The organism is Qipengyuania seohaensis (assembly GCF_002795865.1).
Lineage (GTDB): Bacteria > Pseudomonadota > Alphaproteobacteria > Sphingomonadales > Sphingomonadaceae > Qipengyuania > Qipengyuania seohaensis.
Genome location: NZ_CP024920.1, coordinates 112,488 through 226,956, shown reverse-complemented (window position 1 = coordinate 226,956; position 114,469 = coordinate 112,488). Strand labels below are relative to the sequence as shown.

106 protein-coding genes, 1 tRNA gene, 1 pseudogene and 1 riboswitch (2 of these 109 only partly in view) are annotated in these 114,469 nt (G+C 61.2%); of the genes and pseudogenes, 53 read left to right on the top strand and 55 right to left on the bottom strand.

Annotated elements, in window-relative coordinates:
• The 11 genes from rplO to CVE41_RS01030 all read left to right on the top strand — a co-directional run.
• Positions 1-466, top strand: the 3' portion of a protein-coding gene (gene rplO, locus CVE41_RS01080; protein WP_100259020.1) for a 50S ribosomal protein L15. Its footprint begins 65 nt before the window's first position; the window shows 466 of its 531 coding nt (coding positions 66-531); its start codon lies beyond the left edge, outside the window; the stop codon is at positions 464-466.
• A gap of 105 nt (positions 467-571) precedes the next feature.
• Positions 572-1,936, top strand: a complete 1,365-nt coding sequence (secY, locus tag CVE41_RS01075; RefSeq protein ID WP_100259019.1) for a preprotein translocase subunit SecY — start codon at positions 572-574, stop codon at positions 1,934-1,936.
• A 32-nt stretch (positions 1,937-1,968) separates the two neighbouring features.
• Positions 1,969-2,613 carry an adenylate kinase gene (locus tag CVE41_RS01070; RefSeq protein WP_100259018.1) on the top strand — a complete coding sequence of 215 codons (645 nt, stop codon included), beginning with the start codon at positions 1,969-1,971 and terminating at the stop codon, positions 2,611-2,613.
• Between the two features lie 85 nt (positions 2,614-2,698).
• Positions 2,699-3,355 carry an SRPBCC family protein gene (locus tag CVE41_RS01065; RefSeq protein ID WP_232725739.1) on the top strand — a complete coding sequence of 219 codons (657 nt, stop codon included), beginning with the start codon at positions 2,699-2,701 and terminating at the stop codon, positions 3,353-3,355.
• Positions 3,356-3,633: 278 nt separating this feature from the next.
• On the top strand, positions 3,634-4,002 hold the full coding sequence (gene rpsM, locus CVE41_RS01060; protein WP_100259017.1) for a 30S ribosomal protein S13: 369 nt from the start codon (positions 3,634-3,636) through the stop codon (positions 4,000-4,002).
• A 55-nt stretch (positions 4,003-4,057) separates the two neighbouring features.
• A complete protein-coding gene (rpsK, locus tag CVE41_RS01055; RefSeq protein ID WP_090478760.1) occupies positions 4,058-4,447 on the top strand; it encodes a 30S ribosomal protein S11 in 390 nt (129 codons plus the stop codon).
• Between the two features lie 104 nt (positions 4,448-4,551).
• Positions 4,552-5,607 carry a DNA-directed RNA polymerase subunit alpha gene (locus tag CVE41_RS01050; protein WP_100259016.1) on the top strand — a complete coding sequence of 352 codons (1,056 nt, stop codon included), beginning with the start codon at positions 4,552-4,554 and terminating at the stop codon, positions 5,605-5,607.
• An 89-nt stretch (positions 5,608-5,696) separates the two neighbouring features.
• Entirely contained in the window at positions 5,697-6,116 is a 420-nt protein-coding gene (gene rplQ, locus CVE41_RS01045) for a 50S ribosomal protein L17 (RefSeq protein ID WP_090478754.1), read from the top strand.
• Positions 6,117-6,207: 91 nt separating this feature from the next.
• Positions 6,208-7,608, top strand: a complete 1,401-nt coding sequence (locus CVE41_RS01040; RefSeq protein ID WP_100259015.1) for a serine hydrolase domain-containing protein — start codon at positions 6,208-6,210, stop codon at positions 7,606-7,608.
• 130 nt (positions 7,609-7,738) lie between these two features.
• Complete coding sequence (locus CVE41_RS01035) at positions 7,739-8,329, top strand: hypothetical protein (RefSeq protein ID WP_100259014.1); 591 nt, start codon at positions 7,739-7,741, stop codon at positions 8,327-8,329.
• 145 nt (positions 8,330-8,474) lie between these two features.
• Positions 8,475-9,251 carry a hypothetical protein gene (locus CVE41_RS01030; protein WP_100259013.1) on the top strand — a complete coding sequence of 259 codons (777 nt, stop codon included), beginning with the start codon at positions 8,475-8,477 and terminating at the stop codon, positions 9,249-9,251.
• Positions 9,252-9,254: 3 nt separating this feature from the next.
• Here CVE41_RS01030 and CVE41_RS01025 read toward each other — a convergent pair whose 3' ends face one another.
• The 12 genes from CVE41_RS01025 to CVE41_RS00970 all read right to left on the bottom strand — a co-directional run bounded on the left by CVE41_RS01025 (position 9,255) and on the right by CVE41_RS00970 (position 22,811).
• Complete coding sequence (locus tag CVE41_RS01025; protein ID WP_100259012.1) at positions 9,255-9,890, bottom strand: trimeric intracellular cation channel family protein; 636 nt, start codon at positions 9,888-9,890, stop codon at positions 9,255-9,257.
• Complete coding sequence (locus CVE41_RS01020) at positions 9,887-10,573, bottom strand: PepSY domain-containing protein (RefSeq protein ID WP_232725738.1); 687 nt, start codon at positions 10,571-10,573, stop codon at positions 9,887-9,889. The genes CVE41_RS01025 and CVE41_RS01020 overlap by 4 nt, the downstream gene beginning before the upstream one ends.
• A gap of 61 nt (positions 10,574-10,634) precedes the next feature.
• Positions 10,635-11,969, bottom strand: a complete 1,335-nt coding sequence (locus CVE41_RS01015) for an amidase family protein (RefSeq protein WP_100259010.1) — start codon at positions 11,967-11,969, stop codon at positions 10,635-10,637.
• 82 nt (positions 11,970-12,051) lie between these two features.
• Positions 12,052-12,885: a hypothetical protein gene (locus CVE41_RS01010; protein WP_100259009.1), complete on the bottom strand. Its 834-nt coding sequence runs from the start codon at positions 12,883-12,885 to the stop codon at positions 12,052-12,054.
• A gap of 4 nt (positions 12,886-12,889) precedes the next feature.
• On the bottom strand, positions 12,890-14,302 hold the full coding sequence (lpdA, locus tag CVE41_RS01005; protein ID WP_100259008.1) for a dihydrolipoyl dehydrogenase: 1,413 nt from the start codon (positions 14,300-14,302) through the stop codon (positions 12,890-12,892).
• A 10-nt stretch (positions 14,303-14,312) separates the two neighbouring features.
• Positions 14,313-15,554: a 2-oxoglutarate dehydrogenase complex dihydrolipoyllysine-residue succinyltransferase gene (odhB, locus tag CVE41_RS01000; protein ID WP_100259007.1), complete on the bottom strand. Its 1,242-nt coding sequence runs from the start codon at positions 15,552-15,554 to the stop codon at positions 14,313-14,315.
• Between the two features lie 28 nt (positions 15,555-15,582).
• Positions 15,583-18,414 (bottom strand): 2-oxoglutarate dehydrogenase E1 component, encoded by a 2,832-nt coding sequence (locus tag CVE41_RS00995; RefSeq protein ID WP_100259006.1) that lies wholly within the window; start codon positions 18,412-18,414, stop codon positions 15,583-15,585.
• Between the two features lie 105 nt (positions 18,415-18,519).
• Complete coding sequence (sucD, locus tag CVE41_RS00990; RefSeq protein ID WP_100259005.1) at positions 18,520-19,410, bottom strand: succinate--CoA ligase subunit alpha; 891 nt, start codon at positions 19,408-19,410, stop codon at positions 18,520-18,522.
• A complete protein-coding gene (locus tag CVE41_RS00985; RefSeq protein ID WP_100259004.1) occupies positions 19,411-20,034 on the bottom strand; it encodes a hypothetical protein in 624 nt (207 codons plus the stop codon). It lies immediately after the preceding gene.
• On the bottom strand, positions 20,027-20,989 hold the full coding sequence (gene mdh, locus CVE41_RS00980) for a malate dehydrogenase (protein ID WP_100259003.1): 963 nt from the start codon (positions 20,987-20,989) through the stop codon (positions 20,027-20,029). The genes CVE41_RS00985 and mdh overlap by 8 nt, the downstream gene beginning before the upstream one ends.
• Positions 20,990-21,280: 291 nt before the next feature.
• Positions 21,281-21,613 (bottom strand): hypothetical protein, encoded by a 333-nt coding sequence (locus CVE41_RS00975; protein ID WP_100259002.1) that lies wholly within the window; start codon positions 21,611-21,613, stop codon positions 21,281-21,283.
• Between the two features lie 121 nt (positions 21,614-21,734).
• Positions 21,735-22,811, bottom strand: a complete 1,077-nt coding sequence (locus CVE41_RS00970; RefSeq protein WP_232725737.1) for a cell wall hydrolase — start codon at positions 22,809-22,811, stop codon at positions 21,735-21,737.
• 82 nt (positions 22,812-22,893) lie between these two features.
• Positions 22,894-23,083: riboswitch (cobalamin riboswitch) on the top strand.
• Between the two features lie 91 nt (positions 23,084-23,174).
• On the opposite strand from CVE41_RS00970, the gene CVE41_RS00965 reads away from it, so the two are divergent.
• Genes CVE41_RS00965 through CVE41_RS00945 form a run of 5 tightly spaced genes read left to right on the top strand, consistent with a single transcriptional unit; the run spans position 23,175 to position 27,922 of the window.
• Positions 23,175-25,103, top strand: a complete 1,929-nt coding sequence (locus CVE41_RS00965; RefSeq protein ID WP_232725736.1) for a TonB-dependent receptor plug domain-containing protein — start codon at positions 23,175-23,177, stop codon at positions 25,101-25,103.
• A complete protein-coding gene (locus CVE41_RS00960; RefSeq protein WP_232725735.1) occupies positions 25,100-25,912 on the top strand; it encodes an ABC transporter substrate-binding protein in 813 nt (270 codons plus the stop codon). Before CVE41_RS00965 ends, CVE41_RS00960 begins: the two co-directional genes overlap by 4 nt.
• Positions 25,909-26,862 (top strand): FecCD family ABC transporter permease, encoded by a 954-nt coding sequence (locus CVE41_RS00955; protein ID WP_100259001.1) that lies wholly within the window; start codon positions 25,909-25,911, stop codon positions 26,860-26,862. The genes CVE41_RS00960 and CVE41_RS00955 overlap by 4 nt, the downstream gene beginning before the upstream one ends.
• Positions 26,859-27,587, top strand: a complete 729-nt coding sequence (locus CVE41_RS00950; protein ID WP_100261303.1) for an ABC transporter ATP-binding protein — start codon at positions 26,859-26,861, stop codon at positions 27,585-27,587. The genes CVE41_RS00955 and CVE41_RS00950 overlap by 4 nt, the downstream gene beginning before the upstream one ends.
• 14 nt (positions 27,588-27,601) lie before the next feature.
• Positions 27,602-27,922: a GCN5-related N-acetyltransferase gene (locus CVE41_RS00945; RefSeq protein WP_100259000.1), complete on the top strand. Its 321-nt coding sequence runs from the start codon at positions 27,602-27,604 to the stop codon at positions 27,920-27,922.
• Positions 27,923-27,941: 19 nt separating this feature from the next.
• Here CVE41_RS00945 and CVE41_RS00940 read toward each other — a convergent pair whose 3' ends face one another.
• The 6 genes from CVE41_RS00940 to CVE41_RS00915 form a co-directional block, all read right to left on the bottom strand.
• Positions 27,942-30,194, bottom strand: coding sequence for a M3 family metallopeptidase (locus CVE41_RS00940; RefSeq protein WP_100261302.1), 2,253 nt, complete (start codon positions 30,192-30,194; stop codon positions 27,942-27,944).
• 145 nt (positions 30,195-30,339) lie between these two features.
• Positions 30,340-30,987: a hypothetical protein gene (locus tag CVE41_RS00935; protein ID WP_100258999.1), complete on the bottom strand. Its 648-nt coding sequence runs from the start codon at positions 30,985-30,987 to the stop codon at positions 30,340-30,342.
• On the bottom strand, positions 30,987-31,523 hold the full coding sequence (gene thpR, locus CVE41_RS00930; RefSeq protein ID WP_100258998.1) for an RNA 2',3'-cyclic phosphodiesterase: 537 nt from the start codon (positions 31,521-31,523) through the stop codon (positions 30,987-30,989). Before thpR ends, CVE41_RS00935 begins: the two co-directional genes overlap by 1 nt.
• 24 nt (positions 31,524-31,547) lie before the next feature.
• Positions 31,548-32,717: a GGDEF domain-containing protein gene (locus CVE41_RS00925; RefSeq protein WP_100258997.1), complete on the bottom strand. Its 1,170-nt coding sequence runs from the start codon at positions 32,715-32,717 to the stop codon at positions 31,548-31,550.
• A gap of 125 nt (positions 32,718-32,842) precedes the next feature.
• The gene (locus CVE41_RS00920) at positions 32,843-33,757 is read right to left on the bottom strand and encodes a lysozyme (protein WP_232725734.1); all 915 of its coding nucleotides are present in this window, start codon (positions 33,755-33,757) and stop codon (positions 32,843-32,845) included.
• Between the two features lie 188 nt (positions 33,758-33,945).
• Positions 33,946-34,785, bottom strand: a complete 840-nt coding sequence (locus CVE41_RS00915) for an META domain-containing protein (RefSeq protein WP_198507685.1) — start codon at positions 34,783-34,785, stop codon at positions 33,946-33,948.
• Between the two features lie 313 nt (positions 34,786-35,098).
• On the opposite strand from CVE41_RS00915, the gene uvrA reads away from it, so the two are divergent.
• The 7 genes from uvrA (at position 35,099) to CVE41_RS00885 (ending at position 41,915) form a co-directional block, all read left to right on the top strand.
• Positions 35,099-38,026, top strand: coding sequence for an excinuclease ABC subunit UvrA (gene uvrA, locus CVE41_RS00910; protein ID WP_100258995.1), 2,928 nt, complete (start codon positions 35,099-35,101; stop codon positions 38,024-38,026).
• Between the two features lie 99 nt (positions 38,027-38,125).
• Positions 38,126-38,635, top strand: coding sequence for a hypothetical protein (locus tag CVE41_RS00905; RefSeq protein WP_100258994.1), 510 nt, complete (start codon positions 38,126-38,128; stop codon positions 38,633-38,635).
• Between the two features lie 89 nt (positions 38,636-38,724).
• On the top strand, positions 38,725-39,021 hold the full coding sequence (locus tag CVE41_RS00900) for a hypothetical protein (RefSeq protein WP_100258993.1): 297 nt from the start codon (positions 38,725-38,727) through the stop codon (positions 39,019-39,021).
• Between the two features lie 300 nt (positions 39,022-39,321).
• Positions 39,322-39,444: a hypothetical protein gene (locus tag CVE41_RS14915; protein ID WP_269800157.1), complete on the top strand. Its 123-nt coding sequence runs from the start codon at positions 39,322-39,324 to the stop codon at positions 39,442-39,444.
• Between the two features lie 116 nt (positions 39,445-39,560).
• Entirely contained in the window at positions 39,561-40,409 is an 849-nt protein-coding gene (locus CVE41_RS00895) for a hypothetical protein (protein ID WP_157799349.1), read from the top strand.
• Positions 40,402-40,938, top strand: coding sequence for a hypothetical protein (locus tag CVE41_RS00890; protein ID WP_100258991.1), 537 nt, complete (start codon positions 40,402-40,404; stop codon positions 40,936-40,938). The genes CVE41_RS00895 and CVE41_RS00890 overlap by 8 nt, the downstream gene beginning before the upstream one ends.
• Before the next feature lie 215 nt (positions 40,939-41,153).
• Positions 41,154-41,915, top strand: a complete 762-nt coding sequence (locus CVE41_RS00885) for a hypothetical protein (protein ID WP_100258990.1) — start codon at positions 41,154-41,156, stop codon at positions 41,913-41,915.
• Between the two features lie 29 nt (positions 41,916-41,944).
• Here CVE41_RS00885 and CVE41_RS00880 read toward each other — a convergent pair whose 3' ends face one another.
• Positions 41,945-42,457 carry a septal ring lytic transglycosylase RlpA family protein gene (locus CVE41_RS00880; protein WP_100261300.1) on the bottom strand — a complete coding sequence of 171 codons (513 nt, stop codon included), beginning with the start codon at positions 42,455-42,457 and terminating at the stop codon, positions 41,945-41,947.
• A 941-nt stretch (positions 42,458-43,398) separates the two neighbouring features.
• Positions 43,399-44,613, bottom strand: coding sequence for an argininosuccinate synthase (locus tag CVE41_RS00875; protein ID WP_100258989.1), 1,215 nt, complete (start codon positions 44,611-44,613; stop codon positions 43,399-43,401).
• A 167-nt stretch (positions 44,614-44,780) separates the two neighbouring features.
• Between CVE41_RS00875 and CVE41_RS00870 the strand changes: the two genes are divergently transcribed.
• Positions 44,781-45,218 carry a DUF1801 domain-containing protein gene (locus CVE41_RS00870; RefSeq protein ID WP_100258988.1) on the top strand — a complete coding sequence of 146 codons (438 nt, stop codon included), beginning with the start codon at positions 44,781-44,783 and terminating at the stop codon, positions 45,216-45,218.
• Here the strand turns inward: CVE41_RS00870 and CVE41_RS00865 are convergent, their stop codons facing one another.
• The 7 genes from CVE41_RS00865 to rlmN form a co-directional block, all read right to left on the bottom strand.
• Positions 45,219-45,959, bottom strand: coding sequence for a molybdopterin-binding protein (locus CVE41_RS00865; RefSeq protein WP_100258987.1), 741 nt, complete (start codon positions 45,957-45,959; stop codon positions 45,219-45,221).
• Positions 45,949-46,620 (bottom strand): cytochrome b/b6 domain-containing protein, encoded by a 672-nt coding sequence (locus tag CVE41_RS00860; protein WP_100258986.1) that lies wholly within the window; start codon positions 46,618-46,620, stop codon positions 45,949-45,951. Before CVE41_RS00860 ends, CVE41_RS00865 begins: the two co-directional genes overlap by 11 nt.
• Complete coding sequence (locus tag CVE41_RS00855; protein ID WP_100258985.1) at positions 46,617-47,384, bottom strand: SDR family oxidoreductase; 768 nt, start codon at positions 47,382-47,384, stop codon at positions 46,617-46,619. Before CVE41_RS00855 ends, CVE41_RS00860 begins: the two co-directional genes overlap by 4 nt.
• A 143-nt stretch (positions 47,385-47,527) precedes the next feature.
• Complete coding sequence (locus CVE41_RS00850; protein WP_100258984.1) at positions 47,528-47,911, bottom strand: glycine zipper 2TM domain-containing protein; 384 nt, start codon at positions 47,909-47,911, stop codon at positions 47,528-47,530.
• A 120-nt stretch (positions 47,912-48,031) separates the two neighbouring features.
• On the bottom strand, positions 48,032-48,679 hold the full coding sequence (locus tag CVE41_RS00845) for an MOSC domain-containing protein (protein ID WP_100258983.1): 648 nt from the start codon (positions 48,677-48,679) through the stop codon (positions 48,032-48,034).
• Positions 48,680-48,847: 168 nt separating this feature from the next.
• Positions 48,848-49,459, bottom strand: a complete 612-nt coding sequence (locus CVE41_RS00840; protein ID WP_100258982.1) for a class I SAM-dependent methyltransferase — start codon at positions 49,457-49,459, stop codon at positions 48,848-48,850.
• The gene (rlmN, locus tag CVE41_RS00835; protein ID WP_100258981.1) at positions 49,456-50,706 is read right to left on the bottom strand and encodes a 23S rRNA (adenine(2503)-C(2))-methyltransferase RlmN; all 1,251 of its coding nucleotides are present in this window, start codon (positions 50,704-50,706) and stop codon (positions 49,456-49,458) included. The genes CVE41_RS00840 and rlmN overlap by 4 nt, the downstream gene beginning before the upstream one ends.
• 281 nt (positions 50,707-50,987) lie before the next feature.
• Between rlmN and CVE41_RS00830 the strand changes: the two genes are divergently transcribed.
• Positions 50,988-51,650: an outer membrane protein gene (locus CVE41_RS00830; RefSeq protein WP_100258980.1), complete on the top strand. Its 663-nt coding sequence runs from the start codon at positions 50,988-50,990 to the stop codon at positions 51,648-51,650.
• 73 nt (positions 51,651-51,723) lie between these two features.
• Here CVE41_RS00830 and CVE41_RS00825 read toward each other — a convergent pair whose 3' ends face one another.
• From CVE41_RS00825 to CVE41_RS00815, 3 genes are read right to left on the bottom strand one after another with little or no spacing between them, the layout of a single operon-like run.
• A complete protein-coding gene (locus CVE41_RS00825; protein WP_100258979.1) occupies positions 51,724-52,212 on the bottom strand; it encodes an invasion associated locus B family protein in 489 nt (162 codons plus the stop codon).
• Complete coding sequence (locus tag CVE41_RS00820) at positions 52,205-52,684, bottom strand: GreA/GreB family elongation factor (RefSeq protein WP_100258978.1); 480 nt, start codon at positions 52,682-52,684, stop codon at positions 52,205-52,207. The genes CVE41_RS00825 and CVE41_RS00820 overlap by 8 nt, the downstream gene beginning before the upstream one ends.
• Positions 52,685-52,707: 23 nt before the next feature.
• Complete coding sequence (locus tag CVE41_RS00815; protein ID WP_232725733.1) at positions 52,708-54,648, bottom strand: lytic transglycosylase domain-containing protein; 1,941 nt, start codon at positions 54,646-54,648, stop codon at positions 52,708-52,710.
• A gap of 105 nt (positions 54,649-54,753) precedes the next feature.
• Between CVE41_RS00815 and dapA the strand changes: the two genes are divergently transcribed.
• The 12 genes from dapA to alaS all read left to right on the top strand — a co-directional run bounded on the left by dapA (position 54,754) and on the right by alaS (position 70,434).
• The gene (gene dapA, locus CVE41_RS00810) at positions 54,754-55,635 is read left to right on the top strand and encodes a 4-hydroxy-tetrahydrodipicolinate synthase (RefSeq protein WP_100258976.1); all 882 of its coding nucleotides are present in this window, start codon (positions 54,754-54,756) and stop codon (positions 55,633-55,635) included.
• Between the two features lie 72 nt (positions 55,636-55,707).
• Positions 55,708-56,190, top strand: a complete 483-nt coding sequence (gene smpB, locus CVE41_RS00805; protein WP_100258975.1) for an SsrA-binding protein SmpB — start codon at positions 55,708-55,710, stop codon at positions 56,188-56,190.
• A gap of 175 nt (positions 56,191-56,365) precedes the next feature.
• The gene (locus tag CVE41_RS00800; RefSeq protein ID WP_408633975.1) at positions 56,366-56,899 is read left to right on the top strand and encodes a DUF2062 domain-containing protein; all 534 of its coding nucleotides are present in this window, start codon (positions 56,366-56,368) and stop codon (positions 56,897-56,899) included.
• Complete coding sequence (locus tag CVE41_RS00795; protein ID WP_100258974.1) at positions 56,896-59,379, top strand: hybrid sensor histidine kinase/response regulator; 2,484 nt, start codon at positions 56,896-56,898, stop codon at positions 59,377-59,379. The genes CVE41_RS00800 and CVE41_RS00795 overlap by 4 nt, the downstream gene beginning before the upstream one ends.
• 37 nt (positions 59,380-59,416) lie before the next feature.
• Complete coding sequence (locus tag CVE41_RS00790) at positions 59,417-60,940, top strand: DUF4139 domain-containing protein (RefSeq protein ID WP_100258973.1); 1,524 nt, start codon at positions 59,417-59,419, stop codon at positions 60,938-60,940.
• A 13-nt stretch (positions 60,941-60,953) separates the two neighbouring features.
• Positions 60,954-62,579, top strand: a complete 1,626-nt coding sequence (locus CVE41_RS00785; protein ID WP_157799348.1) for a DUF4139 domain-containing protein — start codon at positions 60,954-60,956, stop codon at positions 62,577-62,579.
• 110 nt (positions 62,580-62,689) lie between these two features.
• Positions 62,690-63,751 (top strand): recombinase RecA, encoded by a 1,062-nt coding sequence (gene recA, locus CVE41_RS00780; protein WP_100258971.1) that lies wholly within the window; start codon positions 62,690-62,692, stop codon positions 63,749-63,751.
• A gap of 205 nt (positions 63,752-63,956) precedes the next feature.
• On the top strand, positions 63,957-64,583 hold the full coding sequence (locus CVE41_RS00775) for a glutathione S-transferase family protein (RefSeq protein ID WP_100258970.1): 627 nt from the start codon (positions 63,957-63,959) through the stop codon (positions 64,581-64,583).
• 96 nt (positions 64,584-64,679) lie between these two features.
• Entirely contained in the window at positions 64,680-65,846 is a 1,167-nt protein-coding gene (locus CVE41_RS00770; RefSeq protein WP_100258969.1) for a nucleotide sugar dehydrogenase, read from the top strand.
• Positions 65,846-66,868, top strand: coding sequence for an NAD-dependent epimerase/dehydratase family protein (locus CVE41_RS00765; protein WP_100258968.1), 1,023 nt, complete (start codon positions 65,846-65,848; stop codon positions 66,866-66,868). Before CVE41_RS00770 ends, CVE41_RS00765 begins: the two co-directional genes overlap by 1 nt.
• Positions 66,861-67,697 carry a class I SAM-dependent methyltransferase gene (locus CVE41_RS00760; RefSeq protein ID WP_157799347.1) on the top strand — a complete coding sequence of 279 codons (837 nt, stop codon included), beginning with the start codon at positions 66,861-66,863 and terminating at the stop codon, positions 67,695-67,697. The genes CVE41_RS00765 and CVE41_RS00760 overlap by 8 nt, the downstream gene beginning before the upstream one ends.
• A 73-nt stretch (positions 67,698-67,770) precedes the next feature.
• On the top strand, positions 67,771-70,434 hold the full coding sequence (gene alaS, locus CVE41_RS00755; RefSeq protein ID WP_100258966.1) for an alanine--tRNA ligase: 2,664 nt from the start codon (positions 67,771-67,773) through the stop codon (positions 70,432-70,434).
• Positions 70,435-70,475: 41 nt separating this feature from the next.
• Here alaS and CVE41_RS00750 read toward each other — a convergent pair whose 3' ends face one another.
• Complete coding sequence (locus tag CVE41_RS00750; RefSeq protein ID WP_100258965.1) at positions 70,476-70,655, bottom strand: hypothetical protein; 180 nt, start codon at positions 70,653-70,655, stop codon at positions 70,476-70,478.
• 53 nt (positions 70,656-70,708) lie between these two features.
• On the bottom strand, positions 70,709-72,469 hold the full coding sequence (locus tag CVE41_RS00745; RefSeq protein WP_100258964.1) for a cation:proton antiporter domain-containing protein: 1,761 nt from the start codon (positions 72,467-72,469) through the stop codon (positions 70,709-70,711).
• Between the two features lie 179 nt (positions 72,470-72,648).
• Here CVE41_RS00745 and CVE41_RS00740 point away from each other — a divergent pair, with 179 nt between their 5' ends.
• Entirely contained in the window at positions 72,649-75,012 is a 2,364-nt protein-coding gene (locus tag CVE41_RS00740) for a S8 family peptidase (protein WP_100258963.1), read from the top strand.
• Between the two features lie 3 nt (positions 75,013-75,015).
• On the opposite strand, the gene CVE41_RS00735 is transcribed toward CVE41_RS00740, so the two are convergent.
• Positions 75,016-76,671: a carbon-nitrogen hydrolase family protein gene (locus CVE41_RS00735; RefSeq protein WP_100258962.1), complete on the bottom strand. Its 1,656-nt coding sequence runs from the start codon at positions 76,669-76,671 to the stop codon at positions 75,016-75,018.
• 105 nt (positions 76,672-76,776) lie between these two features.
• Complete coding sequence (locus tag CVE41_RS00730) at positions 76,777-77,997, bottom strand: NADP-dependent isocitrate dehydrogenase (protein ID WP_100258961.1); 1,221 nt, start codon at positions 77,995-77,997, stop codon at positions 76,777-76,779.
• Positions 77,998-78,292: 295 nt separating this feature from the next.
• Between CVE41_RS00730 and CVE41_RS00725 the strand changes: the two genes are divergently transcribed.
• Entirely contained in the window at positions 78,293-79,687 is a 1,395-nt protein-coding gene (locus CVE41_RS00725; protein ID WP_100258960.1) for a sugar transferase, read from the top strand.
• Here CVE41_RS00725 and CVE41_RS00720 read toward each other — a convergent pair.
• On the bottom strand, positions 79,681-80,274 hold the full coding sequence (locus CVE41_RS00720) for a serine O-acetyltransferase (protein ID WP_100258959.1): 594 nt from the start codon (positions 80,272-80,274) through the stop codon (positions 79,681-79,683). The genes CVE41_RS00725 and CVE41_RS00720 overlap by 7 nt on opposite strands.
• Before the next feature lie 4 nt (positions 80,275-80,278).
• The gene (locus tag CVE41_RS00715; protein ID WP_100258958.1) at positions 80,279-81,484 is read right to left on the bottom strand and encodes a glycosyltransferase family 4 protein; all 1,206 of its coding nucleotides are present in this window, start codon (positions 81,482-81,484) and stop codon (positions 80,279-80,281) included.
• A 188-nt stretch (positions 81,485-81,672) separates the two neighbouring features.
• On the opposite strand from CVE41_RS00715, the gene CVE41_RS00710 reads away from it, so the two are divergent.
• From CVE41_RS00710 to CVE41_RS00685, 6 genes are all read left to right on the top strand, one after another.
• Positions 81,673-81,933, top strand: a complete 261-nt coding sequence (locus CVE41_RS00710) for a hypothetical protein (protein ID WP_100258957.1) — start codon at positions 81,673-81,675, stop codon at positions 81,931-81,933.
• Between the two features lie 371 nt (positions 81,934-82,304).
• Positions 82,305-83,618: an O-antigen ligase family protein gene (locus CVE41_RS00705; RefSeq protein ID WP_232725732.1), complete on the top strand. Its 1,314-nt coding sequence runs from the start codon at positions 82,305-82,307 to the stop codon at positions 83,616-83,618.
• Positions 83,619-83,751: 133 nt separating this feature from the next.
• Positions 83,752-84,309, top strand: a complete 558-nt coding sequence (locus CVE41_RS00700) for a polysaccharide biosynthesis/export family protein (protein ID WP_157799345.1) — start codon at positions 83,752-83,754, stop codon at positions 84,307-84,309.
• Positions 84,290-86,488, top strand: coding sequence for a GumC family protein (locus CVE41_RS00695; RefSeq protein ID WP_100258954.1), 2,199 nt, complete (start codon positions 84,290-84,292; stop codon positions 86,486-86,488). The genes CVE41_RS00700 and CVE41_RS00695 overlap by 20 nt, the downstream gene beginning before the upstream one ends.
• On the top strand, positions 86,472-87,659 hold the full coding sequence (locus tag CVE41_RS00690) for a hypothetical protein (RefSeq protein ID WP_198507683.1): 1,188 nt from the start codon (positions 86,472-86,474) through the stop codon (positions 87,657-87,659). Before CVE41_RS00695 ends, CVE41_RS00690 begins: the two co-directional genes overlap by 17 nt.
• Positions 87,660-87,765: 106 nt before the next feature.
• Positions 87,766-89,106 carry an O-antigen ligase family protein gene (locus CVE41_RS00685; protein WP_198507682.1) on the top strand — a complete coding sequence of 447 codons (1,341 nt, stop codon included), beginning with the start codon at positions 87,766-87,768 and terminating at the stop codon, positions 89,104-89,106.
• On the opposite strand, the gene CVE41_RS00680 is transcribed toward CVE41_RS00685, so the two are convergent.
• From CVE41_RS00680 to CVE41_RS00665, 4 genes are all read right to left on the bottom strand, one after another.
• On the bottom strand, positions 89,033-90,502 hold the full coding sequence (locus CVE41_RS00680) for a hypothetical protein (protein ID WP_100258951.1): 1,470 nt from the start codon (positions 90,500-90,502) through the stop codon (positions 89,033-89,035). The genes CVE41_RS00685 and CVE41_RS00680 overlap by 74 nt on opposite strands.
• Before the next feature lie 2 nt (positions 90,503-90,504).
• A complete protein-coding gene (locus CVE41_RS00675) occupies positions 90,505-90,768 on the bottom strand; it encodes a spike base protein, RCAP_Rcc01079 family (protein WP_100258950.1) in 264 nt (87 codons plus the stop codon).
• A gap of 84 nt (positions 90,769-90,852) precedes the next feature.
• Positions 90,853-92,001, bottom strand: coding sequence for a glycosyltransferase (locus CVE41_RS00670; protein WP_100258949.1), 1,149 nt, complete (start codon positions 91,999-92,001; stop codon positions 90,853-90,855).
• Between the two features lie 102 nt (positions 92,002-92,103).
• Positions 92,104-93,174, bottom strand: coding sequence for a glycosyltransferase family 4 protein (locus tag CVE41_RS00665; RefSeq protein WP_100258948.1), 1,071 nt, complete (start codon positions 93,172-93,174; stop codon positions 92,104-92,106).
• A gap of 92 nt (positions 93,175-93,266) precedes the next feature.
• Here CVE41_RS00665 and CVE41_RS00660 point away from each other — a divergent pair, with 92 nt between their 5' ends.
• Positions 93,267-94,496, top strand: coding sequence for a lipopolysaccharide biosynthesis protein (locus CVE41_RS00660; protein WP_232725731.1), 1,230 nt, complete (start codon positions 93,267-93,269; stop codon positions 94,494-94,496).
• Positions 94,497-94,499: 3 nt separating this feature from the next.
• Here the strand turns inward: CVE41_RS00660 and CVE41_RS00655 are convergent, their stop codons facing one another.
• The 4 genes from CVE41_RS00655 to cpdR form a co-directional block, all read right to left on the bottom strand.
• Positions 94,500-95,438, bottom strand: a complete 939-nt coding sequence (locus CVE41_RS00655) for a GDP-L-fucose synthase family protein (protein WP_100258946.1) — start codon at positions 95,436-95,438, stop codon at positions 94,500-94,502.
• Positions 95,431-96,486: a GDP-mannose 4,6-dehydratase gene (gene gmd, locus CVE41_RS00650; RefSeq protein ID WP_100258945.1), complete on the bottom strand. Its 1,056-nt coding sequence runs from the start codon at positions 96,484-96,486 to the stop codon at positions 95,431-95,433. Before gmd ends, CVE41_RS00655 begins: the two co-directional genes overlap by 8 nt.
• A 209-nt stretch (positions 96,487-96,695) precedes the next feature.
• Positions 96,696-96,770: transfer RNA gene (locus tag CVE41_RS00645), tRNA-Val, on the bottom strand.
• 85 nt (positions 96,771-96,855) lie between these two features.
• Complete coding sequence (gene cpdR / locus CVE41_RS00640; protein ID WP_100258944.1) at positions 96,856-97,248, bottom strand: cell cycle two-component system response regulator CpdR; 393 nt, start codon at positions 97,246-97,248, stop codon at positions 96,856-96,858.
• Between the two features lie 112 nt (positions 97,249-97,360).
• Here cpdR and CVE41_RS00635 point away from each other — a divergent pair, with 112 nt between their 5' ends.
• Positions 97,361-98,281, top strand: a complete 921-nt coding sequence (locus CVE41_RS00635; protein WP_100258943.1) for an N-formylglutamate amidohydrolase — start codon at positions 97,361-97,363, stop codon at positions 98,279-98,281.
• 28 nt (positions 98,282-98,309) lie between these two features.
• Here the strand turns inward: CVE41_RS00635 and CVE41_RS14815 are convergent, their stop codons facing one another.
• The 5 genes and pseudogenes from CVE41_RS14815 to CVE41_RS00615 form a co-directional block, all read right to left on the bottom strand.
• Positions 98,310-98,636 (bottom strand): M48 family metalloprotease, encoded by a 327-nt coding sequence (locus CVE41_RS14815; protein WP_232725730.1) that lies wholly within the window; start codon positions 98,634-98,636, stop codon positions 98,310-98,312.
• 312 nt (positions 98,637-98,948) lie between these two features.
• Positions 98,949-99,326: pseudogene (locus tag CVE41_RS14990) on the bottom strand (hypothetical protein); the annotation flags it as partial.
• Positions 99,310-100,098, bottom strand: coding sequence for a SapC family protein (locus tag CVE41_RS00625; RefSeq protein ID WP_100258941.1), 789 nt, complete (start codon positions 100,096-100,098; stop codon positions 99,310-99,312). The pseudogene CVE41_RS14990 and the gene CVE41_RS00625, both read right to left, overlap by 17 nt.
• Positions 100,099-100,180: 82 nt before the next feature.
• On the bottom strand, positions 100,181-101,632 hold the full coding sequence (locus tag CVE41_RS00620; RefSeq protein ID WP_198507681.1) for an FAD-binding oxidoreductase: 1,452 nt from the start codon (positions 101,630-101,632) through the stop codon (positions 100,181-100,183).
• Between the two features lie 74 nt (positions 101,633-101,706).
• Positions 101,707-102,018 (bottom strand): hypothetical protein, encoded by a 312-nt coding sequence (locus CVE41_RS00615; RefSeq protein WP_100258939.1) that lies wholly within the window; start codon positions 102,016-102,018, stop codon positions 101,707-101,709.
• 43 nt (positions 102,019-102,061) lie between these two features.
• Between CVE41_RS00615 and CVE41_RS00610 the strand changes: the two genes are divergently transcribed.
• From CVE41_RS00610 to CVE41_RS00600, 3 genes are all read left to right on the top strand, one after another.
• The gene (locus CVE41_RS00610) at positions 102,062-102,370 is read left to right on the top strand and encodes a hypothetical protein (protein ID WP_100258938.1); all 309 of its coding nucleotides are present in this window, start codon (positions 102,062-102,064) and stop codon (positions 102,368-102,370) included.
• 110 nt (positions 102,371-102,480) lie between these two features.
• A complete protein-coding gene (locus CVE41_RS00605; protein ID WP_100258937.1) occupies positions 102,481-103,863 on the top strand; it encodes a DEAD/DEAH box helicase in 1,383 nt (460 codons plus the stop codon).
• A gap of 43 nt (positions 103,864-103,906) precedes the next feature.
• Entirely contained in the window at positions 103,907-104,734 is an 828-nt protein-coding gene (locus CVE41_RS00600; protein WP_100258936.1) for a sterol desaturase family protein, read from the top strand.
• Here the strand turns inward: CVE41_RS00600 and CVE41_RS00595 are convergent.
• Positions 104,731-106,980 carry an ATP-dependent helicase gene (locus tag CVE41_RS00595; RefSeq protein WP_232725868.1) on the bottom strand — a complete coding sequence of 750 codons (2,250 nt, stop codon included), beginning with the start codon at positions 106,978-106,980 and terminating at the stop codon, positions 104,731-104,733. The two genes, CVE41_RS00600 and CVE41_RS00595, sit on opposite strands and share 4 nt — an antisense overlap.
• A 179-nt stretch (positions 106,981-107,159) precedes the next feature.
• Between CVE41_RS00595 and CVE41_RS00590 the strand changes: the two genes are divergently transcribed.
• The gene (locus CVE41_RS00590) at positions 107,160-107,753 is read left to right on the top strand and encodes a hypothetical protein (RefSeq protein WP_100258934.1); all 594 of its coding nucleotides are present in this window, start codon (positions 107,160-107,162) and stop codon (positions 107,751-107,753) included.
• A gap of 91 nt (positions 107,754-107,844) precedes the next feature.
• Here the strand turns inward: CVE41_RS00590 and rsmD are convergent, their stop codons facing one another.
• Genes rsmD through CVE41_RS00575 form a run of 3 tightly spaced genes read right to left on the bottom strand, consistent with a single transcriptional unit; the run spans position 107,845 to position 110,334 of the window.
• Complete coding sequence (rsmD, locus tag CVE41_RS00585) at positions 107,845-108,390, bottom strand: 16S rRNA (guanine(966)-N(2))-methyltransferase RsmD (RefSeq protein ID WP_100258933.1); 546 nt, start codon at positions 108,388-108,390, stop codon at positions 107,845-107,847.
• Positions 108,387-109,151, bottom strand: a complete 765-nt coding sequence (locus tag CVE41_RS00580; RefSeq protein WP_100258932.1) for a pseudouridine synthase — start codon at positions 109,149-109,151, stop codon at positions 108,387-108,389. Before CVE41_RS00580 ends, rsmD begins: the two co-directional genes overlap by 4 nt.
• A gap of 19 nt (positions 109,152-109,170) precedes the next feature.
• Positions 109,171-110,334, bottom strand: coding sequence for an aromatic ring-hydroxylating oxygenase subunit alpha (locus CVE41_RS00575; RefSeq protein WP_100261298.1), 1,164 nt, complete (start codon positions 110,332-110,334; stop codon positions 109,171-109,173).
• 73 nt (positions 110,335-110,407) lie between these two features.
• Here CVE41_RS00575 and CVE41_RS00570 point away from each other — a divergent pair, with 73 nt between their 5' ends.
• Positions 110,408-112,162, top strand: coding sequence for an MFS transporter (locus CVE41_RS00570; RefSeq protein WP_100258931.1), 1,755 nt, complete (start codon positions 110,408-110,410; stop codon positions 112,160-112,162).
• Positions 112,163-112,218: 56 nt separating this feature from the next.
• Positions 112,219-112,599: a PilZ domain-containing protein gene (locus CVE41_RS00565; RefSeq protein ID WP_157799343.1), complete on the top strand. Its 381-nt coding sequence runs from the start codon at positions 112,219-112,221 to the stop codon at positions 112,597-112,599.
• Here the strand turns inward: CVE41_RS00565 and CVE41_RS00560 are convergent.
• Positions 112,596-113,876, bottom strand: a complete 1,281-nt coding sequence (locus CVE41_RS00560; RefSeq protein WP_100258929.1) for a bifunctional folylpolyglutamate synthase/dihydrofolate synthase — start codon at positions 113,874-113,876, stop codon at positions 112,596-112,598. The two genes, CVE41_RS00565 and CVE41_RS00560, sit on opposite strands and share 4 nt — an antisense overlap.
• 8 nt (positions 113,877-113,884) lie before the next feature.
• Positions 113,885-114,469, bottom strand: the 3' portion of a protein-coding gene (accD, locus tag CVE41_RS00555) for an acetyl-CoA carboxylase, carboxyltransferase subunit beta (protein WP_100258928.1). 264 nt of this gene lie beyond the right edge of the window; only the last 585 of its 849 coding nucleotides appear in the window; its start codon lies beyond the right edge, outside the window — the gene reads right to left on this strand; its stop codon occupies positions 113,885-113,887.

Below are 114,469 nucleotides of genomic sequence, written 5' to 3'. Positions count from 1 at the left end.
CCGTGGCATCGGTTCGGGCAAGGGCAAGACCGCTGGCCGTGGCCAGAAGGGTCAGAAGAGCCGTTCGGGTGTTGCCATCAAGGGCTTCGAAGGCGGCCAGATGCCCCTTCACATGCGCCTGCCGAAGCGCGGCTTCAACAACCCGTTCGGCAAGGACTTTGCCGAAGTGAACCTGGGCATGATCCAGAAGTTCATCGACGCGAAGAAGCTCGACGCCAAGAAGGACATCGACCACGCAGCGCTGCAGGCCGCCGGCCTCGCACGCGGCGGCAAGGACGGCGTCCGCCTGCTCGGCAAGGGTGAGATCAAGGCGAAGGCGAAGTTCGTCGTTGCCGGTGCCTCCAAGGGCGCGATCGAAGCCGTCGAAAAGGCCGGTGGTTCGGTTGAAGTGCTGCCCAAGGCGCAGCCCGAGCATGAGAAAAAGGCTGCTCGCACCGAGGCCAACAAGGCCAAGAAGGCAAAGTAATCGATGGAAATAAGGGAGCGGGGGTTCGACATTCGGCCTTCCGCTCCCTATCTGTCCGGTCAGCGCCGGGACGGGCCGGCGACAAGCTAGGATCGAAGACGACCAATGGCATCAAGCGCCGACAGTTTCGCGAGCAACATAAGTCTCGCCAATTTCTCCAAGGCCACTGAGCTCAAGCAGCGCATCTGGTTCACGATCGGTGCGCTGATCGTTTTCCGTTTCCTGAGCTTCGTTCCGCTACCGGGCATCAATGCCCGTGCGCTGACGCAGCTGGCCGATGTCACCCAGGGTGGCATCATCGACATGTTCAACATGTTCACGGGCGGTAGCCTGGAGCGCATGAGCCTCATTGCGCTCGGCGTCATGCCCTACATTACAGCTTCGATCGTCGTGCAGATGGCCTCGGCCCTGCACCCCACGCTCGCCGCTCTCAAGAAAGAGGGGACGGTCGGCCGCCAGAAGCTCAACCAGTATACTCGCTACGGTACGGTGCTGCTTTGCACAGTGCAGGGCTGGTTCCTTGCCGCCGGTCTTGAAAGCTTCGGGGCGGCTAACGGCATCGCAGCCGTGGTCGATCCCGGCTACATGTTCCGCGTCGGCGCGGTCATCAGCCTTGTCGGCGGCACCATGTTCCTCCTGTGGCTGGGTGAACAGATCACCAGTCGCGGTATCGGCAACGGCGTTTCGCTGATCATCATGGCCGGAATCGTCGCACAGTTCCCCACCTTCGTGACGAACATGGCGACCGGATACAGCGAAGGCTCGATCGCCACCGGCATCCTGCTCGGCTTCATCGTGATGGTCGTCGGCCTGATCCTCCTGATCAGTTTCTTCGAGCGCGCCCAGCGCCGGCTGCTGATCCAGTATCCCAAGCGCGCAACCCAGCGCGGCGGGATGCAGGCAGACCGTTCGCATCTTCCGCTCAAGCTCAACACCGCAGGCGTCATTCCGCCGATCTTCGCCAGCTCGCTGCTTCTGCTGCCGCTGACGATCACGCAGTTCGCCGGTAATTCGCTGGATACGGAAAGCAGCTTCGGCGGCGTCGTGCAGACGGTTCTGCAATACCTCCAGCACGGTCAGCCGCTCTACATGACGCTGTACGGCCTCGGAATCATCTTCTTCTGCTTCTTCTACACCGCAGTCGTCTTCAATCCCGAAGAGACCGCAGAGAACCTGAAGAAGAATGGCGGCTTCATCCCCGGTATCCGTCCGGGCAAGCGCACCGAGCAGTATCTCGATTACGTTCTCACGCGCATCACGGTGATCGGCGCCATCTACCTGACATTCGTCTGCGTGGTGCCCGAATACATGATCGCCCAGACCGGTATCCCGCTGTTCCTTGGCGGTACCAGCCTGCTGATCGTCGTGAACGTGACTGTCGATACGATTAGCCAGATCCAGTCGCACCTGCTGGCGCATCAGTACGGCGATCTCATCAAAAAGGCCAAGTTGAAGGGTCGCCTTCGTTAAGGCATGAGCGAAGGCGAAAGGGACCTCACGCGATGGATATAATTCTTCTCGGCCCTCCGGGCGCAGGCAAGGGTACCCAGGCGCAGCGCCTGGTCGAGCATCACGGCATGATGCAGCTGTCGACTGGCGACATGCTCCGCGAAACTCGCAAGGCGGACACGGAGCTTGGTCGGAAGGTCGCGGACATCATGGATTCGGGCGGTCTCGTCTCGGACGATATCGTGTCGGCCATGATCGATGCCAAGCTTGCCGACATGGGGCCCGAGACCGGTGCTATCTTCGACGGCTATCCTCGTACGGCAGCCCAGGCTGACCAGCTCGACGAGATCCTCGCCAAGCACGGCCGCAGCCTCGACCATGTTATCGAGCTGGAAGTCAACGAAGACGCTCTGGTCCAGCGTATTACCGGTCGCTTCACCTGCGCCAATTGCGGTGCGGGCTATCACGACACCTTCAAGCAACCGAAGGTAGAGGGGGTCTGCGACCAGTGCGGCTCGACCGAGTTCAAGCGCCGTCCGGATGACAATGAAGAAACCGTGCGCCACCGCATGCAGGTGTATCGCAACGAAACCGCTCCGATCCTGCCGGGCTACGAAGCTCGCGGCATCGTGAACCGGGTCGACGGCATGGGCGCGATCGATGATGTAACCCACGCCATCGACGCCATACTGACCTGATATTGCGGGCGAGGGGGGTGCAGACTGCCCTTTCCAAACCACTTTCGCGCTCATACAACTCGCCCGAATGATCCGGGAGAGAACAATGCCGCGCCTCTATGCAACTTTAGCCGCAATCGGCCTCGCGACCTTCGCGGTTCCTACGGCTGCGAAGGTCGTCGCGACGAGCGAAAGCGGATTCGTCACGAAGGCCTCGGCCGCAGTAGCCGCCACACCGCGCGAAACATGGCTGGCCCTGATCAAACCTTCCGCCTGGTGGAATGACGCGCACACCTGGTCTGCCGATGCGTCCAACATGACGCTGGTGCCGTCCGCTGGAGGGTGCTTCTGCGAGAGGATCCCGGGCGAGGGCGACATCCCCCTCGATGGCAGCGCGCAGCATGCTGTTGTCGTCCAGGCGGTACCGGATCGAGCCTTGCGCCTTCGCGGAGGTCTCGGGCCGCTCCAGGCGGTGCCTGCCACAGGCGTGCTGACGGTAACCCTCTCGGCGATCGATGGCGGCACCCGGATCGACTGGGAATACAATGTCGGCGGTCCGATGGGCTTTGAAATCGACCAGATTTCCAAGGCGGTGGACGGCGTCATGAACCAGCAGCTGCGCGGCCTTCGCGACCATCTCGGTGGGATGGATGGGGAAGGGGGCGATGATGCTGAGGAGGATCCCGGCGCCGATACGGAAGCCGCCGATCAGGGGGCGGAAGAGGACAGCGTCGGGGATCAAATCGACGCTTTGGCAGACTGATTTTTGACGTAGGCTTGCTCGACGGTTATCACGAGGTTGTATCACGCGCAGGGTTACCCATATGGGTGGCCTCGTCGTTTGCGTGCGCGGGCTGTTGACCTAGCGGCCGAATCCGCCTAAGCGCGCCTTTCATTCGACACTTTCGGTGAGTCCGGCAGGCGGTATCTTTTGCACGCCATCCGGGCTTTTTGCGTGAAGCACGGCCGGCTGTATCAATGAAAACAAGGCGTTGAGATAGGGTCCCGCTTCAAAGGACCCTGTGGAGCATGGAGAATTAAGTGGCTCGTATTGCCGGGGTAAACATCCCCACCAACAAGCGCGTTATTATCGCGCTCACCTATATTCACGGAATCGGCCGTACCAAGGCTGTTGAGATCGCTGACAAGCTCGGCATCGATCACGCTCGTCGTGTCCAGGACCTCTCCGACGAGGAAATCCTGCGCGTTCGCGAAACGATCGACGAAGAGCACATGGTCGAAGGCGATCTTCGTCGCGACACCGCGATGAACATCAAGCGCCTGATGGACCTGCGTTCCTATCGCGGTCTTCGTCACCGTGCCGGCCTGCCCGTTCGCGGCCAGCGCACTCACACCAATGCCCGTACCCGCAAGGGTAAGGCCAAGCCGATCGCCGGCAAGAAGAAGTAAGCCTGGGGTCTCCCAGCGCTTTTCCCTTCTTGAGAATATGTAAGGAAGTAACATCATGGCACGCGAACCCGGCCGCGTTAGGCGCCGCGACAAAAAGAACATTTCCAGCGGCGTTGCGCACATCAACGCCAGCTTCAACAATACGATGATCACCATCACCGACGCACAGGGCAATGCTATCAGCTGGTCCAGCGCCGGGATGATGGGCTTCAAGGGCAGCCGCAAGTCGACTCCCTATGCGGCCCAGGTTGCAGCAGACGATGCCGGCAAGAAAGCTGCCGAGCATGGTGTGCGCACCCTCGAAGTCGAAGTTAAGGGCCCGGGTTCGGGTCGTGAGAGCGCCCTTCGCGGTCTCGCAGCTGTCGGCTTTACGATCACCTCGATCCGCGACGTTACGCCGATCCCGCACAATGGTGTGCGGCCGTCCAAGCGTCGTCGCGTCTGATCCGTACCTGCCTGGCGGTCCGGCAACGGGCCGCCGACAATCTTCACGGACCGGACGCTCACTGAGAGCTCCGGTCCTGCCCGCATCCACACCAGGGGAAATCCATGTCCGTCAACATCAAGAACTGGCAGGAACTCAAGAAACCCAACACCCTCGACATCAAAGACGGTGGCGACAAGAAGCGTAAGGCGACCTTCGTTGCCGAACCGCTCGAGCGTGGCTTCGGCCTGACGCTCGGCAATGCGCTGCGTCGTGTGCTGCTGTCCTCGCTCCAGGGCGCGGCCATCACCTCGATCAAGATCGAGAACGTGCTGCATGAATTCTCCTCGCTCGCAGGCGTGCGCGAGGACGTCACCGACATCGTCCTGAACGTGAAACAAATCGCGCTCAAGATGGAAGGTGAAGGCACCAAGCGCCTTCAGCTCTCGGCCACTGGCCCGGGCGAAGTCAAGGCAGGCGACATCGCCGTTTCGGGCGATATCGAGATCATGAACAAGGATCTCGTGATCTGTCACCTCGACGAAGGTGCGACGCTGAACATGGAACTGACCGCAGATGCGGGCAAGGGCTATCGCCCCGCCGTGATGAACCGTCCGGCCGATGCGCCGATCGGTCTCATCCCGGTCGACAGCCTGTATTCGCCGGTTCGCCAGGTCAGCTACAAGGTCGACAACGCTCGCGTGGGCCAGGAACTGGATTACGACAAGCTGTCGCTGAACATCGAGACCGACGGCACCGTCACTCCGGAAGACGCCGTGGCATACGCTGCGCGTATCCTCCAGGACCAGCTGACGCTGTTCGTCCACTTCGAAGACGGCATCCCGCAGCCGACTTCGGCGATGATCGGCCAGGCTGCAGAGCCGCAGGAAAGCGACACCAACCAGCTCAATCGTTACCTTCTCAAGAAGGTCGACGAGCTGGAACTGTCGGTCCGTTCGGCGAACTGCCTGAAGAACGACAACATCATCTACATCGGCGACCTAGTCCAGAAGACCGAGGCCGAGATGCTCCGTACGCCGAACTTCGGCCGCAAGTCGCTCAACGAGATCAAGGAAGTCCTGAGCTCGATGGGTCTGCGCCTCGGCATGGACATCCCTGGCTGGCCGCCAGAAAACATCGAGGAAATGGCCAAGAAGCTCGAACAAGAGCTGCTCGGTTAATCGATTTCCAAGGGGCATAGGCCGGACCCCTTTTTCCGGCCTGTTTCGGGCTACCTCATACGGGCCCCCTACGAACGAAGGACAAGAAAATGCGTCATAAGATTTCCGGCCGCAAGCTTCAGCGCAAGACGGGTCACCGTCATGCAATGCTGCGCAACATGGCTGCTGCGCTGATCAAGCACGAGCAGATCATGACCACGCTGCCCAAGGCGAAGGAAATGCGCCCTTACATCGAAAAGCTGATCACGCTGGCAAAGCGCGGCGGCCTTTCGAACCGTCGCCTTGCGATGGCTCGCCTGCAGGACGAAACGCAGCTGAAGAAGCTGTTCGACGTTCTGGCAGAGCGTTATGCCGATCGTGAAGGCGGTTACAGCCGCGTGATCAAAGCCGGTTATCGTGGCAGCGATGCTGCGCAGATGGCCGTGATCGAGCTGGTCGACCGCGACGTCGACGCCAAGGGCCAGGACAGTGGTCCGGTCATGGGCGACGAGGAAATGGAAGACGCGTAAGCGCTTCTGCCTAAGAATAACGAAGGGCCGGGGGAGCAATCCTCCGGCCCTTTTGTTTTGCGCGCTGGGGAAGTCGTGTCACAAGGCGCGCATGATCAGATACGCTCTTGCAGCCAGCGCGCTCCTCGTCACCACCCCCCTCGCTGCCCAATCGACCGCCCAAGAGGTGATCGACGCCCGCTATTCCCGCGCGCTGGCGGCAGGGTACAAGGCGCTGTTCCTGTGCAGCGCGATTGCCAATGCGGAATGGTCTGGCGCGCAGCGATCACCCGAAAGTGTTCACCAGTGGGAATTGACGGGGGTCGACGCGCGATACGACGGGATCATTCGCGACCTGCCTTACGAAATCCTGCGCGACGGGGCCGATGGATCGGGCGCGGTCAACCGGGTGGACGTGAGCTGGGCGCAAGATGCGCCTCCGCGCTCGGCCAAGCATTTTCCCGGTTCTGGCTGCGTCATCATGCCCATCGGCATGGATCCTGCCGGAGGTGAGTACACGCCGAATAACGTGAGCAGCGACGGATCGCTGACATTCGCCCTGCCTGCGCCACCTGCGTTCTCTGTGCCTGCCCCACCTTCATCCGCTACCAATGCTGTTCTGGCGGCGGCTCTGGATGAGACCTATGGTGAGGGAACGCGGACGACAGCGGTTTTGGTGACGAAGGATCGCAAACCTGTCGATTGGGCCACCGGTCCCGATTTCACGCTGTTCACTCCGCAGCGCACATGGTCGGTCGCTAAAAGCATTGCAGCGACAATAGTCGGGGCAGCCGTTCAGCGCGGGGAGATATCGGTTGAAGGTACGGCCAGCCTTGCGGGGATGAGCAATTTCGACCCGCGCCGCGAGATCACCATCGACCACGCTCTTCGCATGGCGTCGGGTCGCTATTCCGATACGCCGGGCAACCGCACGGAACCCCTTTATTGGGGTGGAACTACGGTCGACGAGCGGGCCCAGAACTGGCCCCTCATCTACAAGCCGGGCACCGTCTACCGCTACGCCAACAACGATACGCTGGCAGCGGTTGCAGCGATCAGCGAAACGTTCGAAGCCCATCCGCCGCGTGAGGTGCTGAAATCGATCGGCATGAGCGACACTATTCCCGAATACGACTGGCGTGGGAATTATGTCCTTTCCAGCCAGGTTTGGGCGCATGCGCATGATCTGTCGAAGCTTGGCGAGTTGTACCTCAACGATGGAGTGGGCCCCGACGGTACGCGGATCCTGCCCGAAGGATGGGTCGAATATGTCTCCTCCCCGTCCGGACCACAGCCCGGCGGCCCCTTCGGCTATGGTGCAGGCTTCTGGCTGCTCAACAATTCCGACGGCGTGCCTACCGATACTTTCGCTGCAATGGGCAACCGCGGCCAGTATGTCGTGATCGTCCCGAGCCTTAACGTCGTCATCGTGAGAAGGGGAGAAGACCCCAGCGGATCGCGGTTCGACATTGCGGCGTTCACGCGCGATGTCCTTGAATCCCTTGAGAAATAGCCATTCAGGAAAAACGACAGTTTTCTGAACATCGCCTGCAATCGGGATTCAGGCTCACCTCAGTGCGACTCGCCTAGAACCTCAATCAACCGAGGCAATCCCGCCTGGGTAGAGATGAGGAGAGCCTCACATGACCAAGATCACAAAGAATATTGCGAAGGGTGGGATCGCAACTGCTGCCGTCGGAGCAATGGCGCTTGCCACCGCAACCCCGGCCCAGGCCCGCGACCGCGACGATGGTATCTCCGTCGGCGACGTTATTGCCGGTGCAGTCATCATTGGCGGCATTGCCGCTATCGCCAATTCCGCAAAGCGTGACCGCGATTACTATCGCGATGGCCGCTACTATCGCGACGGACGCTATTATCGCGACGGTGGTGAGTATCGCCGCGGTGCTTACCGCAACCGGGGTAATCCTCGCGCCGCAGTCGAACGCTGCGTTGCTGCCGCCAAGCAGGATGCCCGTCGCTACGGCTACCGCTATGCGCAGGTCACCGACATCCGCGATGTGGACGACACGCGTTATGGCTGGAGAGTTAAGGGCCGCATTGTCGTCGACGGCCAACGCGGCGGTCGGTGGGGCAACTATGACCGTTACGACAGGTACGACCGCGATGACCGCCGTCGCTACCGCAATGAAGATAACGGCAAGTTCACCTGCTATATCGAGCGGGGCCGCGTGAGCCACGTCGACTTCAGCGGCATTCGCGGACTTCGCTAATCGCCCACTAATCCACCGGCGGCCCGGACCTTGCGGTTCGGGCCGTCTTTGTGTCCGGTTCAGCCGTGCTAAAGCTGAGACCTGACATCCGTAGTCCGGTCATCCTTTGCGCCAGGTGGAGGCGCGAATGCAGAGGAAACTTCGCATGAAGAAATTGCACACCTGGGCTCTCGCGCCCGCCGTACTCGCAACTGCGTCCATCGGGGTATCACCGGTCGCTGCGGCATCCATCCCGCAGGCATCGGTTTCGCCTACGAAACCGGCAGGTGTCACCAGGTATGATCCTGCCGACCAGACTTACGAAAACCACCGCTACCGCCGGTATCGGCATTATCGCCACCATCGCGGGCCCAGCCTCGGTGACGTGCTGACCGGCGTACTGATCATCGGTGGCATCGCCGCAATTGCCGACAGCGCGAAGCGTAGCGACGACCGCAGGAATCGCGATCGCGACTATCCCGACTATCGCCGCGACGATGCGCGCTGGGACGATGGGCGGGGTATTGATCGCGCCGTAAGCATGTGCGTGGACGCGGTGGAGCGTGACGAACGCGTCGAGACGGTGGACCGAGCAGATCGCACCGCAAACGGGCTGCAGGTCAGCGGCACCGTATCCAGCGGCGCCGGATTTTCCTGCGAGATCGGTAGCGACGGACGGGTCCGGGATGTCGATTTCGGTCAGTCCGGCAATTGGCAGGGCGATGAAGACCGTGATGACGACGGCTATGCCGGTGTGACCGATGACAAGCAGTGGGACGATACGCGCTACGCTGCCGAGTGGGACAGGCTCGACGATCGCACCGCAATGGCCCCTGAAGCGTCTTTGCCCGCCGATAATGGCCAGCAACCTTCGTATCCCGGAGGACCTGTGGAGGGCGAAGGCGAAGATGATCGCCCGGTCTATCCCGGCGATCCCGCCTGAAGGTTAGTCCTTGCTCGCCATCCGCTCGTCGTAAGAGGGTAGGGCGAGATTGCACAGGATGGCGGCGAGGCGGAGGCTGAACCCGGCCAACGCCGCGCCGATCCAGACATACCAGTCCTCGAAGCCGAGCAACGACCCCGCAACTGTGAGGCTCGAGGACAGGGCAGCGGCCGTGACGTAAAGCTCCGGCCGCATGAGGATCGACGGTCTGCCTGCAAGAACGTCGCGGATGATGCCGCCGACACAGCCTGTAATCACCCCCATCAATGCCGCAGGGACGGGCGGGACGCCGTATTGCAACGCCTTGGCCGTGCCGAGGACAGCATAGGCGGCGAGGCCCATCCCATCGGCAATCGACAGGAAGCGGCCCTCCCACCAGCGCGTGGGCGTGAACCAGGCGAACAGCGCGATACCAAGGCAGGTTGCGGACACCCAGGGATCGACCATCCAGAAGACGGGCGCGCCGATCAGCAGGTCGCGGATCGTGCCTCCGCCGACCCCGGTGATCAGGGCGAAAAACGTCAGGGTGACGAGCGTCTGCTTTTCCTTGGCCGCGACCAAGGCACCGGTCAAAGCGAAGATCGCCACTCCGGCGACATCCAGCCAATCGAGGACCGGCGTGAGGATTTCCTCGTTCACGCAGGGTTGCCCTTCCGCGGTTTGCGTCGACGGAACATCAGGATGAAGCCGAGCAGCGAAGCCAGGACGCCGAGGATCGCAAACAGGATCAGGATCGGGTGGCTCGTGTCCTCGCGCGTCTGGAGATCCATGATATGCAGGCCCCAGACGAAATCGAACGTGCGCCACCATTGCGTGCGGACGGCCTCGATTTCGCCGGTGTGCTCGCCGACGTAGACATGGGTTCCGTCCGTCAGCGCAACCCGCCAGACTGGCAATTCCCTACGGAAATCCAAGGGCACACTGTCCGCATCGAAGCGCGCGGTGTCGGCTATACGGTCGCCGCCCCTGATGCGCTCGGCCACGATCATGCGAGCTTCAACTTCCGAAATCGGGCCCATCTCGGATCCGTCGGCACGAAACCTGTCGCTGGTCCCGTCCATGTAGGTGATCCGCGTTACCGTCTCGCCGCGTTCCACCTGCGTCGTAACGGAGCGGACAGGCCGGGTGCTCTCGGCAGGCAGGGTAACGGATATTTCAGTGTCGCTCGGCAGCGCCCGTTCGGTGACCGCATTGCGCAAATGATTGCCGCGCACCTCCTCGATCGGCTTGATCACCATGATAAGCCCTGTCACCGTCCACATCAGGATCGGTACGCCAGCCAGCCAGGCCAGCCAGATATGCCATTTGGCAAAGCGCCGCATGATCTGCTCCTGTCCCACTAATTCCTCCGTCTGATAGGCCGCCCCGAATGGTCTGCGCGGGTCAGGAGTGCAACACCTGTCCGATCGCTTCTGCGGCTGCGATCGTGGATAGATCCGACCAACGTGGTCCCATGACCTGCATTCCGCAGGGAAGGGCGCCCGTCGCGCCGAGCGGAAGAACGGTGGAGGGAAGGTTGGGGAAAGTCGCCAGCCCAGCCCAGCACAGGCCGGACGCTCCGCGGACCTGCCGGCCGTTGATCTCGATCTCTCCGTCGAAGACCCTTCCATCGCGATGCGGCACGGCCAGCACGGGGGCGGGCGGGGCGAGGACGAAATCGTAGGTCTCGAACAGCTTCGCCCAGGCCGCCTCGTTGCGATACTGCAGGTCGAGCATATTGAACCAGTCGGTTGCGCTGGCTCGCTTGCCGTCCTTGCCGGGTGCGCCGCGCGCCATCGCTACGTTGAGCATGCGCATGTAATCGGCATGCTGCGCGGCAAGGTCGGGCAAGAGATCGCTGCCGGTGTCCACTGTCGCGCCTGCCCGGCGCAGCGTGTCGAGCGCAGCCTCCAGAGGACCGCGAACGCCGTCATCGGTCTCGCATTCGGGATGATCGACGAGCGCGAGCAAGCGCATCCGGGAAAGAGGCGCGCGACGCTCTTCGAGCGGGCGATCGCTGGTCAGGCGCAGCAGGAGGGATAGGTCCGCTGCATTGCGGGCGAGTGGGCCTGCAATCGAGAGCGCTCCGTCATGGGCGCCGCGACCGGCCATGAGAGGATGGTCGTGCCCTTCCTTGCTGATGATGCCCCAGCTGGTCTTATGGCCCCACACGCCGCAGAAATGGGCCGGTACGCGGACGGAGCCGCCGATGTCGGTTCCGAACTCGCAGGGCACCATTCCGCTGGCGACAGCTGCTGCCGACCCGCCCGACGAACCGCCGGGTGAACGCTCATGGTCGTGCGGATTGTTGGTCCGGCCATATACCGGATTGTTTGACTGCCAGTCCGCCAGGTCGGGCGGCACGTTGGTTTTGCCGAGGAAGATGACGCCCGCTGCTTTCAATTTGCGGACGACTGCGGAATCATGCGCCGCGATATTGTCGCGGTGTGCCTGGTGACCCCAAGTGGTCGGGAGCCCGGCGATGTCGAAGCTTTCCTTGATCGTCATCGGGACACCGAACAGGGGCGTGGCGTCGGAAGGGGCTGACCTGTTCATGCTCTTCGCGGTGTCGCGGGCGCGGTCGAAATCGCATACAACGACCGCGTTGATGTGCGTATCGAGGTGCTCGATCCGCGCAATCGCCGCGTCAACAGCCTCGAGCGCGGACAATTCACCCGCCGCAATGCGCGCCGCCGTTTCGATGGCTCCTGGTTTGTCGGTCAGTTTCGGATAGGCCATGGAATCTCCCCTCGCTTTCCAGACTAATGGACGGCGCCGGGGCCGACAACATCATAGAATGATCCACGTTTCGGGATAAATACTAACTCGGACGAACGCCGACATCCTTTGCTCGCCCGATCATTGCAAGCCCCGCCAACATACCGATGATTGATGCTGCTCCGTATCCCACCAGAGGTACAGGGTAGGGGCCGAGCAAGGAGGCGATCAGGAAGCCGAAATATGCGGCCACCAAGGCAAGGCGATCTGCAAGCGGGAAGTGTCGAAATAGAATGATCGCGAACGGCATCAAAAGGAGCAGGCCTATTCCGACAGCCTGCACTGGCTCTTTCAAATCCGACCACAAAAACGGCAGCACGTTCTCGACGAATGCGACCGGAGGCAAATCTCCCCGCCAACAGGCCTGGGCGGTCACCGCCAAGCCCAGCAGTGCGACCCGCATTGGCTTCCAGTCCCGGTTTCGCAAGGCAAGCGTCGATAATACGAGCGTGAGGGCGAGGCATGATGCGGCATCGGGTTGGAGGCCGCAAATGACGAGGGCAACGGCCAAAGGCCAAGTGCCGCTTTCTCCGAGACGAACAGACAAGACCGCAAGGGGCGGTATCAATAGCTGGCCCGAGTGAAGCTGAACCGGACCAAGGGGCAGCCAACGCGCCACTCCATCAATGGAAGGGCCCAGGATCATCGGCAGGCAGAGGAGAAAGAGCAGTCCGGCAATGACGTACCGGACCCGCCCAATATCTTCGGGCGCTCGCACGAGATGGGCGAAAAGCAATCCGATCATCAATGCAGACGAGTTCACCAGCGAGTAGTGCGATGGCGCTTCGTTCAGCAAGAAAACGAACATGCCGCCGATGACCGGCAAGCCTACCAGCGAAGGGGCGAAACGAGTCCCGCTGGTATCCTTGCCGGTCATATTATCAGATGTGGATCGGCTTGCCCTGGACGCCCATCGCCGCTTCCTTGATCGCTTCGGAATGCGTCGGGTGAGCGTGGCAGGTGTAGGCAATGTCTTCGGATGTAGCGCCGAATTCCATGGCCTGCGTCGCCTGCTGGATCATGGTGCCTGCCACGCTTGCAATAGCCCAGACGCCAAGCACGCGGTCGCTTTCGGCCTCTGCGATGACCTTCACAAAGCCGTCGGGTTCGTGGTTGGTCTTGGCGCGGCTGTTGGCCATCATGGGGAACTTGCCGACCTTGATGGCCTTCTTGTCGCCGCCCATTTTCTCGATCGCTTCGGCCTCCGTCAGGCCGACACCGGCAAACTCGGGCCAGGTGTAGACCACGCCGGGAATGAGATCGTGGTTCACGATGCCGGTCTGGCCGGCAACATTCTCGGCGCAGGCGATGCCTTCATCCTCGGCCTTGTGAGCGAGCATCGGCCCGGGAACGACGTCGCCGATGGCCCAGACGCCATCCACCTTGGTGCGGAAGTCGTGATCGACTTCGATCTGGCCGCGCTTGTTCGTCTCGATGCCGATCGCATCGAGACCCAGGCCGTCGGTATTCGGCTTGCGTCCGATGGACACGAGCACGCAATCGGCTTCGAGCGTTTCTCCGTCACCGCCAGCGGACGGTTCCAGCGTCAGCGTGGCCTTCTTGCCCTTCACGGTGCAGCCGGTGACTTTGGTCGAAAGGCGCAGCTCCATGCCCTGCTTCTTGAAGATCTTGGCCGCTTCCTTGCGGACATCGTCGTCCATGCCGGGAAGCAGTTTGTCGAGATATTCGACGACGATCACTTCCGCGCCAAGGCGACGCCAGACGGACCCAAGTTCAAGGCCGATAACGCCGCCACCGATGACGACCATCTTTTTCGGTACGGACTTAAGTTCCAGCGCGCCGGTGGAATCGACCACGATCTGCTTGTCATTGTCGACTTCGACGCCCGGGAGCGGAGTGACAGAAGAGCCCGTGGCGATGATGATGTCCTTGGCGGTGACCGTTTCGTCCCCGACCTTGACCGTGTGCGCATCCTGGAAGGTGGCATGCCCCTTCTTCCAGTCGACCTTGTTCTTCTTGAACAGGAATTCGATGCCGCCCGTCAGGCCCTTTACCGCATCGCGGCGCTGGGCGTGCATTGCATCGAGGTTCAACTTTGGCGAAACCTCGATACCCATTTCGGCCATGGTGCCATTGCTTGCCGCATCGAAGAATTCCGACGCGTGCAGCATCGCCTTGGAGGGAATGCAGCCCACGTTGAGGCAGGTTCCGCCCAGCGTTTCGCGGCTTTCCGCACAAGCGGTCTTCAGGCCCAGCTGTGCAGCGCGGATAGCGGCGACATAGCCACCCGGGCCAGCGCCGATGACGAGGACGTCGTAGTCGTATTCAGCCATGTGTCTTTCCTCAGAGGTCGATCAGCATCCGGGTCGGATCTTCGATCGCTTCCTTGATGATTTTGAGAGCGGTCACAGCCTCGCGGCCGTCGATCAGGCGGTGGTCGTAGGACAGGGCGATATACATCATCGGGCGGATGACGATTTCGCCGTCGACGACGACCGGGCGGTCCTCGATGCGGTGGAGGCCGAGGACGGCGCTCTGCGGCGGGTTGATGATCGGGGTCGACATGAGCGATCCGAAGACGCCGCCGTTGGAAATGGTGAAGGTGCCGCCCTTCATGTCTTCCATCGTCAGCGTACCTTCCTTGGCGCGCTTGCCGAAGTCGGCGATATCCTTCTCGATGCGCGCAAATCCCTTGTCCTGCGCGTCGCGGATGACCGGAACGACGAGGCCGTTGGGGGCGCTCACCGCGACCGAGATGTCGACGTAATCGTGATAGACGATCTCGTCGCCCTCGATATAGGCGTTGACTGCCGGCACGTCCTTCAGCGCAAGGCAGGCAGCCTTTGCGAAGAAGCCCATGAAGCCCAAACGGATGTCGTGCTTCTTGGCGAAGAGGTCCTTGTACCTGGTACGGGCCTCGATCACCGCCGACATGTCGACATCGTTGAAGGTGGTCAGCAGCGCCGCATTGTCCTGTGCGCCCTTGAGGCGCTTGGCGATGGTCTGGCGCATGCGCGTCATCTTGACGCGTTCCTCGCGGCGCTCGCCCGCCGGAGCCGACGGAGTAGCGGCCTGGGCAGGCGCGGCATCGGCAATCGTGCCGCCATCCTTTTTCGCCTTCGCAGCGGCGATTACGTCTTCCTTCGTGAGGCGGCCGTCCCTGCCGGTGCCCTTGATGGTGGAGGGATCGACGCCGTGTTCAAGAACCGCGCGGCGAACGGCCGGCGAAAGCGTCTGCGATGCGTCGGAAGAAGCCGCGGGAGCGCTCGCTTCGGCGCGCTCTTCCTTTCCCTCTTCCCGCTGTTCTGCAGCGCGTCCGGCTTCTTCGCCCTTGGCAGCAGGTGCGCCGCCTTCCTCGATCACGGCCAGAACCGCGCCGACTTCGACGGTATCGCCAACAGCGACCTTGAATTCGGTGATCACGCCCGCAACGGGCGAGGGGGCCTCGACCGCGACCTTGTCGGTTTCGAGGCTGACGATCGGTTCGTCCACGGCGACGGCATCGCCGACGTTTTTCAGCAATTCGCCGATGGAGGCTTCGGTAACGCTCTCGCCGAGCGCGGGGACTTTGACTTCGGTGGCCATGGTCAGGTGGTTCCTCTTAGGACCTCGATCAGGTGCAATTGCTGGTGGCGGCGGAATGGTCGCCGTTGAGGCCGAGCGCGATGTTGACCAGCGCTTCCTGCTGGACCTTGTGTCGGCTGGCAAATCCGGTGGCGGGCGATGCGGCGACTTCGCGACCGGCGTAGCAGGGACGCATGCCCTTCTTGCCGGCCTTCTCTGCCGCTTCCTCGATCAGGCGATCGACGAAAAACCATGCGCCGTTGTTCTTGGGCTCTTCCTGGCACCACACGATGGTCTCGAGGTTCTTCATCCGCTCGAGACGGACTGCCAGCGGTTCGCCGGGGAAGGGATAAAGCTGCTCGATGCGGACGATGGATACATCGTCCACCCCGGCTTCGTCACGACGTTGCATCAGGTCGTATGCGACCTTGCCCGAACACAGGACAAGGCGTTTCACCTTGTCGTCGGCAATCGTCTTCAGGTCCGACTTGATGCGCATGAAATGCGTATCGCCGAGGAAGCCTTCCGCTTCGCTTTTGGCCATGGGATGGCGCAGCAACGATTTCGGCGTCATGATCACGAGCGGTTTCCGGAAGGAACGCAGCATCTGGCGGCGAAGGACGTGGAAGTAGTTCGCCGGGTCGGTGATGTTGCAGACCTGGATGTTGTCGTTCGCGCACAGCTGCAGGAAGCGCTCAAGACGCGCCGAGCTGTGTTCCGGACCCTGTCCTTCGTAACCATGCGGCAGCAGCAGGACGAGACCGTTTGCGCGCAGCCATTTGACTTCACCGGCAGCGATGAACTGGTCGATCATGATCTGCGCGCCATTGGCGAAATCGCCGAATTGCGCTTCCCACATTACCAGGCTCTTCGGGTCCGCCATGGCAAAGCCGTATTCGAAGCCGAGTACGCCGTATTCGGACAGCGGGCTGTCGTAGACCTCGAACTTGCCGTGGGGCAGGGTGGTGAGCGGGATGTATTTGCGCTCGTCCTTCTGGTCGACCCAGACGGCGTGACGCTGGCTGAAGGTGCCGCGGCCCGAATCCTGGCCTGACAGGCGGACGCCGAAGCCTTCGGTGACCAGGCTGCCAAAGGCGAGAGCCTCGGCAGTAGCCCAGTCGAAACCGGTCCCGCTGTCGAACATTTCCTTCTTCGCCTTGAGCACGCGGCCCAGCGTTTTGTGAATGGTCACGTCTTCGGGAACGGTCGTCAGCGTGCGGCCGAGGCTGTCGAAGAGCTTCTTTTCGATCGCCGTTTCGACGTTGCGGCGCGCGCCTTCGGGATCGGCAGGCTTGTTCATGCCCGCCCAGCGACCGCCGAACCAGTCGGCCTCGTCGGGCTTGTAATCCTTGGCGGCGGTGAATTCTTCCTCGAGGTGGGCGTCGAACTCGCTGCGCAGCTGGTCGGCGTAGCCTTTCTCGATGACGCCTTCGTCTTCGAGGCGCTTCGTGTAGAGCTCGCTCACCCGGGGGTGATTGCGGATGGCATCGTACATCAACGGCTGCGTGAACTTGGGCTCGTCGCCCTCGTTGTGGCCGAAGCGGCGATAGCACCACATGTCGATCACGATATCGCGCCCGAAGGTCTGGCGATATTCGATGGCCAGCTTGCAGGCGAAGGTCACGGCTTCCGGATCGTCGCCGTTGACGTGGAGGATCGGTGCCTGAACGCCCTTGGCGACGTCGCTGGGGTAGGGCGAGCTACGCGCGAACTGTGGGCTGGTCGTGAAACCGATCTGGTTGTTGATGACGAAGTGCAGGCAGCCACCGGTGTTGTACCCGCGCACGCCCGAGAAACCGAGGCACTCCCACACGATGCCCTGGCCCGCGAAGGCGGCATCTCCGTGAAGCAGGACGGGCAGAACCTGCTCGTGCTTCTTGAGGTCGTCGCGGATTGCCTGCTGCGCGCGGCTCTTGCCTAGGACGACCGGGTTCACCGCCTCGAGGTGCGAGGGGTTGGGCACGAGGCTCATATGCACGTCGATATCGTCGAAGGTGCGATCGGTGCTGGTGCCAAGATGGTATTTCACATCGCCCGAACCGCCGACATCATCCGGGTTGGAAGACCCGCCGGAAAATTCGTGAAAGATAACCTTGTAGGGCTTGCCCATCACGTTCGCGAGGACGTTGAGGCGGCCGCGGTGGGCCATACCGTAGATGATCTCACGCACGCCCTGCTGGCCGCCATACTTGATGACCGCTTCGAGAGCGGGGATCATGCTCTCGCCGCCATCAAGACCGAAACGCTTGGTGCCGACGTACTTCTTGCCGAGGAATTTCTCATATTCCTCGCCCCTGATTACGGAGGCGAGAATGGCGCGCTTGCCTTCGTCGGTGAACTGGATCGTGTCTTCGGGCTGTTCGAACTTGTCCTGGAGGAAGCGGCGTTCCTCCGTGTCCGAAATGTGCATGTATTCGAGGCCGACGTTGCCGCAATAGGTCGCGCGCAGGGCATCGTAGAGCTCGCGCACGGTAACCCAGTCGAAGCCAAAGACGCCGCCGACGAAGACTTCGCGGTCTTCCTGGCCGGTGAAGCCATGCCATTCCAGTGTCAGGTCTTCCGGCACTTCACGATGAGACAGGCCCAGCGGGTCGAGGTCGGCAGCCAGATGGCCGCGCACGCGATAGAGCCGCACGAGAAGCATGGCGCGGATGCTGTCGTCGGCCGCCTGTTCGATAGCCTTGGGATCGGTGGCCCTGCCGGCCTTCTCCGCGGCCTGCTTGACCGCGAGACGCATCTGGGTGGGGTCGAGCGCTGCGGTCAGATCCGCATCGCTGTCGACCACTTCGGCCAGCCAGCGCGGGTTGCCCCAGCTGGGCCCTTGCTGCGGACCTTCCTGGTCGCCCATCTCGGGCAGGAAATCGTGGCTCTCGTTACCCATCGGGCTACCTTTCGCGCCGACTTTCTTGCCGGCTTATACTGCCAATGCCTCGGCGGTGCGGAAGGCTCCCGGGGAGGAGAAAACCTTTCCGCAGCGTCCCGGGGATCAGGCGAGTTCCTTCAGCATCGCGTCGAGCGTGGTGCCAAGTTCGCTCGGGCTCGGCGAGACGCGGATTCCCGCAGCTTCCATCGCCGCGATCTTGTCGTCCGCGCCGCCCTGGCCGCCCGAGACGATGGCGCCTGCGTGGCCCATGCGGCGGCCCGGAGGCGCCGTGCGGCCGGCGATGAAGCCGACCATGGGCTTCTTGCGACCCTTGGCAGCTTCTTGCTTGATGAATTCCGCCGCTTCTTCTTCCGCGCTACCGCCGATTTCGCCGATCATGATGATCGACTTGGTGTCGTCGTCCGACAGGAACAGGTCCAGCACATCGATGAAGTTGGTGCCGTTGACCGGATCGCCGCCGATGCCGACTGCCGTGGTCTGGCCGAGGCCGACCATGGTGGTCTGGTGCACGGCTTCGTAGGTGAGCGTGCCGGAACGCGAGACAACGCCGACGCTGCCCTTCTTGAAGATTGAGCCGGGCATGATGCCGATCTTGCATTCGTCGGGCGTGAGGACGCCGGGGCAATTCGGGCCGATCAGGCGCGACTTGGAGCCTTCGAGGGCGGCCTTGACGCGCACCATGTCGAGCACGGGAATGCCCTCGGTGATGGCAACGATCAGTTCCATTTCGGCGTCGATCGCTTCGCAGATCGCGTCTGCAGCAAACGGCGGCGGAACGTAGATGCACGAAGCGGTCGCGCCGGTTTCGGCCTTGGCTTCCTTGACGGTGTTGAACTGCGGCAAGCCGATGTGGTCCGTGCCGCCCTTACCGGGAGTCACGCCCGCAACCATCTGCGTCCCGTAATCGAGCGCCTGCTGCGTGTGAAAAGTGCCGGTGTTGCCGGTCATCCCCTGGGTGATGACCTTGGTGTTCTTGTCTACGAGGATGGACATCTAGTCGGCTCCTTCTTCTGGGAAACTGCTACGAAAAGTGTGTAAATTAAGCCCTGTGAGAGTTTCACGAGGGCCATCGCCAGACGTGAAGTAAGCCGTAGCTTTTCCCCCGCCTCCATCGGCAAATCTTCCGCCGGTCAGATCATAATATATGGGACTATCATCGATTTGGCGCTCTTCGATAGGCACATTGGCCCACGCCTCTAAGGCAGCGAGATCAAGTCCTTGCGCATCAGGCTCAACAACCTCGCAGTTGAAGATGTAATCAGAACCTGAAAGCGTTGTAGTTTCCCACATTGCAATCTGAGCCCGATTGGCATTCTTTCGCAGAAAGACAACTTCAGGGCGGTCGAACGCTGGACCGTCGAGCAGCATCTCACGGTGCTTGCCCATCATGCTGTCAGCAGCAGGGGTGAACTCTATCCACCCATTATCCTTAGCTACCGGGAGGCTGGCGCTTAAATCTCCCTTGCCAAGGCAAGCTTCATCGAATGCCTCGAATGCTCCCTTGTCGGATTCAGCGGCCGCCGCAAGATCGGCTTGGCTTGGCGTTGAAGCATTGCCGCAAGAGGCCATAACGATGGCACCCGACGCGACAACCAGGGCGGAGTGGATCTTACGCAAGACTGCTATCCAGCCCCTTACAGGCTTCCAGCAGTTCTTCGACCGCGTCGGTCGAGACCTTGAGGTTGCTCTTTTCCTCGTCCGACAGTTCGATCTCGATCACTTCCTCGGTGCCGCCTGCGCCGATCATCGTGGGCACGCCGACATAGAGGCCATCGAGGCCGTACTTGCCTTCGACATAGCTGGCGCAGGGCAGGATGCGCTTCTGGTCACCCAAGTAAGCTTCGGCCATCGCGATCGCGCTGGTGGCGGGGGCGTAATAGGCCGAGCCGTTGCCGAGCAGACCGACGATCTCGCCGCCGCCCTTGCGGGTACGGTCGACGATTTCGTCGATGCGGCTTTCCGAGACGCCCTTGATCTTCGCGAAATCGTTGACCGGGATGCCGTTGATCGTGGTGTAGCTGGTGACGGGGACCATGGTGTCGCCGTGGCCGCCGAGGACGAAGGCGTTCACGTCCTTCACCGACACGTCGAATTCCCATGCAAGGAAGGTCGCAAAGCGCGCGCTGTCGAGCACGCCGGCCATGCCGACGACCTTGTTGTGCGGCAGGCCGCTGAATTCGCGCAGCGCCCAGACCATCGCGTCGAGCGGGTTGGTGATGCAGATCACGAATGCGTCGGGGCAGTTGTTCTTGATGCCTTCGCCGACCGACTTCATCACCTTGAGGTTGATGCCGAGCAGGTCGTCGCGGCTCATGCCGGGCTTGCGGGGGACACCGGCGGTAACGATGACGACATCTGCACCAGCGATATCGGCATAGTCGTTCGAACCGGTGATCTTGGCGTCGAAGCCTTCGATCGGCCCGCACTGCGACAGGTCGAGCGCCTTGCCCTGCGGCATGCCTTCAGCGATGTCGAACAGGACGATGTCGCCCATTTCCTTCTTCGCCGCGAGGTGGGCGAGGGTGCCGCCGATCATGCCGGAGCCGATGAGCGCGATCTTCTTGCGTGCCATAGGGTGAGTGCGTCCTTCAAACATCGCGGGACGAAATTGCCTGGACCGCTATGGCGCGTGGAGTCCCGCGTGGGTACGCGCGCCCGGTGTTCGAAGGGCGACCTAGGCCCCGAAGCATAGGATTGCAACCGGCAAAAGGTCGCATGCGACAACTATCTTTGCAAATAGTTCGCAGTAGCAATAATGCCGGATTTCGCGGGGAACTTACAAAGAAATGGCCGCGCGGCTTTCAGGTTCCGCGCGGCCAGTGCTTTTGCCGTCGCCCCGTTCAGGTGAGGCGATGCGGCAGGCTCAACCTATGAGCGGCGTATCCTGCCGGATAAGGGCACGCTCGAATTCACTTGCTTCGCGGGCGTCCAGCGTCCGGCAGATGCCTGCCCAGCGCTCACGCTCGTCGATCTCTTCGGCGTCGTGCGCCGCGAGTGCCAACCTGTGCGCTTCCTTGGCGGCGCCAAGCCCATGTTCGGCAAAATGCATCAGCGCATCGCGCAGGTTTTCCATGAGGAAAGGCTCGCCGACCGGATGCCCATTGTCATTGGCCGCAATCCCCGGTGATTGCTTTGCGAGGACGCGCGCAACGGGGGAACGCGCGGTTGTACGCGCGGCGGCAAAATGGACTGACATGGACCCGATCCTCCTGTGCTGCCGCAGGGCTTGTTACCCTCACGGCCCGGCTTCGAGAGACGGTTTAGCGCGCACCCGCTAAACTTCGGTTCCGCGGTATGCTTGAGAAGAGGTTAAATGCCTATTCCGCAGTCTTTTTTCGCGCACCGGGTTCCCTGATCCACCGCCCGCTGTTGCGGTATTCCGGCTTTACGTCGCCGGACTGCGGAGACCCGACGACCGGCGCTGGATTGACGCCGGGAGCGCCGACCTTGGGTTCGGGGGCGATGGTTGCGCCGATGACGGGATCTGCCGGAGGCGGCGAGGTACTGCCCAGCGCTGCCTGCGATGGCAGCGGCGAAGCGCTAGGCGTATTCGGTAGGGCGAGGGGTTCTGCGCCCGCGTACGCGCCCGTAAAGGCTGCCGCGCGGCCAGCGCTACCCTTCCAGCGATAGAAGCGGTGCGCGCCGATCGAACCGATTAGGTCGAGGCTGCTGGCCCAGTAAGGATTGACGGCGTGCGTATGATAATGGGTTGCAAGGCCCACCGGCTGGAAGACATGACCCGACAGCGCGGCAAGCGCCACCGACTGTGCTCTCGCCCATCCGGCGCGGGACGGTTGCCGATTGAGCGATCCGTCGCAAGTGAAGGTAAACTGGCACCCCGTCGTGCGCTCTGAGCCCTGGAACACCACACCGCAGATGCTTGAAGGATAAGCGGGATGGGAGACGCGATTCAGGACCACCTGTGCGACCGCTTCCTGGCCCGACTGGCTTTCGCTGGCGGCTTCGTAATAGACGGCCATCGACAGGCATCTTAGAGCGCGCGCCTTGTCGATCCCGCTGCCGGCACTCTGGAATGCGCGCGCCGTTGCGCCCGCGCCGAAGCGTTCCGTGTACCGCTCGGCATCGAGTGTGCCTTCCGCGATCCGCAATTCAGCGATGTCGATGACGGGTTCGGGAGGCTGGTCGAGATAGTAGAATGCCGAGCCCGGAAAGCTCTGACCTGCAATTTCGAACGGCATGGGCTGGACCGGCGGCTCGCCCTGCGCGATTCCCATCGCCTTGGCAAAGCCCGGCCATGCCCCCTGCGCAGCAGCGATGGGCAGGGCAACGGCGAGTACCACCACAGCCACCCGGCGCAGCATCTGCCGACGCGAGCGGGCCTGCGCTTCGCGCGCAGCCCTCCTGCTCGACACTGGTGTTTCCCGATGCTGCATGACGCGTTCCATACCGCAGGATCGCATAGCGGGGAAAGGTTAATAGCAAGGCCCTTGCCCGCCCCGCGAACCCACCGTATTGGCGCGAGACATTGGTACGGGTTGTCCGCGAAGGCGGACCTAAGAGGGAACGGGGTGATGAAGCCCCGGCTGCCCCCGCAACTGTGACCGGGGAGCGATCCCGCCAGATGCCACTGCCCCGCGGGGTGGGAAGGCGGCGGGAAAGCGTCGATCCGGCGAGCCAGGAGACCTGCCTGTTCCAGTCGTTCGGCCACGGGCGGGGTGCACCGATGGCAAACGCGGATGGAAGCAATTTTGCTCCCTCCCGTCATGAGCGGCAGTTCGTTCATGATAGGAGGTTTCGTGTATAAATACTTGTTTCTTTTGACTGTTTCGGCGCTTCCCGTTTCCGCTGCGGCGCAATCGGCGAGCGAGGAGGCGCTGGCGGAAATCATCGCCGCCCAGGATGCCGAGCAGGCACAGGAAATGGAAGTCGATGATCCGCTGGCAACCGCTCCAGGCCATCATGGCTACCAGAGATTGGAGCCGCAGATCACGGTCACCGCCAATGGCCTATCCACCGCCATCGAGAACACGGGGCAGGCCGTCACGATCATCGAGCGCGACGAGATCGAAAGCCTGCAGGGTGCAGACGCCACGCGGGTTCTCCAACGCACGCCCGGCCTGTCTTTCTCGCGCAATGGCGGGGTTGGCGGTTTTACCGGCGTCAACATTCGCGGTGCCAGTGCCGACCAGGTCCTCGTGCTGGTCGACGGTGTCCGGGTGGCCGATCCGGCCGCGCCGGGTGGCGGCTTCGATTTCGGCAACCAGTTGACGGGAATGGCCGGAAAGTTCGACATTCTGAGAGGATCGAACTCGACCATCTGGGGAAGCGAAGCGATCGGGGGCGTCGTGGACATCTCCATCCGCGCCGAGACCGGTATGAAAGGCACGCTGGAATATGGCGCGCGCGAGACATTCGGGGCCAATGTGGCCACCGGAGTGAGCGGTGAAAAAGCCTATGTCGGCCTGAACGGATCGTGGTTCTCGACCGACGGATTTTCCGCTGCCGCGAATGGCACCGAAGCGGACGGTTTCCAGCAGTTTGCCATCGGAGGTGTCGGCTTCCTCGACCTCACCGACAGTCTCGAATTGTTCACGCACCTCAACTGGAGCGAAGGCAAGCTCGACATAGACGGCTTTCCGCCTCCTTCATTCGCCCTCGCCGATACCCTGGAAACGCAGGAAACGCGCCGTCACTGGGGTGATCTCGGGCTCGCCTATTATGGCAATGATTTGACGCTGCGCGCAGCCTACAGCTTGTCCGACACCCAGCGCGACAACCTTGATGAGGGCGGGGGCGTGACTTTCGGCAGCAAGGGCAAGTCCGAGCGTGTGCAATTGCGAGGCGAGTATCGTTTGCTTGGCGGGCTCAGCTTCGCTTTCGGCGGCGAGAAGGAATGGACCGAGTTCGAGACCAATTTCGACGCTCCCGCCGAGACGGAGATCACCGGCCTCTACGGCCAGCTCGGCTGGGTGATGGGACGCCTTGCGATCCATGTCGGCGGGCGGATCGACGATCACGAGCAATTCGGCACCGGGACCAGCTTTGGCGGCGATATCAGCTATGGCTTTGGCGATGACTGGCGCCTGCGCGCAAGCCTTGGCGAAGGGTTCAAGGCTCCCACGCTCTACCAATTGCTGTCCTTCTATGGGAATACCGACCTAGAACCTGAAGAAAGCACCAGTTTCGACATCGGGATCGAGCGTGGCCGCCGCGATCGTGGACTTTACCTCTCGCTGACGGGTTTTCGCCGCGATAGCGACAATTTGATCGGCTTCGCCTTCACGTCCGACCGCCCGTCCGGTGTTTACCAGAACACCGATCGTGCACGCGCGCAGGGGATCGAGGCGGAAGCGGGTTTCGATGTGACGGGATCGCTCCGCGTGTCGGGCGCATTCGCTCTGGTGGATGCGGAAGATCGCGGCAGCGGCCTCGACCTTGCGCGCAGGCCGCAGAGTTTCGGCACTGTATTTGCCGATTGGGAGAGCGGTTTCGGGCTGAAGCTGGGCGTCGACCTCCGACTCTCCGGCTCATCCTTCGATAACGCCGCCAACACCGTGGAACTCGACGGCTACGAGGTCCTCGACCTGAGGGCCGCGTTCGACATCGGCGAGAGCCTCGAGCTGTTCGGTCGCGTCGAGAACGTGCTGGACACCGACTACCGCGTCGTATCCGGCTATCAAACGCCGGGCAGAGGAGCCTTTGTCGGCCTGAGGGCGCAGATGTGAACCGCATCGCGCCCGCCTTGCTGCTGGTCCTGACCGCCTGTTCCGGCGGTCGGGAGCTGCGGGACGAGGGCAGCGACAGGCCCACCATCGTCAGCCTCAACCCGTGCACCGACGCGATCCTGGCCGAGGTCGCGGATCCCCGGCAATTGCTGGCCATCTCGCATTACAGCAAGGACTCTCGCGCCAGTTCGATGGAGCCGGAAGTTGCGGCACGATATCCGTCGACCGGCGGCACTGTGGAAGAGATCCTTGCACTCGAACCCGATATCGTCGTCGCCTCCACCTTCATTGCCCCTGCAACGCGTGCGGCGCTCGGTGATCTCGGGCGGAGGGTCGAAACTTTCGGAAGCGTGGCGAGCGTGGAGGCTAGCATCGAACAGGTGCGCCAGCTTGCTCGCCTGACGGGCGATCCAGAAAGGGGAGAGGCTCTGGTTGCTTCGATCGAGGGAGCGATTGCCGACGCTGGTGCGGAGGGCAGGCCGGTCCAAGCAGCTGTGTGGCAACCCTCAGGGATCGTGCCGGGCGAGGGCGCGCTTATCAGCGATCTCCTCCGACGCACAGGCTTTGCCAGCTATGGCGCTGCCCGTGGCATGGCGCAGGCCGATTTCCTCTCGCTGGAACAGGTCGTGGCCGATCCACCCGAAGTCTTGCTGATAGCCGGCAGCGACGCGGGCCAGCGTCACCCTCTCCTGTCCGACCTGCCGCAGATGCACCGCGAGAGTTTCGACACGAGCCTCCTCTATTGCGGTGGCCCGACTATCATCCGAGCGACGGAACGGCTGAAGCAAATCCGGCAGGGAGCGTCATGAACCGCGCGGTCCTCATCATGGCTGCCTTGCTGGCAATTGCGTTGCCGCTGTCGCTGCTTGCAGGGCGGGTGTGGATCGATCCTGCCACAACGCCCAATGCCGCGCTCATCCTTGGCGAGCTTCGCTTGCCTCGCGCGGTGTTGGCGATTGTGGTCGGTGCAGGGCTCGGTTCGGCTGGGGCGGCCATGCAAGGATACTTGCGCAACCCGTTGGCCGATCCGGGCCTGTTCGGGATTGCGCCCGGCGCGGCTTTGGGCGCGGTAACGGCCCTTTTCTTCGGATTTACGGCGAGCGCATGGCTGCTTCCGCTCTTCGCGCTGATCGGTGCGGGCGGGGCTATGGCGCTGCTTGCTTTGATTGCCGGCCGCACCGGTGGCATTGCGCTATTCACGCTGGCAGGGCTGATGGTGGCGAGCCTTGCAGGCGCGCTTACCGCGCTGGCCATTTCCATGGCGCCCAACGCCTTTGCTATGAGCGAGATCGTGCTGTGGCTGAATGGCGCGCTGACCGACCGCAGCTGGCGCGAGGTCTGGCTTGCAGCTCCCATGGTCGTGGTCGGCATCGTATTGCTGGCGCGGGCAGGTGGAGGTCTCGACGCACTGACATTAGGAGAGCCGGTCGCACGCTCGCTGGGCGTCGATACGAACCGGCTCCTGTGGCTGCTGATCCTTGGCGTCGGCCTTACCGTGGGAGCGGGTGTCGCCGTTGCCGGCATCATCGGCTTTGTCGGACTGATCGTTCCGCACCTCGTCCGCCCCCTGACAGACCGGCGCCCCTCACAGCTTATCCTGCCGAGCGCGCTCGCAGGCGCCTTGCTGGTGCTTGTCGCGGATAGCGTGGTGCGCATCCTGCCGCTGGTGACCGAGCTGCGGCTGGGAATTGCATTGAGCCTGCTCGGCGCGCCCTTCTTCCTGTGGCTGCTGCTGCGCATGCGGAAGGGGCTGGCATGATGCTCGAAGCACGCGACCTCGTGCTCGAGGACAGGCTCTCCCATGTCAGCATAAGCCTGCGGCCTGGGGAAATCACCGCGATCTGCGGCCCCAACGGTGCGGGCAAGTCGAGCCTTCTCGAAGCGCTGGCGGGACTTTTGGAACTCGATTCCGGCACCATACAACTCAACGGCAAAGACCTTGCGTCACACACGCCGCGCGAGCGGGCGCAGGCAATTGGGTACCTGCCGCAGGATCACATTGTCGCATGGGATGTGCCGGTCAGGCGTCTCGTCGAACTGGGGCGGATGCCGTACGCCGACAAGCGGCACGAACCGGTCGATGCAGCCTTGCAGGCGCTCGATGTCGATCACCTGACAGACCGACGGGCGCAATCGCTTTCCGGCGGCGAGACGGCACGCGTCCTGCTGGCACGCGTGCTTGCTGGAGAGCCGCAGTGGATCCTGGCTGACGAACCGCTGGCCGCGCTCGACATCGGGCACCAGCTGGCCCTGCTCAAACACCTGCGACGAGCCGCCGATAGCGGCATCGGCGTCGTGCTGGTGCTGCACGACCTGTCCCATGCCATGAACCATGCTGATCGCGTCATCGTGCTGGACGAAGGCGCGCTGGCCGCGGACGATCACCCTCACCGTGCGCTTTCAGCGGAGATGGTTCAGCGGGTATGGAAGACAGAGGTGGATTGGATCGAGCGCGAGGGCCGCATGGCACTCATGCCGATGTGATCCGTTGACCGGCCATGGCTGCCGATCATCTTGTCCAGCGCTGGTTCGCCCTGACGCGTGAGGAACTGCCTGCACTTTCCGGTGCACGCGGGTGGCCTGTACATCTCGACCATTGTTTCCAGCGCATCCTCCTCGACAATGCGACCGGCGGCCCCTGGCGCGACACGATAACCGCGCCTGCCTATCGCAATGCAAGCGATGAACAACTGGGGCTGGCGATCGCCCTTGGCGAACAGTCGATCGCTGGGGAGCAGGACATGGACCTCCTCAACGACAATTCACTCGCATGGCGCGGAAAAGGAAAAGGCCGGACCAACCGGCCCGGCCTTTCCTGATTTACGCTGACGATCAGCCTTAGTTGACGGCGTTGCCCGGAAGCTTGCCGTCCGACACTTCGCTGTCCGCCGCTTCGTCACCGGCGACGAGGCCGCGTGCTTCGAGCATCGGGGTCACATCCGGTGCCCGGCCAGCGAAGTTCTGGAACATCTGGAAGTAATCCATCGTCCCGCCACGGCTGAGCACGGTTGCGCGATAGTGATCGCCGTTCTCACGCGTGAGGCCGCCGTTCTCGATGAACCACTTGCGGCTGTCGCGATCGAGCATCTCGGTCCACAGGTAGCTGTAATAGCCGGCGGAATAACCCGCGGGCGAGCTGAAGATGTGGCTGAAATAGGTGCTGCGATAACGCGGCGGCACGAGGTCGATCTCGAGGCCGAGTTCTTCGAGCGAACGACGCTCGAACGCGTCGACCTTTTCCGGCGTATCGATCGCCGCTGCTTCGGCAGGCGACAAAGCGCTCCACTTCATATCCAGCAGGGCGGCTTCGACGACTTCGCCGAAATCATAGCCCTGGTTGAACTTTGCAGCGGCTTCGATCTTCTCGATCATCTCGTCGGGAATGGTTTCGCCGGTTTCGTAGTGCTTGGCGTAGTTCGAAAGCACGCTCGGCCAGGTGGCCCACATTTCATGGACCTGGCTGGGATATTCCACGAAATCGCGCGCCGTGGCGGTGCCCGACAGGCTTTCGTAACGCTGGTCGGCAAAGAAGCCGTGCAGCGCGTGGCCGAACTCGTGGAAAGTAGTGTTCACCCAGTCGAAGCTGACCAGCTGGACTTCGCCTTCCGGCGCCTTGGGGATGTTGAGCACATTGTAGATCACCGGCTTGGTGCCATACAAATGGCTCTGTTCCACGAAATTGCTCATCCATGCGCCGCCGCGCTTGGACGGGCGCTGGAACGGGTCGAAATAGAAAATGCCCAGTTCGCTGCCGTCACGATCGAACACGGTGTAGGTCGTCACGTCCGGGTGATAGACTGGCAGGTCGGTGCGCTTCTGGAAGGTGAGGCCGTAGAGCTTCTCGGCCATGTAGAACACGCCGTCCTCGAGCACCTTGTCGAGCACGAAATATTCCATCACCGCGTCTTCATCGAGGTCGAATTGTTCGGCCTTGATGCGGTTGGCATAGCGATACCAGTCCCACGGCTTCACAGAGTAATCGCCGCCGTCGGCAGCAATCGCGGCCGTCAGCATGGCGGCTTCACGGCGCTGGGTCGCGGCGAGGGCGGGGACCATCTGCTCCATGAAATCGAGCGCGGTCTTGGGCTTTTCGGCCATGCGATCCCACATGGCGTAGCTGGCCCAGTCGGCTTCACCGAACAGCGCCGCCTTGTCGGCGCGCAGCTTGGCGATCTTGGCGATCAGCATGCGCGTATCGACATCGGTCGTGCCGTCCGCACGGTGATAGCTCGCCATGAACAGCTTTTCGCGGGCGTCGCGGTTTTCCATGCTCGGAAGCAGCGGCTGCTGCGTCGTGTTCTGGAGCGCGATGGCATACTTGCCGTCGAAGCCCTTCTCGGTTGCGAGATCGGCAGCCGACCTGATGTCGCTGTCCGAAAGTCCGGCGAGTTCTTCGCGGCTGTCGAAGATGACCGGCTGGTCGCTCATCGCGGCGCGTGCGTCCTGACTGAACTCGGTCGTCAGCGTCGACAGCTGCGAGTTGATTGCCTTGACCTGCTCGCGCTCGGCATCGCTCAGCAGCGCGCCGGCGTGGACCATGCCTTCGTAAGTAGTTTCGAGCAGCTTTGCGTCCTCGACCGTCATCGTCATCGCGGCGCGGTTGTCATAGACCGCCTTTACTCGGGCGAAGAGGACGGGATCGAGCGTGATCGCGTCATAATGCTCGGTCAAATTAGGGCTGATTTCGGTGTTGATTTCGTCCAGGCGATCGGTCGTGTTCGAACCGGTGAGGGCGAAGAAGACCGTGTTGATGCGGCCCAGCATGCCGCCGGCCTTTTCCAGCGCGACGATGGTGTTCTCGAAATTGGGGGCGGCCGGGTTGTTCTTGATCGCCTCGATCTCGGCCTTGTGGATCATCATCGCCTGCTCATAGGCAGGGAGATAATCGTCTTCCGAAATCTTGGTGAAATCGGGCGCGTAGAAGGGAAGATCGCTGCGGTCAGCGAAATAGCCGGTGCCTGCCGGGATGTCCGGATTGTAGGCCTGGGCTTCTTGCAGGTCTGCCAAGGGGTCACCTTCTTCGGTGTTGATGGTTGCGCAGCCGGCAAGCAGTGCTGCGGCGGCGGTGGTGGCCAAAATCTGGGCCTTCATGGTCTCTCCAATAATCGGCGAAAGGCGAATGAACGAATGTGCATTCGCAATATGGTTTCCTTTGCGACAATGGCGCATGAACAGGAATTGCAGGCGAAGTGCAAGTTTCGCGCGTCGAACCGTCGACGGTGGTCTGCAAAGGCGATCAGTCGAGCGTCTTGCCCTGACCGCGTTCGGCCTGCTTCTTGGCGGCTTCCGCGGCTTCTTCAAGCGCCTGGCGGTTCACCGTGACGATACGCGGCTTGCCTCCGGTGTCGTCGACCACCAGCCATAACGAACCGAGCTCGAAATAGGCGCCTTGGTCCTGGTCGACCGTCATTTGCGACAGGTCCAGATCGCGCAGGACCGAAACCATGCGCTGGTCGAATACCTCATCGAACAGGGTGTCGACCTGATCCTCGGTCAGTTCGCGCCGCTCGCCCTCTGCATCGATATACAGCAGCGGAAGGCCCACCTGTTCGAGCATGCGGGTCTTGTCGCCGCTTTGCGCCGCCTCGCGCAACGTCTCGATCGCGGCTTCGAACTGGCTCGGGCTGGTTCCGGTGGCACAGGAGATCGCGCCGCCGTTAACCGCATCGTGGGCCCGGTCGAATTCGACATCCGGTTCTTCCTGTTCCGACCACACGAGCAAGAGGCAATTCTCGGCAGGATCGGCTTTGGCCTCCTTTTCGACGACCTGCACCAAGGGCTCGCGCTGGTCGTCCGGCACCAGAATGTCAGACGGCGCGGGAGAGCACGCTGCAAGTGCAGTTGCGAGGCCGATTAGCGGGAAAAGGCGGGGTGTCAGTGTCATTACTGCGCAGGATAGCGGACAATGGGGGTGTAGATCGACCCCTCGGGATGCAATTCGCTCTCGAACAGGACGAATTCCTGCACGGTCCACGGCTCCAGCCGCATGCGACTGGTTTCGGACAGGAAAGCATGGGCCGGACCGCTCGCGGTATTGAGGCGGGCGAGGGTGATGTGGGGGAGGAATTTGCGCCCTTCAGGCTCTATGCCGACATCCTGGCATGCGCGCTCTACCTTGCGCTGCAGGCGGATAAGCGGCTCGCTGGGTTCGACGCCTGCCCACAAGGCACGTAAGATACCTTTTCTCTCAAAGTAACCGGAACTTGCGATGACAAGGTCGAAGCTTTCGAAGATGATCGAGCTGAGTCCTTCGGCAAGATCGTCGGCCTGGTGTGTCTCCACATCGCCGACATAGCGAAGCGTCAGGTGGAGCTGGTCGTCATCCTGCCAGCGGGCATTTTCTACGCCTTCCATCAGGTCCGTAAGCCGGTCGCGGACGGAGGAAGGTGGACGTAGTCCGACGAACACGCGGTGACTCATAGCGTAGTCCGAACGCGATCGATGTCAGCGATCGACCTGCCGCACGCGGTTCCGGCCGTCGGTCTTGGCATCGTACATTGCCGCATCGGCGAGCCTGAGGCTCTCGTCGATGGTGCTGCCACGACGGTGCGGGCCGATGCCGATCGAGGCACTGGTCGCGCCGCTCGGCAGTCCGATCACTTCGTGCAGCATCGAAAGACCTTCACGCAGATCCTCGGCGAACACCAGCGCGCTATTGGCGTCGGGCTCGTCGAGGAAGACGCAGAATTCCTCGCCGCCAAGCCGGGCAGCGAAATGGTGGCCTTCGCCGTATGAGCGCAAGGCATCGCGCATCAGCTTGCTCGCCTCGACCAGCGCCTTGTCGCCCATGTCGTGACCGTAACTGTCGTTGATCTTCTTGAAGTGGTCGAGGTCGATCAGCAGCAGGTGGGCGGTCTCCTGAGTCTGGCCGTCGACCAATCCGTATTCGAAAAGGGCGCGGCGGTTGTAGAGACCGGTGAGCGGGTCGTGCTTGGCAAGGAATTCCGCCTGGGCAAGTGCCTCGGCAAGGTCTTCGTTGAGGCGGCGGTTCTCCACCAGCATGTCTGCGGAGACACTACGCTGCTGCGCGGAAGCGAAGGCAAACATGGATACTCCGATCACAAGGGCGGTCGTGCCGAAACCGTAAGGCATCAGGGCGTCTCCCGCGAAGAGATAGAGTCCGACAAAGAGCGTGAGCAGAAAGCCCAGCATGAAGGCAAATGTCTGTTTGCGAAGCGGCGCGGTCATTGTCACGATCAGGCCGACGCCGGTGATGGTCCCGGCAGCGATCACCAGCCGCAATGGCTCTTCCAGCGGCTGGGCAAGCGAGGGAAGAAGAAGATACGCCCAGCTCATCCCGCCGAAAAACAGCATGATAGTCAGTATCCGGAGCGCAGGGTCCAGAGAGTGCCCACTGTCGATGCGTCGGCGGAGGTGGTTGTAGGAAATGTGTGCGCCAACAAGCGCGAGCACCCGCATGACAAGGGGCAGGACATAGGCGGCGGGATTGGCAAGGAACAACGCAGCGACTGCAATCGCAACTACCCCGAGGACGTTGGCCGAGAACGCACGTTGTTCGGTGATGAGCACGGACCGAACTGTTTCGCGCCAGCTTTCGCGTAGCCAGTCTGCGTCCCGCTCGGGAGCGACAATAAAGCCAGTTGCCGTCTTCACGCGGCTTCCCCTTTTACCTCACCTTCGACCCATGGTGGGTGAGGCCTCGCGCATGCCTTATGACATAAGCAAGCAACTTACAATGTTGCGCGAAAACATGCCGATTCTGTTATGAATAGAAAAGCCTAGGTGTCCCTTGGGTTCTCATAGCTCGCTTCCATGAACATCTGTGCACGCCTTTCGGACCGGAATTCCAGCCCACGCGCGACCTTGCCGGCGGCATGTGTGTAGTCGAGCTCGGCAGCGATCCGCTCGTAGTCGCCCGCCTGGATCGCCGCATTGAGCCTCGGGCTCTCTGCTTGGGACACATTGCCCAGGCCGACATTGTAGACGAGGTCGAGCAGGGCATCGAATTCATGCTGAAACAGCGGCAGGTCACCCACCAGTATGCGGACGCCACGCTCTGCCGTTTCGAGATCCTTCTCGAGAAGCGAGAGCACGCGCTCTTCCGATACACGATCGCCCACGCGCAGATTGTCCTGCGGCGTTACCAAATGGCCTACGCCGACCGTGGGATAGCCAGCAACATCGCGATAGACGGTGTAGCGAACGCCTTCTTCCTCGATGAGCGCCTGCTTGAATGTATCGCTGGCCTTCATCAGGGCGGCAGGCTTACGGATGTCCTGCTCTTCCGCAGCCATCACGTAGGTTGCCGTCATATCCGGCTTGCTGCGTGCGTTCTGCGTCGGAGGCCCGGTAAAGGCCGCCAGTCCGACTGCTCCTGCGCCCATCATCAACGTCGCCCGCTTTCGCGAAGACAGTTTGGGTTTGACGTTGAATACCTGCTGGGCCGCCTTGCGCGCCCGTTTGAGCTCGCTGCGGTGGCGGCGATGTTGCTTTATCCGCTTGAGTAACCTGCGCGCACGCTTCTGCTCACCTGCGTGGGGTGTAGCAGTCCAGTTTTCGCTATCGAGTGGCCGATCGAGTTCACGCATGATGGCGCGAATGCGTTCGTCCTGAAGCGAACCGGATATGGGCGCAGGGCGTAAGCGATCGGGTGACGGTGCGACCCGATCCTTTTGCTCGACTTCCTGCTTCATTGTAATTTCTATTCCCGTAATATCTGGATTTAGGACCCTTCGTACATTGCCGAAAAGCCGGGCCGGATTACGGCCTGTGTTACCCAATCAACGGATTGACGGACCGAAAGGGTCCACGCTTCACCGCGCCTGACACTCGGTTGGGAGAGTGTCGACGGTGCAGGGATTCATGGATTAGCTGCTTATTTTCAGTTATTTAAGGGTAAAGGCGGTGGGGGAGGCGGTTCGGCCTCTCCGGGCGGGGGTGGCGGCAATTTCGGCGGGTTCATGACGCTCTCGAGCGATTGAAGGTCGAGCCGGCCGCCCTTGTCGCCCGTTCCATCGAGCAGGGTGATGTGGTCTTTACCAGTTCGGATCACGGCAGGGCTGGCCGACAACAGCCCCATTACGAGGCTCCTGCCGTTATCGCTATCCCGCTTGAGCGCCTCGCACTGGATCCTGGCACCATCCCTGTTCTTCAGGCGGCCGTCAGCAGTCCATTCGATGTCGATCGAGGTGCCGGGACATTCCGACCATTCGATGTTGCCATTCCCGATAGTGACCACACCTGCCTTCTCGCCGATGCCGAAGCCCGAATAGCCCCATCCGTCGTAAGTGGACGCCATTTGCGGCACCCACTTGCCCGTCACGAAATCGCGTTCGGGGATGTTGGCCAGCCGCCAGGCTTCCGGCTCTACCAATACGAGTTCCGTACCCCCGCTTTTCAACAGCAGCCGGGTTTCTCCAACCCGGTTCACTGTAGGGTTTGTACCGAAGAAGCCGAAGAACCTGCCGTCACGGCCTTCCCATTCGGCGGGACACCCCATCAAAGTCTGGATGCGCGAACCATCGCCGGAGTCCCGAAGTATCCCATCTTCACCCAGCGTTGCCGGATTACTGGAGTGATTGCAGCCGACCGAATAGGCCAGCCCATCGTCGTTGACCTGGACATAGGCGCTGCGCCAGCCGACTCCTTCGCGCCAGTCCGGCGAAAATTCCTCAAAGCGTTCGACCAGCCAGAACCCCTCGATCGCCCCGAGCGAGGTCACTGGCGCGCCGATCTCAAGCGCGGGTGTCGCAGTTTCGGGGCCGACAATGTCGCCTCCGGATGTAGGCTCATCGCTGCACCCGGCAAGGCAAGTTGCTGAAAGGAAGGCGCTTATCGAAAGGAGTGAGCGTGGGATGGTCATGCATTGAGAACCCGCGTGGCGGCTTTCGGGGTCCCGGCTTGTATTCGCCGAGGGCAAAACCCACATTTGCGGAACCCCCGCGCTTCTCGTCCGCTGCCCTCACTGAAGGGCTGGACCTCCCATAATCGCGGCCCCTTGACCAAAGCGAACAATTCGGGAACACGCTTCCTTCATGGCACTTACCAAAATCTCCGTACGCGGCGCGCGCGAGCATAATCTCAAGGGCGTGGATATCGACCTGCCGCGCGACAGCCTGATCGTGATCACGGGCCTGTCCGGCTCGGGCAAGTCGAGCCTGGCGTTCGATACGATCTATGCGGAAGGCCAGCGGCGTTACGTTGAATCGCTGAGCGCCTATGCGCGCCAGTTCCTCGAGATGATGCAGAAGCCTGATGTCGAACATATCGACGGGCTCTCTCCCGCGATCTCGATCGAGCAGAAGACCACCAGCCGCAACCCGCGCTCGACCGTGGCGACGGTGACCGAGATCTACGATTACATGCGCCTTTTGTGGGCGAGGGTGGGCGTACCCTATTCGCCGACCACCGGTCTGCCGATCGAGGCGCAGACCGTTTCCAACATGGTCGACCGGGTCATGGAACTGCCCGAAGGCACGCGGCTATACCTGCTCGCGCCGGTCGTGCGCGGGCGCAAGGGCGAATACCGCAGGGAACTGGCCGAATGGCAGAAGGCGGGCTTCACCCGCGTACGCATCGACGGCGAGATGTATCCGATCGAGGAAGCACCCGCGCTCGACAAGAAATTCAAGCACGACATCGAAGTGGTCGTCGATCGCCTTGCGGTAAAGGAGGGCCTCGAAACGCGCCTCGCCGACAGTTTCGAGACTGCGCTGAAGCTCGCCGACGGGCTCGCCTATGTGGACCTTGCCGATGGCGTGGTGCCGGGGCGCGAAGACGAGGCCGAGGGCGGCGGTGCGATGAAGGGCGCGGGGCTGCCTGCCAACCGGATCGTGTTCTCCGAGCGCTTCAGCTGCCCGGTGTCCGGCTTCACCATCGAGGAAGTCGAGCCGCGCCTGTTCTCCTTCAACGCGCCGCAAGGCGCCTGCCCCACCTGCGACGGGATCGGCGAAAAGCAGCTCTTCGACCCACAGCTGGTCGTGCCCAACGAGGCGCTGTCCTTGAAGAAGGGCGCCGTGGTGCCCTGGGCGAAGAGCAATCCGCCGTCGCCCTATTACATGCAGGTGCTGGCCAGCCTCGCGAAGGAATACGAGTTCGATCTCACCACTCCGTGGGAAGATTTCGACAAGGAAATCCGCGATATCATCCTCTACGGTACCCGCGGCCGCGCCATTCCGCTCACCTTCAAGGACGGGCGCAAGCAGTACACGGTGAAGAAGCCGTTCGAGGGCGTGATCGGCAACCTCAACCGCCGCCTGCTGCAGACCGAAAGCGCGTGGATGCGCGAGGAGCTGTCCAAATTCCAGACCGCGCAGCCGTGCGAGACCTGCCATGGCAAGCGCCTGAATGAGAAGGCGCTGGCGGTGAAGATCGCCGGGACCGACATCGCCACACCCACCAAGATGAGCGTGGCCGATGCGAAGGCCTATTTCCTCAAGCTGCCCGATGACCTGAACGACACGCAAAGGCAGATCGCCAAGGCCATCCTCAAGGAAATCAACGAGCGGCTGGGCTTCCTCGACAATGTGGGGCTCGACTACCTCAATCTCGACCGGACCTCGGGAACCCTGTCCGGTGGCGAAAGCCAGCGCATCCGCCTCGCCAGCCAGATCGGCTCGGGGCTGTCGGGCGTGCTCTACGTGCTCGACGAGCCGAGCATCGGCCTGCACCAGCGCGATAACGACCGGCTGCTCGAAACGCTCAAGCGCCTGCGCGATCTCGGCAATACGGTGATCGTCGTCGAGCATGACGAGGACGCAATCCGCCAGGCGGACCATGTGGTCGACCTCGGCCCCGGCGCAGGCGTGCGCGGGGGCGAGGTGGTGGCGCAGGGCACGCTGAAACAGGTGCTCAAGAGCAAGAAGTCGCTTACCGCAGACTATCTCACCGGCCGCCGCGAAATCAGCGTTCCGGCCACCCGCCGCAAGGGCAACGGACACGCGCTTACGGTCCATGGCGCGCGGGCGAACAATCTCAACAACGTGACCGCCTCCATCCCGCTCGGCACCTTCACCTGCATCACCGGCGTCTCGGGCTCGGGCAAGTCGTCTTTCACCATCGACACGCTCTACGCCTCCGCGGCTCGCACACTGAACGGCGCACGCGTGGTCGCGGGTGCGCACGACAAGGTCACCGGCCTCGAATATTGCGACAAGGTGATCGAGATCGACCAGTCGCCCATCGGCCGCACCCCGCGCTCCAACCCGGCAACCTACACCGGCGCCTTCACCCAGATCCGCGACTGGTTCGCCGGCCTCCCCGAAGCCAAGGCGCGCGGCTACAAGCCCGGCCGCTTCAGCTTCAACGTCAAGGGCGGCCGCTGCGAGGCGTGCCAGGGCGACGGGCTGATCAAGATCGAGATGCACTTCCTGCCCGACGTCTACGTGACGTGCGAGGAATGCCACGGCAAGCGCTACAACCGCGAAACGCTGGAAGTGAAGTTCAAGGGTCACTCCATCGCCGACGTGCTCGACATGACGATCGAGGATGCGGAGGTCTTCTTCAAGGCCGTCCCCCCGATCCGCGACAAGATGCACATGCTGAACGAGGTGGGGCTGGGCTACGTCAAGGTCGGCCAGCAGGCGACCACGCTGTCAGGCGGCGAGGCGCAGCGGGTGAAGCTGGCCAAGGAACTGTCCAAGCGCAGCACAGGCCAGACGCTCTACATCCTCGACGAGCCCACCACGGGCCTGCATTTCGAGGATGTCCGCAAGCTCCTCGAAGTGCTGCACCGGCTGGTGGAGCAGGGCAATTCGGTGGTGGTGATCGAGCACAATCTCGACGTCATCAAGACCGCCGACCACATCCTCGACCTTGGCCCCGGAGGCGGCGTACGCGGCGGCGAGATCGTGGCGCAGGGCACCCCGGAGGAAGTGGCCGAGGTGCCGGAAAGCTATACCGGACACTACCTCAAGCCCATGCTCGAGCGCGCCAGCAGGCCCGAAGCCGAAGCGGCGGAATAACCCGCCGCCCGCGCGGCAAGGCCCCCGATTGACCCCACCCCGCAATGCGATAGGATCGCAGGCAGGGACGCGCCGCAAACCTGCGACGGGGGCCGCGCCATGCAGCTTGAGAGCTTTTTCCTGACCACCGCCGAAATCGCCGTCGTGCTGATCGGTTTCGTGACCGTGTTCCTCACCTTCGTGATGGGCGGACGCGAAGTCGGGATGGCCGACCGCATGCACAGCCGCTCGCTGCTGATCGGCTCCTATCCCATGCTGATCGTCCCGCTCATACCCATCGCCGCGATGCACTACGGCGCCAGCGAGCAACAGGCCCTGTTCGCCTTCCACCTGGCGGGCGCGGCGATGATGACGCTGGTCGGCCTGACCATGGGCCTGTTCTACCTGAGGGTGGGGGCAGCCAACTGGCGCGCCATCGGGACGGTGCACAATGTCACCTCGTGGTCGGCCGGAACGCTGTCCAGCGCCGTCTTTGCCGCAGGGGCGCTGGGATATGCGCCCGCGGGCAACGCCGTCGTGGCCGTGATCCTGGTGTTCCTGATGAGCGCAACCGCCCTGTTCAGCTTCGCGGCACAGCAAATGCACCTGTTCGACTGGAAGAACCCCTGAGCGCGAGGGCAAGAGCCCGCCACACCAGATCTTAACTTTGCCAGGGCACCCTTGGAGGCGTATCATCGTCACCGCTTGGGAGGGCACGCATGATGAAATGGGTAGCTTTTATCATTGCCGCAGTGGTCGGCTTCCTGGTCGCTTTCAGCTGGTCGAACAGCGACGAGATCGGGGCGGAGGTGGACCGCAAGCTGGACGAGGACTTCGTCGAGCAATGCGTCGCCCGCGCGCGCTTCCCGGCGGAATTCCAGTCCAAGGCCCCGCAAATCTGCGGCTGCATGAAACGCGAATTCGACCGCCGCGGCTTCAAACTGACCGACGCCTTCGGCGAGGACAATGCGGAGATGCGGACCGTCGTGCAGGGCTGCGCGCGCAACGCGATGTAGGGGGGGGTAGTGGTGGTGAGATTGTCGCCCGAGGCACGTCGGAGGACTTGGCCGAGTTGCCAGAAGGGTCAACTGTCCAGTACCAGAAGTCGATGCTGGAGCGGCAACGGGAGTAGTAGGTCATAATAAACAAAAGCTTGCTGAGAAAACTCTGCTCGTTTATCTTGGCCTCCTTGTGCAGCCGAAAGCGTGTGGCGAACACCTCGGGGCTGCTTCTAAAACCGGAAGTTTGCCATAGCTGGCCTTAAGCGCGGTATTCGGCTCATCAAGAGGTCCGCGCTAGATTGAGGAGGACTGCATATGCAGATTACCTTCGCCATCGAAGCCAGCCAGCCTAATGGAGCGACGTTCCGATTGGGCATGGGGATTGCTATCCCCGTTGGCTTGATCTTGGCGCTGCTCAGTTTTTTTGGGCTGTCTTGATGTAACGGGGAGCGTCTTGGCGACAAGGCGCTCCTTATTTTTAATATATTCTCGAATATCAATAGACTAGACGTTGCACATGGTTCAGAAGTGAAATTACGCTTCACGGGGGTTGTATGCAAAAGTGGCTACATGTTTTTCGTATTCGATGCGAGCCGTTCGATCAAACTGATCTGTTCGCCGAAGAACGTGAAGCGTCTGATGTTATTCTAGATTCGATATTGGCCCATCCCACGGCTGAAGTAGGTGGTGGTAGTGAGTGGCATATTGCGGCAGCCGAGAAATTTGCCGGTCGAGCCATAATCTTCCAGTTCGGAAGGGTGCAGTCGATCACAAGTCCACAATATGATGGAACGCGGGAGCGTTTCTACGAGGCTGAAGCTGAGCGTGCTCCGTACGTGCATGGCGTGTTTGACGGCGAAACCCAGGCGTGTGTCATTGAGAAAAAATCGGGTGTGACAGCTAAACCTAGTGAGGTTGCAGCTAAACTCCAGAAGTTGTTGAATAGTGTCGATTTTCCCGCGAAGTCTGGATTTCGCGTGGTGGTCGATGAGCTCCGCGATCCTGAGAACTTTATCGAACAGGTTCGGCAGGCGGAGCGTATCACACGCTTTCAGTTTACCGCCGAGTTTGAGAACCCGCATGACGTCTACAAATTGATTCACGAACCTGCGGAGCAGTATAACGAGCAGATCAGGGGGCAAAAAACTACGGTCGAAACTCGCGGTGAAGATTTAAACAAGGATGTGGTGGAGGAGATGGCTCGAAGTGCGGCTTCTGTGGGCGATACCGCCAGTGCGACTATCCTTGATGGCGAGCGAGGCAGGGGCAGGGTCATCTATCTCAGAGGGACACCGCTCCTTGAGAAATTGGAATTTTCCGCTGGGCTGGAGGATATCAAAGAGCGAATGCTTGCGGCATTGAAAGCTGCTTATATCCGGCTGAGGTATCCACGGGATGATTGAAGAATATTGGAGTTGGTTTAGCGCAAAATCCGGCCGCAAAACAGGATACCGCCTGCTATTTTCGCGATGGACCTTACTCGATCTGGGCGTTGCTGCGGCTCTTACCATCGGACTTAAGCTGAATGGCTTCGAATTTGCTCAAAAAGCGTTGTTCCCAGCGGCTTCGATTTTGGCTGGCATGGCGTTCGCTTGGACCTCTCGGGCATCGACGATACTAAATAACGCAGAGTTTAGGGATAGAATAATTGGTGAAAATAATCCTTTAAGCGACTATGTTTATGGCTTTCAGACCTCTATTCTTATTTTATTTTGTTGCGTTGTTTATATAGCAATCATGGCTGCTGGGGGATTTTCATTTTCCTTCATCAGTGATGACGTGTCTGTTTTTATATCGTCATTTTGGATGTATTTTCTGATATCAATAACAATACGGGAGTGTTGGTCAGTGATCAACTTCACCAATCTGCTAACCCTCCTCGACGATCACACGCGTGATCGACCGACTGACAAGGATGGGCATGGAAAGTGAAGTTCCTGTCCTACTTCCCAATCCCCTTTTAATTACGCCGGTTCACTCCAATCCATGAGGTGAACCATGAATCTTGTTTATTGTTTGCGCCCTCAAACGCCGGGCGGCGCACGTCCGTGCGCCTTGGCTTCCTCGCATAAGCTCGGGCGGCCGGTCGGCCTTGCCTCGCCTATCGGCTCGGTACTTTCGCCACACGCCTGCGTTGGAGGGGCCGCATGAACGCCATCGTCCCGATCGAAACCGCTCCGACCCACGGTCCGCATGGGGAGGGGCGGACGGTGTTGACGCCTTCGCTCCAGGCGGAGTTTCTCAAGAGCCTCCAGCTGTTCGGCAATGTCCGGCTCGCGTGCCGGGCGGCCTCGTGCTCGGCGCAGACGGCTTATCGGGCGCGGCGGCGCTCCTCCGGCTTTGCGCGGGCGTGGGATGCGGCGCTGCTCGCGGCGCGGGCTTCGGCAGAGGCAACGCTCGCCGATCGCGCGATCAACGGGGTGGAGGAGGCGGTCTATTACCACGGCGAGGAGGTGGCGCGGCGCAGGCGCTATTCCGACCGCCTGCTGCTCGCGCACCTGGCGCGGCTCGACCGGCTCGAGGAAAAGCCCGAAATCGCGGCCGAGCTGGATGTGCTCGACGACCGGATCGAGGCGCTGGAGCGGGGCGAGGAACTGGCGGCGGCGCGCTCTCCGCAAGAATTGGCCCAGGACTGTGTTCCACCCGTTCCACTCTGTAGGGAATGCGGGGCACAATCCGACACGCTGGACGAGGAGGACATGTGCGCGTGCTGCGCCACATGGGTCGAGCGGGTGCTGGCAATGCACGATGCGCGGCCTGCCGATGCGCCGAGCATCGAGGAACAGGCGGAGGCGCTGGGGATGGAGCCTCTCGCGCTGGAGGAGCTGCAGCTATCCGCCTACGAGGGGCGCAGGCAGGAGTGGTGGCTCTTCACCGGAGAGGACCGGAAGGGCGCGTTCGTGTGGTAGCGGCGAGGGGCTGGCGCGAAGGCGCGGGCCTACTTCACCAGCTCCAGCTCTACCGAGCCGTGACCGCGCTGGATGATGCCGATCTCTTGGGCCGCGGCGCGGCTGAGGTCGATGGTGCGGCCATGTGCGTAGGGACCGCGGTCGTTGATGCGCACGATGACCGAAGCCCCCGTGCGCGGGTTGGTGACCTGGACCAGGCTTCCGAAGGGCAGCGTCTTGTGCGCAGCTGTCATGGCGTTCATGTCGAACCGCTCGCCATTGGCGGTGCGGCGGCCGTGGAACCGGCGGCCGTAATAGGAGGCAACCCCGCTGCCGAGCGAAGTCGTGACAGGCTCCACCTCGATCGGGGGATCGAAGGTGCCGAGATCCACCGCCTCCGGACCCGGCGCAGGCGCAGCGGGCAGGGGGGCGTACTCGGCGAAGCTCGCCTGGAAATGGGTGTCGGATACTGGGGTAAGCTCGCGCTCTTCCGAATGACCGGCAGTGCCGGGCAGCACCAGTGCTGCAACGAAGAGTGCGCTGCGTAGCGCGCGTTTGGCCATGAATGGACCTCCCGTTCGGTTCGGGAGGATATAGGCGATGCGCCGCGCGGAGTCGTTAACGTGGACGGAAACTGCCTCGTTTTGGCCACGTTTCAGCGTGTCGATACGGAGGTGGTCGCGCTTTCCTACTGCATCTGGGGTGTGCCAGGTGGCGTGCATACCAGAGAGCGATTCGGGGCATCTGGAGGCAGTTGCGTGATTGGCGGGGAAGGGTGCCGCATAGCAAATGGGGCCGGCATTGCTGCCGACCCCACTCTCACCGATACGTGGCCGTGTTCCTTCAACCGAAGTTCAAGGGACGCAGACTTGGCATCCGATGTTTTCCCTTCCGTTCCGTCCGAAGACTTCCCTTCCGGTTCTGTCACCGGCGCTCGCACCGGCATCCGGCTCCACCCTCCAATCAGCCCGGTCCAGTCGCGTCGCGGCCGAAGCCGTTCGCTTACTTTCCCCAGCCGACCTTCAACAGGCAGCTCCGCAGCCCGACCTTCCGCTGGTGGCCAGAGCCTCAAACGGTTGCATCGCCATCCGGTCCGAAGACCTTGTCGCGACGCCTCCTTCGGCATCTGACCGGGTTGGCCCGGCTCGTAATGGAACGTTACGCGTCTTCGTCATCGACCCGCCTTGCGTCCGGCGTGAGCCTTCGGCACGAGGGTCTCTTAAGTCGCGCGGACAGGTTCCGCTACGTCTTTCCGGTTCCGAATTTCCTAAGTCTTTCAGATCGTTAGATCGTCCAGACCGGAAGCTTTCTTCGCCGTTCCGATGAGTTAAAGCTGCTCCTGATTGCGTGATTCTTCAAGCGCACAAGAGGCGAGTTATCCACTTTCCACACAATTCGCTGTGGAGGGAGGTGGATAAGTCAACCGTTCGTCGCAAAGATTCGAACCCTACCGCCGCTATGCGCGCAATTTTACGCGCCTACGAGCAAGCTGGCCGATAATTCTCTACCGGTCACGCTTGGCCAGCAGGCGAAGTCGCAAGGCGTTCAACTTGATGAAGCCCTCGGCATCCTTCTGGTCGTAGGCGCCTGCGTCATCTTCGAAGGTGACATGGGCTTCGGAATAGAGCGACTGATCGGACTTCCGGCCGACGACCATTGCGTTGCCCTTGTACAGCTTCAGCCTGACGGTTCCGCCGACCTTCTCTTGGCTGAGATCGATGGCCGCCTGCAGCATCTCGCGCTCGGGGCTGAACCAAAGTCCATTGTACACCAGTTCTGCATAGCGCGGCATCAGCTCGTCCTTGAGATGAGCCGCGCCGCGATCGAGCGTGATCTGTTCGATACCGCGATGCGCCCGGGCGTAAATTTCACCGCCCGGGGTTTCATACATCCCGCGGCTCTTCATTCCGACGAAACGGTTTTCGACCAGGTCGAGACGCCCGATGCCGTGCTTGCGGCCCAGCTCGTTGAGGGCGGTGAGCAGGGTGGCCGGGCTCATTGCCTCGCCATTCAGCGAAACACCGTCGCCCTTCTCGAAGCCGATCTCGATGTATTCAGGCGTGTCCGGCGCGTCTTCCGGATGATCCGTGCGCGAATAGACGTAATCGGGTGTCTCTTCCCACGGATCCTCGAGCACCTTGCCCTCGCTGGAGGTGTGCAGGAGGTTCGCGTCGGTCGAGAAGGGGCTTTCGCCGCGCTTGTCCTTCGGAACCGCGATCTGGTGCTTTTCGGCCCATGCGATGAGCGCGGTGCGGCTCGTGAGGTCCCATTCGCGCCAGGGGGCAATAACCTTGATATCCGGATCAAGCGCATAGGCGGACAATTCGAAGCGCACCTGGTCGTTGCCCTTGCCGGTCGCTCCGTGCGCGATCGCATCTGCGCCGGTTTCGTGAGCGATTTCCACGAGGCGCTTGGAAATGAGCGGCCGGGCGATCGAGGTTCCGAGAAGATAATCCCCCTCGTACCGCGCGTTGGCCCGCATCATCGGGAAGACGAAATCGCGCACGAATTCCTCGCGAAGATCCTCGATGAAGATGTGCTTGTCGGGGATGCCCATTGCCCGCGCTTTCTCGCGCGCAGGCTCGATCTCCTCGCCCTGACCGAGGTCGGCCGTGAACGTGACCACTTCCAGTCCGCGGTCGACTTCAAGCCATTTGGCGATGACGGAGGTATCGAGGCCACCTGAATAGGCGAGGACGACGCGTTTGATCTCGGACATGGAATGCACCTTGGTTAGCTTGGCCGCGCGGCTAGCAGGAGCGTGATGCGGTAGGCAATCAAGAAGCGCTAGGCCGGTGGAAAGCGGCAGGTTTCTGGAAGTAGATCGCAGTCTGCAAGATTGGCGGATGCGTTGGTCGAAATCGCGAGCAATGCTATGGACTCCACATGGCAGAGGCAAAGACGCAGCTTACCGACCGCGATCCAGCCGACTTCATTGCTTCGGTGGAGCCGCAACGGAAACGAGAGGAAGCCGAGCGACTGGATGCCTTGTTTCGCAAGGTCACTGGCAAGGCTCCGCAAATGTGGGGGCCTTCCATCATCGGGTACGGAGAATACCGGACGACCTATGACAGCGGGCGCGAGGTTCACTGGATGCGAAGCGGATTCAGCCCGCGCAAGGCCAAGCATTCGCTCTACCTCATGGGCGGATACTGCGACCCCCAAGCCGGGAAGCGGCGAGACGAGCTTCTTGCAAGGCTCGGCAAGTACGCGACCGGGAAAAGCTGCCTCTACATCAACAAGCTAGCCGACGTAGATATGGACGTGCTCGAGCAACTGGTTCGCAACGACTGGGACGGTATGGCGCGCAAATACCCTGACTGATCAGATACCTGCGTACCATTGGTAACCGGCCCGGTCTTCCCAGTAGCCACCTTTTCCGCCCGCAATATCGTCTAGACTGGCCACAGCTTCGATAGCCGTGAGATACTTGGCGTGTTTGTAGCCAAGCTGGCGTTCGATGCGCATGCGCAGAGGAGCACCGTTGCGGATGGGAAGCGGTTTGCCGTTCAGCTCGTGCGCGATAATTGTCTGCGGGTGGTAAGCGTCGATCAGGTCGACGCTCTCGTAATAATCCTGCCCGTTGAGATTGTCTGCGCAGCGAAAGACGATGAATTTGGCCTCGGGCTTCAGCTTGGCCGCGTCGAGAAGCAGGGACAGCTGCGGCCCGGTCCATTCGCCGATAGCGCTCCAGCCCTCGACGCAGTCGTGGCGTGTTACCTGCGTGCGCTGAGGCAGCTTGCGAATATTCTCGAGACTGAGGGAAAGCGGGTGCTTGACCAAGCCGCCGACTTGCAGCCGCCAGTCTGCGAAGCCTGCTGCAGCCTGCGCAGGATAGTCGCCGTTTTGCGGATCGACCGAACCGTTGCCCCGGAAAAAGGGAGAGATGGCACTGCGCGGGAATTCGGGGGCGAGAGCGTTCCTGTCGGTCAGGAACTCGTGCGCGCCCTTGTGCCATTTCTCCGCCGCACCGAGCAGTTTGGAGCCCGCATCGCTATCGGCGAACTTGTTGCACCCGGCAACGAAACCTGCGCCGAGCACTGCAAGGAATCCTCTACGCTTCATCGACACGGCCTCCCGCAATCATGTCCCTAATCTGGCGGTAAGGACCCGCCAGGATGACGAGGGCGAGGTGCACCACGAAGAAACCGAAAATGACAAAGGCGAAGATGAAATGCAGGCTGCGGGCCGACTGTCGGCCGCCCATCAGGTCGACCATCCATCCCAGTACGGGTTCGAGCCCGGGGCTGATTGCCATGCCGGTGAAGATCATCATCGGCAGGAAAACGCCCAGCACCAAGCCGTATGCCAGCTTCTGGAGGAAATTGTACTTGCCGTCCCCGTGGTCGAAGTCGAGCTTCAGGTGCTGGATCACATCCTGCTTGATGTTCGACCAGCGCCATTCGCGTTTGCTCGTGGCGATGTCGCGCTTGAAATGCCGGTTCAGGAGCATGGCAGCCCACATCAGAAGCAGTCCTACGGCAAAGGGCCACGCCACTAGGATATGCCAATCGCGCGCCACCGCCAGGCTGTAATAGCCGGGGATCGTCATCCAGTCCGGAAAGCGGGGGACTTCCAGCCAGGCCTGCTGGCGGGAAAATCCCCAATCGCCCCAATAGAGGAGGCGGTGGGCGTTGGAGATCGTCAGGCCCGACATGAACAGGACGACCACGCAGAACAGGTTCAGCCAATGCCATAACCGCGTGCTGAGAGCGTGCCGTTTCAAGCGCCGACCTCCTCGTTTCGCGCGAGGTAGATGACATCCCTGTCCTGCTGCAGCAGGTGCTGGCCGCTGTCGATGAAGAGCGTCTGGCCGCTGGCGAGGTCACCTTGCGCGAGGAACACCGCGGCATCAGCAATCTCGTCAGCCCCGGTACGACGTTGGAGCAGGTTCATCCGGTGCGAGCGCTCAGCCTCCTCTTCCGTCTGGTCGTGGCTCGGCAGGATCGCTCCGGGAGCAAGGCCGTACACCCGGTCGTTATCGCGGGTGGCGCCCATGGAGAGCATTGCGATGGTGGAGTCGAGCGCGTGCTTGCTCATCGTGTAGCTGAAGAAGTCGGGATTGGGGTTCCGCAACTTCTGGTCGGTGACCTGGATGACGCAGCGCCCATCTTCGGACTTTGCGCCCTTCAGGAAGGTCTGTGCCATGCGGGCGGGGGAGCGGGCGTTGATCTGCATCGCCCTCTGGTTCGTGTCGGGATCGAGACCGGTTACATCGTCTGGCGAGAAAGCGGAGGCGGAGTTGACCAGCACCCGCCAATCATCGTGGCGCTCGGCAAGCTGTTCGATCATCGCGACCGCGGCATCGCCGTCGCGCAGGTCGCAGCAGAACGTCTCCGCGCTCGGCAGGCTGTCGGCCAGTTCCTGCGCGGCCCCGTCGGAGCTGTGGTAGTGGATGATTGCGTGCCAGCCCTTCGCAGCGAAGGCCTTCACGATCGCAGCCCCGAGCCGCTTTGCGCCACCGGTCACAAGGACGGCGGGCCGGGTCATCGGAAAAGCTCGTCGGATCGATCCATAGTGCCGGTCTGGACCAGCAATGCCTGTGCGATCAAGCGCTTTAGGCCGATGAGGTGCGGACAAGCAAAACGCCGCAGGCCCATCGGCCTGCGGCGCTTGCTGTTATCTCACGCCGATCAGCGGCAGCGCAGGCTGCCCCGGTCGATCTCGCGTCCGACAATTGCGCCTACTGCGCCGCCGAGGATCGCGCCCAGTGTGCGATCGCCGCGACCCGCGAGTTCGTGGCCCGCAAGTGCACCGACACCGGCGCCGATGACGAGACCGGTCGTGCCGTTGTCTCGCTTGCAGTAATAGCGTCCGTCGCGGCCACGCCACATGTAGCTGTCGCGCGTGATGCGGCGCGGAGTGACGTAATAGCCCTGGTTGTTGTACATCCGCTCCTTGGCGCGCTTGCCGTGGGCCGGAGCCCAGCTGGGCGGATCGGCGGCTGCCGGAGCGGCGGTTCCGAGGCCGGTCACGGCCATCGTGCCGGCGGCGAATGCGAGTGCGATCTTCTTCATTGTGCGTCCCCTAGTGAGAGTGATTGGTCGCTAGTTTGCGGCGGGGATTACAACCGCGGATGAACAAACGCCTTTAACCTGAAATTAGCGATAAACCGACCGGCGGCCTGCGACGAAATGCTATGATTGCAGCTTGTTGCGTGCCTTGCCGCGCCATTTTAGGGTAAGGCGTTCGAGCGCCGCAATAGCCTGAAGCTCGTCCCGATTCGGCGTTGCGGCCAGATCGTAGAGTGCTGCGAAAACGCGGGCCACGCTCCATGCATCATGGCCTTCTTCGATCTTGTGCAATTCGTCGCCTGCTTCTGCTTCGCCTTCCTCGACGACGCGGTAGTACCAGCCACAATTGTGATTGCTAAGGATGCGCGCGACCATGCCTCTCCGGCCAAAGCGATGCTCTATCTTCCAGCATGGCTGGCGCGGTTGGCTGACTTCCAGCAAGGCAGTCCCGAGGCGGAAGCGATCGCCGATCAGGACCTCGTCCTCTGTCAGGCCAGCAGCCATCAGGTTTTCGCCGAAAGGGGCAGGGCCTGTCAGGAGGCAATGTCCACCCAGTTCCTCGTTCCAGGCGTGATAATGGTCGGTCGGATACTGGTGCACCGCCATGTCGATCCCGCCGTGGTGCTTCGTATCGGCGACCATGTCCCCTTCGATGCCGAAACTGCGAAAGGTCGCCTTTCCTTCCAGCGGGCGTTTGTCGATGGCGCTGAGTTCCGCACCGTTGAAGGGCTTGGGCAGTCCGATACAGATCGCATCCACGCGCACGCTCATATCCGGCCCCGAAATCCTACAGAGTGGAACGGATGGAACACGGTCCTGGGGAGGAAATTCTCGGCACCTTCCAAGCGGCGCATTCCTGTCGTTTCTCGAGGCTTTGGCACGGTCATCTGCCCCTTCCAGCACATGCCGCCAAAGTAGGAAAGGCTTCAGCCGCTGCGGTCAATCGTCAGCGCGCCGGACCGTCAGGGCATACCAGTCGCGCTGCACGCCGTCGGCTCCTTCGCCGCGATAGCGCACGGCATCGAGGATCGCGAAACCCGCTTCACGGTAACGCTCCTCCAGCCATTCGGGCGAGGGGAGGTTGGTCCAGCGACCCAGCGGATCGCGGCCTTCGTCCGGATGCGCCTCGTCGCCCAGCTTGTAATTGGCGAAGTGCAGGCCGCCGGGACGCAAGGCTTCGTGGATGGATCGCAGGACGGGCAATAGATCGGCGCGGGGCAGGTGGAGCAGGCAGGCGTGCGCCCAGACCGCGTCATAAGCCGACAGCGCGTCGAGGTCGGAAAACAGCAGCTTGCGTGCGGGCAGGCCGAACCGCTCGCGCGCCTTGCGGGCCATGGCCTCGGTCCCGTCGGTCGGATCGACAGCGAAGCCGCGTTCGACCATGCGCGCGGAATCCCGGCCACTTCCACAGCCGAGTTCGAGGATTTCGGCCCCCAGCTCAAGCCTGTCGAGAAAAGTATCGAGAAAGCGGCTCGGCCCTTGGCCGAATGACAGGGTGTAGCGCGGTGCGTTCGCCTCGTAATAGGCGATCGTGTCCGCGTCCGCGCTCACTCCTGCGCAGCCCCTGCTTCTGCCTCTGCCGCTTCGCGATCGCGCTGGGCACGGCTCTTCTTTTCGGCTGAGGTTTTCAGCTGGCCGCAGGCTGCGTCGATGTCGCGGCCGCGCGGGGTCCGGACGGGCGCGGAAATGCCATTCTCGAAAACGATGTTCGAAAATGCGCGCACACGCTCGGGAGTGGAGCATTCATAGGGCGCGCCGGGCCACGGATTGAACGGGATCAGGTTCACTTTGGCGGGAAGGTCGTATTCCTTGATCAGGCGCACCAGTTCGCGCGCATCGTCGTCGGAATCGTTCTTGTCCTTCAGCATCACGTATTCGAATGTGATGCGCCGGGCATTGCTCGCGCCCGGATAGGCGGCACAGGCAGCGAGCAGTTCCTCGATACCGTATTTCTTGTTGATCGGTACGATCTCGTCGCGGACTTCCTTGGTCACCGCGTGAAGCGACACGGCAAGGTTCACGCCGATCTCTTCGCCGCAGCGTTCCATCGCCGGGACCACGCCGCTGGTCGACAGGGTGATGCGGCGCTTGGAAAGTGCCAGGCCTTCGCCGTCCATCACGAGCTTGAGCGCATCGCGCACGTTCTCGAAGTTATACAGCGGTTCACCCATGCCCATCATGACGATGTTCGTCAGCAGGCGTCCGTCGGAGCGGTATTCGGTTTCGTCCGCTTCTTCGGCAAAATCCATCTTGCCCTTGGGCCATTCGCCCAGCGCATCGCGGGCCAGCATGACCTGTCCCACGATTTCGCCCGGCGTCAGGTTGCGCACGAGCCGCATGGTGCCGGTGTGGCAGAAGCGGCAGTTGAGAGTGCAGCCGACCTGGCTCGATACGCACAGCGTGCCGCGATCGGCGTCCGGGATGAAGACCATTTCGAACTCGTGCCCGTCGGCGGTCTTCAGCAGCCATTTGCGGGTGCCGTCGTTAGAATGCTGGGCTTCCACGATTTCCGGCCGCCCGATGACGAAGCGTTCGGTCAGCCAGGGGCGCATCGTCTTGGCGATGTCTGTCATCGCCTCGAATTCGGTGACGCCGCGATGGTAGAGCCAGTGGAACACCTGCTTCGAGCGCAGCTTGGCCTGCTTCGGTTCGAGCCCTGCGGTTTCGAACAATTCGCGGATACGCGCCTTGGGCAAGCCCATCAGGTCCACACGCCCGTCGGGACGCGGCGTGATGTCACGCGCGACAGGAACCGGGTCGATCTGCCCGGGGATGCTCATCAAAGTCGTATCTGCCATGGGAGCGGCGCATATAGGCGGATGAGGGGTGAAAGGGAAGGGGCGTGCTCAATGCAGGATCGTGCATTGGGTTTCCACAAATTCACCGTCGTAACTCTCCGTTCGTCGAAATTATTCGGGGATGCAGTTGGTCGACGCGGTGATGCATTTCGTCGCTAATAATGTTGCGTGAATGCAACACATTCTTGTTGTGCGACGTTAATGAAACTCCAGCGGGAAACCGCCGTTGAATGGGTCCACGCGCCGCACATGGCGCGTCGAAAACAACAATGGAGTATACTATGAAAAAGGTCGCAACACTTCTGGTCGCCGGTTCGGCAATCGCCATGGCAGCCCCCGCCGCGGCACAGGACAATTCGCCCTTCACCGGCCCGCGTGTCGAAGTCGTCGGCGGTTACGACGTCAGCAAGGCTGGCAGCTCGATCGATGACGATGTGAACGAAGACAACGACCAGTCGATCGAAGGTGTCGTGTACGGCGTCGGCCTCGGTTACGACTTCAATGCCGGCGGCGTGGTCCTCGGCCTTGAAGGTGAACTGACCGACTCCACCGCAGACGTCGAATTCGATGACGGCGATTTCGAAGGCTTCGGGCTCGGCGATGTGAACGCTGGCCGTGACATCTATGTCGGCGCACGCGTCGGTGTGCTCGCGCAGCCGGACCTGCTGGTCTACGCCAAGGGCGGCTACACGAACGCTCGTTACAACATCAACAACTCGTTCGACGGTGACGAATTCAATGCCAAGCTCGACACCGACGGCTATCGTCTGGGTGCCGGCGTGGAATACGCGCTTGATGCGAACACCTTCGCCAAGGTCGAGTATCGCTATTCGAACTACAGCGATGCGGAACTCGATTTCGAGGGCGACATCGCTGACGTCGATGTCGGTGAAATCGATACCGACCGTCACCAGGTCATGGTCGGCTTCGGTTACCGTTTCTAATCGAACCTGAGTGAAGTTAAGGGCCGGTGGCAGCGATGCCATCGGCCCTTTCTTTATCTGAAGCGGCGGCTCTTTATCTGAAGCGGCGGCAGCCCAGGGTGGCGGCGTCTATTGCCGTGGCGGCTCCTGAGAGCTCGTAATTGTCGGTGAAGCGGCGGCCATTGGCACCGATCGCCGTGACCCGCATGGCCGGTGCAGACCGCATGGCGGCGATGATCGCGGCGTCCATGGTCTTGTCGCGCGCCCAAGCGTTTTTCCCGTCTACGGTCAGGGAAAAGCTCTGGCGTCCGATCCGCATGGTGGCCTGTTTGGCGCGCAGGGGTTGAGACAGGCGCAGGTGGACCTGTCCGCGAATGCTGCGCTTCGGCCAGTGTCCTACGGTCGCGTAGCCGCTCGATGCGGTGCCGTCGCGCGCAGGTTCGGCTGCGGCAATGGCATAGCAGCGCGGAACATTGGCGTCGCGAAAGGCGGCCCAGCCGGAGAACACGCCGAGGCTATCCTTGGCCGCAAGCGGAGCGGCTGTAGCGATCATCACGGCAAGGGCGGCGGCGATCCTAGTCATAGTCGATCGCTATCACTTCCCATTCCTTGACGCCGGAAGGAAGCCTGACCGTGCGCAAATCCCCCACGCTCGAGCCCCTCAGAGCGCGGGCGAGGGGGCTCGACCAGCCGATGCGCCCTTTACCTGCGTCCTGTTCGTCATCGCCGACGAGAGCGACGATCTTCTCGTTGTCGTCTTCGTCGGCCATCGTGACGCGCGCGCCGAAAAAAGCCTTGCTCTTGTCGGGCTGGTCGGTCGGAGAAATGACCTGTGCGGCCTTCATGCGCCGGGCGAGGTGGGCGAGTTCGCGGTCGATCTCGCGCATCTTCTTGCGACCATACAGGTAATCGCCGTTCTCGCTCCGGTCGCCATTGCCCGCAGCCCAGCTCACGATCTCGACGATCTCCGGGCGTTCCTTGCCCAGGAGATGGTCGTACCGCGCCTTCATGGCGGCATAGCCGGCTGGGGTAATCGGGTTGCTGCGGTTCTGCATCAGGCGGCGAGCCCTAGCGCAGATCAGCGCCCGACGTAATGGCGGATATCGCGCTCGTAAGAGGCGGACTTGTCTGGGTGGAGATTGGCATAGGTCACCGCGTTCCCGATCACGCGCATCACGTAGTAACGCGTCTCGAAATTGGCGGGGATCTGCTCGATCCAGGATACCCAGTCGACCGCACCCGTACGCGGATCGCCATTGAGGCGCAGCCACTGGTTCACCCGGCCCGGACCTGCATTATAGGCCGCAATAGCCAGCGGATAAGCGCCATTATAGCGATCCATCAGGCGCGCGAAATGCGCGTCGCCAAGGCGGATGTTGTAGCCGGGATCGCCCGTCAGGCTGGCCGACATGTACTGCACGCCGATCTTGCCGGCTTCCTCGCGCGCAGTCCCGGGCATAAGCTGCATCATGCCGCGCGCACCGGCGTGGCTGACGCGGGTGCGGTCGAATTCGCTTTCCTGGCGCGCGATGGCGTGGACCATGGTCCAGTTCGCGCCCGAATGCGTCGGCACGGTCGGGAAGCCCAGCCATTCGAAGTCCGCGAAGTCGCGCTCTCCAGCGACCATTCCGGCGACGACGGCCATTTCCTCGAGCCCGGTCTCACGTGCGAGTTCGGCGACGAGAGCCATTTCGGCAGGCGTTTCGGCATTCTCGGCGATAGCCTCGAAGAAAGCACGCTCGGTCTGCCATGCACGGCGGTTGCGCGCCATTTCGCGCAAGGCTTGCGTCAGCGGTCGGGAATTGAATTCGGCACGCTGTTCGGCGGTGGGCTGGACGGGCGCGGCCTTGGCGAAATTCTTCACCGGAAGACCGAGTTCGCTGAGCGCCAGCTGGCCATAGTAATATTCGGGGTGGCTCGAAGCCATTTCCCAGTAACGGCGCGCTTCCTCGCGGTCGCCGGCCTTCGCTGCGGCACGACCCGCCCAGTAAAAGCCCTTTGCGCGCGTGAGCTGCGTCTTGGCAGCAGCGCCATATCGGTAGAACAACGGGGCAGCCTTGGCCCCGTCACCCATGGACCAGAGCGCCTTCGTACCGCCGAGCCACATCAGGTCGGTGTACTTGTCGCGCAGCTGGAAGGAGCCTTCGGAGATGTCGGTGCCCGGCGCGAAGAGGTCATCGACCTTGCTTGCGATAGCGACGGCCTGCGAGGTTCCCGCGCCCTGGGCGGCACGAAGCGCCTCGGTGACGAAATCGGCCCCGTCGAACGCCGGGCTGGACGCCGGAGCGCGCGTGGCCAGCAGGTTGATCGCCTGCGGCAGGCGACCGTTGCTGCGGTAATAGCGAGCGAGATTATAGACATAACCGCTGTCGTTCATCGCGCCTGAAGGCACGGTGAGGCCGATGCTGGCGGGTTCGGTTCCCTGGAGCAGCGCCAGGCGAGCCTGTGCCATGTCGCGATAAGCGGGCGAGACGCGCACGATCTGGCGTGCTGCGGCTTCCTGTTGTCCCTGCCACAGGAGCGCGTCCATCCGCGCATCGTGATCTTCGGGCGACAGGCGCTGGCCGAACAGGCCCTGCATATAGGCTTCTGCCGGTCCGCTCATCGAACCGCCGCGCCATGCTTCGCGCGCAAGGTCGAACGCCTCGGGCCGGTTCATCGCCGCCAGCGCCAATGCATAGCGCGCTTTCGCGCCGTTGGAGAGGGGAGGGTTCTTCTCGAAAAAGGCGACCAGCGATTGCGGCGAGATCGCCTCGTTATCGAGAGCGGCCTCGGCCCGGCGCTGGATCAGCGCGGCCTTCGGAAATTCGGGATAGGTCGAGAGGAACCCCGCATATTGCGAGAAGGAGAGGTCGTCCTCCTTCGTCAGATATTCCCACTGCGACAGCGCCTGCGTCATGCGGCTGGGTTGCTGTGCCACCATGCTGCGTTCGGGTACGGCGATCGTCTGTGCGATTGCGGGGCTCGCCAGTGCAGTACCGGCGAGAAATGCGAACGAAGCGAAAGTTTTATTGGCCATGCTGGACATAGTGCCCGGCCCCTCCTTATCAGGCGCTGAATGAATTGCGGCATGGGTCGCCACAAAGCGTCCCGTTTTCATACCTCTAACGCAGGACTCGCGTAAATGTTCTCTGGCTCAATTCCCGCTCTTGCGACTCCTTTTCGCGACGGATCGTTCGACGAGGCTGCGTTTCGCAAGCTGGTCGACTGGCAGATAGAGAATGGCAGCAAGGGACTGGTCCCCTGCGGCACGACGGGAGAGGCCTCGACGATCTCCAATGCAGAGCATCACCGGGTCATCGAGGTCTGCATCGAGCAAGCTGCCGGGCGTGTGCCCGTGATCGCCGGTTGCGGGTCAAACGATACCCGCAATGCGCTACTCCACATGCAGTTTGCTAAGAAGGCAGGGGCAGCGGCTGGCCTGTGCGTTGCGCCCTATTACAACCGGCCGAGCCAGGCAGGCCTGATCGCCCATTTCAGCTTCCTCGCAGAGAACAGCGACCTTCCGATCGTGCTCTACAACGTGCCCGGTCGAACGGTGACGGATATCGAGGATGATACGGTCTGCGAACTGGTGAACAAGTATCCCGACCGCATCGTCGCGATCAAGGATGCAAGCGGCGACCTGTCGCGCGTGGCCGATCACCGCATGGGTATCGGCCGTGATTTCTGCCAGCTTTCCGGAAACGACGAATTGTGGCTTCCGCATAGCGCCGCTGGCGGGTCGGGCTGCATTTCGGTGACCGCCAACGTCGCGCCCGCGCTTTGCGCAGAATTCCATGACGCTATTGCCGCTGCCGACCTGATCAAGGCGCGCGAGATCAACGACCGCCTTTTCCCGTTGCACTACGCGATGTTCTCCGATGCCAGCCCGGCGCCGGTGAAATACGCGCTCAGCCGCGTGCACGACTGGTTTTCCGACGATGTGCGCCTGCCGATCTGCAAGGCCAGCGACGCGAGCCGCAAGGCGGTAGACGAAGCGCTGGAGCACGCCGGGCTGATCTGATTTCACAGGCACGGGCAAAGGCAGAGCTTACCCTTCACCTTTCGGTCCCAAGCGCCTACATGCACCGCCGATATGGCACGACCCAAACCAGCTACCTTCGACAAGCAGAAAACCGTCGCCGACAACCGGCGTGTGCGGTTCGACTATCATGTCGAGGAAACCTTCGAGGCCGGCCTTGCCCTGCAGGGGACCGAAGTAAAGGCCCTGCGCGCAGGTGAGGCCAGCATCAAGGAAAGCTATGCCGAGGTGCGCGACGGGCAGGTGTTGCTGATCAACGCGAATATCCCGGAATATTCGCACGGCAACCGGCTCAACCACGAACCGCGCCGCCCGCGCAAGCTCCTGCTGCACGAACGCGAGATCGAGAAACTGTTCGGCGCGGTGGAACGCAAGGGCATGACCCTTGTCCCGCTGTCGATCTATTTCAATTCTACAGGCCGCGCGAAAGTCGAGCTGGCGCTGGCCAAGGGCAAGCAGGCCCACGACAAGCGCCAGACGATCAAGGACCGCGACTGGAAGCGCGACAAGGCTCGCCTGATGCGCGAAAAGGGATGAAGCTTCACGCGACGGAAACGTCAGCCGTGCTAGGTATGTCTCCCATCATGGCCTCTTCACCGCATAAAACTGGAATCACCGGCTTGTGCAGCGCACGGGCCAACGCCATGTCGGGATCATGGCGATGAGCGGTAACAGGTCGAAAACTTGGGCAGCGGACCTGATCCGCAAACATATGCCCACGCGTGAGGAGATGGCGCGCAACAAGTACCTCAAGCCCATCGCGCACCGATTCCTGACGCCCGAACTCTGGCGCTTTACCCGCCGCAGCGTACCGCGTGGTGTGGCGCTGGGACTGTTCGCGGCCTTCATCGTACCGCTAGGCCAGATTTTTCTCGCAGCATTCCTCGCGCTTCCGGCAAGGGCGAACGTGCCCCTTTCGGCGCTCGTTACCTTCGTGACCAACCCGTTCACCCTGCCGTTCTGGCTGATCGTTGCGAACCGGACGGGCGAGACCATGCTGAACATCGACGCCAGCCTCGGCGGCAGTGCAGGCACGCTGGCCGAGGACGGCGGCGCACTGGCGCGCTGGCTCGAAGTGGGCGGCGTGACCGCGTTCGGCTTTCTCGTGCTGGCCCTGTTCAGTGCAGCGCTCGGCTATCTGATCGCCAGTTTCAGCTGGCGCTTCATCGTCGCCCGCAAGCGCCGCAAGCGGCTGATCCGGATGGAACAGCGGCTTGCCGAGCGCCTCAAGGAACGCGGCCAATGAGCCGGTCCGATCCGGGCGAGGCTCACGCACTCCCGCCCATTCCCCTCCTGCTGGGTATCGTTTTCGCGCTGGTGACCTCGGTCGTTCTGGTGTGGCTGGTGGCGGGTTCGTCGCTTGTGGCGCTGGCTTATGGCGGCGGGTTACTGACTGTCCTTCTGACGCTATTGCTAGCCGCACGCCTCAAGGCTCCCGAAGAAGCGGGGCAGCTGGCCCAACCCGATTGGGCCGTGACTGCTGCAGCGATAGAAAACCGCCGCAGGGCGGTCGCCATCATCGACAGGGCCAACCGGCTAGTGTGCGCCAATGCGACGTATGAGGACTGGTTCGGCGGACAGGTCGCACCGCACGAGATCGCCTTGTCCGAACGGGGCAAGAAGCGGCTGACCGATGCTGCTCGCCAGGCATGGCGCGAAGGCGATGCACAGAGCGAGGAACTCGAGACCCCGTCTGCAGAGCGCAAGTTCAGCCTGCGCATCGAACGGGTAGGGCGCGGCGAGGACTACCTCGTCTGGCGCTTTGGCGAGCGGGTGGAGGAAGACGGCCACGACACGCTTGCAGAGCGGGTCTCCGGACCATTCGGCGCCATCCTGTCCAGCGCAGGTATCGAGCTTGCTCTGGTGGCGCCGGACGGCATCGTCCAGTCGGCAACACCTGGCCTCGCGGAACGTGCAGCCGGAAATTCGCAGGATAGTCTTGCCGGACAGGAATTCGTACAATTGCTGCGATCCGACGATCGCGATCGCATTTTCTTTGCGCAGGAAGGCCAGCAGGGAACGCCGCAGACGCTCGTGCACATTCCGCTCACCCAGCCGCCAGCGGACAAGAAGAAGGCTGCCGACCAGTCGCCTTCGCTGATGCTGCTGGTGGACAGCAATGTCGGCATCGGTGGCGGCTGGCAGGGTAGCGGCAAGGCTGCCGTCCCGCAATTGGAAGCCCTCCTGTCCGCATTGCCGCTTGGCCTTGCGCTGACCGACCGCGACGGGCGCTTCCTTTATGCCAACAAGGCGTTCCTGCGCGCGGTCGAGCGTGAGGAAAAGGGGTTGCCGCAATTCCCCTCCGACCTGGTCGTGCGCGAGGACAAGCCAGCCATTTCCGACACCGTACGCCGCTTCGCGAGAGGCGCGACGTCGAGCGGGGACATGGCCGTCCGTCTTTCGGGCGACAAGGAAGAACCTGTGTCTATCGGCCTTGCCGGTGTGCGCGGCCTCGGCGATGCGGCGGTCCTGCTGTCGATCTCCGACTCCACGGAAGAAAAGCGCCTTCGCCGCCAAGTCGCGCAGGCGACCAAGATGCAGGCCGTGGGCCAGCTGGCAGGCGGTGTCGCACACGATTTCAACAATGTGCTGACCGCGATCATCGGTTATTGCGATCTCATGCTGCTGCGCCACACGCCGGGCGACAGCGATTACGACGATATCCAGCAGATCAAGGCAAACTCCAATCGGGCCGCCAGTCTGACGCGGCAATTGCTCGCCTTCAGCCGCCAGCAGACATTGCGCCCCGTAGTGCTCCAGCTTCCCGATGTGGTCAGCGAAGTCAGCCAGCTTCTGAAGCGCCTTATGGGTGACAAGATCGAATTCGCCGTGCGCCACGACCGCGAGCTTGGGCCGGTGCGCGCCGACCCTCAGCAGCTCGAGCAGGTTATCATCAACCTCGCCGTGAACGCACGCGATGCGATGCAGGCCCATGCCGCCAAATCCGGCAAGGAAAACTGGAAGGGCCGACTGACGCTCGCCACGCGCCGCGTGTCGGCACGCGATGTGCGCAAGATGGGCATCGATATCATGCCTGCCGACGATTACACCGTGCTGATCGTGCAGGACACGGGCGGCGGCATCCCGGGCGAACATCTCAGCAAGATCTTCGAACCGTTCTTTACGACCAAGGAGCAGGGGAAGGGCACCGGTCTTGGCCTGTCCACCGTCTACGGTATCGTGAAGCAATCGAACGGCTTCATCTTTGCGGATAATATCGGCGGTCCCGACGGACGGCCTGCGGGTGCCCGCTTCACGATCTACCTGCCGGTCCACAAAGGTGAAATGCCCGCCGTCCAGCGGCCCGAGGATGCCGAAGAGGCCAAGGCCAGCGAATGGTCCGGCGGTGGCAAGTTGCTGCTGGTAGAGGACGAGGACATGGTCCGGGCTGTGGCGGAGCGTGCCCTGACCCGCGCAGGCTACCAGGTCACTACTGCGCGCGACGGAGAAGAAGGTCTCGCGGCAATCGCCAACGGAAAGACCGAATTCGATCTCATCGTTTCCGACGTGGTCATGCCCGCGATGGACGGTCCGGCAATGGCCCGCGCCATTCGCAAGGTGAAACCGAAAATCCCGATACTTTTCATGTCGGGTTATGCAGAAGAGCAGTTGCGTAACGATATCGACATCGACAACATGCACTTTATTCCCAAGCCGTTCAGCGTACAGCAAATAAACGGCAAGGTATCAGAGGTACTTGGAGAACAAGCCAAGACGGACGCCTAAGTAATCGGGCGCCCCTGGCTGTGGTAAGGGGACTGCGATGAAGGCGTATTCGATTTCGGCACTGGCGGGACTGGCCATTCTCGGCGGTGCGCCGCTGCTGGCCCAGACCGCGGAACAGGCACTGGCGGACCCCGATGCCACGGCGCAGGGCGACGTTTCCGTCACCATCTACAACAACGGACAGGCGCTGGTGCAGGATGTGCGCCAGCTTTCGATCGCTGCCGGACGCAGCCGGATCGAATTTCCCGACGTATCGGCCCGAATAAGGCCCGAAACGCTCAGTTTCGCAGCTGCCGGGGCAGGGATCGTCGAACAGAATTTCGACTTCGACCTGCTGACCCCGACCAAGCTCATGGAAAAGGCCATCGGCCAGACCATCACCCTGATCCGCACCAATCCCGCAACGGGCGCCGAAACGCGCGAACGGGCCACCGTCCTCTCCACGGCTGGCGGCGTGGTGGTGAAAATCGGCGACCGTATCGAGGTGCTGCGCGACGACGGCTTGCCGGTCAGGGCGATCTTCGACCGGGTGCCGACCAATTTACGCGCGCGCCCGACCTTGTCGGTGACCGTGGACAGCACCCGCGCCGGAACGCGGCCCGCTTCGATCCGCTACCTCACGCCGAGCCTAGGCTGGAGCGCCGATTACGTCGCCCTGTTCGATGAAGAAAAGGGCACGGTCGATATGCAGGGCTGGGTGACGTTGACCAACCAGACTGGCACGACGTTCCATAATGCGGACACGCTGCTGGTCGCCGGCTCGCCCGGTTCGAATGGTTACGATCCGCGCCGCCGGCCCGCTCCGCCACCGCCGCCGCGGGGCAATTCGATGGTGCCTGGCACAGAAACTGCGGATCGCGAACGGCTGGGCGATTTCTATCTTTATCCGCTGTCCGAGCGTACGACGATTGCCAACAACCAGACCAAGCAGGTCAGTTTCCTCGATGTGCAGAGCGTTCCAGCGCGCAGGCGTTATCAGCGCACTGTCGACTGGCTGACAAATGACGACCGCTCCATCAACGTCGCCAGCCAGGTCCAGTTCGGCACCAGCCGCGAGCAGGGACTGGGCGATGCCCTGCCTGCCGGGGCGGTGCGCTTCTACCAGCGCGATGCCGAGGGAAATCCGCAGTTTATTGGCGAAAACAGCATCGGCCACACGCCGATGGGCAGCGAACTGACCCTGCGGACCGGCGATGCCTTCGACGTGCTCGTGCTTGCCGAAGTAGTGGATCGTGAAAAGATCACGGCCAGCGAATACGAAAAAAGCGCGCGCTATCGTGTCATCGAGAACGGCGAAGTGACACGCGAAATCGAGGTCGAGGAAGCCAAGACCTTCTGGCGCACGACCATGCGTTACACGATTACCAACGCCAAGCCGACGCCGGTCGAAGTCGAACTTACGCAGGGCGGCCTCTATCGCGGCTGGTGGTCGCGAGATTACCGCGTGATCAGCGAAGACGTCGCCGGGCGTAGCGCGGGCCTCGATCGGCGCGAGTGGACGGTGCCCGTGGCTGCGAACAGTAAGCGCGAAGTCACCGTTACTTTCGAAACGCGCTACTGATCTCCGCATCGGCGTGACCCGTCCATTCGTCCTCATAGCGGCAATCGCGGCAATGGTGCCGGCCGATGGCCTGCTGGCGCGCGAAACCGTCGATGCATCGACGCCACAAGAGCTTGCGGTGACGGTCTATCGCGACCCACAGCGCGGCCAGGACCAGCGTATGGATCGCAGGTGGCCACGAGGCTTCGCCATGATCAGCGAAATCAGGACCGTGACTCTGCCGCCTGGCGAGTCCAGCATACGCTTTACGGGAGTTGCGGAAGGCATGGTGGCCGTCAGCGCTATCGTCACCGGCCTGCCAGGCGGGACAATCGAGAAGAACCGCAACGCCGATCTCCTCAGCCCTGCTGCGCTGGTCGACCGTACACTCGGCAACCGCGTCACCATTACCCGCACCGATCCGGCAACCGGTGTGGCCCGGTCCGAAAGCGCCATTGTGCGAACCCGAGCAGACGGCGGACTGGTGCTCGAAACCCAGCAAGGGTTCGAGGCCGTGCGATGCTCCGGTCTGCCGGAAAAGCTGACTTTCGACGAAGTGCCTTCAGGCTTGTCCTCGCAGCCGGTCTTCTCGATCGATACGCGAAGCGATGCGGGCGGGACCTACACCGTCACGCTGTCCTACCTTGCATGGGGTTTCGACTGGGAAGCGAATTACGTCGCCCGTTTGCACGAGGCGAGGGCGGACGGCAGCTTGCGGATGGAATTGCTGTCTTGGCTGACGATCCTCAACGATAACGGCCAGAGCTTTCCCGATGCCGATCTCATGGCGGTTGCAGGGAAACTCAATGTAGAAAGCGATTTCGAAGAGCTGGCTGACGAGCCCGAGGCGCGGCCCCTTCGACTGACCTGCTATCCGTTTGGCAGCACATCGGCCGGATCTCCACCTGGCTATCTGATTCCTCCGCCACCACCGCCTCCGCCGCCACCTGCAGCAGTGATGTCGATGGACAGCGAAGCGATCGTCGTGACCGGCAGCCGGATGCAGAAGGTCATGGCCGAAGCTGCAGCGCCCCTGGCTGTGATCGCGGCCGAGGAGGCGCTTGGCGACCTCAAGCTCTACCGTATTCCGGAACCCGTTACAGTTGCAGCTCAGGGGCAGAAGCAGGTCGCATTTCTCGACAAGGACGAGGTCGAAGCGCGTTTCATTTACGTTGTCGGCTGCGATTATGGTGAGGTCGACGATGCCGACGAGGTGGAATATTTCGATCCTGCCCGGCTGATCCTGGCGACCAAGAACGACAAGGCGAAAGGCCTGGGCCAGTCCCTGCCGATGGGCGGCATCGCCATTTACGAGCCGACTTCCTTCGGTGACTTACTGGTCGCGGAAACGAGGCTGCGTGACTTCGCCCTGTCCGAGGACATCGAGCTCGAGCTGCCGCAAAGCACCCAGGTTTTTGCCCAATGCGGCGGAGTCGATCGCGAGGATCTGGAAAAAGAACGTCGCTGGGTCCGCAAGCGTGCGCAGATTTCAAATGCCAACGATGCCCCTGTTACGGTAAGGCTCGATCTCGGAACGGCAGGCTACACCAAACTTCGCGGGCTGAAGGGTACGCGGATCAAGGACGGCAGGTTGATCTACGAGACTGAAATAGCTGCGAATTCCCGCAGAGTTCTGCGTTTCCGCCAACAAAATGACTAGTTTTCCAACTAAAATTTCGTTCCACTCTTGTTCTTGTGGAACAAAAACGGTACACCCTGTTGTGTTGAAGAGTCGAAAACGGCTCTGGATAAGCGAAAGGGGTATGTGTCATGGCGGCCAGTCTGAAGCTCGTGAAGGATAAAGAAATGTCTGCAGACCGTCAGAAGGCGCTGGATGCCGCCCTCGCACAGATCGACCGCGCGTTCGGTAAAGGCTCGGCCATGAAGCTGGGCAGCAAGGAAGCGATGAATGTGGAATCGATTTCCACCGGTTCGCTCGGCCTTGATATCGCGCTGGGAATTGGCGGCCTGCCCAAGGGCCGTGTCATTGAAGTTTACGGCCCGGAAAGCTCGGGTAAGACCACGCTGGCCCTGCATGCCATCGCCGAAGCCCAGAAGGCTGGCGGTACGGCCGCTTTCGTCGATGCAGAGCACGCGCTCGATCCGGTCTATGCCAAGAAGCTTGGCGTCGATATCGACGAACTGATCGTGTCGCAGCCCGATACCGGCGAACAGGCGCTGGAAATCACCGATACGCTGGTGCGTTCGAACGCGATCGATATCCTCGTAGTCGACTCCGTCGCTGCGCTGGTACCGCGCGCCGAAATCGAAGGCGAGATGGGCGATAGCCACGTCGGCCTCCAGGCGCGCCTCATGTCGCAGTCGCTGCGCAAGCTGACCGGTTCGATCAACCGCTCGAAGTGCATGGTGATCTTCATCAACCAGCTGCGCATGAAGATCGGCGTAATGTACGGCAACCCCGAGACGACGACGGGCGGTAACGCGCTCAAGTTCTACGCTTCGGTGCGCCTCGACATCCGTCGCACGGGCCAGATCAAGGACCGCGACGAAGTGGTCGGCAACTCGACCCGTGTGAAAGTGGTCAAGAACAAGGTTGCGCCGCCGTTCAAGCAGGTCGAATTCGACATCATGTACGGGGAAGGTATCTCCAAGATCGGTGAAATCCTCGACCTGGGCGTCAAGGCGGGCCTCGTCGAGAAATCGGGCAGCTGGTTCAGCTACGACAGCGTCCGCATCGGCCAGGGCCGCGAAAATGCGAAGACCTTCCTGAAAGAAAATCCAGAGATGTGTGCCAAGTTGGAAGCCGCCATTCGCGGCAAAACCGACGAGGTCGCCGAGGAGATGATGACCGGTCCGGACGCGGACGACTGATCACAGCCCCTCGAAGCGGGAGCGTGAGTGGCACTTCAACCCCAGCCACTTGCAAGCCGGACTGTCCCCCGGTGCTCCCGATGAAACGGAAAGCCGGTGCGCGCACTCCTTCATGGATGTTGCCGCACCGGCTTTTCCGTATTCGATACTGGCATTACGTTTCGGCTGCGACTAGGCAGGCCTGGCCGCCACTCTGGAACTGAAAATGACCGTAATCGTCCATCACCTTAACAACAGTCGCTCGCAGCGCATTCTCTGGCTACTGGAAGAGTTGGGCGCGGAATACGAGATACGGTCGTATCAGCGCGATGCCGAGACCAATCTCGCTCCGCCCGAGCTCAAGCAGGTTCATCCCTTGGGCAAGTCACCGGTCATCGAAGACAATGGCCGATTGATCAGCGAGAGCGGGGCGATCATCGAGTATCTGTGCGAACGGCACGGCGGCAAGGACTGGTTGCCCGACCGCAGCAGCGATGTCTGGATCGACCATCTGGAATGGATGCAATTCGGTGAAAGCTCTTTCTTCGTTCCGGTCATGCTCAAGATCTATGCCGGGAGGCTCGGTGACGCTGCCGCTCCCCTGATGCCGCGTGTCGATGAACAGCTCGCGGCCCATGTCGCATTCGCCGAGGAAAAGATCGGCGATGATCTTCATTTCGTCGGTCAGGACTGGAGCGCGGCCGATGTCATGATGAGCTTCCCGGCAGAAATTGCCGTGATGCAGGGGTTCGCCGAGAAAGCGCCCAAACTTGCACGGTTCGTCGAGGCGATCCATGCACGACCGGCGTGGCAGCGCGCACGTGAAAAGGGCGGTGCCTATTTCGTCTGGTAAGCCTCGATTGTCGTCGGCTCGCCGCGCCTTTCATGAGGCAGCTGAATTGGTTTGCCGAAGACACGCACGCACACTTTACGCAAAACAGGTAATTCAATGAAGATCGCAGTTTTCGGACTTGGATATGTAGGATTGTCCAATGCCATCATGCTGTCGCAGCATAACAGGGTTGTGGGCGTCGACGTTTCCGCAGAGCGGATCGCCATGCTTCGCGACCGCCAATCTCCCATCCAGGATGCATTGGTCGAGGAATACCTGCGCAGGGACGATCTCGACCTCGATTTCACGACCGATTTCGACAATGCAGTAGAAGGCGCGGAGTTCGCCGTGGTCGCAGTGCCGACCAATTACGATGTCGAAACGAATTTCTTCGACACGTCTGCTGTGGATTCCGTCACGCAGAAGGTGCTGTCTGCAAATCCGGATGTTACCGTGGTGATCAAATCCACCATTCCGGTCGGCTATGTTGCATCGGCGCGCGAACGCTTCGGAAGCGATCGAATCATTTTCAGTCCCGAGTTCCTGCGCGAAGGCAAGGCGCTATACGATAACCTCCACCCCTCCCGCATCATCGTGGGAGGACGCTCGGAAAGGGCACGGAAGTTTGCCGACCTGCTGCTCCAACCAGCCTTGGACGAGGATGTACCCGTCCTCCTGACCGATGCCGACGAGGCAGAGGCGATCAAGCTTTTCGCCAACACCTATCTTGCCATGAGGGTCGCCTTCTTCAACGAACTGGATAGCTACGCCCTGTCGCGCGGTCTCGACACACGGCAGATCATCGAGGGCATCGGCCACGATCCCCGGATCGGGTCGCACTATAATAATCCTTCCTTCGGCTATGGCGGTTATTGCCTGCCCAAGGATACCAAGCAGCTGCTCGCCAATTACAGCGAGGTGCCGCAGAACCTTATCCGCGCGATTGTCGATGCCAACCGCACGCGAAAGGACTATCTGGCCGATCGCATCATTGCGAAAGAACCCAAGACGGTTGGCGTGTTCCGCCTCGTGATGAAGGCCGGTTCGGACAATTTCCGCCAGTCCTCGATCCAGGGCATAATGAAACGGATCAAGGCCAAGGGTATCGAGGTCATCATTTACGAACCTGTCATGGAAGAAGACAGCTTCTTCGGTTCGCGCGTCGAACGCGATCTGGAAGCGTTCAAGCGGGTCTCGGATGTCATCGTTGCCAACCGTTTGACGGAAGAGCTTGCCGACGTGCGCGACAAGGTTTTCACGCGTGATCTTTTCGGGGCCGATTGATGCAGGAAAACCGCACGGCTCTTGTAACCGGGGCTGCCGGATTCATCGGGTATTTCACGTGCAAACGGCTCCTGGCGGACGGGTTCCGCGTTATCGGTGTCGACTCGCTCAGTGATTATTACGATCCCGCGCTGAAACGGCGGCGCCAGTCGGAATTGCTTCAGAATCCGGGATTCCGGATCATCAACGACCCGATCGAGCAGCCTGCTCTGCTCATGGACCTGTTCGAAGCCGAAAAGCCCGATGTCGTCGTTCACCTCGCCGCGCAGGCCGGCGTGCGGTATTCGATCGAGAACCCGCGGTCGTACCTCGAGAGCAATCTCGTCGGAACTTTCGAGCTGCTGGAAGCGGCGCGCGCCCATCCGCCGCAACACATGCTGCTTGCCTCGACCTCCTCGGCCTACGGTGCCAACACCGAAATGCCGTATCGCGAGACGATGAAGGCAGATCACCAGATGTCGTTCTATGCGGCGACGAAGAAGGCCAACGAGGCGATGGCGCACTCCTACGCGCACCTCTTCGGCCTGCCGATCACGATGTTTCGCTTTTTCACCGTCTACGGTCCGTGGGGACGCCCCGATATGGCCCTGTTCAAGTTTACTCGCGCCATGCTCTGCGGTGAGCCGATCGATGTTTACAATCACGGCGAAATGATGCGCGACTTCACCTACGTCGAGGACCTGGTGGAGGCTGTCCGCCGCCTGATCGAAACGGTGCCCGTGCGACCGGAACGGCCTGAAGATGTCGAGGACGGAGACAGCCTGTCGCCTGTCGCCCCATGGCGGGTCGTCAACATCGGCAATTCCAAACCCGTCCAGCTGGGCGACATGATCGCGGCAATCGAGGACGCGCTGGGAGTGACGGCCAAACGCAATCTGATGCCCATGCAACCCGGCGACGTGCCCGCGACCTGGGCGGATGCAGAGCTTCTTCAAAGTCTCACCGGCTACGTACCCTCTACCGATATCAAGGACGGGGTCGCTCGCTTCACGCAGTGGTACCGGAAGTATTATAATGTCTGATGCGAGCGTTTCGGTATCCGAATGGACGGGAAAGACCGGCAAGAGCTGGGCGCATGAATGGCAGCGGACCGATCGCAGCTTCGGACCCCTGACACAGCGGCTCTTGGCCGAGGCGGCAGCAGAACCCTTCGACCAAGCGCTGGACATCGGATGCGGGGCCGGGGAGATTTCGATAAGTCTCGCCCGAAAGTGTCCCACTTCGCAGGTATCGGGTGTCGATATCAGCGAGGAACTGCTCGCGGTGGCGAGGGAGCGCGCCGCCGGCCTTTCCAATGCGAGTTTCGAACTGGCAGATGCATCGCAATGGAATGCGCCGGATAGAGAGCCGGACCTCGTCGTCTCGCGCCACGGGGTGATGTTCTTCGAAGATCCGGTCGCTGCGTTTTCGCATGTTTCTGGCCAGGTTTCACCCGGTGCGCGCATGGTGTTTTCCTGCTTTCGCAAGCGCTCAGAGAACCTCTGGGCGCAGGAATTGTCATCGATCCTCGACGTCTCGCCTGCACCTGCCGATCCACGCGCGCCCGGCCCGTTTGCCTTTGGAGAACGTGACTACGTCACGGGAACTCTTGAAGAGGCCGGTTGGGAAGCGCTTCGGTTCGATGCAATCGATTACGGCATGGTCGCGGGCGAGGGGTCGGACGCACTCGACGATGCGACCTCCTATTTCCTGAGGATTGGTCCGGCCGCCCGGGCAATTGCGGCGATGTCGGGTGAAGAGCGCGACGGGGCGATCTCGAGATTGCGCACGATGCTCGATAGCCATCGCAAGGGCGACCGCATCGAATTGCCCGCCAGCTGCTGGATCGTAAGCGCCACATTGGCCCGATAATCGGGGAATCCGCACACTTTCACCGGTCTTTCGCGCTTGTCGGCTGCGCGCCGATTGCTTACGTGCGCAAGCCATGACGTCGACCAACGAAATCCGCCGCTCTTTTCTCGATTACTTCGCCTCCAACGGCCACGAGGAAGTGCCGAGCGCACCCCTGGTGCCTTTCAGCGATCCCACGCTGATGTTCGTCAATGCGGGCATGGTGCCGTTCAAGAACGCGTTCACCGGCCTCGAAACGCCGCCGGCGCCGCGCGCGACAAGTTCGCAGAAGTGTGTGCGCGCAGGCGGAAAGCACAACGACCTCGACAACGTCGGCTACACCGCGCGCCACCATACGTTCTTCGAAATGCTCGGCAATTTCAGCTTTGGCGACTATTTCAAGGAACAGGCGATCGACCACGCCTGGACGCTGCTGACCAAGGAGTGGGGCCTCGACCCCGAGAAGCTGCTGGTCACGGTTTACCACACGGATGACGAAGCATTCGATCTGTGGAAGAAGCGCACGGGCTTTGCCGACGACAAGATCATCCGCATCCCGACGAAGGACAATTTCTGGGCGATGGGATCGGACGGTCCGTGTGGCCCGTGTTCGGAAATTTTCTACGACCACGGCGAACATATCTGGGGCGGCCCTCCGGGTAGCCCCGAGGAAGATGGCGACCGGTTCGTCGAAATCTGGAACCTGGTCTTCATGCAATTCACGCAGGAAGCGGACGAGATCGTCGGCGACCTGCCCAAGCCCAGCATCGACACCGGGATGGGCATCGAACGCGTGGCGGCAGTCATGCAGGGCGTGCACGACAACTACGATACCGACACGTTCAAGGCCCTGATCGGCGCCAGCGAAGCGCTGACCGGTGTGAAGGCCGAAGGCGACCAGACCGCCAGCCACCGCGTGATCGCCGACCACTTGCGCTCGACCAGCTTCCTGCTGGCCGACGGCGTCCTGCCGAGCAACGAAGGGCGCGGCTATGTTCTTCGCCGCATCATGCGCCGCGCCATGCGCCACGCGCACCTGCTGGGTGCAAGCGAACCGCTCATGCATCGCCTCGTGCCCGAACTCGTCAGCGAAATGGGCGCTGCCTATCCGGAGCTGGTACGCGGCCAGCCGCTGATCCAGGAAGTGCTGGAGCGAGAAGAAACGCAGTTCCGCCGCACGCTCGACAAGGGTCTCAAGCTCCTCGACGATGCCACCGGCGACATGGGCGAGGGCGGCACGCTCGACGGCGAGACCGCGTTCAAGCTCTACGACACTTACGGCTTCCCTTACGACCTTACTGAAGACGCGCTGCGCAATCGCGGTATCGGCGTCGACAAGGACGGTTTTGATGCCGCAATGGCCCAGCAGAAAGCCGCTGCCCGTGCCGCCTGGAAAGGTTCGGGCGAAACGGCGAACGACGAAGTCTGGTTCGACATCGCCGAACGCGAAGGCTCGACCGAGTTCACCGGCTACAGCTCCGACACGGGCGAGGCCGAGGTCGTCGCGCTGGTGAAGGATGGCAAGGAAATCGACAGCGCGTCGGAAGGCGACGACGTCATCGTCCTTACCAACCAGACCCCCTTCTATGGCGAGAGCGGCGGCCAGACCGGCGATGCCGGGCGCATCTGGACGCCCGAGGGGCTGGAAATCGCCGTTTCGACCACGAACAAGCCGCTGGGTCGCTTGCACACCCATGTCGCCAAGGTTGCCAAGGGAACGATCAAGGTCGGCGAGGCGGTGCATCTCGAGATCGATGCTGGACGCCGTGACCGTATCCGCGCAAACCACTCTGCTACGCACCTCGTACATGCAGCGCTGCGCAACCGCCTTGGCGGCCACGTGACACAGAAGGGTTCGCTGGTTTCCGACGATCGCTTCCGCTTCGATTTTTCTCACCCCAAGCCGCTTTCCGACGAGGATATCGCGGCAGTCGAGGCAGAGGTGAACGAGGAAATTCGCGCCAACGAAACCGTCGGCACGCGTTTGATGACGCCCGACGACGCCGTGGCCGCAGGCGCGCTGGCGCTGTTCGGCGAGAAGTATGGCGACGAGGTTCGCGTCCTGTCGATGGGTCGTCGGGGCGATGAAGGGAAGAATTACTCGGTCGAACTGTGCGGTGGCACTCACGTCGAGGCGACGGGCGATATCGGCCTGTTCAAGATCGTCAGCGAAAGCGCCGTCAGCTCCGGCGTGCGCCGTATCGAAGCCCTGACGGGCGAGGCTGCGCGTCAATGGCTGCTGGCCCGCGACGAAACGGTGCGCGCGATCGCAGGCGCCCTCAAGACTTCGCCCGATGAAGCGGCCGCGCGCGTGTCTGCCCTGGTGGAAGAGCGCAAGCGCCTTGAGAAGGAACTGGCCGAAGCCAAGCGCTCACTCGCTCTGGGCGGCGGTGGATCGGGCGATGCTGGCCCTGCCGATGAGGACATCGGCGGTATCAGTTTCTCCGGACAAGTTATCGAAGGCCTCAATCCCAAGGAACTTCGCCCGCTCCTCGATGATGCGAAGAAGCGGTTGGGATCGGGCGTAGCCGCGATCTGCGCGGTGAATGAAGGCAAAGGCGCCTTCGCTGTCGCGGTGACCGACGATCTAACCGACCGCGTTAGTGCGGTGGACCTCGTCCGTGCCGGCGTCGAGGCCCTGGGCGGCAAGGGCGGCGGCGGCCGCCCCGACATGGCGCAAGGCGGCGGTCCGGATGGCAGCAAGGCAGACGAGGCGATCGCAGCCGCGCGTGCTGCGCTAGAACGCGAAAACGCCTGACGAACCGAGGTCCGTCAGGCGCTTTCAATTCTCACCGTAGATCAGGCGCTGGGCGTTTTCTTCGTCACGCCGCTGGAGCCCTGCTCGATATCGTAGCCGTCGGTGTCACCGGGCTTACCGCGCAGTTGATCGGGCGCGCGGTCCTTCAGCGGATCGGCCACGTTCTGCGGCTTGAACTTTTCGTCGTTCGGGATCGGTTTGGTCGGATCTATGTCGCTCATTTGTGTCTCCTTTGCCTAATCAACGCACCGGAAACGCAAGAGTTCATATATAATCAGCCGTCTACCGTGCCTGAGCGTAGCTTCGGCTTATAGGTGAGGGCGCCGTCCTCCTCGATACGGGCGCGGAATTCATCCCGCTTTTCGTGGATTGAGGCGATAACCGGCCCCATGGCGACGCCGATGTCGACAAGCACCGCTTCGGACAATTGCAGCGTCGCTTCGAGCGTTTCGGGAACGGCATGGCTGGCTCCGGCACGGTAAAGCGCCGAAGCGTGTGCGATGTCTCGCGCACGCGCCACGATCAGCAGATCGGGATGGCTTGCACGCAGCTTCGCCACCAGTCGCTGAGCCAGGATCGGCTCGTCCATGGTCAGGACAACGGCAAGCGCGTCTTCTATGCCGAGGCGTTGCAACGCATCGCCGCGGGCTGCATCGCCGAACACCGCGCGATAACCCTTGCGCTTGGCGCTTTGAATCATGTCGGCATCGGAATCGATCGCGACATAGGGCTTGCCGTGCTCGTCCAGCATTTGCGCAATCAGCCTGCCGACGCGGCCTGCGCCGATGATGATGACGCGCGGTTCTCCCTCGTCCTCTTCCGGCAGTTCGGGTGCAGATTCCACACGGCGTCCGACCACGCGGCCAAGGCGAGCAAGCAGGGGAGTGAAGGTCAGGCCGATGGCAGTCACGATTTGCCAGAACTGGGCGGTACCCGGCTGGATCAGCATGGCGCTGCTGGCCGCAGCGAGCACGATGAGGGTCGTTTCCGACGGGCTGGCCATCAGGATTCCGGTTTCGGCAGCTGTGCTGCGCCGTGCGCCCATGAGCCTCAGGAGCGTGCCGGTGAGCAGCGCCTTGAACACGAGAACGCCGAGGACCGCGATGGCGATGGTGCCGAGATTCTCCCAGATCGTCCGCAGGTCGATGCTCATGCCGACGGTGATAAGGAAGATACCGAGCGCCAGGCCCTTGAACGGCTCCATGATGGTTTCGACTTCGCCGTGATATTCGGTTTCCGCGATCAGCAGGCCGGCGATCAGCGCCCCGACGATGGGCGAAAGGCCGACTGCAGCCGTGGCTAGGCTCGCGCCGATAACGACGAGCAGTGCGGCTGCGAGAAACAGTTCAGGGCTCTTCGTGCGAGCGGCCTGCGCGAAGAGGCGGGGCAGGGCGATCCTGCCCGCGATCATCATTACCGCGATGACCAGGGCGCCTTGCCACAGCGTGTCGATCATCCCGCTCCAGCCTTCTGCCTGCGCATTGGGGGCCATGGCGCCGAGGATGAAGATGATCGGGACGATCATGATATCCTCGAACAGGAGCATCGACAGCGCCGCGCGGCCAACCGGGCTGGTACTGCCCGAGATCGGCAACACGATTGCCGTCGAGGAGAAGGCGAGAGCAAAACCGAGGGCGAGAGCGCCCGTCCAATACTGCCCCATCATTGCCAGCACGGCCGCCAGACACAGGCCGCCGATCATCAATTCCATGGCTCCAAGACCGAAGACCAGCCTCCGCAGCTGCCAGAGACGGTTGAAAGAGAGCTCGAGGCCGATTGCGAAGAGGAGCAGGATGATCCCGAACTCTGCAAATGGCTCGAGCGCTTCGGGATCGGATATGGTTATGTGTTCAAGCAGGGGTCTTTCGTAGACCAGCTGTCCAAGGCCATAGGGGCCGACCAGGATCCCGATCAGGATGAAACCGATAACCGGGGTAATGCGGAACCGTGTGAAGACCGGGATCACCAGCCCCGCCGCGCCGAGAATGACGAGCGCGTCGGATATTGCGGGGGATGCCAGGTCGCCTGATGCCATGCCTTAAGCCTTATGGGCTTCAAGCACTCTTGTCATCCGGCTTCGGTCGGTGAATGCACCGATGAATCGAATGGTTCAGGGTTCGCTAACCCAAGAGCGATAAATGCATGGGGAAAGGTCGCGCTTTGAAGAGAAAACCCATCCGTTCGAACCTGCTACGTGCATGTGCCGTCTTGAGCATGGCAACCGTTCTCCACGCTTGTGGAGGAGGGGGCGGCAGCGACCGTCCAATCAGCACTCCTCGCCCCGCTCCGTCGCCCACACCGAGCCCGACGCCGACGCCGACACCAACTCCTACGCCAACCCCCAGCCCCACGCCGACACCCACCAGCTTCCAGACGCGCGAATTCGACGAGTCCGACGGACCCAAGTTCCATGGCGCGATAACTGCCTGGGAAAGCGGAGCGACCGGGGGAGGGTCGATCATCGCCGTCATCGATTCGGGCATCGACCTCGACAGCCCCGAATTCGCCAATCGCATCCATCCGCAATCGCAGGATGTCGCAGGCAACCGCTCGGTCAACGGAGAAGATGATCACGGGACCAATGTGAGCCTGGTGGCGGCGGCTGCGCGTAATGGTATCGGTGTCCTGGGCATGGCTTTCGACGCGGAAATCCTCGCCTTGCGCGCCGATGCTCCGGGCAGTTGTGCGACGGACACGCCTGATGACCCTTCATTGGGATGCAGCTTTTTCGACCGCGATATTGCCCGCGGGATCGACGTCGCGGTCAGCGCCGGCGCAACCGTGGTCAACCTGAGCCTTGGCGGTCAGTCCCCCGGGACTGCGCTTCTCGATGCGGTCAGGCGCGCTTCGGCTGCGGGCGTCGTTATCGTCGTGTCATCCGGCAATTACGGCGACGGCAGCGATCCCGATTTCGACCAGTTCCAGCCGACCCCGTTCGCGTCCGACATTCGGGCCGCGGGCGGCGACAATGTGATCATCGTTGGATCGGTCGATCAGAACGGCGATTTCTCGAGCTTCGCCAACCCGGCAGGGGACGACGCGCAATTCTATCTCTCGGCACGCGGAGAGGCGATTTGCTGCGTGTACGAGGATGGTGAAATCTACATTGAAACGACCCCTCAGGGTCAGTTCGTCATCCTCTTTTCGGGAACGAGCTTCGCTGCTCCGCAGGTCGCAGGCGCAGTTGCGTTGATCCGGCAGGCATTTCCCAATCTGACGGGCGCTGAGATCGTGCAACTCCTGCTCGAAAGCGCGAGGGATGGCGGAGCTGCCGGCACCGACGCGATTTTCGGCAGGGGTATCCTGGATGTCGCGCAAGCCTTCCGCCCGGCTGGCGCAATGTCCGTTGCAGGGACTTCGATTGCCTTGACGGGCAACCAGCCGACCGCCGTGGGATCGCCAGCGATGGGCGATGCGCTCTCTTCGTACGGGGGCATGACCGTCGTTGCGACCGACAAATACGACCGCGCTTTCTCGGTTGACCTTGGCGGCGGGTTGAAGGACGCGAACCGCGACAACGACAGGCTGCGTGCTGCACTCGCGACAGGTGCCAAGCGCCATGTCGTGAATGAAGGCGCGTTGTCGATGGCGTTCAGTGTCACCGACAGATTTGCCGCACGAGGCGGTCTTGAAGCTCCGCAGGAACTGCTCTTGTCGAGTGGGCAAGCCGACACGGCAAGGTTGCTCGCTGGCAGGGTTATCGCCCGCCTTTCACCGAAGCTATCCTTTGGGTTCTCGGTCAACGAGGGCGCTCGCGGGCTTACGACGCAATTGGCAGGTTCTGCCGAGCCGGCATTCCTGATTGCAGGTTCGGGGAATGGAGCGACGCCGTTCCGCAGCCGTGACCAGCGCGCATTCGCGGCAGGCTTCGATCTGTCACCGGACATTCGCGCAACCGCGACGTTCGAGCAGGGTCGCATTGGCCTGGGGACGGACGCTTTCCTCGTCGATCGCCAGCCTGAATTGTTCGACCGGCTGGGTTTCGCGCGGGCAGGAATCGAATTCAGCAGCCGGGGGCTGCCGATCGAAAGCTCGGTCGCTGTGGACTGGACGCGCGAAGACAAGACTCTGCTCGGTGGCTGGTTCGGCGGCTCTCTGGGCGGCGCTGGTTCGCAGAGCCTCAGCGTGACCGCGCGCATGGCCCATTCCTTCGCCCGGCGCTGGACCGTGGCGGGAGCGGTGCAGAACGGGTGGTCTTTCGCGGACGAGGCGGGTCTCGTGCTCAACTCGAACGGCCTGAGGACCTCGGGTTGGTCGATCGACCTTCAGCGCCGTGGCGTTTTCGATCTCGCCGACAGCATGGCGTTCAGGGTCTCGCAGCCGATCCGCGTAGAGCAGGGCGGTCTGAACCTGCGCGTGCCCACCAGCTACGACTATGCGGCCGAAAGTGCACTCTTCTCCGACCGTCGCCTCTCGCTCTCACCGAGCGGGCGCGAACTTGTTGGAGAAGCACGATGGACAGGCCCCGTGTCATTCGGCTGGGGCGGTGCTTCGCTTTTTTACCGGCACCAGCCGGACCATATTGCCGATGCCCCTGCGGATGTGGGCGCAGCCGCGAGCTTCAACGCGCGCTTCTGAGCCTTAGCCGCCCCCTGGACCGGTCGGTCCGAGGGGCTCGCGGCGCGGGCGCGGTTTGCCGGGATGCTTGCCGTCCTCGTCCCACTCGATGCGGTAGAGGTCAAACCGCCGATCGGCGAGGTTGCGAACGGTGCCTTCCGCACGTGCCCATTGCAGGTCGGCAAGGTTCACGTCGCTGATGGTGAGCGTTTCCACGTTCTCGGTAGATTCTGCGGCGATGCCATCGCGGGCGAAGGGGAAGTCGCAGGGCGTCAGGATGCAGCTCTGCGCATACTGGATGTCCATGTTGCCGACGTTCGGCAGGTTTCCGACATTGCCCGACATCACGACGAAGCACTGGTTCTCGATCGCGCGGGCCTGGCAACAGTAACGCACGCGCAGATATCCCTGCCGACTATCGGTGCAGAAGGGCACGAAGATTATGCGTGCGCCTTCGTCGGCTAGGCGGCGGCTGAGCTCGGGGAATTCGCTGTCGTAACAGATTTGCACGCCGATCGGGCCGCAGTCGGTCTGGATTACTTCGACCTTGTCGCCCCCCTTGATGTTCCACCAATACCGCTCGTTCGGGGTCGGGTGGATCTTCTCCTGTGCGTGGACCGAACCATCGCGCAGGCAAACGTAGGCGATGTTGTGGATGTCGCCATCGTCCATGCGCGTCGGGTGGCTGCCGGCGATGATGTTGATGTTGTAGCGCATTGCCATTTCGGAAATGTCGTCTCGCAGGCGCGGGGTGTATTCGGACAGGCGCTCGATCGCCTCGACGGGCGATAGCTGCTTCTCCTCGAAGCTCAGCAACATCAGCGTGAAAAGTTCGGGAAAGACTATGAAGTCCGATTCGTAATCGCTTGCAACATCTACGAAATATGTGACGTGCCGCATGAATTCGTCATAGTCTGCCACTGCGCGCGCCTGGAGCTGGCATGTAGCTACGCGTACCGCCTCCACACCGCGCGGGATGCGCTTTTTCACGGGCTGGTCGCGCTCGACATAGGGGTTGCGCCAGACCATCATGATGGCGTTGGCCATGCTGGCCTTATCTTCGGGAAGATAGCCTTGCATCACGCGTTCGGGTTCGAAACCGTTGGCAAGCTGGAAACGCAGGACGGGGTCGTGGAGCTTTCCCTCGACCACTTTCTCCAGATAGTCCTGCGGACTGTCGACCTTGCGCCGGTTGCGGCGGTAGTTCGGCATGCGGCCGGCAAAGACGATACCGGTGAGGTCGTTTTCTTCAGCTAGCGCGCGGCGTTCTTCGTAAAGCCTGCGCCCGATACGCACGCCCCGCACCTTGGGGTCGACGCACATTTCATAGCCATAGAGCCAGTCACCGGTGGGATCGTGGCGGCTGCCATAGCCGTTGCCGGTGATCTCGTCCCAGTCATGATCCTGGAAGGCCAGCGCTTCTGCTACCTGCATGGTCGCGCAATACCCGACCACTTCATCGTCGAGCAGTGCGACAAAGCAGCCGTCCTTGAAATTGTTGATCTGGCCACGGATTTCGCCGTGCGTATAGGCAGGCATGTCCTCGTAGACCCGGCGCACGAGGTTCGCGATGCCGGGAATGTCCTTGATCTTCGCATTGCGGACTTCGAGCCGCTTCTGCCCGAACTTTTCACTGCCCTTGCGACGAACGCTGCGCTTTTTTGCTGGCTGCTTGGCCATTCCTACCCCGTATATTTCAGTCGACCCCAAACGAAAACGGGGCCGGCATCATGCCGACCCCGATGATCTGGCTTATCTGGGTAATGACCCAGATGCGCTGAAGTTTCAGCCCCAGTTCGCCATTTCTGCTTCGAGGCCTTCTACGATGGCTTCGAAGAACTGTTCGGTGGTCATCCAGCTCTGTTCCGGACCGATGAGCAGTGCGAGGTCCTTGGTCATCTTGCCGCTTTCGACGGTCTCGATGCAGACCCGCTCCAGCGTCTCGGCGAACTTCACCACTTCAGGAGTGTTGTCGAACTTGCCGCGATACATGAGGCCGCGCGTCCAGGCGAAAATGCTGGCGATCGGGTTGGTCGACGTCGCCTTGCCCTGCTGGTGCTGGCGATAGTGGCGGGTGACGGTGCCGTGGGCTGCTTCCGCTTCGACGGTCTTGCCGTCGGGCGTCATAAGGACCGAAGTCATGAGGCCGAGCGAGCCGAAGCCCTGCGCGACGATGTCCGACTGGACGTCACCATCGTAGTTCTTGCAGGCCCATACGAACTTGCCGTTCCACTTGAGCGCCGCGGCGACCATGTCGTCGATCAGGCGGTGTTCGTAGGTGATGCCATGCTTGTCGAACTGTTCCTTGTATTCGGCGTCGAAAATTTCCTGGAACAGGTCCTTGAAGCGACCATCGTACTTCTTGAGGATGGTGTTCTTGGTCGACAGGTAGACCGGCCACTTGCGGTCGAGACCGTACTGGAAGCTGGCGCGGGCAAAATCGCGGATGCTGTCGTCGAGATTGTACATCGCCATGGCGACGCCCGGGCTTTCGAACTCGAACACGTCGAGGTCGATGTTCTTCCCGTCGGCACCTTCGAACACGAGGCGCAGCTTGCCGGCGCCGGGGATCAGGGTGTCGGTGGCTCGATACTGGTCACCGAAGGCGTGACGGCCAACCACGATGGGATCGGTCCAGCCGGGGACAAGGCGCGGCACGTTGTCGATCACGATCGGCTCGCGGAAAACAACGCCGCCGAGGATGTTGCGGATCGTGCCGTTGGGCGAACGCCACATCTTCTTGAGGCCGAATTCCTCGACGCGCGCTTCATCGGGGGTGATGGTGGCGCATTTGACGCCGACACCGTGTTCCTTGATCGCGTTGGCCGCGTCGACCGTGATCTGGTCATCGGTCTCGTCGCGCTTCTCAATGGAGAGGTCGTAATACTTCAGGTCGACATCGAGATACGGAAGGATCAGCCGCTCGCGGATCCACTTCCAGATGATCTTCGTCATTTCGTCGCCGTCGAGTTCGACGACGGGGTTGGCTACCTTGATCTTGGCCATGGGTTTCCTGTCAGTTCGAATTGAGTTGCGCGCGCTTTAGCAGAGCAACGGGCAAGGGCAAGGCCACTGCTCGGAGCAGCTGCGCCCGGCATCTCGTGCAAATGCTTGCCAGCCGGACGAATAGGCCAGATCATTCGAGTGTGCGGATAGCTCCGATTCAGGAATGCAAGAGTTGCCAAGAAACGTGCCGGGCGTTACCAGAAAACCAGTTCCGAAATCGGTGGCAGCAAAATGCATGCGAGATGACGCGGTGCTAACTCGGCTGCCGGACTGATATCTTTCGATCGACGTGATTATGAACGAGAATTCGACCATCGCAAATTCGGCGCCAATCGCGTTGCTAAGCACCGCAGAGCCCAAGGGTATTCATCCGCGGACGCGTATATTTCAGAAATATCAGCTCATCCTGGTCGATTTTGGCGCGATGATCGCGAGCATCTTTATTGCGCTCTGGCTGAACGGTTTGAGCGTCGAGCATCCGACCTTCAATGTGGCAACAGGCTCCATTCCGGTTCTTTGGATCTGCGCGGCCTATTTCGGTGCCTACAGCAACTCTGCGCTGGTGAGCTATACCAGGTCGGTTTCCGGGTTTGCCCAAGGCCTCATCGCGGCCGTGAGCATCTGTCTTCTGTTCCTCTTCGCAGTCAAGGCTACGAACCAGATCTCGCGCCTGAGCCTTTCGATGGGCCTCTTCGGAGGGGCGATCATTGCCACGCTCTTCCGCTTTTATCTCGTGCGCCGAAATCGCAGGCGTACCGGCACCTTCGTCGATCGAGTAATCGTTTTCGAAGATGATGTTGCAATTCACCAATCCGAGAACTTCGGCCATGTGCCGGTGACCCACATCGATATTGGGCAGATCCTCAACAATCCTGCTCAATTTGAAGCCATCAGCCAGAGCGTGGTCGGCATGGATCGAGTTGTGGTGTCTTGTTCGCGCGAGCGAAGGAACGAGTGGAGCAAGTTGCTTCGCGGACTGGATGTGCAGGGGGAGATTTTCGATCGTGCTCTCAACGAGATCGGGATCGTGGGAACCGCGGACCTGGAAGGCAAGCGAACCTTCGTGGTGACACCCAATGCCCTCAATCTGCGCCAGCAGCTGGTGAAGCGTCTGTTCGATATCTTCGTGGCCAGCGTGGCGATCATTCTCCTGTCGCCCATCCTGCTGGCTGCCGCTATCGCAATCCTTATCGAGGACGGCCGCCCGGTACTGTTCCTTCAGAGGCGGACCGGACAGGGAAACCGATCCTTCAATATCTTCAAGTTCCGGTCGATGTCGCATGCCCTCAGGGACGACGCGGCGACTATGGTCACCAGCCGGAACGATCCCCGCGTGACCCGGGTCGGCAATTTCATCCGCAAGACGTCGATCGATGAGCTGCCGCAACTCTTCAATGTGCTGCTAGGACATATGAGCGTGGTCGGCCCGCGGCCCCACGCTATCGTCGGTCGTGTGCAGGAACGGCTCTACTGGGATATCGATCCGCGTTATTGGGAGCGTCACAAGATCAAGCCCGGCATGACCGGATTGGCGCAAGTGCGGGGATTCCGGGGGGCAACGCACGAGGAACGGCACCTGACCGACCGAGTGGCGGCCGACCTCGAGTACCTGGCCGATTGGTCTATCCTCAAGGATATCAGAATACTGTTCGCGACGCTTCGTGTCGTCGTGCACGATTCCGCTTATTGACCGATTTCAGGCCCATTCTTCGATGAAGCATCAGTCAGGAGCCTGGCCGGGTTCCCGACCGCTACCTGATCTGCGGGAACGTCGCGCAGTACAACGGCATTTGCGCCAACCGACGCCCCCTGTCCGATGGTGATGCCCCCGATGAGTGCTGCACCTGCGCCGATGTAGGCGGAATCCTCGATGACTGGCGTTTCCGGCTCTGTCATCGACCGGTTGCCCAGGGTCACATTCTGCAGCATCGTCACGTTCCTGCCGATCCTGCAGTTCGTCCCGATCACGATGCCGAACGGATGAGGGACATAAAAGCCCCCGCCGATCGTGGCGCTGATGGCGATTTCGGACGAGAAAGCTATCTCGAGCATGAAGATGAGGATGCGGGCCAGCGGCTTCCCGATCAAGGGGACGCGTCGAAGCAGGCGTGCGAACCGGTGCCAGAAGACGAAATGGAAACCGGGTCTGAGAAGCAATTGTCTTACGAAAAATCCCGGCCCCGGCTGCGAACGGCACCGTTCGGCCCAGAAGGCGATGTCCATCCTCACGCTTCGGCGAAAGCCATCCTGCCGGGCGCCCTCATCAGCCTCGGTCATTCCCTCATGCCTCCCTGCGCCTCAAGGCGATTGCCTCTCGATAGGCGCCCAGATAATTTTCCACCAGCCTGTCCACGCTGAATGTCTCGAGAATCCCTTCATCAACTTCCTGGCGGGGAGGGCGCTGCGCAATGGATGCAGCCAGGATTTCTGCAAGGGCATCCGCGTCCTGGCGCGGATATACCTGAGCTCCGGGATACATGGCCGCAACTTCCGGTGATCCGCCGGCATCGCTCACGACGGCAGGCAAGCGATGCGCCATCGCTTCGATGAGCGTGCGCGGCATGGGTTCTGGCCAGATCGAGGGGATCACCATCATGTCGATCGAATCCAAGAATGGCTCGACCGGGACGAAGCCGAGCCACTCGATGGGTAGGTCCGAATAGGTGCCCTTAAGACTGCGAATGTATTCGTCGTCCCCCTTGCCGGCGATCGACAACTTCCAGTCGCTCCTGTCCAGCGAGCGCAGAGCTCGCAGGAGTACTTCGATGCCTTTCTCCGGCTTGATCGCTCCTGCGAAGCCAAGATGGTAGGCGTCGTCCCCGGCTGCCTGGGCGGCGACCGGACGGTTATCGAGAATTCCAGGCACGGCGTTGTAGATCACCCGTGCAGGCACATCGCGGAAAACACCTAGTTCGCGATGCCGTTCGATCATGTACGAGCTGTTTCCAACCACGAGGTCAACCTCGCTGGCGCCCGCTACCTTGTTCGATGTCAGGATGCGACAGGATAGGCAACGGGTAGTGCAATCTCGCAGGTTCTTGAACACGCTGGATCTCGAACACATGATCCCGAAATCTCTAAGGGTATGGACGACTGGCAGGCCATGGCTTTTCGCCAGCGGGATCACCTCGGACCCGAACCCGGTCAGGTTATTCGTATGCACAACATCTGGAGATACTCTTTGAAGAATATCCGCAATCTTCGACTGATGTGCGAATTTCATTCCGTCGTTCATGTGCCAGCGCAATCGGGAGCCGCCACCCCGGCGGATGCCGTCATATGGCCAGTAAATATTGCCGTGAGCAAGTCGATGAATTTTTACGCCGTCCCTGACCTCGGTAATGTCATCGCCGTCGGTTAAAGATATTACAGTAATGTGAAAACCAGCACTAGAGAGACCCTTGGCAAGGACCTCTACACTTCTTTCTGCACCCCCAACCGTCGAGGGTGGGAATAAGCTATTGAGTAATAAAATTTTCATCGTCATATGCGACCCACATCGTGTGATTTGCTTTATCCGAGCTGTTGTCGGGCTTTCAGGCAGGAGATTTCGGGATCGTTTTGCCTCCAAATCGGGTTTGGTCAACTCCCGGTGCGGTTGACAAAATATAGGCGTTTTGTAGACCTTTTATTCAAGGCGGCACGAGGCGTGTCGTGAAATCAGGAGAATGAATAATGAAGAATGTATTTCTCGTTGCTGCAGCAGCCTCTTTGGCTCTCGGTAGCGCTGCGTCGGCTGCTGAACCGCTTCGCGCATCGCAGGCCGTACCGGCTGCGGCTAAGGCTTCGGCTGAAGCGCCTGTGAGCCGCGCTTCGAAGCGTAGCGAACGGAAGTCGGAACTCGGCGGTTCGGCTACGATTGTGGCTATTCTGGCTGCTGCCGCTGTGATCGCCGGCATCGTTGTTGCCGCTGACGACGACGACAGCAACGGCTAATAATTCGATCTGAGGCGAGCCGCTCCGGCACCCTCGATCCGAGTTAGCTCTGGGGCCACCGCTAAGCTTGGCGGTGGCCCCTTTTTATCGCCTTTTGTGATTGTCGGGGCCTTCCGATTTTCTTCGAATCGGCCGTGGCTGACTGTCGGGAATTCTCTCTTCTTCACAAATTCCGACCTCACTGGGGTTGGTTCCTGGGACGATGGGCGGTCAATCTATCGCTATTTTTAAACGATTTATCGCAACTGCGAAAAAGTCTGGCGATTGTTGCACTTCAGCCACTCTATCGATGAGAATTTCAATCCAATATAGCGCAACCCACTTCGAATGGGGGCAGCCTTAGAATGCCAAGAAAACGTTCACGCAGGCCCATGTCGCAACCGATGCATCTTGGGCTGAGCGGTTTGCTTTTTATCGGCTTTTTGTCCTTCGCCACGATTCTGGGTGGCGGCGGCGTTCCTTCCGTTGGCACGGAAGGGCTCGTTATCCTCGTCGCTCTGGCAGTGCTCGCGCTCCTGACTGTCAAGCCAGACGCTCTTGACGGCAGGCTTCCGGTCACCGCCTGGATCGCTGTGGCGGCCTTGCCGCTTCTGATTGCGCTTCAGCTGATCCCGCTGCCAGCCGCAGCATGGACCGCACTGCCTATGCGCGGGCCGCTCGCATCGGCCCTCCAAAGCCTCGGAGGCGGTCTCCCCTCCTGGCCGCTATCAATCGACCCTGCTTCCACTTGGTGGAGCTTGGCCAGCCTAACGCCGCCAATTGCCGCATTCGTGATGGCGTACACCTTGCGGCGCGACAAGGTGCCGGCTGTGCTTCTGGCAATCGCCCTGCTGGCGGTAGCCTCAGGATTGCTGGAGGCGCTGCAGGCGCTGGTAGGCGAAGCATTCTTTATCCATCCCCGGTCGATCGATGCCGGACCAAGCGGCCTGTTCGCCAACCAGAATTCTCAGGCTACATTCCTCGTGATCGGAATAGTTGCGCTGATAACCTTGGCCTTCATGGACAAGCGCTCGAGGAAGTGGCGCCCTGCCTTCGCGGCTGCCGGACTTTTCCTAGTAGTATGCATTCTCATGACGGGTTCGCGCGCCGGCACTACACTATTGCTCGTGCCTGCGTTGCTCATCGTTACCATCGCTTTTGCCCGCTCTTCCAACAAGAGAACCTGGGCAATCGGTTCGGCGCTTGGCGCGGCGTCGGTTCCCTTGCTCGTGTTCGGATTGCTCCAGATCGAGCAGGTGAGGAAGCTTGCTGACCGGTTCTCGGACCTCAGCAGCGGCCGTGCGCAAGATATCTGGCCGGACTCATTTTATCTCGCTCAGGAAGCCTGGCCCTGGGGAATGGGTGTCGGCACGTTCCGCTACTCATTCGAACTTGTCGAACGTCTGGAAGTCGTGGACCAGACGACTGCGAACAGGGCTCACCAAGACTGGCTCGAGTTCGTGATCGAAGCCGGATTGCCTGGCGTAATCCTGCTGGCAGCGGCAATTGTGGCGATAGTGTGGTCGGTGTGGAAGAAGCGCGAACGCCTCGGGCAAGCGGAGGTATTCTCAATCGTTGCCCTTATTGTCATTGCCCTGCATTCGACTGTCGATTATCCTCTCCGGGCTATAAGTCTTGCTGTGTTGGCCTCAACTGCTATGGCCTGGATACTTTCGGACGGGACGCACCTTGAAAAACGGAACTAAAAACCCTTTTGGCCGGGCAGGCCTCTTTTTGTGTTTGGCGAGCCTCGCTCTGGCAGGGTGTCAGACGACGCCTTCCCAGTCGCTCGCCCGTGACGCAGCGGCTTATGATCTGATTTCGCAAGACGGTGAGGTCGTGACCTATAGAGTCGGTCCTTTTGATCGGCTCACGGTCACCGTCTACAACGAACCTGCCCTTTCGTTCGCGGACATTCCGGTCGATGCGGAAGGGAGGTTCGATTATCCGTTGATCGGCACTGTCGATGCCGCAGGACTGACGACCGAAGAGTTGACTGGCGAAATCAAGCAGCGGCTCGACGCGACTTATTACCGCGATGCCCGCGTGACCGTGTTTGTGACCAATTCGGCCAGCCGCTTTGTGGTGGTCGAAGGTAGTGTCGAGGAACCTGGTCGTTACGAACTTACCAACGGTCGGGCATCGTTGGTCGAGGTTATTGCGCTCGCGAAGAGCCCGACCCGCACTGCGAACCTAGACCAAGTCATGGTGTTCCGTAATGAGGATGGAGAGCGCTATGGCGCGGTATTCAATCTTGCGGATATCCGGAACGGCAAGGCTGATGATCCGATCCTGCGCGGCGGCGACGTTGTCGTCGTCGGCTTCTCTTCCCTAAAAGGCGCATTTCGCGACTTCCTCACAACGGCACCGTTCTTCAATGTATTCACACGCTTCTAGCCCTGCCACGGATTCAAGTCAGGAGGTCATAATCCTCCCGCCGGGCGATAACGCCTATGGCGCGCCGACTGCCGGGTCGCTGGATTTCCGTAGGCTCGTCGGTAGCCTCTGGCAGTATCGTCTGCTGATTGCTGGGATCGTTGCCGCCTTCCTCTTGCTGGGGATTGCGGTGACGTTCCTGATGACGCCCATGTACACGGCGTCGGCAACGCTTCAGATCGACCAGGAAGAGCAGCGCATCCTCGATGCCGAAGATCAGGCCGCCTCCGCAGCCTACCAGGACGCGGACCGTTTCCTACAGACCAATGTAGACGTGCTCCGCAGCCGACGCATGGCGGAACGCGTAGCCGAGGAAATGGGCCTTTTCGATAACGATGAGTTCCTCGATCTGATGAACATCGATCCTCCCGGCGAAGATGAACCCAATCCCGAACTCGCCCGGCGAGACGAAGTGCTCGAAACGATCGAGGACAATCTTGATATCGGCTTGCCGCAGGATTCGCGCGTTGTACGGGTGAGCTTCACCAGTCCCAATCCTGCGTTTTCGGCACAGTTCGCCAATACCTTCGTGGCAAGTTACCTGCGCTACAATATCGAGCGCCGCCTCGATAAGACCGCCTACGCTCGCGATTTTCTCTCACGCCAGCTCGAAGAAGCGCGTGAGCGCCTTCAGAACGCCGAGCGCGAAGCCAATGACTACGCGCGCAACACCGGGCTGGTCCGCCTGCCGTCGGCTACCCCCGGAGTCGCCGACACCACCATCACTACGATTGACCTTGGTCGCTACAATGATGCACTTGCGGAGGCTCGGACCGACCGTATCGCAGCGGAAAGTCGCTGGAATAGCGTCGCGAGGGCACCAGATTACGCAATCGCAGAGGCTTTGCAGAACAATGCGATGCAGGATCTCATCGCTGAACGCGCGCGGGTTCAGTCGCTGCTCGAGGCGGAACTCGCGGTCAAACAGCCGACGCATCCAACCGTCATTCCCCTGCAGAAGCAGCTCGACGAGTACGATGCCCAGATCTCGCGTCTGGCTGCCGGCGTCCGCGCTTCCATCCGGGATGCTTATCGAATCGCTGCGGAGCGAGAATCCGAGCTCCAGGATCGTGTGAATTCGCTCAAGGGCGATACACAGGCCGAGCGTGACCGCAGCGTGCAGCTTAACACCCTCACGCGTGAAGTCGAAAGCAGCCGCGAGCTTTACGACGGCTTCCTCCAGCGTTTCCGCACCCTGAGTGCAGAAGCGAACATCACCAGCAACAACGTCCAGCAGATCGACATTGCCCAGCAGCCCATCGAGCCTTCGTCTCCGAACCTGCTATTGAACCTCCTCCTTTCTCTTATTGCGGGCGTAGGTGTTGCCGGCTTCGTCATTTTCCTGCGCGAGCAGATGGACGATCGCCTCCGCACGGCCAACGAGTTGGAAGAGAAGCTCGGCCTCAAGCTGCTCGGTATCACTCCGGCGCTGAAGGATGGGGAATCCCCGATCGAGGCGATGGAGGATCGCAAGGCTCCGCTGACGGAAAGCTTCTACTCACTACGCACCGCGCTGCAGTTCGCAGTGCCGTCCGGCCTGCCTCCGCGCATGCTCGTCACCTCGACGAGGCAGGGCGAGGGCAAGTCCTCCACTGCCTTCGGTATCGCGAAGACAATGGCAGATGGCGGAAAGCGCGTGCTGCTGATCGACTGCGACCTGCGTCGTCCTTCAGTTCACCGAGCAATCGGGACCGACAACGACACCGGCCTCGTCACCGTGCTCACGACCGATGCGCCGCTATCGAGCGTGGTTCGCGAGACCGATATCGAGTCCTTCGGCGCTGTGACCAGCGGTCCACTTCCGATGAATCCGAGCGACCTCCTCGCTTCGCATGCTTTCGTCAATCTGCTGGCAACTATCGAAGACCAATACGATCTCGTCGTCCTGGATGCGCCGCCGGTCATGGGTCTTGCCGATGCGCCGATCCTGTCGGCCATCCCCAACACTGCGACCGTGTTCGTGGTTGAGGCGGAAGACAGCCATCGTGGCGCCGCTCGCAATGCCCTGCGCCGCCTGAGCAGTGCCGGAGCCAACGTCGTCGGCGGCGTCTTCACCCAGTTCGATTTCGCTAAGGCCAAACGTCTCGGCTTGGGAGGCGGCACAGACTACTCATACAGCTATTATGAGTATGGCAGCTAATTTAACCCTGTCGCTCATCGGCAAGGCCAGCTTACTCGCAGGCCTGGCTGCAGCTGCCGTTCTCACGGTGGCGGCCATGACCGACCGTGCAGGGATTTCGGTCACCCAGCAGTGGCCCTACGCAATAGCGAACGCACGTAGCGAGGTCGCCTCCGCAATCGAGGATGGCGAAGGCTCGGCCGCTCTCGAAGCGGCCGAGCGGCTGGTTCTCAACGCCCCGCTTCGACGCTCTAACCTGTCCCTACTCGCCACAGCGCACCAGCTTGCGGGCAATGCCCAGGCTTCGGCCGATATCTTCCGGATTGCGAGCTCGCTCGGATGGCGCGATCTGCTGGCACAGGGCAACGCGGTCCAGCTGGCGCTTGCGAATGGCGAATACGATATCGCCGCAAGCCGGATGGAAGCGCTGGTCCGGGCAGAGCCCAGAAGCCCTGTGACCCGGCAATTGCTGGTCGTTATTGCGGACGTTCCTGATTCGCGGAGAGCGCTAGGCGCGGCCATGGCGGCCGGTGAGGGCTGGGGCGACAATCTAATCATCGGGCTACACGAACTTCCAGAGGATGAGATCGCCGCGCGCTTGCCAATCCTGCGGTCAGCAAGTTCCAATGACTTTCGGCCGACCGAATTATTCGCACGGCGCGAAACCGATCGGATCTATGCCGTTAATCCTCTTCTTGGGTGGGAAGTATGGACGGCGATGAGCGGGCCCGGAGCGGTCGATGAGACAGGGCTGTGGGATGCCGATTTCTCGACAATCAAGGAAAGCTCCTTTGGCGGCCGCGCTCCGTTCGAATGGCGCCGGGAGCGTCGTACCACGCAGACTCTCGGTATCGCAGAAGAAGACGGGCAAATCAGGCTCACTGTGACCGGTCGCAATTTCGCTGCCGAGAACCTCACCAACCAGCACGTCCGGCTTACCTCGGGACGATATGTGCTGGGCTGGAACAGCAGTGCAGCGGTGTCTGGGCGTCCCGACCTGTTGCTTTCGGCCGATTGCGCATTGCCTACGCGCCCGATGGAACTCGGCCCTGCCGTTTTCGAGGACGGCTCGTTCTACCGGCTGTTCGTAGTCGGACCGGAATGCATGCTCACTCAAATCCGCGTGTTCGCTCCAAGCGGCGTTTCCGATAGCCGCTGGATTGCGAATCCTCGCGTGCTTCCGTTAGATTGAGGGCGAAGTGAACCAAACGCCTTCCTATAGCTCAAAGAAAACCCTGCCGCTGATTGATCAGGCGGATCGCTCGATCTCGAGTTGGGTTGGATTTGTCAGTATCGTCGTGGCGACCTTCGCCGTCTGGTTCACCTGGGGGATCGGGCCGGAATTCTTCAAGGTCTCGGCAACCCAGATTTTCATCGCCATCGCCTTCAGCGCCTGCGTGTTCCAGTGGATGGTCTTCGGTGATGCTATCCCGCGTGCGACCCGCACGGCCCTGCATCCGATCGTCTGGGTCAGTACGGCGATGATCCTTGTGGGTATGGCATCCATGGTTGTCGCGCCGGACCCGGTTCTAACTATCAGGTTCCTGAGCCGCTGGGTTTTCGGCATTCTCTACCTCGTCTCGTTCGTGCAATTCGTCACGCTTGACGCCGAGCGTTTGCGGAAGGTCATCCGGGCATTCCTCTATGGCGGGGTCGCGACGGTTCCCGCGCTAGTGATCGGGTATTTCTACCAGCCGCTGGGCGAACTGGTTTTCTGGGATCTGTGGTCCTATCGAAGCAACGGCTTTTTCGAGCACCCGAACCAGCTGGCGATGGTCTCGCTGGTGGCTCTGGTGCTTGCGCAATTGCCCGGCCTCCTGAACCGCAAATTGTGGCTTGTCGTGATGGCGGCTTTGTTATTCGTCCTGGTGACGGCAGGATCGAAGACGAACATCGCCTTGGCAATTCTCATCATCCCGGTGGTGTTCTTCTGGTTGCCGGCGCGTGAAGGCCGGGCAGTAGAGGCGCTTGGCGGCGCCATCGCGGGCCTGATTGCGGCCGTCGCAGGACTTGCGGCAATCGTTTTCGGCCTGAAGACCTACAACAACTACTTCTACCGCAAGCTCCAAGAGTTCATCACCAATCCGGACCGTGCCGACAGCACGCAATCGCGTGGTGGCATGTGGCAGGACTCGATCAACTGCATGCTCGAAAAACCGGTTTTCGGGATCGGCGGCGGGAATGCCAATGCGTGCATCAACTACACCCACGCGCACAACGTCTTCATCAATTACCTGCTGGAAACCGGTATCTTGGGTCTTCTCCTGATCGTCGCTTTCTTCCTGTTGGTGATCTACTCGACTATAAGGGTCTCGAAGAAACTCGCGTTCGGAATTCACGCGAGCGCCTACAACAGGCAGCTCTTCCGATCGGCCGGTCTCGTGCTGGTCGCCATGATCCTGTTCATCATCAGCAACTCTTCGAGCGATTCGCTCGGCGGTTCAACCATGCCGGTTCTCTGGATGCTCGTTGGCGTCGGCCTGGCGATGAGCACGATTATCGAACGGAAAGGGGCGCGGCCGCGTGCGGCGCCAAGCTATGGCTATGCAGCCGCGCCATCCGGGATCACGCCTGGTAAGCCTCGAGCGATCCCTGCACCTGCGGCGGGCTTCGGAAAGCCGCTGTCCGGTAACACCTGACCTTTGCTCCGCTGGCGATCCTGATCGGGGCAGACGCGGGCGGCATTGCAAGAGCTACCCGGTCGAGCCAGATCCGGGATTGCTCGTCTGCGACGACCGCTCCTGGATCGACGATGCCGCCAACCATCCGGTCGCCCCGGTCGTCGGAAATATGCGTCCCGATCATCAGGCCCATGGAGATCCCCACGTTCCTCACGCCACCGCCGCTCGTCTCTCGGAATTGTCCTGCGAGATCCAGACCGATGCTGTCGTCATGCAGCGTGTAGGCATTGTCCGACTGCGAGGTGTTGTAACCCGCCCCGCGGTCACCGTTCCGGATTGCCCGGCAATTCACCGTCACCATGTGGGTCGCCGCGCCGGCAACGGCGTTTCCGGCCGAGAAGCCGTCGCGCGTGTTGTTGCTGGCGTCGCAATCCGAAAACAGGGCTAACCCGTGCAGGTTCTTCACGCGGACCCCGCTGCCTCCGGAGGGAACCGACCATGCGCCGCCATTGTAGCGGAACGTGCATCCTTCGACGACCAGGGCTTTCATTTGCGCAGGCAATCCGCTCGTTTCGTAGACGAGGGCAGCGCCCGTATTGCCTCCGATGGTATCGAAGCCGGAAAGGGCGTCATTCCCCCCGAGATAGATGCTGACCGGTGATGCGAAGGACCAGACGGCCGTGCTAGGCCGGAGGAAATAGGTGTTGGCGGTCGTGACCGGCGCGCCGTCGTGACGATGGATATAGGCCTTGCCGTCCTGGTAGGCCCAGCTTCCGGGAACACGATTGCAGATCGCGGCACTCGCGACGCGAATATACTCCGGGTGGAAGCCGTCCCGGTCCAGGCGCAACCGGTCCAGCACGCGATCGACGCTGCTTGTCGCGACCACATGGGTGTTCGGGTATTGCGTATCGACCGGTGCATTCCCGGTCTCATCCCAGCTGCCGGTTACGACGCGTCCGCCGTGCGCGATAAAGGCGATATCGACACTGGGCGAGGTGCCGGCGAAGCCCGGGCATGCCCCTCGCGAATAGGCGCCGGCTTCGATCATGATCCTTGCTGGCAGTCCTGCCTCGTTGGCAGACCGGATTGCCTTGTTGATCGATCGGTAAGGCGCGGCCTGCTGACCCGTTCCCGAGCTGTCGTTCCCGCTGGGAGAAACGTGCAGAACAGTCCCCGGCAATACGCGTGCGTCGCTGAAGCGGTCGAAGATATCCGCAGCGGACTCGTCGATCGCTGCAACATTATGCGCGCCGCCGAACGCGATCGAACCAGCAGGTTGCCATTCGGCCACCCGCCATCCTGCCAGCCACTCGTCCGGCAAATGCAAGGGTTCGAAATGCAGGCCGGTAGGCGTGCCAAGTCGTGAAAGTGATGCGGGATTTGCCCCGCCGATTGCGCCGCTCGTCCTCATGCTCAGACCTCCGCAATCAGATCGGTTGCGGTAGTCCCGGTCGCGCGGACGAAACCTGCCCGTACCGCAATGCAGCTGGCGTCGGGCAGGTTGCGGTAGGTGACGTCCTGATCACCATCGACCCCCCGAAGGGTGACATCTCCGCCGGTCCCGACATAGATGCCCTTCGGAACGAGGGGCAATGCGTCGTCGTCGCTGGGCGCAATCGGGAAAGGCGAGCGCGACGGGTGCCCGACGCTGTCGCGAAAGTCTTCGAATCTGTCCATCTGGCTGCTCCTTGTTCAGGGAGCTGCGCCAATAATCAGACGAAGTGGTTGTAGGAAAACGAAATAGTCAGAAAGCGGCCGAGACTAGCCGTGATTGGCAAAGGCGCGCGATACGGTGTTCCTGAAGTTCTGCCGGAACGCCTCGATCGAGAAGCGTTCCGCATTCGCACGGCAATCCTCTGACGAGATGGATGCGCCTTCCGCCACGAAAGTATCGATAGCTGCCAGCAGTGCTTCCAGCGTCTGTTCCCCGTACAGCACGCCGCTGGCGCCGGACGAACCCAGGGGAATGACAGTTTCGGCGGTACCGCCCTTGCCAAGTGCGATCACCGGTGTGCCGCAAGCCTGTGCCTCGACCGGCGCGATGCCGAAATCTTCCAGCGCGGCGAATACAAACGCGCGCGCCTTCTGCATCAGCCGCTGCAACTCGGCGAAGGAAACGTGACCGCGAACTTCGACATTGGGTCCTGCCAAGGAGCGCACCCGGTCGAGTTCAGGGCCGCCGCCGACCACGACGAGTTTCAGATCGGGTCGACGGTTGAAGGCTTCGACCACCATCGGGGCGCGCTTGTAAGGGACGAGGCGCGAGGCAAAGAGGAAGAAATCTTCCTTGGGCTCTTCGCTTGGCACGAAGTCCGCAACATTGACTGGCGGATAGACGACTTCGGCTTCGCGCCGGTAAATCTTCCAGATCCGGCGGCGGATGAAATCGGAGTTGGCGACGAACTGATCGACGAGATTGGGAGTGCGCGCATCCCATTTGCGGAACCGGTGCATCATCGAATGCGCGATCGCGCGCTTCACGCCGCCGAAGGTGCCCGACATATTGTCGATATACTCGTGGGTCAGGTCCCAGGCATAGCGGGCAGGGCTGTGAACATAGGCAACATGAAGCTGGTTCGGGCCAGTTATGACCCCCTTCGCCAGGGCCGCACTGGAGGATACCACGAGATCGTAGGAGGACAGGTCGAACCGTTCGATCGCCTGAGTGCAAGGCAGGATAAGGCTACGGTAGTACTTGCTGACCCCAGGCAGCCGGTTGAGGTTGCTCGTGTGGATTGCCTTGTCGCCGAGGATTTCGGCTCTTTGAGCGTCGGTGAGGAAATCGAACAGGCTGTAGATGCCCGCCTGCGGATAGAGCAGGTTGAACTGCTCTACGACGCGCTCGGCACCAGATATGACCGGGAACCAGTCATGGACGATCGCTACCTTGCCATCGTAGTCGCGGGACAATTCATTTGCTCCAGTATTTCTTGCCAGTCGCGGCAGTGCTCGTCCGGTCTAGCCAATTAAACAAGGCGCCAGGCTGAACGTAAGGTCCGGGCCAACCGACAGTTATTGTACCTTGCCGTAGGCACGCTCGATCAATTGGTCCAGTTGATCTGCGGAACTATCCCAGTCGTATCTCGCCACGTTGCGATATCCGCGCGCCACGAGGTCCGCGTGCAGACTTGCGTCCGAAGTAAGCGCGTTCATCGCCTGTGCGAGTTCGGATGCATCTTGCGGATCGAAGTATAGCGCCGCATCTGCGCAAACTTCGGGGAGGGCGGATGCCCGGGCCGCGATGACGGGTACGCCGAGATGCATGGCCTCGATTGCCGGAATGCCGAAGCCTTCGAGAAATGACGGCATCACGAAGGCACTCGCTCCCTGGAAGACCGCCTTGAGTTCGGCATCGCTTATCCGCGGGAGACGATGCACGTTGGGCTTGCTCACCATCGACATTTCGGCCTGAAATATCTTCGGATTGCTGCCGCCCACGATGACGAGGTCGAAGGGCGGATTTTCCAGCCCGGCATAGGCCGCGAGGGCGGTGTCGAAATTCTTGTTGGGATTGGCGCTTCCCACGCACAGGACATAGGGGCGCCCATCGATGCCGTACCGCGCGCAGGTTGCCGGATCGGCCTCGACATCGTCGAGGTGACCTGCAGCGTTCGGAATCACCGTGATGCTGTCGACCGGGATATCGAAGGTTTTGGCGATTTCCTTGGCGGACCAGTGCGATACGGTGCAAATGGTGGCGCGCTTGACCAGTTGTCCTTGAAGCGCGGTGTACCAATAGCGGAACTTGCGCGAATATCCCTTGGGGCCGAGCTGGTAATTGACGTCGTGCATCATGACGATCTGGCGCTTCACCCCGACCGGCGCGGTGCTGCAGAGATTGACCAGCAGATCGTCACTGCCGACCTTTCCGCGCAAAATGACCTGTTCCCAGAAATGCCCGCCCGCTGCGGGAAGTGGGGAGGGGATCACTTGGGCGGGCAAGGCATACTCGGAAAGCGGCCCGACCGGAGCCAGAGCGCGCATGTCCGGTCGGCGTTCCAGTACCCTGCGCCCCAGTTCATAGGCAACGCGCTGCACACCGGTCATGCCTTGCCCGGTGAAACGGGCATTGAGATAGATCACTTGGAAAACTCTTGGTGAATGCTTGCGAAATCGTGGCGGACCTCTAGGCGGACAGAGGACTTGGATCAAGGAATGCGGTTGCGATGTGGCGAGTGGGCGGAAGTATTGCGAGCATTCGCCTGACGGCGATCGCTATGCGCTTCGCGCTGACGATCTTCATTACGGCCAATCTCGGTCTTGAGGCGATGGGGCAGTTCGGGCTAGTGCTCGGGCTCGGAGCATTGGCACCTGCGCTTTTCGGCTTCGGACTCAACTTCCACATGGCCCGCGCGATCGTGGGTTCCGACGAAGAACGGCAGGTCGGAATCATCCGCAGCCGTATGGGTTTCACGCTGGCCGTCCTGCTTCTGGCAACCATCACAGGGCTTCCGTTTGCCATATCGGAGGCAGGCATGCCTCTCGCCCTCGTCTTGTTCATCGCCGCGATCCTATGGGGCGAGGCTCTGGGAATGGATATTTACATCGCGCTGACCGCGCTGCGCTTCAATGTGCTGGCGAACTTCAGTCTCGCGATGCGAAGCGCGTTCTGGATTCCGGTCGCTGTCGGTCTGGCCGGATATTCGCCCGAATATGCCAACTTGCAGACCATTCTCGCCTGCTGGATAGCCGGGCAGGTCGCTAACATCATAATCGTCTTCGCAGTTCTTGGCAGCCGTCTGCGAAGCTCCGGCTCTATGGGAGAAGGCTGGTCGCGCGCGACCATCAAGGATGGCCTGCGCATCTGGCCGAGTGACCTCGCACTGGTCCTGATCGCGTTCGGAGACCGGTTCATCCTCTCGGGCACAGTGGACGAGCGCGAGTTGGGGATATTCGTGTTTTTTTGGAGCTTCGCCAATGTTGCCCAGACCCTCATCCAAGCGGCGATCATCACTCCGTCATTGCCGAAACTGATCCAGCTTCACAGGGAAGACGTCGTGGCCTGGAAGAAACAAATCAGGCAGTTGGCAGCAATCGTTATGGTCTCGGGGTCCGTTCTTGGTGCGGGTATCTATGCCTTTGTATTCTTGGTCCATACCTATTTCCCCCAAGCAAATTTCCCTTGGGCGCCGGTATTCGGCGCGACGATTATCGTAGCGACCATCGTACGGTTCGTCGGCGACTTCCTTTCGACCGTCCTCAATAGCGCAGGTGCAGCCAATGCCTATTCGGTGCTGAATGTCGGATTTGCAGTGACCCTCATGGCTGCATTGATCCCCGCCTCGATGTGGGCCGGAATTCATGGGGCTGCGCTTGCCTTGTTGGCAGTGGCGGGTGTGTTCAACCTGCTGAAGCTTAAAGCTGTCAGGGCAGTTTACCAGACTGCTATCGGTGGCAGCCGGTAGACTTCACAGTTCGCTTTTTACGCTGGCGTAAGTGTCGGCAATTCCGCGCCCGAGAGGGATGGACGGCATCCATCCGAGTTCGTCCAGCCTTGACGTGTCGAGCCGCTTGCGAGGCGTGCCATCCGGCATGGTCGGATCGAAGCGCAATTGCCCGTAGAAGCCCACGATGCTGCAGACGAGATTTGCCAATTCGGCAATCGAAAGCTCGTGTCCCGACCCGACATTGATCGGCTCAGCCCCGGAATAGTGACTGAGCAGGTAGATGCAGGCATCGGCTAAATCGTCAACGTGCAGGAATTCGCGTTTCGGTTTGCCTGACCCCAGAACCTCGAGGAAATGTGATTCCGAAGCCTTAGCTTCGTGCGCCTTCTTGATCAGAGCGGGCAGAACATGGCTCGTTTGCGGATCGTAATTGTCGCCGGGACCGTAAAGGTTGGTGGGCATCGCACTGATGAAATCGCAGTCGTATTCGCGGCGATAGGATTGGCACAATTTTACCCCTGCGATCTTTGCCAGTGCATACCATTCATTGGTCGGTTCGAGTGGCCCTGAAAGCAAACTCTCTTCCGAAATCGGCTGCTCCGCCTCCCTCGGGTAGATGCATGACGAGCCGAGATAGAGCAGCTTTTCAGCTGCAACCTCGCGCGCAGCGTGGATCGTGTTGGCTGCGATCATGAGGTTGTCGTAGAGAAACTGGGCGGGATATGCGGAGTTCGCCAGGATTCCCCCGACCTTGCCGGCAGCGACGATCACGACCTCCGGTCGCGTATCACGAAAGAAATTACGCACCTGCGCCTGTTCGCGTAAATCGATGGAACGGTCAGCGAAAAGGACTATGCAGTCTTCGCTTTCAAGCCGCCTGACAATGGCAGAACCCACCATCCCGAGATGGCCGGAGATGTAGACCCGCTTACGGTCCAGTGAATAGGGCAGGCTATTCATTCGTGAGTGCGGCCTGAAGCGCGGTCCTGTCCGCCTCGACCATCTCACGGGCGAGCTCGCGGGCACTGGTCTGAGCCTTCCAGCCCAAAATGCGCTCGGCCTTGCTGGCGTCGCCTTGCAGGGCTTTGACTTCGGTTGGTCGGAAATAGCGCTCGTCGATCTCGACCAGGACACGGCCATCCGATTTGGCGATCGCCTTCTCCTCCAGACCTTCTCCGACAAATTCGACGGGGATACCGGCATCATCGAATGCCCAACGTACGAACTCGCGGACCTCGGTCGTCTTGCCGGTCGCCAGGACGTAGTCGTCTGGTTCGTCCTGCTGCAGCATGAGCCATATAGCTTCGACGAATTCACGGGCGTGGCCCCAATCCCGGCGTGCGTTGAGGTTGCCGAGAAAGAGCTTCTCCTGCTTGCCGTGGGCAATGGCAGCCGCGGCGCGCGTAATCTTGCGGGTCACGAATGTTTCGCCGCGCAAGGGGCTTTCGTGGTTGAACGCGATCGCGTTCGATGCGTGAATTCCGTAGGCCTCTCGATAATTGACCGTGATCCAGTAGGCATAAAGCTTGGCTACTGCGTATGGGCTTCGCGGGCGAAACGGGGTCTCTTCATTTTGGGGGCAATGAGCTGCGTCCCCGTACATTTCACTGGTAGACGCCTGGAAGAAACGGCTTTTCCGCTCGAGCCCGAGGATCCGGATTGCCTCGAGCAGTCGCAGGGTACCCGTCGCATCCGCATTTGCGGTGTATTCGGGGGTTTCGAAACTGACGCGAACGTGGCTCTGCGCAGCGAGGTTATAGATTTCGTCCGGCTGTATTTCCTGCATCAACCTGATGAGGTTGCTTGCATCCGTCATGTCACCGTAGTGGAGGAAGAGACTTGGATCAGGCGCGTGCGGATCTTCGTAGATGTCCTCGATACGTGCGGTATTGAATGAGGAGGATCGCCGCTTGACCCCGTGCACTTCGTACCCCTTGGAGAGCAGAAGGCGTGCTAAATAGGCGCCGTCTTGACCGGTGATGCCGGTTATCAGAGCCCGTTTGGTCAAAACTCAATACCTTTGGCTTGCGACGCCGCATGGATGTGTCCGATTTATCGGTACACTCCAGCCATGGAAACCAATTGCCTCGAAGGCAACCTCCGCCGTCGCAAGCGCAGCGGATTTCCAGAAGTTTTTAGCAGATTTTTTGAGGTAACCGAAACCGCTGGCCGGGTTGGGAGCCGGAATTCCTGGATCTTGCGGTTATCGGGGTTCGATGGTGGGCGTACCAAGGTTCGAACTTGGGACCCCTACGATGTCAACATAGTGCTCTACCACTGAGCTATACGCCCACGCTATCGAACGTGCCGAAGTAATCGACAGGCGCGCCCATTAGCGGGGCCTCACCGGCCGCGCAAGGGGCAAAACGGTACTGCTTTACAAAAGTTGTGCGCTGACCTGGCTGCCCAGCACGCGTTCCACTTCGAGAACGAGATCGCGCAGGTGGAAAGGCTTGGAGAGCACCTTGGCATTCGGTTGCTCAGCACTTGCTTTGAGCGTCACGGCTGCAAAGCCCGTGATGAACATGACCTTCGTGCCAGGGCTGATCTCGTTGCATTTCTGAGCCAGCTCGATCCCGTCCATTTCCGGCATGACGATGTCGGACAGGAGCAGGTCGTATTCGTTGCGTTCCAGCAGCGGTACCGCAGCCGTGCCGCGGTCAACCGAGTCGACGACGTATCCTGCGTTGTCGAGGGCGCGCTCCAGATAGGTGCGCATTGCGTCGTCGTCTTCTGCAAGCAGGATTCGCTGGTGGTTCGGCTCACTCATGGGAATCTTCCTAACCGAAACCGCTTAACAAATCTTGATAGGATTTGGTCCGTGTCCCTGTTTGGCGCAATCGATTTTGACTTGCCTAACACAGTCCGCCATCCCTGACGCCATGACTTCGCGCCAAAACACCGACGGTGATACGGATCCTGCCGATTGCGCTCCTTTCGAGCTGAAGCTTGGGGAACGATCGCCGATACCGGTCCTCATTGCCGCACCTCACGGGGGAAGGCGCTATACCGAGAGGGTCGAGCAGTCTTTTCGCGATCCGTCATGCAAATTGCGGCTGGAGGACCGGTATGTCGACCGTCTGGCAGAAGCCGTTGCGGAAGCCAGCGGCGCAGCACTTCTGGTTGCAAAGGCTCCGCGAGCCGAGATCGACCTCAATCGCGCACCCGACGATGTGGACTGGGGCATGATTTCAGGGAGCGGCAAGCGGACGCTGTCTCACTCAATCGCAAACCGCCGTGCGCGTAGCGGCCTTGGCTTGATCCCTCGGCGACTGTCGGGTGTCGGCGAGATTTGGCGGGATCCTATCGAAAGGACCGAACTCGATCGCCGCATCGAGACGATCCATCGCCCCTATCATAGCGCGCTCGGCAAGGCGCTGGAAACGCTGCGGGACCGCTGGGGAGCGGCATTGCTGGTGGACCTGCATTCGATGCCACCTCTAAGCGATCGGGCGTACGGAGGAGCGAGGCCCGAATTCGTGATCGGTGACAGGTTCGGCACAAGCTGCAGCGGGACCATTTCGGCCGAAACGCTCGGGTATCTCTCTCGGAATGGTCGCCTTGCAACGCACAATCGCCCTTACTCGGGCGGGTACGTGCTCGACAGGCATGGAATGCCGAAACGCGGTTTGCATGCTCTGCAGATCGAGGTGTGCCGATCACTCTACCTGGATGCCCGTCTCGACCAGCCAAGCGCGCGGTTGGGGGGAGTTGCACGGCTGCTCGCCGGGCTAGTAAAAGTCCTGGGAAGCGAGGTCGCCAATTTGAGATCCGGCAGCCAGTTTGCAGAGGCCGCAGAGTAAGCCGCTACTCTGTAACCCCGAGTTTTCGTCAATCATCCTCTTTGAGGAACGGGACGAATTTGGTTCGCCAATCGGCCTTGCCGTTGATCGAGACAGCTTCGATCCGGGGTAACTCGGCCTGGATAAATTCCACCCTTTCATCCCACCCGTCATGAGTGCGCTTTCGAAGGATACCGCCTCCGTGCCTCGGGCCCCAATCCCGCATGAAGTCTACGGCCGCCTGCGGATCGTATCCCGCGTTATAAAGCAGCCACGGCATTAACCGGTCGGCATCGCGCTCGCTATTGCGAACGCGGCCGCCACGCCTTCCATACTTCTCGAAGTGATCGAGATGGCCGAGGAGATTATGCGCCATTTCGTGGGCGAGGGCAGCGGCGAATTTTGGATCCGAGTACCCGAAGCCGGGGAACGAATTGCCGACCAGCACGCGTTCGCCGTCTGCGGCAGCCTTGCTGTTTCCGCTTTGCAATTCGAAACGCGAGGCGCACAGTTTTACAGGTTCGAGTACAAACGATGTGGCGCGGTGCCCATCCTCGGCAAGTTCAATATGCAACCGGCCATCGGAGGCTGTTTCCGCCAGCATCCTGTTAACTCTGGCGGCACGTTCCCAAGTCTCGCCGGCGGCGTCGGCGAGCGTTTCGACACTGGTACCGGAAATGGAAACCAGTGTATCGTTCTGGCGGATTCCTGCCTCGTGGGCGGGCGAACCTGCGGCTACCGATTGGACAGCTACATCTCCGCGAAGATCGAAATGGGCGCGGACTTGATCAGGACGTTTGTAGGATGCCGCGTCGTGAACCAGCAATCCGACACTTTGTGTTTGGCGGAGGCAAAACGGCGCGTTTTCCCGGGCCAGGCGGAAGCCTGTCTGGAATAGACGGTCTTCCTGTTGCTGGAAGACGTCGAGCGGGGAAAGGGAAGGGGGAGCTTTCGCCTCTGCGCTGGCAGAGACGGAAATGTTCGCCAGACAGGCGAAAATGATGGCGTGGCCGAGCGCGGGAAAGCGACCCGGCCACGCTACCAGTTTCTTAGACGTTTGCGGCACCGTTTTCTGCGATTGCCTCGGGCTTCCAGCCCTGCTGGACCTGGCGCGAGAAGATCGTACGCATGTTGTCGAGCGAGAACAGGTGGGCGTGAATGAGCATCATCAGGCCGTTCTTGTTGAACTCTTCGACCTTCGCCGCAGGAAGTTCACGAACCTTATCCTGATCGACCATCTTGAAGCCGCGGTAGAGGAACGGCTTGTCGGAGCCGTCGGTCTGGATCGACACTTCGCCGTCCATGAGAAGCTCGTTTTCGATCAGCTGCGTAATGAACGACTGAGTGCGCTGGGCTGCGCTTTCGAAGTTCTGGCAGAAGTCGAGAATCTGCTGGGTCGCTTCGGCAGCTTCGCCGTTTTCGAACAGCGGGCGGCCTTCATCGAATTCACCCACGGCATCGCTGGTCGGGTCGAAACAAAGCGAGAGCTGGTCGCTGTCCCTCTGGAGCCGTGCGAGCATGAAGGGATAACGGCGGATGTATGCCGGAATGTAGACGGGATCGGTGACCTTGCCCTTATCGTCGACAAAGGTGTTAACGCCTTCGTTCAGACCCATCAGGGCCAAGGGAAGGGGAGCGTCGCCGGTCGAGAAAACGATCGGGAAATTACGCTGGGCCTGCACAAACTCTTCCACGGTCAGCGGAATAGCGTGGGCCTTCGACAGCCAAGGTGCCGAATCCAGGGAACGCGACTTGTAGTTCGCATGATCCTTGCTGTTCAGCGGCATGAGATCGTTAAAGAAAAGGGGCAGTTGAGGCTGCTGCGGCGCGCTCGCCATGAAATTTCTCCGAAGTCGTTTTGATATGCGTGGGATAAGATGCGGTTCCGTGGTGGACCCACATGCGCCCTCGAGTGGGGCTTTAGGCGTTCAAACCGCCTTTCGCAAGCGGGAGCAGCTTGCCGGGATTGAGCAATCCCCGGGGGTCTAACGCGTCCTTTATCGCGCGCATCAGCGAGAGCGAAACAGGATCCCCTAGCCGGCCAAGTTCGTCGCGCTTCATCTGCCCGATCCCGTGTTCTGCGCTGATCGAGCCATGCCACTGCGTCACGAGATCATGGACATAGGCACTTATTTCTTTGCCCTGTCCCAACTCCCACTCGCCCGGGACCGCATCCGGCGGGGCGAGGACATGGAAATGGACGTTCCCATCACCAAGATGACCGAAGGCGACAGCACACGTTCCGGGGAAACGTTCTTCGATCAAGGGAGTGGCGTGTTCCACGAATTGCGCCATCGTTGCGACGGGGACGGAAATGTCATGCTGCATCGCCGGCCCGATCGCGCGCTCGGCTGGCGAGATCGAATCGCGGATTAGCCAGAATGCTTCTGCCTGCGTTTCGTTCGCCGCAATCACCGCGTCTTCCAGCAAATCCTGCTCCATGGCAGTGGCCAGCATCGTCTCTGCAAGCGGCTGGAGGGCGTCTACTTTCTCCGGCTCGGCGACGAGTTCGATCAAGGCGTGCCAGTGATGATGGGCAGACAGTGGATTTCGCGTATCGGGCAGGTGCTTGAGCACCGCGTCGAGGCAATGCGAGGGAATGACCTCGAACCCCTCCATCTCCTCCGCAGCCGCACCCTCGCAATGCAATAGCAACTGGCGCGCCTGCGCGAGCGAACTCAACCCTGCCCAGATGACGCATCGACCGCCAATTTCGGGCAGCAGACGGAGGGTGGCGGCCGTCACGATCCCGAGCGTCCCCTCCGATCCGATCAGCAATTGCTTCAGGTCGAAGCCCCGGTTGTCCTTCTTGAGCGGCGTAAGCGTGTCCATGATGCTGCCGTCAGCCATGACCGCTTCGAGTCCGAGAACCTGAGCGCGCATTGTGCCGTGCCGCAAAACTTGTGTGCCGCCCGCATTGGTGGAAATCAGCCCGCCAATGGTCGCCGACCCTTTGCCGCCTAGCGTCAAGGGAAACCGAAGCCGATGCTTGGCCGCTTCGTCATGGAGTGTCTGGAGGACGACGCCAGCTTCGCAAGTAATTTGCCGCGCCTGTTCGTCGAAGTTCCTGATCGCATTCATCCGTCGGAGCGAAAGGATGATGGCCCGACCTGTATCGTCCGGAGTGGCGCCGCCCGACATCCCGCTGTTCCCGCCCTGCGGGACGATCGGAACGCCGTGCTGCGCACACAGGGTCATTAGGCGGGATACCTCCTGAGTCGAAGCAGGCGATGCCAGGCCGAGTGCTGTCCCCGTATACCGGCCGCGCCAATCCGTGAGCCACGGTTCGATCAAGTCGAGATCCTGCGTGAATCCGCGCGAACCGAGGATGGCCGATGCCTCGGTGATAAAGGATCGTGTCGTCGTATTCATTGATGCACTCATGCCACACTGGATAGGTAAGTCACCAGCTATTGCCTTCGCGCTCCATCCAATTAAGCCGGTATTCAATTGTCGGGAGGCAAGGCGTTGCTCACACGTCGCTGCTCTTTCGGCGTGGACACGAGGAAACCTATCGCCCCGATGCCCAGCTTGTTTTCCCTGACCGCGCCTCTGGCGCTGTTGCTTGCGCCCACTCCGGCGCAGGAGGAAACGGCCGAGCGTGCGACGTGTGAGGCTCCGACCTGGCAACAGTCACGCACGAGCAGGGCTTCGTCTTCCGCCCTGCCGCTTTCCGCCAGCGGCGATGCTTGGAATTCGATTTTCGACGCCCCGAGACCCCCGCCGGCGAACCAGGTCAGGATCGAGAGCAGGGTCATCCTGCGTGTTTCCCCTGCTCGCGGACCGGCTCGGCAAAGCCTGATGGCTGAAACAGTCGAGCCGCAGAGCAGGCAACTCGTCGAACGACCGTTCGGTAAATGTATCGATGCCAAGCGGATTGGCGGCGTGGCCGATCAGGGCAGCAGGCTGATGCTGTTCCTTCGCGACCGGCGGATGCTCTCCGCGCAGCTCGAAAAAGGGTGCAGCCCGCGCGAATTTTACCAGGGTTTCTACATGGAGCCATCCGAGGACGGGCTGCTCTGTGTCAACCGCGACCGGCTGATGAGTCGGTCGGGGGCCAAGTGCAAGGTTGCACGCTTGCATCAGATGGTGCTTGAAACAGTCGAATAACCGCGCTTTTCCTTGACTGTTCGGGGTAAAACGTCAAAGGGCGCAACCGGAAGAAGCTGCATGTTGCGGCGCTTTCCTTTTTCCTAATTTTTGGGGCATCCGAAACTCGCATGAATTTCGCCGATCTCGGCCTTTCACCTGACTTGCTCAAAGCCGTCTCCGATGCCGGCTATACAGAGCCGACACCGATCCAGGCCCAGGCCATTCCTCCCGTCCTGATGATGAAAGACATCATCGGGATTGCGCAGACTGGAACAGGCAAGACGGCAAGCTTCGTCTTGCCCATGATCGACGTCATGGCCAGCGGTCGCCGCCGGGCGCTCATGCCGCGTTCGCTGATCCTGGCACCGACCCGCGAGCTGGCTGCACAGGTTGCGGAAAACTTCGAAAAGTACGGCAAGAACCACGATCTGAGGCTCGCCCTGCTTATCGGCGGCGTTCAGATGGGCGACCAGGTGAAGGCGCTGAACGAAGGCGTCGACGTGCTGATCGCGACGCCGGGACGCCTCATGGACCTGTTCGAGCGTGGGAAGATCCTGCTCAACGGGTGCGAGCTGCTCGTCATCGATGAAGCGGACCGGATGCTCGACATGGGTTTCATTCCCGATATCGAGTTCATCTGCGACAAGCTGCCCGAAAGCCGGCAGACGATGCTGTTCTCGGCAACCATGCCTCCGCCGATCGAGAAGCTGGCCAAGAAGTTCCTCAAGAACCCCAAGCGCATCGAAGTGAGCCGCGCGGCGACGACGAACAAGGATATCACCGCTTTCAAGATCCCCGTGCAGGCACGCCAGAAGCGTGAAACGTTGCGCTGGTTGCTCCGTCACGACCAGGTAGAAACCGCGATCATCTTTGCCAACCGCAAGACCACCGTTCGCGAGCTCAACAAGAGCCTGCAGAGCCATGGTTTCTCCAGCGGTGAGATTCACGGCGACATGGACCAGTCCAGCCGGATCAAGGAGCTGGACCGCTTCAAGTCCGGCGACATCAACATTCTTGTGGCGAGCGACGTCGCAGCACGCGGGCTCGACGTGAAAGGTGTCAGTCACGTCTTCAATTTCGATACGCCATGGCATCCCGATGATTACGTGCACCGTATCGGCCGCACCGGCCGCGCGGGGGCGAAAGGGCGCGCTTTCACTCTTGTCGCGGACGATGATGCAGAAGCGATTGCCAATGTCGAAAAGCTGACCAAGTCCAAGATCCCCGTGTTCGGCAAGAAGGATGTCCGCGTCGAACTGGTCGATCCGGGCGCGAAAACCGCGGCGAAGTCAGAGACGAAGACTGAGCGCGAAGTTTCCGAACCCAAACCGGAACCCAAGAAGCGCGCTGAAAAGCCCAAGGCGAAGCCAGAGAAGCGGGCAAAGAAGCCCGATGTGTCTGATAAGCCGGTGAAATCCAGGGCGCCCACGCCGAAGGCGGACAACGCGCCCGAGGATGCCGGCGGATGGAATGGTCCGGTCCCGGGTTTCCTCGACGTCTCGGCTTGTTGACTTAACGTCTCTCTAACTACAATCTTGTAGTGATGAGGACGTGATGGAAATCTTCGCAGAACATTTCTGGTATACGGTCAGCCTGCTGTTTTTAGCGGGTCTGTTCTTTGGATCGCTCGCGTTGATCATGAAGCGCGGCGCTATCGTCGATGCTATGAATCGCGGGCGCAAGGAATTCACCACCAACCTCGCGTTGACCTTCATCAACCTGGTCATCCTCGCGCCCTTTCTGGCCTTTCCCAGCGGCGCGGTGCGCGATTTCATTGGCATGTCGGAAAACTTCGCTGGCTTCTGGGACAGCGTACCCGGCTGGCTGACTGTAGTCATCGCCTTCTTGGCGTTCGACTTTGTGATCTACTGGCGTCACCGGCTCGAGCATTCGCCCATGCTGTGGCGGATCCATGCCACCCACCATGCCGATACCGCCCTGTCGTGGCTTTCGGTGCAAAGGAAACACCCTTTCAGCAAACTGCTCAGCGTGTGCGTCGATCTCAGCCTGTTGCTGCTTATGGGTATCCCTGAATGGGCCATCGGCACGGCTGGCCTTGGGATCACCTTCTGGGGTTTCCTGGTTCACTGCGACCTGAACTGGACGTTCGGTCCGCTGCGCAACTGGCTCATCTCGCCGGCTGCGCACCGGCTGCATCATATCCGTGACGAACAGCTGATGGGCACCAATTTCGGCAATACGCTGACCATCTGGGATCGCATGTTCGGCACGTTTTGCGATCCGACTCCCTATGTCGGGTGTGAAACAGGTATCGAGGAGGGCACGCGCGGCATCGCAGGTGAACTCGCCCGCCCGTTCGAGAAACGATATTGGCGCCGCAAACCCGCGGCGTTGGATGACGAAAGTGAAGTGGTTGCCTAGTCGGAAACCGGCTTGACGAAGCTGTCGAGCACCCGTTTCTCACCGGACGTTTCGAATTCGATCGTCAGCTTGTTGCCTTCCTGATCCATAACATAGCCGTAACCGAACTTGTCGTGGAACACCCGCGCACCAACAGCGACGTCTGTGCGAGGCTTGGCGGCAAAGCTCGCCGCGCTCCTGCCCGGTTCGGCAAGCCGTTTCGGTGTGCTGTCGTAGCCGGACGCAAGAGCGCGCTGCCATCCGGGACCGCGCGCGGACGAGCGTCCTGGACGATTGCTGGAAACATGGGCGAAGGGATCTTCGTTTTCGGTCCAGTTTGCGCGCCACAGGGAGGCGCCGCCGCTCATCGTCGTTTCGCTCTCGACGAAGTCGTCGGGCAATTCCTCGATGAAGCGGCTAGGTATGGAACTGGTCCATTGCCCGTAAATCCGCCGGTTGGCCGCGTGATAGATGGTGCAGCGCCGCTTCGCGCGGGTGATCGCCACATAGGCGAGGCGGCGTTCCTCTTCGAGACTGGCTAGGCCGCCTTCATCGATTGCCCGCTGGCTGGGAAAGACGCCTTCTTCCCAACCGGGCAGGAAGACATGGTCGAATTCGAGACCCTTGGCAGCGTGCATCGTCATGATGGTGACCTTTTCGCCGTCATTGGCACGGTCGTTGTCCATCACGAGCCCGACGTGTTCCAGGAAGTCGCCGAGTGTCTCGTAATCTTCCATGGCGCGTGCAAGTTCGGTCAGGTTTTCCAACCGTCCTGCGCTCTCGGCGCTGCGGTCTTTCTGCAGCATTTCCTCGTAGCCGCTTTCCGATACGACCATGCGCAGTAGCTCGGACGGAGTGACTCTTTCCGACTGTTCGCGCCAGTGAACGAACTGCGAAAGCAGCGCGACCAAGGTGTTGCGGGCACGAGCCGGGAGTTCGTCGGTGTCTGCCAGCTCCAACGATGCAGCAGCGAGCGGAGCCTGTGTACGGCGGGCGTGGCGCTGCATCACCTCTAGCGTTTTCGCGCCGAGGCCGCGCTTGGGCTGATTGTAGATGCGCTCGAATGCGAGATCGTCTGCTGGCTGGGAAATGACCCTGAGATAGGCGAGCAGGTCGCGAATCTCCGCGCGCTCGTAAAACCTGAAGCCGCCGACGATCCGGTAGTTCAGGCCGATCTGGATGAAGCGGTCTTCGAACTCGCGCGTCTGGTACTGGGCTCGCACGAGGATGGCTATTTCATCGAGCGGGGCGCCTTCGGATTCGAGTCTTTCGATCGCTTCACCGACGCGGCGCGCTTCTTCCGGACCATCCCACACGCCGACCACGTGGACCTTCTCCCCGGCAGGCAATTCGGTCCAGAGGGTCTTGCCGAGCCGTTCGCTATTGGCGTTGATGAGACCCGATGCCGCAGCAAGGATTTGGGGGGTGGAACGATAGTTCTGTTCCAGCTTGACGACCGCGGCACCTGGGAAATCCTTTTCGAATTTCAGGATGTTGGCGACCTCTGCCCCGCGCCAGGAATAGATCGACTGGTCGTCATCGCCGACGACGCAGATGTTCTTGCGCTCTTGTGCGAGCAGGCGCAGCCAGAGGTACTGGACCTGGTTGGTGTCCTGGTATTCGTCCACGAGGATATATTTGAAGCGCTTCTGATACTGCGCGAGCACATCGTGGTGCTGGCGGAATATGTTCAGCATATGCAGTAGAAGATCGCCGAAATCGCACGCGTTGAGCGCCTTCAAGCGATCCTGGTACAATTTATAAAACTGCGTTCCTCGTCCGTTGGCATAAGCCTCGTTCTCTACCGCATCCAGATCGCCGGGATTGAGGCCGCGGTTCTTCCAGCGGTCGATCAGCGCGGCAAGCTGGCGCGCCGGCCATCGCTTTTCATCCAGCTCCTGGTCACGGATGAGCTGCTTGAGCAAGCGCAGCTGGTCGTCGGTATCGAGAATGGTGTAATTGGACTTCAGGCCGACCAGTTCGGCATGGCGGCGAAGCATCTTCGCGCCGATCGAGTGGAATGTGCCAAGCCATGGCATCCCTTCGACTGCATCCCCTATATGCCTTCCGACCCGTTGGCGCATTTCACGCGCGGCCTTGTTCGTGAAAGTGACGCAGAGGATTTCCGAGGGCCAAGCCCTGCGTGTGGCGATCAGATGGGCCAGCCTGGCAGTGAGGGCGGCAGTCTTTCCCGTTCCCGCTCCCGCCAGCATGAGAACCGGCCCTTCCGTCGTCAGGACGGCCTGGCGTTGGGGTTCGTTCAACATCGCGGCATAGGCCGGAATATCGCCGTTTTCCGTGGTGTCGTGCGGGGAAGGGGGAGTGGTCATCTGCCTAGAACAGCTAGGGAACGCCAAGCGTCAACACAAGGGGCCTGATGACTGTTTCGGAACCTTGCACACTGGCTTTGCGTAGTGTCGGCAATGAAGACAAAAGGAGAAGTCCCTTGAAAAGGTTCATTTTTGCCAGCGCCGCAGCGCTCGCTTTCACTGCCGCACCTGCCATGGCCGATCATCACATGGAAGGCGAAACCAAGACTTACGTCCTCACGACCGACCAGCAGTCGGCCTATGACGGTTGGCCGGACGATCGCCGCAGCATCTACGATGCATGGCCTGCAGGCGCGCAGGAGTATTACTGGACGCTCGAACCGGAACAGGAAGCCGGTTGGTGGGTGTTGAACGATACGCAGCGCGTTCGCCTCTACGAGATGAACACCGAACAGCGCGCTCAGGCCTGGACCGCAATCGCAGCCCAGATGCAGAACGCCAGCGCCACCTCCACCGCAGCGCGAACTGCATCGAACTCGGCCACCACTGGCCCGCGGTTCGTGCGTAGCGAAGTGGTGCAGACCACTCCGGCCGACGCAGGTCCGCCGGACGGCGAACTGCCGATCTGTTCCAGCGACGCTCAGGACAACTGCATCAACGCCTGGGAAGCAGGCAAGCGTGGTCCCGGTGTGAACCGTCCGCTGGAATACTGGCCCGGACGTCCGGCCAGCGAGATCGACGAACCGCTGCCGGCCACCCGTGGCGACTAAATTACCATAATTTCGTCCCTGCCGTTTTAACCGGCGGAGACGCTTGGAGGGGGCAAGGTTGCCATGGCGGCCTTGCCCCTTTCTTATGCGCTCAATCGGCGAGGCGCAGGATCGTTAGCTTGGCCTTGCCGACTACCCGTTCGCCCTCGATCTCGAGACCCCGAATAGATATGTCTTCGCGCTTGTGGGTTTCGAGAGCGATCCATGTCGCAGGCCCTATCCAGCCGAGCCTCAGCATCCGATCCAGAGCAACCTGTCCTGCACCGGTGTCATAAGGCGGATCGAGCAGGATAAGGTCGTGTGTCGCCTTGGCAGGACCTAGGCTCATCACCGACCCGGCCTGTACGGTCGCACGCCTGCGCGCATCGAGCGACGCGATATTTGCCTTGATCGCCTTCAGCGCATCGGCATCCTGTTCGACGAAAAGGCAGTGTTCCGCGCCGCGAGACAAGGCTTCCATGCCAAGCGCGCCGGATCCTGCGAAAAGGTCGAGCACCGACAACCCTTCGAAGCTCCCCAGCCTGCTCGCCAACATATTGAACAGCGTTTCGCGAGTGCGATCGGCCGTCGGGCGAGTGCCTTCACCCTTTGGCGCCACCAATTTCCTGCCACGCCAATCTCCGGCGATGACCCTCACTTGATGTCTCGCAGCAATTGCTTGCGGAATTGCTCGACCGCTTCGCGATTGATTTCCACAGCCTGGCCGCGCGGCAGGTCGCCCAGCTCGAACGGACCGTAGGAAATGCGCATCAGTCGGTTCACCTGAAGACCGAGGTGTTCTAGCACGCGGCGAACTTCACGGTTCTTGCCTTCGGTCAGCGTCATCTGAATCCAGCGGTTCTTCCCGCTGCCACGTTCGAGATCGGCCTCGATGCGACCATAACGGATGCCGTCGACTTCCACGCCCTCGATCAATTCGTCGAGCATGGCCTGAGTGACATCTCCGAAAGCGCGCGCGCGATAGCTGCGCGGCACACCGGAAGACGGCAATTCCATCGCCCGCTTCAATTCGCCATCGTTGGTAAGGAGCAGCAGGCCTTCGGTGTTGAAGTCCAACCTGCCGACCGGCATCACGCGACCGGCTGATTTCGGGAGTGCATTGCGAAGCGCGGCGTAAATCGTCGGCCTGCCCGCAGGATCGCGTTCGGCCGTGATTAGTCCCGACGGCTTGTGGAACGCGAAAAGGCGCGTAGCTTCGGCCTTGCCGACCGGCTTGCCGTCTACGCTCACACCCTGCAGCGAAGTCAGTTTGACTGCAGGCGTGTCGAGCACTTTCCCGTCGAGCGAGACGCGCCCGTCCGCGATCATTCGTTCGACCTCGCGTCGGCTGGCAATACCAGCCCGTGCGAGCAGTTTGGCGATACGGTCGCCTTCTTCCGGAAGTCGATTGTCGGACATAACCCGCGCGGTTAGGCGCTCAGTTGGCAGCGCGCAAGGCTTCCTCGACTGTCTCGTGGTAGCGACGTATCCCGCCCTCCATCGTGCCAAGCGTAAGTTCTGGTACAGCGCCGGTCTCCAGCCCCTGCTGGCCAAGCTCCGCAGCGCGGAAATCCTCGCTTGCGAAAACACCGCCGTCCAGCAAGGCCCAGCTGCGTTCCCAGTGATCGCGCGCCTTGTCGGTGCTCGGATGCTCCGGGATAAGCATGAAGTCCTCGACGAGCGTTCTGTTGTGCGCCTGCGGCATCATCACCATGACATTGATGTAATCAGGGCTGGGGATGACCAGGGCGCCCGGCAGCAACTGGTAGGCGAAAGTGACCACGCGGCGCATCTGGTCCATATCTTCCAGGTCGACGCCTTCCATCTCTTCCAGCCTTCCGACAGCGCTGCGGGCGAAGGGACCGATCATGTCGCCGCTGGTGACACCGTCCTTGAAGAAGGGCCGGATCGTCTGGGCGTGAAGCCGCGTGACGTGATAGCTTTCGAGGAAGGCATCCATGATGAGCTTCCAGTTTCCTGCCACTTCGTGGGTCTTGCGGCGAAACAACACGTGCTCTCCCATGCCGAGCGCATCGAAATCTTCGCCGATCTTGTCCGCATGGCCAAAATCGGCGGTCGATTCTTGCGGACAGAACCAGATGAGCCCGCCCGTTTCCTTCGATGGAAGTTCGACCAGTCCCATCCCGCCCTTGTCCAGCTCCGGAAATGTATCAGGCCGGGGCAGGGCGAGGAGGCGCCCGTCCACCGAATAGGTCCAGGCGTGATATGGGCAGACGAGCTTTTTCGTGCGCGCCACGTCATTGCCTTCGACCAGCCTGGTCCCGCGATGGCGGCACACGTTGAGGAAGACGTGTGCCTTTCCGTCGGCATCGCGCGTGACGAGCAGCGGGCGACCGGTGGCCTCATGGGGCAGGGCCATTCCGGGGTCGGGCAGGACTGCACTGGGGCACAGGATCTGCGGCAAACGATCGAATATCGCAGTCTTCTCGCGCTGCCAGTGATCCGGATCGGTATAAACGCTTGCCGGGACGCTGGATTGGCGCAGGTTTTCGTGCTGCTTGTTTTCCGCGATGTCGCGTGCCAGTCGCAGCATTCCGTCGGTTGGTCGCCGACCTGTCGCCAGTGTGTTCGGAACCCCCATCGGACCTGTTCCTTTCTCCATCTCTCGCGGCTAGTGTCGCAAAAAACAGACCATAACAAAAGGACGCTAGGGCATGGCCGAAGCGGTTGCCGACGAAAAGAAAAAGAAAATATCGACCTGGCGCGCACTCGGCCTGGCAATTTCAAACCGGAAAAGCGGCTTTATGGCGCTGTTCGGCTTCGCCCAAGGCCTGCCTCCGGCGCTATTTCTCGGCACCCTTTATGCATGGCTGAGCGAGGCTGAAGTCGACCTCGAAACGATGGGCGTGTTCTCGCTCGTCGGCTTGGCATACGCCTTCCAGTTCCTGTGGTCCCCGCTCCTCGACAAGGTCGATATCCCGGGACTGCGCAAGCTCGGCAAGCGCAAGCAATGGATTGCGCCGATGCAGCTTATTGTTGGCATCGCCTTGCTGATCATGAGCTTTCTCGATCCCAAGAGTGCGCTCGGCTGGTTCAGCCTGCTTGCGGCGATCGGCGCCTTCGCCAGCGCAACGCAGGACATTGCCATCAACGCCTGGCGGATCGACGTCGCCGACGAAACGGCGACCCTCGATATCCTGTCGACCATTACGCAGATGGGCTTCCGTCTGGCCGCCCTGATCGGCGGCGCTCTCGGCCTCATTATCGCGGAACGGATCGGCTGGCCGCAGACCTATGTAATCATGGGGGCCATCATGCTCGGCATCGGCATCGCAGGGCTCTTCGCGCCCGACGCCAGCGTCGAAAAACGCTCTGCCGCGACGGTTGCCGCGAACGAGGACGAAGTCGCCGAACTCTACAACGCGGGCGAGGTTACCGAGAAGGTTCGCAATCGGGCGTTGCTGGCAGTCGGATTGCTGTGGGGCTGGGCCATCGCGACGGTCTTGGTCTTCATGGTCCGCTCGATGACCGCTACCCCTGAAAACCGCCCTGACGTGACGGAATTCACGACGACGTTCGGTCCCCTGATCGTGATTGCTACCGTGGTCCTGCCGGCGTTCATCGCTGCCTGGATCGCCAAGCAGAAGCAGGTCGGAAGGAACGTCATCCTGTCGGCTCCCGGTGTGGGCGCCGGACATAGCGTGAAGTTCACCGACCACCTCTACCGCGCACTCGTCTTGCCGCTCGTCGAATTCGTCGGCCGCATGGGTTGGTCGCTGGTGCTGATCCTCGCGCTGGTGCTGACTTATCGCATTTGCGACTCCATTTGGGGCGTGTTCGCCTACCCGTTCTACCTCGGCGAGCTTAACTACTCGGGCGACCAGGTGGCCTTTGCCTCCAAATTCTTCGGGGTCTTCGCGATCCTCCTCGGGCTGGCGCTCGGCGGCTGGATCATCACCCAGTTCGGACGAATGTTCACGCTCACGCTGGGGGCGGCGCTCGCTGCGGCGACGAACCTGCTCTATGCCGATCTCGCCATCGGTGGCCAGTTGATGCAGGCAGGTAGCGATGCAATCGGCTTCACCGCGCTCGTCAATTTCATCGCGGGCGTGTTCCAGATGTCCGAAATCGAAGGACTGGCACGCCTGACCTTCACGATCTTCTGGGAAAACCTCGCGATCGGTATCGCAGGCGCAGCCTATATCGCCTGGCTTTCCAGCATCGTCGCCAAGAAATATGCGGCGGTCCAATACGCGCTGCTCGCGTCGCTGACCTTGTTGGTCGGCACCCTTGGTCGCGGCGCCTTGGGGCAGATGATCGAGGAGCGGGGGTATTACTTCGTTTTCATCTTCACCACGCTGATCGGCGTTGTCGCTGTGATCCTGTGTCTGGCCGAATGGTATCGCGAAAGCCGGGGTAAGGCCGCGGCTGGCGTGGTCGCTCCGGAGCTAGGAGAGCAGGCCGCCTGACACGTGCGTCGCAGTGATTAGCGAATGCGAAATTATTTCGCGCTATGCGCACCGATATGACTGCTATGCGACAATCATCGGGCGAAGAGGGACGCAGGGACTACCTGCGTCTGGATCTCGGCGTGCTCGCACATATTGAAACTCTGGAAGGCCGCAAGAAAGTCGAGATCATCGACCTTTCGCAGGGCGGCGCACGCGTGAAGCTTCTGGCACCTGTCGAGAACATCAAGGACTGCGTCCTCGTCTGGCTGGGCTTCGATACCTACGCCACGATCGGGCGCCGCGATGGCGATGAGCTGGGCCTTGTCTTCGACGTTCCGCTGCGACCGGTGGTCATCAAGAAGACGCGCGAGATGGCCCCGCGTGTCTGGCGCAATGACAGCGTCTACCTAAGCGCCATTGCCCGGGATTTCGTCCAGGGCGGCAACCGCACCTAATCCGGGAGTTCGTCGTTGAGGCGCAGAACCTCTCCGGCAAGGTAGAGCGATCCGGCAATGAGGACCGGATATTCGTCGGCAGGCAATTCTCGCAGCGCTTCTTCTATATCAGCGGCGCTGCGGGCACCTTTACCGAAGGCAGAGAGCGGATGCGTCTCGTGTCCCGGGACGGGAACGATAGTCAAAGAACGAGCCCTGTTCCCAAATGGCTCGATCAGAGCGCGCGGGTCCTTGTTGTCCAGCATGCCCAGGACGAGATGCAACTCACCCTTGATCGCCATTGCAACGGCTTCACCGGCATTTGGGTTGTGCCCCCCATCCAGCCAGACCTGACGGGTGCCAGCCAAGGAAGTCAGGGGGCCATCCTGCAAGAGCTGCATCCTGGCTGGCCAGCTGGCGCGCTCAATGCCTTTCCTTATGGCTGCTTCGCCAACCGCGAGGCGGCTCTGGCTGCGAAGCATCGCATGGGCGAGGGCGGCGTTGCGCTCCTGGTGCGGGCCGCGAATGCCAGGGGCGGGATAGTCATGCGCGCCGGCATCTATGGCGCCGTTTCCGAATGATGTGGCCTTTACGAGATGTGCGCCGACCTTGTGCGACGCGCTCTCGATGACCGCTTCGGCTTCAGGTGGATTGCTCCTGGCGAGGATAACCAGGGGCACGTCCTTTTTCGCGATGCCAGCTTTTTCGAACGCAATGCGGGCGACCGGTTTCGAGGGAACGCCATCTTCCGGCGCGAGGAGGAACTTTTCGTGATCGATACCCAGCGCGGCGATCCCGCAAGCCGCCAGAACCTCCGGTTCGAGAACATTGGTCGCATCGAAGCGTCCTCCCAGACCGACCTCGACGATGCAGGCATCGGCAGGAATGCGCGCAAATTCCGTGAATGCGGCAGCGATGGTGACTTCGAAGAAACTGGGATTTAAACTCTCACCCGCGTCCAGCACTTCTGCCAGCAATTCCGCGAGACGAGCGTCGGTGATCAGATCGCCGGCAATCCGGATGCGCTCGTTATAGCGCACCAAATGGGGACTGGTCGTCATGTGGACCGAGTAGCCCTGCGCCTCCAGCATCGCGCGCAGGAAAGCGCAGGTCGAACCCTTGCCGTTGGTCCCCGCGACATGGAATACCGGCGGTAAGCGGCGATGCGGATTGCCAAGACGTCCCAGCAAGGCGCGGATCGTCTCGAGGCCCAGTCGGCCATCGGGTACGCTAAGCTGCGCCAACCGATCGAGCTGCGCCTGCACGGCAGCGCTGTCGGAGCGGGCGAAATCCCGCATCTGAGGGGTCAGGCCGCCTCGGCGGGTGCCAGGTAGTCCAGCAGCGTCGCGATGGTGTCCTTCAGGTCATGGCGGTGAACGACCATGTCGACCATGCCATGCTTGTGCAGGTACTCGGCCCGCTGGAAGCCATCGGGCAGCTGCTCGCGAATGGTGTCCTGAATGACGCGCTGTCCGGCAAAGCCGATCAAGGCGCCCGGTTCCGCAATGTGGACATCGCCAAGCATCGCATAGCTTGCCGTAACGCCGCCCGTGGTAGGGTCGGTGAGGACCACGATATAGGGTAGGCCAGCTTCTTTCAGGCGGCGGGTCATGACGGTCGCCTTGGGCATCTGCATCAGGCTGAGGATGCCTTCCTGCATGCGCGCACCGCCCGCTGCGGTGACGACGATGTATGGCGCGCGGCGGGTGAGGGCGCGCTCCGCTCCCTGGCAGAACGCCGTGCCGACGGCCATGCCCATGGAGCCGCCCATGAACATGAAGTCCTGCACGCCGACGACCGCAGGTTTGCCCTCGATGGTACCCGATCCGACGATAAATGCATCGCGGTGCGGGCTCTTGGCGCGGGCCTTCTTCAAGCGTTCGGTATACTT

Bases quoted from the DNA above. Each gene is read 5' to 3' on its own strand.
- secY (WP_100259019.1), top strand. From the start codon at position 572: ATGGCATCAAGCGCCGACAGTTTCGCGAGCAACATAAGTCTCGCCAAT.
- CVE41_RS01070 (WP_100259018.1), top strand. From the start codon at position 1,969: ATGGATATAATTCTTCTCGGCCCTCCGGGCGCAGGCAAGGGTACCCAG.
- CVE41_RS01065 (WP_232725739.1), top strand. From the start codon at position 2,699: ATGCCGCGCCTCTATGCAACTTTAGCCGCAATCGGCCTCGCGACCTTC.
- rpsK (WP_090478760.1), top strand. From the start codon at position 4,058: ATGGCACGCGAACCCGGCCGCGTTAGGCGCCGCGACAAAAAGAACATT.
- CVE41_RS01050 (WP_100259016.1), top strand. From the start codon at position 4,552: ATGTCCGTCAACATCAAGAACTGGCAGGAACTCAAGAAACCCAACACC.
- rplQ (WP_090478754.1), top strand. From the start codon at position 5,697: ATGCGTCATAAGATTTCCGGCCGCAAGCTTCAGCGCAAGACGGGTCAC.
- CVE41_RS01040 (WP_100259015.1), top strand. From the start codon at position 6,208: ATGATCAGATACGCTCTTGCAGCCAGCGCGCTCCTCGTCACCACCCCC.
- CVE41_RS01035 (WP_100259014.1), top strand. From the start codon at position 7,739: ATGACCAAGATCACAAAGAATATTGCGAAGGGTGGGATCGCAACTGCT.
- CVE41_RS01030 (WP_100259013.1), top strand. From the start codon at position 8,475: ATGAAGAAATTGCACACCTGGGCTCTCGCGCCCGCCGTACTCGCAACT.
- CVE41_RS01020 (WP_232725738.1), bottom strand. From the start codon at position 10,573: ATGCGGCGCTTTGCCAAATGGCATATCTGGCTGGCCTGGCTGGCTGGC.
- CVE41_RS01015 (WP_100259010.1), bottom strand. From the start codon at position 11,969: ATGGCCTATCCGAAACTGACCGACAAACCAGGAGCCATCGAAACGGCG.
- CVE41_RS01010 (WP_100259009.1), bottom strand. From the start codon at position 12,885: ATGACCGGCAAGGATACCAGCGGGACTCGTTTCGCCCCTTCGCTGGTA.
- lpdA (WP_100259008.1), bottom strand. From the start codon at position 14,302: ATGGCTGAATACGACTACGACGTCCTCGTCATCGGCGCTGGCCCGGGT.
- odhB (WP_100259007.1), bottom strand. From the start codon at position 15,554: ATGGCCACCGAAGTCAAAGTCCCCGCGCTCGGCGAGAGCGTTACCGAA.
- CVE41_RS00995 (WP_100259006.1), bottom strand. From the start codon at position 18,414: ATGGGTAACGAGAGCCACGATTTCCTGCCCGAGATGGGCGACCAGGAA.
- sucD (WP_100259005.1), bottom strand. From the start codon at position 19,410: ATGTCCATCCTCGTAGACAAGAACACCAAGGTCATCACCCAGGGGATG.
- mdh (WP_100259003.1), bottom strand. From the start codon at position 20,989: ATGGCACGCAAGAAGATCGCGCTCATCGGCTCCGGCATGATCGGCGGC.
- CVE41_RS00975 (WP_100259002.1), bottom strand. From the start codon at position 21,613: ATGTCAGTCCATTTTGCCGCCGCGCGTACAACCGCGCGTTCCCCCGTT.
- CVE41_RS00970 (WP_232725737.1), bottom strand. From the start codon at position 22,811: ATGCAGCATCGGGAAACACCAGTGTCGAGCAGGAGGGCTGCGCGCGAA.
- CVE41_RS00955 (WP_100259001.1), top strand. From the start codon at position 25,909: ATGAACCGCGCGGTCCTCATCATGGCTGCCTTGCTGGCAATTGCGTTG.
- CVE41_RS00950 (WP_100261303.1), top strand. From the start codon at position 26,859: ATGATGCTCGAAGCACGCGACCTCGTGCTCGAGGACAGGCTCTCCCAT.
- CVE41_RS00945 (WP_100259000.1), top strand. From the start codon at position 27,602: ATGGCTGCCGATCATCTTGTCCAGCGCTGGTTCGCCCTGACGCGTGAG.
- CVE41_RS00940 (WP_100261302.1), bottom strand. From the start codon at position 30,194: ATGAAGGCCCAGATTTTGGCCACCACCGCCGCCGCAGCACTGCTTGCC.
- CVE41_RS00935 (WP_100258999.1), bottom strand. From the start codon at position 30,987: ATGACACTGACACCCCGCCTTTTCCCGCTAATCGGCCTCGCAACTGCA.
- thpR (WP_100258998.1), bottom strand. From the start codon at position 31,523: ATGAGTCACCGCGTGTTCGTCGGACTACGTCCACCTTCCTCCGTCCGC.
- CVE41_RS00920 (WP_232725734.1), bottom strand. From the start codon at position 33,757: ATGAAGCAGGAAGTCGAGCAAAAGGATCGGGTCGCACCGTCACCCGAT.
- uvrA (WP_100258995.1), top strand. From the start codon at position 35,099: ATGGCACTTACCAAAATCTCCGTACGCGGCGCGCGCGAGCATAATCTC.
- CVE41_RS00905 (WP_100258994.1), top strand. From the start codon at position 38,126: ATGCAGCTTGAGAGCTTTTTCCTGACCACCGCCGAAATCGCCGTCGTG.
- CVE41_RS00900 (WP_100258993.1), top strand. From the start codon at position 38,725: ATGATGAAATGGGTAGCTTTTATCATTGCCGCAGTGGTCGGCTTCCTG.
- CVE41_RS14915 (WP_269800157.1), top strand. From the start codon at position 39,322: ATGCAGATTACCTTCGCCATCGAAGCCAGCCAGCCTAATGGAGCGACG.
- CVE41_RS00895 (WP_157799349.1), top strand. From the start codon at position 39,561: ATGCAAAAGTGGCTACATGTTTTTCGTATTCGATGCGAGCCGTTCGAT.
- CVE41_RS00890 (WP_100258991.1), top strand. From the start codon at position 40,402: ATGATTGAAGAATATTGGAGTTGGTTTAGCGCAAAATCCGGCCGCAAA.
- CVE41_RS00885 (WP_100258990.1), top strand. From the start codon at position 41,154: ATGAACGCCATCGTCCCGATCGAAACCGCTCCGACCCACGGTCCGCAT.
- CVE41_RS00880 (WP_100261300.1), bottom strand. From the start codon at position 42,457: ATGGCCAAACGCGCGCTACGCAGCGCACTCTTCGTTGCAGCACTGGTG.
- CVE41_RS00875 (WP_100258989.1), bottom strand. From the start codon at position 44,613: ATGTCCGAGATCAAACGCGTCGTCCTCGCCTATTCAGGTGGCCTCGAT.
- CVE41_RS00870 (WP_100258988.1), top strand. From the start codon at position 44,781: ATGGCAGAGGCAAAGACGCAGCTTACCGACCGCGATCCAGCCGACTTC.
- CVE41_RS00865 (WP_100258987.1), bottom strand. From the start codon at position 45,959: ATGAAGCGTAGAGGATTCCTTGCAGTGCTCGGCGCAGGTTTCGTTGCC.
- CVE41_RS00855 (WP_100258985.1), bottom strand. From the start codon at position 47,384: ATGACCCGGCCCGCCGTCCTTGTGACCGGTGGCGCAAAGCGGCTCGGG.
- CVE41_RS00850 (WP_100258984.1), bottom strand. From the start codon at position 47,911: ATGAAGAAGATCGCACTCGCATTCGCCGCCGGCACGATGGCCGTGACC.
- CVE41_RS00845 (WP_100258983.1), bottom strand. From the start codon at position 48,679: ATGAGCGTGCGCGTGGATGCGATCTGTATCGGACTGCCCAAGCCCTTC.
- rlmN (WP_100258981.1), bottom strand. From the start codon at position 50,706: ATGGCAGATACGACTTTGATGAGCATCCCCGGGCAGATCGACCCGGTT.
- CVE41_RS00830 (WP_100258980.1), top strand. From the start codon at position 50,988: ATGAAAAAGGTCGCAACACTTCTGGTCGCCGGTTCGGCAATCGCCATG.
- CVE41_RS00825 (WP_100258979.1), bottom strand. From the start codon at position 52,212: ATGACTAGGATCGCCGCCGCCCTTGCCGTGATGATCGCTACAGCCGCT.
- CVE41_RS00820 (WP_100258978.1), bottom strand. From the start codon at position 52,684: ATGCAGAACCGCAGCAACCCGATTACCCCAGCCGGCTATGCCGCCATG.
- CVE41_RS00815 (WP_232725733.1), bottom strand. From the start codon at position 54,648: ATGGCCAATAAAACTTTCGCTTCGTTCGCATTTCTCGCCGGTACTGCA.
- dapA (WP_100258976.1), top strand. From the start codon at position 54,754: ATGTTCTCTGGCTCAATTCCCGCTCTTGCGACTCCTTTTCGCGACGGA.
- smpB (WP_100258975.1), top strand. From the start codon at position 55,708: ATGGCACGACCCAAACCAGCTACCTTCGACAAGCAGAAAACCGTCGCC.
- CVE41_RS00800 (WP_408633975.1), top strand. From the start codon at position 56,366: ATGCCCACGCGTGAGGAGATGGCGCGCAACAAGTACCTCAAGCCCATC.
- CVE41_RS00795 (WP_100258974.1), top strand. From the start codon at position 56,896: ATGAGCCGGTCCGATCCGGGCGAGGCTCACGCACTCCCGCCCATTCCC.
- CVE41_RS00790 (WP_100258973.1), top strand. From the start codon at position 59,417: ATGAAGGCGTATTCGATTTCGGCACTGGCGGGACTGGCCATTCTCGGC.
- recA (WP_100258971.1), top strand. From the start codon at position 62,690: ATGGCGGCCAGTCTGAAGCTCGTGAAGGATAAAGAAATGTCTGCAGAC.
- CVE41_RS00775 (WP_100258970.1), top strand. From the start codon at position 63,957: ATGACCGTAATCGTCCATCACCTTAACAACAGTCGCTCGCAGCGCATT.
- CVE41_RS00770 (WP_100258969.1), top strand. From the start codon at position 64,680: ATGAAGATCGCAGTTTTCGGACTTGGATATGTAGGATTGTCCAATGCC.
- CVE41_RS00765 (WP_100258968.1), top strand. From the start codon at position 65,846: ATGCAGGAAAACCGCACGGCTCTTGTAACCGGGGCTGCCGGATTCATC.
- CVE41_RS00760 (WP_157799347.1), top strand. From the start codon at position 66,861: ATGTCTGATGCGAGCGTTTCGGTATCCGAATGGACGGGAAAGACCGGC.
- alaS (WP_100258966.1), top strand. From the start codon at position 67,771: ATGACGTCGACCAACGAAATCCGCCGCTCTTTTCTCGATTACTTCGCC.
- CVE41_RS00750 (WP_100258965.1), bottom strand. From the start codon at position 70,655: ATGAGCGACATAGATCCGACCAAACCGATCCCGAACGACGAAAAGTTC.
- CVE41_RS00745 (WP_100258964.1), bottom strand. From the start codon at position 72,469: ATGGCATCAGGCGACCTGGCATCCCCCGCAATATCCGACGCGCTCGTC.
- CVE41_RS00740 (WP_100258963.1), top strand. From the start codon at position 72,649: ATGGCAACCGTTCTCCACGCTTGTGGAGGAGGGGGCGGCAGCGACCGT.
- CVE41_RS00735 (WP_100258962.1), bottom strand. From the start codon at position 76,671: ATGGCCAAGCAGCCAGCAAAAAAGCGCAGCGTTCGTCGCAAGGGCAGT.
- CVE41_RS00730 (WP_100258961.1), bottom strand. From the start codon at position 77,997: ATGGCCAAGATCAAGGTAGCCAACCCCGTCGTCGAACTCGACGGCGAC.
- CVE41_RS00725 (WP_100258960.1), top strand. From the start codon at position 78,293: ATGAACGAGAATTCGACCATCGCAAATTCGGCGCCAATCGCGTTGCTA.
- CVE41_RS00720 (WP_100258959.1), bottom strand. From the start codon at position 80,274: ATGACCGAGGCTGATGAGGGCGCCCGGCAGGATGGCTTTCGCCGAAGC.
- CVE41_RS00715 (WP_100258958.1), bottom strand. From the start codon at position 81,484: ATGACGATGAAAATTTTATTACTCAATAGCTTATTCCCACCCTCGACG.
- CVE41_RS00710 (WP_100258957.1), top strand. From the start codon at position 81,673: ATGAAGAATGTATTTCTCGTTGCTGCAGCAGCCTCTTTGGCTCTCGGT.
- CVE41_RS00705 (WP_232725732.1), top strand. From the start codon at position 82,305: ATGTCGCAACCGATGCATCTTGGGCTGAGCGGTTTGCTTTTTATCGGC.
- CVE41_RS00695 (WP_100258954.1), top strand. From the start codon at position 84,290: ATGTATTCACACGCTTCTAGCCCTGCCACGGATTCAAGTCAGGAGGTC.
- CVE41_RS00690 (WP_198507683.1), top strand. From the start codon at position 86,472: ATGAGTATGGCAGCTAATTTAACCCTGTCGCTCATCGGCAAGGCCAGC.
- CVE41_RS00680 (WP_100258951.1), bottom strand. From the start codon at position 90,502: ATGAGGACGAGCGGCGCAATCGGCGGGGCAAATCCCGCATCACTTTCA.
- CVE41_RS00675 (WP_100258950.1), bottom strand. From the start codon at position 90,768: ATGGACAGATTCGAAGACTTTCGCGACAGCGTCGGGCACCCGTCGCGC.
- CVE41_RS00655 (WP_100258946.1), bottom strand. From the start codon at position 95,438: ATGAATAGCCTGCCCTATTCACTGGACCGTAAGCGGGTCTACATCTCC.
- cpdR (WP_100258944.1), bottom strand. From the start codon at position 97,248: ATGAGTGAGCCGAACCACCAGCGAATCCTGCTTGCAGAAGACGACGAC.
- CVE41_RS00635 (WP_100258943.1), top strand. From the start codon at position 97,361: ATGACTTCGCGCCAAAACACCGACGGTGATACGGATCCTGCCGATTGC.
- CVE41_RS14815 (WP_232725730.1), bottom strand. From the start codon at position 98,636: ATGGCGCATAATCTCCTCGGCCATCTCGATCACTTCGAGAAGTATGGA.
- CVE41_RS00625 (WP_100258941.1), bottom strand. From the start codon at position 100,098: ATGGCGAGCGCGCCGCAGCAGCCTCAACTGCCCCTTTTCTTTAACGAT.
- CVE41_RS00620 (WP_198507681.1), bottom strand. From the start codon at position 101,632: ATGAATACGACGACACGATCCTTTATCACCGAGGCATCGGCCATCCTC.
- CVE41_RS00615 (WP_100258939.1), bottom strand. From the start codon at position 102,018: ATGACCCTGCTCTCGATCCTGACCTGGTTCGCCGGCGGGGGTCTCGGG.
- CVE41_RS00610 (WP_100258938.1), top strand. From the start codon at position 102,062: ATGGCTGAAACAGTCGAGCCGCAGAGCAGGCAACTCGTCGAACGACCG.
- CVE41_RS00605 (WP_100258937.1), top strand. From the start codon at position 102,481: ATGAATTTCGCCGATCTCGGCCTTTCACCTGACTTGCTCAAAGCCGTC.
- CVE41_RS00600 (WP_100258936.1), top strand. From the start codon at position 103,907: ATGGAAATCTTCGCAGAACATTTCTGGTATACGGTCAGCCTGCTGTTT.
- CVE41_RS00595 (WP_232725868.1), bottom strand. From the start codon at position 106,980: ATGTTGAACGAACCCCAACGCCAGGCCGTCCTGACGACGGAAGGGCCG.
- CVE41_RS00580 (WP_100258932.1), bottom strand. From the start codon at position 109,151: ATGTCCGACAATCGACTTCCGGAAGAAGGCGACCGTATCGCCAAACTG.
- CVE41_RS00575 (WP_100261298.1), bottom strand. From the start codon at position 110,334: ATGGGGGTTCCGAACACACTGGCGACAGGTCGGCGACCAACCGACGGA.
- CVE41_RS00570 (WP_100258931.1), top strand. From the start codon at position 110,408: ATGGCCGAAGCGGTTGCCGACGAAAAGAAAAAGAAAATATCGACCTGG.
- CVE41_RS00565 (WP_157799343.1), top strand. From the start codon at position 112,219: ATGACTGCTATGCGACAATCATCGGGCGAAGAGGGACGCAGGGACTAC.
- CVE41_RS00560 (WP_100258929.1), bottom strand. From the start codon at position 113,876: ATGCGGGATTTCGCCCGCTCCGACAGCGCTGCCGTGCAGGCGCAGCTC.